General features: G+C 60.6%; 102 protein-coding genes and 4 pseudogenes (1 of these 106 running past the window's edge). 46 read left to right on the top strand and 60 right to left on the bottom strand.

What is annotated here, in order from left to right:
- Positions 1-12 precede the first annotated feature (12 nt).
- The 4 genes and pseudogenes from ACLH0J_RS05430 to ACLH0J_RS05415 all read left to right on the top strand — a co-directional run bounded on the left by ACLH0J_RS05430 (position 13) and on the right by ACLH0J_RS05415 (position 2,810).
- Positions 13-813 (top strand): hypothetical protein, encoded by an 801-nt coding sequence (locus ACLH0J_RS05430; protein ID WP_411391164.1) that lies wholly within the window; start codon positions 13-15, stop codon positions 811-813.
- A pseudogene (locus ACLH0J_RS05425) lies at positions 741-1,334 on the top strand (ABC transporter permease); the annotation flags it as partial. The gene ACLH0J_RS05430 and the pseudogene ACLH0J_RS05425, both read left to right, overlap by 73 nt.
- Positions 1,331-1,750 (top strand): annotated as a pseudogene (locus ACLH0J_RS05420) (ABC transporter permease subunit); the annotation flags it as partial. The pseudogenes ACLH0J_RS05425 and ACLH0J_RS05420, both read left to right, overlap by 4 nt.
- Before the next feature lies 1 nt (position 1,751).
- Entirely contained in the window at positions 1,752-2,810 is a 1,059-nt protein-coding gene (locus tag ACLH0J_RS05415; protein ID WP_411391163.1) for a succinylglutamate desuccinylase/aspartoacylase family protein, read from the top strand.
- Between the two features lie 12 nt (positions 2,811-2,822).
- Here the strand turns inward: ACLH0J_RS05415 and ACLH0J_RS05410 are convergent, their stop codons facing one another.
- The 4 genes from ACLH0J_RS05410 to ACLH0J_RS05395 all read right to left on the bottom strand — a co-directional run bounded on the left by ACLH0J_RS05410 (position 2,823) and on the right by ACLH0J_RS05395 (position 6,355).
- Complete coding sequence (locus tag ACLH0J_RS05410) at positions 2,823-3,377, bottom strand: tetratricopeptide repeat protein (RefSeq protein ID WP_411391162.1); 555 nt, start codon at positions 3,375-3,377, stop codon at positions 2,823-2,825.
- Positions 3,378-3,600: 223 nt separating this feature from the next.
- Positions 3,601-4,884 (bottom strand): glutamate-1-semialdehyde 2,1-aminomutase, encoded by a 1,284-nt coding sequence (gene hemL / locus ACLH0J_RS05405; protein WP_411391161.1) that lies wholly within the window; start codon positions 4,882-4,884, stop codon positions 3,601-3,603.
- 11 nt (positions 4,885-4,895) lie between these two features.
- Positions 4,896-5,525: a thiamine phosphate synthase gene (thiE, locus tag ACLH0J_RS05400; protein ID WP_411391160.1), complete on the bottom strand. Its 630-nt coding sequence runs from the start codon at positions 5,523-5,525 to the stop codon at positions 4,896-4,898.
- A 32-nt stretch (positions 5,526-5,557) separates the two neighbouring features.
- Complete coding sequence (locus ACLH0J_RS05395) at positions 5,558-6,355, bottom strand: hydroxymethylpyrimidine/phosphomethylpyrimidine kinase (RefSeq protein WP_411391159.1); 798 nt, start codon at positions 6,353-6,355, stop codon at positions 5,558-5,560.
- A 277-nt stretch (positions 6,356-6,632) separates the two neighbouring features.
- On the opposite strand from ACLH0J_RS05395, the gene ACLH0J_RS05390 reads away from it, so the two are divergent.
- The 4 genes from ACLH0J_RS05390 (at position 6,633) to ACLH0J_RS05375 (ending at position 13,047) form a co-directional block, all read left to right on the top strand.
- Entirely contained in the window at positions 6,633-9,023 is a 2,391-nt protein-coding gene (locus tag ACLH0J_RS05390) for a 7TM diverse intracellular signaling domain-containing protein (RefSeq protein WP_411391158.1), read from the top strand.
- A gap of 96 nt (positions 9,024-9,119) precedes the next feature.
- Positions 9,120-10,775, top strand: coding sequence for an acyl-CoA dehydrogenase family protein (locus ACLH0J_RS05385; protein ID WP_411391157.1), 1,656 nt, complete (start codon positions 9,120-9,122; stop codon positions 10,773-10,775).
- 65 nt (positions 10,776-10,840) lie between these two features.
- Positions 10,841-12,340 (top strand): AMP nucleosidase, encoded by a 1,500-nt coding sequence (amn, locus tag ACLH0J_RS05380; protein ID WP_411391156.1) that lies wholly within the window; start codon positions 10,841-10,843, stop codon positions 12,338-12,340.
- Between the two features lie 71 nt (positions 12,341-12,411).
- Positions 12,412-13,047, top strand: coding sequence for a pseudouridine synthase (locus tag ACLH0J_RS05375; protein ID WP_411391155.1), 636 nt, complete (start codon positions 12,412-12,414; stop codon positions 13,045-13,047).
- On the opposite strand, the gene ACLH0J_RS05370 is transcribed toward ACLH0J_RS05375, so the two are convergent.
- Together ACLH0J_RS05370 and ACLH0J_RS05365 are read right to left on the bottom strand one after the other, a co-directional pair.
- Complete coding sequence (locus ACLH0J_RS05370) at positions 13,042-13,251, bottom strand: DUF2788 domain-containing protein (protein WP_093420504.1); 210 nt, start codon at positions 13,249-13,251, stop codon at positions 13,042-13,044. The genes ACLH0J_RS05375 and ACLH0J_RS05370 overlap by 6 nt on opposite strands.
- A gap of 120 nt (positions 13,252-13,371) precedes the next feature.
- Positions 13,372-13,851, bottom strand: coding sequence for an Lrp/AsnC family transcriptional regulator (locus ACLH0J_RS05365; RefSeq protein WP_411391154.1), 480 nt, complete (start codon positions 13,849-13,851; stop codon positions 13,372-13,374).
- Between the two features lie 415 nt (positions 13,852-14,266).
- Here ACLH0J_RS05365 and ACLH0J_RS05360 point away from each other — a divergent pair, with 415 nt between their 5' ends.
- Positions 14,267-15,322 carry a DUF6515 family protein gene (locus ACLH0J_RS05360; RefSeq protein WP_411391153.1) on the top strand — a complete coding sequence of 352 codons (1,056 nt, stop codon included), beginning with the start codon at positions 14,267-14,269 and terminating at the stop codon, positions 15,320-15,322.
- Here the strand turns inward: ACLH0J_RS05360 and ACLH0J_RS05355 are convergent.
- Complete coding sequence (locus ACLH0J_RS05355) at positions 15,319-16,212, bottom strand: cation diffusion facilitator family transporter (protein WP_411391152.1); 894 nt, start codon at positions 16,210-16,212, stop codon at positions 15,319-15,321. The genes ACLH0J_RS05360 and ACLH0J_RS05355 overlap by 4 nt on opposite strands.
- Positions 16,213-16,221: 9 nt before the next feature.
- The gene (locus tag ACLH0J_RS05350; RefSeq protein WP_411391151.1) at positions 16,222-16,641 is read right to left on the bottom strand and encodes a polyribonucleotide nucleotidyltransferase; all 420 of its coding nucleotides are present in this window, start codon (positions 16,639-16,641) and stop codon (positions 16,222-16,224) included.
- A gap of 183 nt (positions 16,642-16,824) precedes the next feature.
- On the opposite strand from ACLH0J_RS05350, the gene hrpB reads away from it, so the two are divergent.
- Positions 16,825-19,332 (top strand): ATP-dependent helicase HrpB, encoded by a 2,508-nt coding sequence (gene hrpB / locus ACLH0J_RS05345; RefSeq protein WP_411391150.1) that lies wholly within the window; start codon positions 16,825-16,827, stop codon positions 19,330-19,332.
- A gap of 647 nt (positions 19,333-19,979) precedes the next feature.
- Here hrpB and ACLH0J_RS05340 read toward each other — a convergent pair.
- The 7 genes and pseudogenes from ACLH0J_RS05340 to ACLH0J_RS05310 form a co-directional block, all read right to left on the bottom strand.
- Positions 19,980-20,612, bottom strand: coding sequence for a hypothetical protein (locus ACLH0J_RS05340; RefSeq protein WP_411391149.1), 633 nt, complete (start codon positions 20,610-20,612; stop codon positions 19,980-19,982).
- Positions 20,612-21,769 carry a DUF2515 family protein gene (locus tag ACLH0J_RS05335; RefSeq protein WP_411391148.1) on the bottom strand — a complete coding sequence of 386 codons (1,158 nt, stop codon included), beginning with the start codon at positions 21,767-21,769 and terminating at the stop codon, positions 20,612-20,614. The genes ACLH0J_RS05340 and ACLH0J_RS05335 overlap by 1 nt, the downstream gene beginning before the upstream one ends.
- A 131-nt stretch (positions 21,770-21,900) precedes the next feature.
- Positions 21,901-22,554, bottom strand: a complete 654-nt coding sequence (locus ACLH0J_RS05330; protein WP_411391147.1) for a hypothetical protein — start codon at positions 22,552-22,554, stop codon at positions 21,901-21,903.
- Positions 22,551-23,610: pseudogene (locus ACLH0J_RS05325) on the bottom strand (DUF2515 family protein). Before ACLH0J_RS05325 ends, ACLH0J_RS05330 begins: the two are co-directional and overlap by 4 nt.
- 18 nt (positions 23,611-23,628) lie before the next feature.
- Complete coding sequence (locus tag ACLH0J_RS05320; RefSeq protein ID WP_411391146.1) at positions 23,629-24,126, bottom strand: PAAR domain-containing protein; 498 nt, start codon at positions 24,124-24,126, stop codon at positions 23,629-23,631.
- Between the two features lie 166 nt (positions 24,127-24,292).
- Positions 24,293-25,381, bottom strand: a complete 1,089-nt coding sequence (locus ACLH0J_RS05315; protein WP_411391145.1) for an endonuclease/exonuclease/phosphatase family protein — start codon at positions 25,379-25,381, stop codon at positions 24,293-24,295.
- Between the two features lie 40 nt (positions 25,382-25,421).
- A complete protein-coding gene (locus ACLH0J_RS05310; protein ID WP_321145136.1) occupies positions 25,422-26,081 on the bottom strand; it encodes a YciC family protein in 660 nt (219 codons plus the stop codon).
- Positions 26,082-26,262: 181 nt separating this feature from the next.
- On the opposite strand from ACLH0J_RS05310, the gene ACLH0J_RS05305 reads away from it, so the two are divergent.
- The 3 genes from ACLH0J_RS05305 to ACLH0J_RS05295 all read left to right on the top strand — a co-directional run bounded on the left by ACLH0J_RS05305 (position 26,263) and on the right by ACLH0J_RS05295 (position 28,256).
- A complete protein-coding gene (locus ACLH0J_RS05305; RefSeq protein ID WP_411391144.1) occupies positions 26,263-27,024 on the top strand; it encodes a DUF2076 domain-containing protein in 762 nt (253 codons plus the stop codon).
- A 118-nt stretch (positions 27,025-27,142) separates the two neighbouring features.
- A complete protein-coding gene (locus tag ACLH0J_RS05300; RefSeq protein ID WP_411391143.1) occupies positions 27,143-27,619 on the top strand; it encodes an NYN domain-containing protein in 477 nt (158 codons plus the stop codon).
- 25 nt (positions 27,620-27,644) lie between these two features.
- Positions 27,645-28,256, top strand: coding sequence for a PolC-type DNA polymerase III (locus tag ACLH0J_RS05295; RefSeq protein ID WP_010562516.1), 612 nt, complete (start codon positions 27,645-27,647; stop codon positions 28,254-28,256).
- A gap of 33 nt (positions 28,257-28,289) precedes the next feature.
- Here the strand turns inward: ACLH0J_RS05295 and ACLH0J_RS05290 are convergent, their stop codons facing one another.
- A complete protein-coding gene (locus ACLH0J_RS05290; RefSeq protein ID WP_411391142.1) occupies positions 28,290-28,751 on the bottom strand; it encodes an Lrp/AsnC family transcriptional regulator in 462 nt (153 codons plus the stop codon).
- 162 nt (positions 28,752-28,913) lie between these two features.
- Between ACLH0J_RS05290 and yedA the strand changes: the two genes are divergently transcribed.
- Entirely contained in the window at positions 28,914-29,810 is an 897-nt protein-coding gene (gene yedA, locus ACLH0J_RS05285) for a drug/metabolite exporter YedA (RefSeq protein ID WP_411391141.1), read from the top strand.
- 48 nt (positions 29,811-29,858) lie between these two features.
- Complete coding sequence (locus tag ACLH0J_RS05280) at positions 29,859-31,193, top strand: DEAD/DEAH box helicase (RefSeq protein WP_411391140.1); 1,335 nt, start codon at positions 29,859-29,861, stop codon at positions 31,191-31,193.
- A 110-nt stretch (positions 31,194-31,303) separates the two neighbouring features.
- Here the strand turns inward: ACLH0J_RS05280 and ACLH0J_RS05275 are convergent, their stop codons facing one another.
- The gene (locus ACLH0J_RS05275) at positions 31,304-32,542 is read right to left on the bottom strand and encodes a TIGR03862 family flavoprotein (protein WP_411391139.1); all 1,239 of its coding nucleotides are present in this window, start codon (positions 32,540-32,542) and stop codon (positions 31,304-31,306) included.
- Between the two features lie 171 nt (positions 32,543-32,713).
- Positions 32,714-33,634 (bottom strand): histone deacetylase, encoded by a 921-nt coding sequence (locus tag ACLH0J_RS05270; protein WP_411391138.1) that lies wholly within the window; start codon positions 33,632-33,634, stop codon positions 32,714-32,716.
- Positions 33,635-33,709: 75 nt separating this feature from the next.
- On the opposite strand from ACLH0J_RS05270, the gene ACLH0J_RS05265 reads away from it, so the two are divergent.
- From ACLH0J_RS05265 to ACLH0J_RS05255, 3 genes are all read left to right on the top strand, one after another.
- The gene (locus tag ACLH0J_RS05265; RefSeq protein WP_411391137.1) at positions 33,710-34,279 is read left to right on the top strand and encodes a GNAT family N-acetyltransferase; all 570 of its coding nucleotides are present in this window, start codon (positions 33,710-33,712) and stop codon (positions 34,277-34,279) included.
- Between the two features lie 160 nt (positions 34,280-34,439).
- Positions 34,440-35,309 carry an acyl-CoA thioesterase II gene (gene tesB / locus ACLH0J_RS05260; protein WP_411391136.1) on the top strand — a complete coding sequence of 290 codons (870 nt, stop codon included), beginning with the start codon at positions 34,440-34,442 and terminating at the stop codon, positions 35,307-35,309.
- Entirely contained in the window at positions 35,306-35,893 is a 588-nt protein-coding gene (locus ACLH0J_RS05255) for an HAD family hydrolase (RefSeq protein WP_411391135.1), read from the top strand. Before tesB ends, ACLH0J_RS05255 begins: the two co-directional genes overlap by 4 nt.
- A gap of 37 nt (positions 35,894-35,930) precedes the next feature.
- Here the strand turns inward: ACLH0J_RS05255 and ACLH0J_RS05250 are convergent, their stop codons facing one another.
- The 3 genes from ACLH0J_RS05250 to ACLH0J_RS05240 are packed head-to-tail and all read right to left on the bottom strand — an operon-like array spanning position 35,931 to position 38,251.
- Positions 35,931-36,905, bottom strand: coding sequence for an alpha/beta hydrolase (locus tag ACLH0J_RS05250; RefSeq protein ID WP_411391134.1), 975 nt, complete (start codon positions 36,903-36,905; stop codon positions 35,931-35,933).
- Positions 36,906-37,793 carry a neutral zinc metallopeptidase gene (locus ACLH0J_RS05245; RefSeq protein WP_411391133.1) on the bottom strand — a complete coding sequence of 296 codons (888 nt, stop codon included), beginning with the start codon at positions 37,791-37,793 and terminating at the stop codon, positions 36,906-36,908.
- Between the two features lie 44 nt (positions 37,794-37,837).
- Positions 37,838-38,251 (bottom strand): hypothetical protein, encoded by a 414-nt coding sequence (locus ACLH0J_RS05240; RefSeq protein WP_411391132.1) that lies wholly within the window; start codon positions 38,249-38,251, stop codon positions 37,838-37,840.
- A 184-nt stretch (positions 38,252-38,435) separates the two neighbouring features.
- Here ACLH0J_RS05240 and ACLH0J_RS05235 point away from each other — a divergent pair, with 184 nt between their 5' ends.
- Entirely contained in the window at positions 38,436-39,314 is an 879-nt protein-coding gene (locus ACLH0J_RS05235; protein WP_411391131.1) for a DMT family transporter, read from the top strand.
- 1 nt (position 39,315) lies between these two features.
- On the opposite strand, the gene ACLH0J_RS05230 is transcribed toward ACLH0J_RS05235, so the two are convergent.
- Entirely contained in the window at positions 39,316-40,650 is a 1,335-nt protein-coding gene (locus ACLH0J_RS05230) for an MFS transporter (protein ID WP_411391130.1), read from the bottom strand.
- Positions 40,651-40,882: 232 nt separating this feature from the next.
- On the opposite strand from ACLH0J_RS05230, the gene quiC reads away from it, so the two are divergent.
- Together quiC and ACLH0J_RS05220 are read left to right on the top strand one after the other, a co-directional pair.
- The gene (gene quiC / locus ACLH0J_RS05225; protein ID WP_411391129.1) at positions 40,883-42,784 is read left to right on the top strand and encodes a 3-dehydroshikimate dehydratase QuiC; all 1,902 of its coding nucleotides are present in this window, start codon (positions 40,883-40,885) and stop codon (positions 42,782-42,784) included.
- 80 nt (positions 42,785-42,864) lie between these two features.
- Positions 42,865-43,530, top strand: a complete 666-nt coding sequence (locus tag ACLH0J_RS05220; RefSeq protein WP_411391128.1) for a TetR/AcrR family transcriptional regulator — start codon at positions 42,865-42,867, stop codon at positions 43,528-43,530.
- Between the two features lie 66 nt (positions 43,531-43,596).
- Here the strand turns inward: ACLH0J_RS05220 and ACLH0J_RS05215 are convergent, their stop codons facing one another.
- From ACLH0J_RS05215 to ACLH0J_RS05200, 4 genes are all read right to left on the bottom strand, one after another.
- On the bottom strand, positions 43,597-44,445 hold the full coding sequence (locus tag ACLH0J_RS05215) for a shikimate dehydrogenase (protein WP_411391127.1): 849 nt from the start codon (positions 44,443-44,445) through the stop codon (positions 43,597-43,599).
- Positions 44,442-44,891: a type II 3-dehydroquinate dehydratase gene (aroQ, locus tag ACLH0J_RS05210; protein WP_411391126.1), complete on the bottom strand. Its 450-nt coding sequence runs from the start codon at positions 44,889-44,891 to the stop codon at positions 44,442-44,444. Before aroQ ends, ACLH0J_RS05215 begins: the two co-directional genes overlap by 4 nt.
- 142 nt (positions 44,892-45,033) lie before the next feature.
- Positions 45,034-46,113, bottom strand: coding sequence for a tRNA (uridine(54)-C5)-methyltransferase TrmA (gene trmA / locus ACLH0J_RS05205; protein WP_411391125.1), 1,080 nt, complete (start codon positions 46,111-46,113; stop codon positions 45,034-45,036).
- Positions 46,110-47,405: an NCS2 family permease gene (locus ACLH0J_RS05200; protein ID WP_411391124.1), complete on the bottom strand. Its 1,296-nt coding sequence runs from the start codon at positions 47,403-47,405 to the stop codon at positions 46,110-46,112. The genes trmA and ACLH0J_RS05200 overlap by 4 nt, the downstream gene beginning before the upstream one ends.
- A 209-nt stretch (positions 47,406-47,614) precedes the next feature.
- On the opposite strand from ACLH0J_RS05200, the gene ACLH0J_RS05195 reads away from it, so the two are divergent.
- Positions 47,615-48,061 carry a DUF4879 domain-containing protein gene (locus ACLH0J_RS05195; protein WP_411391123.1) on the top strand — a complete coding sequence of 149 codons (447 nt, stop codon included), beginning with the start codon at positions 47,615-47,617 and terminating at the stop codon, positions 48,059-48,061.
- 29 nt (positions 48,062-48,090) lie between these two features.
- On the opposite strand, the gene ACLH0J_RS05190 is transcribed toward ACLH0J_RS05195, so the two are convergent.
- Entirely contained in the window at positions 48,091-49,341 is a 1,251-nt protein-coding gene (locus ACLH0J_RS05190) for an MFS transporter (RefSeq protein WP_411391122.1), read from the bottom strand.
- Positions 49,342-49,659: 318 nt separating this feature from the next.
- Here ACLH0J_RS05190 and ACLH0J_RS05185 point away from each other — a divergent pair, with 318 nt between their 5' ends.
- The 3 genes from ACLH0J_RS05185 to ACLH0J_RS05175 are packed head-to-tail and all read left to right on the top strand — an operon-like array spanning position 49,660 to position 52,282.
- Complete coding sequence (locus ACLH0J_RS05185; protein WP_411391121.1) at positions 49,660-51,093, top strand: cytochrome ubiquinol oxidase subunit I; 1,434 nt, start codon at positions 49,660-49,662, stop codon at positions 51,091-51,093.
- Between the two features lies 1 nt (position 51,094).
- Complete coding sequence (gene cydB, locus ACLH0J_RS05180; RefSeq protein WP_411391120.1) at positions 51,095-52,102, top strand: cytochrome d ubiquinol oxidase subunit II; 1,008 nt, start codon at positions 51,095-51,097, stop codon at positions 52,100-52,102.
- 12 nt (positions 52,103-52,114) lie between these two features.
- Positions 52,115-52,282, top strand: coding sequence for a DUF2474 domain-containing protein (locus ACLH0J_RS05175; RefSeq protein WP_010562540.1), 168 nt, complete (start codon positions 52,115-52,117; stop codon positions 52,280-52,282).
- Between the two features lie 66 nt (positions 52,283-52,348).
- On the opposite strand, the gene ACLH0J_RS05170 is transcribed toward ACLH0J_RS05175, so the two are convergent.
- A complete protein-coding gene (locus ACLH0J_RS05170; RefSeq protein WP_411391119.1) occupies positions 52,349-53,473 on the bottom strand; it encodes a methyltransferase in 1,125 nt (374 codons plus the stop codon).
- A 162-nt stretch (positions 53,474-53,635) separates the two neighbouring features.
- Positions 53,636-54,346 carry a helix-turn-helix transcriptional regulator gene (locus tag ACLH0J_RS05165; protein ID WP_411391118.1) on the bottom strand — a complete coding sequence of 237 codons (711 nt, stop codon included), beginning with the start codon at positions 54,344-54,346 and terminating at the stop codon, positions 53,636-53,638.
- Positions 54,347-54,728: 382 nt separating this feature from the next.
- Between ACLH0J_RS05165 and ACLH0J_RS05160 the strand changes: the two genes are divergently transcribed.
- On the top strand, positions 54,729-55,505 hold the full coding sequence (locus tag ACLH0J_RS05160) for a ferredoxin--NADP reductase (protein WP_010562543.1): 777 nt from the start codon (positions 54,729-54,731) through the stop codon (positions 55,503-55,505).
- 48 nt (positions 55,506-55,553) lie between these two features.
- Here ACLH0J_RS05160 and mscL read toward each other — a convergent pair whose 3' ends face one another.
- A complete protein-coding gene (gene mscL / locus ACLH0J_RS05155) occupies positions 55,554-55,970 on the bottom strand; it encodes a large-conductance mechanosensitive channel protein MscL (RefSeq protein WP_010562544.1) in 417 nt (138 codons plus the stop codon).
- A gap of 287 nt (positions 55,971-56,257) precedes the next feature.
- Between mscL and katB the strand changes: the two genes are divergently transcribed.
- The 3 genes from katB (at position 56,258) to radA (ending at position 59,886) form a co-directional block, all read left to right on the top strand.
- Positions 56,258-57,799 (top strand): catalase KatB, encoded by a 1,542-nt coding sequence (gene katB / locus ACLH0J_RS05150; RefSeq protein ID WP_411391117.1) that lies wholly within the window; start codon positions 56,258-56,260, stop codon positions 57,797-57,799.
- Positions 57,800-57,934: 135 nt separating this feature from the next.
- Positions 57,935-58,483 (top strand): ankyrin repeat domain-containing protein, encoded by a 549-nt coding sequence (locus tag ACLH0J_RS05145; protein ID WP_411391116.1) that lies wholly within the window; start codon positions 57,935-57,937, stop codon positions 58,481-58,483.
- A 35-nt stretch (positions 58,484-58,518) separates the two neighbouring features.
- Entirely contained in the window at positions 58,519-59,886 is a 1,368-nt protein-coding gene (gene radA, locus ACLH0J_RS05140; RefSeq protein WP_411391115.1) for a DNA repair protein RadA, read from the top strand.
- Here radA and ACLH0J_RS05135 read toward each other — a convergent pair.
- Positions 59,875-60,240, bottom strand: a complete 366-nt coding sequence (locus ACLH0J_RS05135) for a PilZ domain-containing protein (protein ID WP_411391114.1) — start codon at positions 60,238-60,240, stop codon at positions 59,875-59,877. The genes radA and ACLH0J_RS05135 overlap by 12 nt on opposite strands.
- Before the next feature lie 174 nt (positions 60,241-60,414).
- Between ACLH0J_RS05135 and ACLH0J_RS05130 the strand changes: the two genes are divergently transcribed.
- The 3 genes from ACLH0J_RS05130 (at position 60,415) to yjiA (ending at position 63,790) form a co-directional block, all read left to right on the top strand.
- Positions 60,415-62,481, top strand: a complete 2,067-nt coding sequence (locus ACLH0J_RS05130) for a carbon starvation CstA family protein (protein WP_411391113.1) — start codon at positions 60,415-60,417, stop codon at positions 62,479-62,481.
- A 15-nt stretch (positions 62,482-62,496) separates the two neighbouring features.
- A complete protein-coding gene (locus ACLH0J_RS05125; RefSeq protein WP_003176208.1) occupies positions 62,497-62,694 on the top strand; it encodes a YbdD/YjiX family protein in 198 nt (65 codons plus the stop codon).
- Between the two features lie 136 nt (positions 62,695-62,830).
- Positions 62,831-63,790 carry a GTPase gene (gene yjiA, locus ACLH0J_RS05120; protein WP_411391112.1) on the top strand — a complete coding sequence of 320 codons (960 nt, stop codon included), beginning with the start codon at positions 62,831-62,833 and terminating at the stop codon, positions 63,788-63,790.
- A 59-nt stretch (positions 63,791-63,849) separates the two neighbouring features.
- Here yjiA and glyA read toward each other — a convergent pair whose 3' ends face one another.
- From glyA to ACLH0J_RS05055, 13 genes are all read right to left on the bottom strand, one after another.
- On the bottom strand, positions 63,850-65,103 hold the full coding sequence (glyA, locus tag ACLH0J_RS05115) for a serine hydroxymethyltransferase (protein WP_411391111.1): 1,254 nt from the start codon (positions 65,101-65,103) through the stop codon (positions 63,850-63,852).
- Between the two features lie 131 nt (positions 65,104-65,234).
- A complete protein-coding gene (locus tag ACLH0J_RS05110) occupies positions 65,235-69,086 on the bottom strand; it encodes an EAL domain-containing protein (RefSeq protein WP_411391110.1) in 3,852 nt (1,283 codons plus the stop codon).
- A gap of 114 nt (positions 69,087-69,200) precedes the next feature.
- On the bottom strand, positions 69,201-69,812 hold the full coding sequence (locus ACLH0J_RS05105) for a LysE family translocator (protein ID WP_411391109.1): 612 nt from the start codon (positions 69,810-69,812) through the stop codon (positions 69,201-69,203).
- Between the two features lie 38 nt (positions 69,813-69,850).
- Positions 69,851-70,489, bottom strand: coding sequence for an alanine--tRNA ligase-related protein (locus tag ACLH0J_RS05100; RefSeq protein ID WP_411391108.1), 639 nt, complete (start codon positions 70,487-70,489; stop codon positions 69,851-69,853).
- Between the two features lie 5 nt (positions 70,490-70,494).
- Entirely contained in the window at positions 70,495-71,259 is a 765-nt protein-coding gene (locus ACLH0J_RS05095; protein WP_411391107.1) for a thioesterase II family protein, read from the bottom strand.
- Between the two features lie 9 nt (positions 71,260-71,268).
- Entirely contained in the window at positions 71,269-71,691 is a 423-nt protein-coding gene (locus ACLH0J_RS05090) for a VOC family protein (protein WP_010562556.1), read from the bottom strand.
- Positions 71,692-71,700: 9 nt separating this feature from the next.
- Positions 71,701-72,630, bottom strand: a complete 930-nt coding sequence (locus ACLH0J_RS05085; protein WP_010562557.1) for a chlorinating enzyme — start codon at positions 72,628-72,630, stop codon at positions 71,701-71,703.
- A gap of 8 nt (positions 72,631-72,638) precedes the next feature.
- Positions 72,639-74,417: a non-ribosomal peptide synthetase gene (locus ACLH0J_RS05080; RefSeq protein WP_411391106.1), complete on the bottom strand. Its 1,779-nt coding sequence runs from the start codon at positions 74,415-74,417 to the stop codon at positions 72,639-72,641.
- Positions 74,414-75,262 (bottom strand): alpha/beta hydrolase, encoded by an 849-nt coding sequence (locus tag ACLH0J_RS05075; protein ID WP_010562559.1) that lies wholly within the window; start codon positions 75,260-75,262, stop codon positions 74,414-74,416. The genes ACLH0J_RS05080 and ACLH0J_RS05075 overlap by 4 nt, the downstream gene beginning before the upstream one ends.
- Positions 75,263-75,273: 11 nt before the next feature.
- The gene (locus ACLH0J_RS05070; RefSeq protein WP_411391105.1) at positions 75,274-75,504 is read right to left on the bottom strand and encodes an acyl carrier protein; all 231 of its coding nucleotides are present in this window, start codon (positions 75,502-75,504) and stop codon (positions 75,274-75,276) included.
- Between the two features lie 57 nt (positions 75,505-75,561).
- The gene (locus tag ACLH0J_RS05065) at positions 75,562-76,362 is read right to left on the bottom strand and encodes a hypothetical protein (protein WP_411391104.1); all 801 of its coding nucleotides are present in this window, start codon (positions 76,360-76,362) and stop codon (positions 75,562-75,564) included.
- A 63-nt stretch (positions 76,363-76,425) separates the two neighbouring features.
- Positions 76,426-77,418 carry a class I SAM-dependent methyltransferase gene (locus tag ACLH0J_RS05060; RefSeq protein ID WP_411391103.1) on the bottom strand — a complete coding sequence of 331 codons (993 nt, stop codon included), beginning with the start codon at positions 77,416-77,418 and terminating at the stop codon, positions 76,426-76,428.
- 30 nt (positions 77,419-77,448) lie between these two features.
- Positions 77,449-78,120, bottom strand: a complete 672-nt coding sequence (locus ACLH0J_RS05055) for a GntR family transcriptional regulator (protein WP_411391102.1) — start codon at positions 78,118-78,120, stop codon at positions 77,449-77,451.
- 100 nt (positions 78,121-78,220) lie between these two features.
- Between ACLH0J_RS05055 and ACLH0J_RS05050 the strand changes: the two genes are divergently transcribed.
- From ACLH0J_RS05050 to gdhA, 3 genes are all read left to right on the top strand, one after another.
- The gene (locus tag ACLH0J_RS05050; RefSeq protein ID WP_411391101.1) at positions 78,221-79,417 is read left to right on the top strand and encodes a benzoate/H(+) symporter BenE family transporter; all 1,197 of its coding nucleotides are present in this window, start codon (positions 78,221-78,223) and stop codon (positions 79,415-79,417) included.
- A gap of 119 nt (positions 79,418-79,536) precedes the next feature.
- Positions 79,537-81,201, top strand: a complete 1,665-nt coding sequence (ettA, locus tag ACLH0J_RS05045) for an energy-dependent translational throttle protein EttA (RefSeq protein ID WP_411391100.1) — start codon at positions 79,537-79,539, stop codon at positions 81,199-81,201.
- Positions 81,202-81,489: 288 nt separating this feature from the next.
- On the top strand, positions 81,490-82,827 hold the full coding sequence (gdhA, locus tag ACLH0J_RS05040) for an NADP-specific glutamate dehydrogenase (protein WP_411391099.1): 1,338 nt from the start codon (positions 81,490-81,492) through the stop codon (positions 82,825-82,827).
- Here the strand turns inward: gdhA and ACLH0J_RS05035 are convergent.
- The 5 genes from ACLH0J_RS05035 to ACLH0J_RS05015 form a co-directional block, all read right to left on the bottom strand.
- Complete coding sequence (locus ACLH0J_RS05035; RefSeq protein ID WP_411391098.1) at positions 82,824-83,321, bottom strand: GreA/GreB family elongation factor; 498 nt, start codon at positions 83,319-83,321, stop codon at positions 82,824-82,826. The two genes, gdhA and ACLH0J_RS05035, sit on opposite strands and share 4 nt — an antisense overlap.
- Positions 83,322-83,391: 70 nt before the next feature.
- Entirely contained in the window at positions 83,392-83,748 is a 357-nt protein-coding gene (locus tag ACLH0J_RS05030) for a hypothetical protein (RefSeq protein WP_411391097.1), read from the bottom strand.
- Between the two features lie 162 nt (positions 83,749-83,910).
- Positions 83,911-84,216: a chorismate mutase gene (locus tag ACLH0J_RS05025; RefSeq protein ID WP_411391096.1), complete on the bottom strand. Its 306-nt coding sequence runs from the start codon at positions 84,214-84,216 to the stop codon at positions 83,911-83,913.
- 26 nt (positions 84,217-84,242) lie between these two features.
- A complete protein-coding gene (locus tag ACLH0J_RS05020) occupies positions 84,243-86,096 on the bottom strand; it encodes a DUF4105 domain-containing protein (protein WP_411391095.1) in 1,854 nt (617 codons plus the stop codon).
- Between the two features lie 92 nt (positions 86,097-86,188).
- On the bottom strand, positions 86,189-86,677 hold the full coding sequence (locus ACLH0J_RS05015; protein ID WP_411391094.1) for a DUF3015 domain-containing protein: 489 nt from the start codon (positions 86,675-86,677) through the stop codon (positions 86,189-86,191).
- Between the two features lie 268 nt (positions 86,678-86,945).
- Here ACLH0J_RS05015 and ACLH0J_RS05010 point away from each other — a divergent pair, with 268 nt between their 5' ends.
- Entirely contained in the window at positions 86,946-89,384 is a 2,439-nt protein-coding gene (locus ACLH0J_RS05010; protein WP_411391093.1) for a Lon protease family protein, read from the top strand.
- Positions 89,385-89,582: 198 nt separating this feature from the next.
- A complete protein-coding gene (locus tag ACLH0J_RS05005) occupies positions 89,583-89,900 on the top strand; it encodes a hypothetical protein (RefSeq protein WP_411391092.1) in 318 nt (105 codons plus the stop codon).
- A 7-nt stretch (positions 89,901-89,907) separates the two neighbouring features.
- On the opposite strand, the gene ACLH0J_RS05000 is transcribed toward ACLH0J_RS05005, so the two are convergent.
- Positions 89,908-91,731 carry a hypothetical protein gene (locus ACLH0J_RS05000; protein WP_411391091.1) on the bottom strand — a complete coding sequence of 608 codons (1,824 nt, stop codon included), beginning with the start codon at positions 91,729-91,731 and terminating at the stop codon, positions 89,908-89,910.
- 163 nt (positions 91,732-91,894) lie between these two features.
- Between ACLH0J_RS05000 and ACLH0J_RS04995 the strand changes: the two genes are divergently transcribed.
- A complete protein-coding gene (locus ACLH0J_RS04995) occupies positions 91,895-92,383 on the top strand; it encodes a TIGR00645 family protein (RefSeq protein WP_262049760.1) in 489 nt (162 codons plus the stop codon).
- Between the two features lie 15 nt (positions 92,384-92,398).
- Here the strand turns inward: ACLH0J_RS04995 and ACLH0J_RS04990 are convergent, their stop codons facing one another.
- The 4 genes from ACLH0J_RS04990 to ACLH0J_RS04975 all read right to left on the bottom strand — a co-directional run bounded on the left by ACLH0J_RS04990 (position 92,399) and on the right by ACLH0J_RS04975 (position 98,440).
- Positions 92,399-93,832, bottom strand: coding sequence for an ArnT family glycosyltransferase (locus ACLH0J_RS04990; RefSeq protein ID WP_411391090.1), 1,434 nt, complete (start codon positions 93,830-93,832; stop codon positions 92,399-92,401).
- A 157-nt stretch (positions 93,833-93,989) separates the two neighbouring features.
- On the bottom strand, positions 93,990-96,152 hold the full coding sequence (locus ACLH0J_RS04985) for a methyl-accepting chemotaxis protein (RefSeq protein ID WP_411391089.1): 2,163 nt from the start codon (positions 96,150-96,152) through the stop codon (positions 93,990-93,992).
- Between the two features lie 132 nt (positions 96,153-96,284).
- A complete protein-coding gene (locus ACLH0J_RS04980; protein ID WP_411391088.1) occupies positions 96,285-97,430 on the bottom strand; it encodes an HD domain-containing phosphohydrolase in 1,146 nt (381 codons plus the stop codon).
- Positions 97,431-97,507: 77 nt separating this feature from the next.
- Positions 97,508-98,440 (bottom strand): chemotaxis protein CheV, encoded by a 933-nt coding sequence (locus tag ACLH0J_RS04975; protein ID WP_411391087.1) that lies wholly within the window; start codon positions 98,438-98,440, stop codon positions 97,508-97,510.
- Between the two features lie 317 nt (positions 98,441-98,757).
- Here ACLH0J_RS04975 and ACLH0J_RS04970 point away from each other — a divergent pair, with 317 nt between their 5' ends.
- Positions 98,758-100,221 carry a hypothetical protein gene (locus ACLH0J_RS04970; RefSeq protein WP_411391086.1) on the top strand — a complete coding sequence of 488 codons (1,464 nt, stop codon included), beginning with the start codon at positions 98,758-98,760 and terminating at the stop codon, positions 100,219-100,221.
- A gap of 18 nt (positions 100,222-100,239) precedes the next feature.
- On the opposite strand, the gene ACLH0J_RS04965 is transcribed toward ACLH0J_RS04970, so the two are convergent.
- Complete coding sequence (locus ACLH0J_RS04965; RefSeq protein WP_411391085.1) at positions 100,240-101,115, bottom strand: WYL domain-containing protein; 876 nt, start codon at positions 101,113-101,115, stop codon at positions 100,240-100,242.
- A gap of 119 nt (positions 101,116-101,234) precedes the next feature.
- On the opposite strand from ACLH0J_RS04965, the gene ACLH0J_RS04960 reads away from it, so the two are divergent.
- From ACLH0J_RS04960 to ACLH0J_RS04940, 5 genes are all read left to right on the top strand, one after another.
- Positions 101,235-101,492: a hypothetical protein gene (locus ACLH0J_RS04960; RefSeq protein ID WP_411391084.1), complete on the top strand. Its 258-nt coding sequence runs from the start codon at positions 101,235-101,237 to the stop codon at positions 101,490-101,492.
- A gap of 32 nt (positions 101,493-101,524) precedes the next feature.
- The gene (locus tag ACLH0J_RS04955) at positions 101,525-101,728 is read left to right on the top strand and encodes a hypothetical protein (protein ID WP_411391083.1); all 204 of its coding nucleotides are present in this window, start codon (positions 101,525-101,527) and stop codon (positions 101,726-101,728) included.
- Positions 101,729-101,831: 103 nt separating this feature from the next.
- On the top strand, positions 101,832-101,969 hold the full coding sequence (locus tag ACLH0J_RS04950) for a hypothetical protein (protein ID WP_411391082.1): 138 nt from the start codon (positions 101,832-101,834) through the stop codon (positions 101,967-101,969).
- Entirely contained in the window at positions 101,966-104,998 is a 3,033-nt protein-coding gene (locus tag ACLH0J_RS04945) for a DUF726 domain-containing protein (protein WP_411391081.1), read from the top strand. The genes ACLH0J_RS04950 and ACLH0J_RS04945 overlap by 4 nt, the downstream gene beginning before the upstream one ends.
- Positions 104,998-106,701 carry a LeoA/HP0731 family dynamin-like GTPase gene (locus tag ACLH0J_RS04940; protein WP_411391080.1) on the top strand — a complete coding sequence of 568 codons (1,704 nt, stop codon included), beginning with the start codon at positions 104,998-105,000 and terminating at the stop codon, positions 106,699-106,701. The genes ACLH0J_RS04945 and ACLH0J_RS04940 overlap by 1 nt, the downstream gene beginning before the upstream one ends.
- A gap of 598 nt (positions 106,702-107,299) precedes the next feature.
- On the opposite strand, the gene ACLH0J_RS04935 is transcribed toward ACLH0J_RS04940, so the two are convergent.
- From ACLH0J_RS04935 to ACLH0J_RS04915, 5 genes are read right to left on the bottom strand one after another with little or no spacing between them, the layout of a single operon-like run.
- Positions 107,300-107,803: a glycine-rich domain-containing protein gene (locus ACLH0J_RS04935; protein WP_411391079.1), complete on the bottom strand. Its 504-nt coding sequence runs from the start codon at positions 107,801-107,803 to the stop codon at positions 107,300-107,302.
- A complete protein-coding gene (locus ACLH0J_RS04930) occupies positions 107,800-108,111 on the bottom strand; it encodes a hypothetical protein (RefSeq protein ID WP_411391078.1) in 312 nt (103 codons plus the stop codon). Before ACLH0J_RS04930 ends, ACLH0J_RS04935 begins: the two co-directional genes overlap by 4 nt.
- Before the next feature lie 60 nt (positions 108,112-108,171).
- The gene (locus tag ACLH0J_RS04925) at positions 108,172-108,891 is read right to left on the bottom strand and encodes a hypothetical protein (RefSeq protein WP_411391077.1); all 720 of its coding nucleotides are present in this window, start codon (positions 108,889-108,891) and stop codon (positions 108,172-108,174) included.
- A 28-nt stretch (positions 108,892-108,919) separates the two neighbouring features.
- Positions 108,920-109,267: a hypothetical protein gene (locus ACLH0J_RS04920; RefSeq protein ID WP_411391076.1), complete on the bottom strand. Its 348-nt coding sequence runs from the start codon at positions 109,265-109,267 to the stop codon at positions 108,920-108,922.
- Positions 109,264-109,812, bottom strand: coding sequence for a hypothetical protein (locus tag ACLH0J_RS04915; RefSeq protein ID WP_411391075.1), 549 nt, complete (start codon positions 109,810-109,812; stop codon positions 109,264-109,266). The genes ACLH0J_RS04920 and ACLH0J_RS04915 overlap by 4 nt, the downstream gene beginning before the upstream one ends.
- Positions 109,813-110,025: 213 nt before the next feature.
- Here ACLH0J_RS04915 and ACLH0J_RS04910 point away from each other — a divergent pair.
- A pseudogene (locus ACLH0J_RS04910) lies at positions 110,026-110,519 on the top strand (EmrB/QacA family drug resistance transporter); the annotation flags it as partial.
- Positions 110,520-110,686: 167 nt separating this feature from the next.
- Positions 110,687-111,675: the 5' portion of an MFS transporter gene (locus tag ACLH0J_RS04905; protein ID WP_411391074.1), read on the top strand. The gene runs 145 nt beyond the window's last position; the window shows 989 of its 1,134 coding nt (coding positions 1-989); it begins with the start codon at positions 110,687-110,689; its stop codon lies beyond the right edge, outside the window.

The raw sequence follows: 111,675 nt of genomic DNA, 5'->3' as shown, positions 1-111,675 counted from the left end.
GGGAGTAGCCCTGTGCGCGATCCTCGCTATGACATTCTGTTTGAACCGGTGCAAATAGGCCCGGTCCGCACCCGTAACCGCTTTTATCAAGTCCCCCACTGCAATGGCATGGGCCATGTTCACCCATCGGCTATGGCGCGCATGCGCGGGATAAAAGCCGAGGGTGGTTGGGGTGTGGTCTGTACCGAGGAATGTGAAATCAGCCCGCTGAGCGAGTTCTCTCCTTATATAGAGGCGCGCTTGTGGGATGACCGGGACATCCCGGCGCTGGCGCGGATGTGCGAGGCGGTCCACCAGCATGGTTCATTGGCTGGCGTGGAGTTGGCGTTCAATGGCTATTCCGCGCCCAATCGCTACAGTCGTGAAATTCCCTGGGCTCCCTCCGACACGCCGGTGCGCGGTTATGACCCGGTGCAGGCCCGGGCCATGAGTCGTGCCGATATCCAGCAACTGCGCGCGATGCATCGGGCCGCCGCGCTGCGGGCGCGGGAGGCAGGGTTTGACATCATCTATGTCTATGCCGGGCATGACCTGAGCGTGCCGTTTCATTTCCTCACTCCCCGCAACAACCGGCGGACTGACGAGTATGGCGGGGGGCTGGAAAACCGCGTGCGGCTGTTGCGCGAATTGATCGAGGACACCCGCGATGCGGTGGGTGACCGCTGTGCCGTGGCGGTACGCCTGGCGGTAGATGAGCAGATGGCTGGCGGCCTGTGTCGCGAGGGAGAAGGCGCAGAGATCTTCTCGATGCTGGCGCCAAGCTGTCCAAGGTCCGGGCCCTGCGCCTTTGCGCACAGCTCTACACCACACTGATCCGTGGCGTGCCGGACCTGCTGTTGATGTTGTTGATGTTCTATGGGGTGCAAACCGGCTTGAGTCGTCTGACACACGAACTGGGTTGGGCCCACATCGAAATCGACCCTTTCAGCGCCGGTGTGCTCACCCTGGGGTTTATCTATGGCGCCTATTTCACCGAAACCTTTCGCGGCGCATTGCTGGCCGTGCCCCGCGGCCAGTTCCAGGCCGCCAAAGCCCTGGGCATGACCTTCAGCCAGGGCTTCGTGCATGTGATATTCGCGCAAATGATGCGATTCGCCCTACCGGGGCTGGGCAATAACTGGATGGTCTTGCTCAAGGCCACGGCGCTTGTGTCAATCATCGGCTTGGCGGACCTGGTGAAAGTGGCTCAGGTGGCGGGCAAAAGCAGTCAGCAGTTGCTGGCCTTTTTGCTGCTGGCAGCATTGATCTACCTGTTGCTCAGCAGCGCTTCGAGCGCGGCATTGGGTTGGTTGACGCGTCGCTACGGCGCCGGTGAGCAGGAGTCGTCACGATGATCGAGCTGATCCAGGAATACTGGCGACCGTTCATCTATTCCGATGGTCAACAATTGACCGGTCTGGCCATGACCTTATGGCTGACCAGTGCTTCGCTGTGTCTCGGCCTGTTGTTGGCATTGCCATTGTCTATCGCCAGAGTGTCGTCGCGGCGTTGGTTGCGTTGGCCGGTGCACAGCTTCACCTACCTGTTTCGCGGCACGCCGCTGTATATCCAGTTGTTGATCTTCTACACCGGTATCTACAGCATTGCCGCCGTGCGTGAACAGCCATGGCTTGACGGGTTTTTCCGCGAGGCGCTGAACTGCACGCTATTGGCGTTCGCCCTGAATACCGGCGCCTACACCACGGAAATCCTGGCTGGTGCCATTCGGACGATGCCTCGCGGTGAAATCGAGGCCGCGCGGTCCCTGGGGTTTGACGAGCTTTCATTACGGACCGGCCCAGGCGGTCGGCAAGGTTTACATCCAGGCTTCGCTGCACGCCGATGAGCTACCGGGCATGCTGGTGTTATGGCACTTGAAGCGGCAACTGGCGTATCTGGAGGCAGCAAGGTTGCTGCGCTGGTCGGTTGTGCTGGTGCCGGTGGCCAACCCGCTGGGGTTGGAGCAAGTGTTGATGGACGTGCCTCAGGGGCGTTTCGATAACGACAGTCGGGAAAACTTCAATCGGTTCTTCCTGGATGTCAGCCAGCAGGTCGGCGATCGCGTCCAAGGCCTATTGGTCGATGATCCGGCCGACAATCTGCACCTGATCCGCTCGGCCCTGCGGCAAACACTTGCCAGCCAAGTACCGACGACGCAATTGCAATCCATGCGCTTGATCCTGCAAACGCTGGCCTGCGACGCCGATATCGTGCTCGACCTGCATTGCGATTTCGAAGCCGTGCAGCACTTGTATCTGTCGCCGGATTTCTGGTCGGACGTGGAGCCCCTGGCGCGCTACCTGGGCGCCAGGGCCTGCTTTTTGGCCAAAGAGGCGGGTGGGCAATCGTTTGATGAGTGCTTTACCTTGTTCTGGGCACAGATGCAGGCGCGTTTCGCCGCACGCTTTGCGCCGCCAGGCTTCGCCGTGACCTTGGAGTTGCGGGGCGTTGCCGACGTGGATCACGCTCTGGCGCGCCAGGATTGTCAGGCGTTGATCAACTACCTGATTCAGCGCGGCGCCATTGATTGCCAGGCGCCGCCGGTGCCGCCCTTGCTGAACCCGCCGACACCGTTGGCCGCGGTAGAGCCGGTGATCAGTCCGGTGGGAGGCTTGATTGTGTTTTGCGCTCAGGTGGGGGATTACCTGGCGGCGGGGCAAATCCTGGCCGAAGTGATTGATCCGATCACTGATCGGGTGACACCGGTTGCGTGTTCGCGAGAAGGGCTTTTGTATGTTCGATCAGTGCGGCGGATGGCGACTGCGGGTATGACCATTGCCCATGTGGCGGGCGTGAAGGCCTATCGGCAGGGCTATCTGTTGTCGCCTTGATTCAGTCTTGAATCAGGGCAGGGGGGAAAAGGGCGATCGCCCATCCGCACTCTGCAGTTCCTGCAGGTAGTTGCGGAAAATCTGTCCCAGTACCTGGGTGGCCAGTTCGAGCTCATCGCGCTGCATGTGCTCGGCGACTTCGTCGGCGGTGTCCAATGCGTCTTCGGCACCATTGACCGCGGCCATTTTCAGCACGATGTAGGCCTGGACGTTATTGGCCGGTACGCCTTCACCTTTATAGAACATGGTGCCTAGCTGGAATTGCGCCTGGGCGTGGCCCTGCAGCGAGGCTTTCTCGAAGTAGCTCAATGCTTTGTTGAGGTCGCGGGCGGGGTTCTTGCTGTCGTGGTAGTACTCGCCCAACTCGTATTGCGCCTGTGCGTCCCCGCCGTCGGCCTGTTTCTGGCACGCGCTCAGGGCTTCGGCCTGGCTGTCTGGCTGGGTATTGAGGGTGCAACGACCCATCGCTGGGATTAACAACGAGTTGCCGCCTGCTTGTGCATGTGCCAGCAGCGGCTGAAGGAGCAACAGGCAGCCCAGAACCAGGGTGCGGCCGGTGCGTTTCATGGGAATCGACTTACCTCTGACGGGGCACGCGGACCCTCGCGGGATCCAATAAGCGCGCATTATGAAATAAGCAGGCACCTGCTTACAAAGTCTTTACTCGTTTTTCTGCTGGTTGGCCAAGTTATCTGCCGGATTGCAGGTGATTTCTCGAAAAAATCGGAAAATTCTGTAAGCAAAGTAGCAAATCAGACACCGCCAAGACGGTGTCTGATTTTTCCGCCGTTTATTTCAGGGCAGCGAACGCGCGTTCGGCGGCATCGAGGGTCAGTTTCAGCTCGGCGTCGCCATGGGCGATCGAGGTGAAGCCGGCTTCGAAGGCGCTGGGTGCCAGGTACACGCCGCCTTCTAGCATCAGGTGGAAGAAGCGCTTGAACAGGTTGGCATCGCTGCCCATCACGTCATCGAAGGTGACGATATCGTCGGCACCGCTGAAGTACAGGCCGAACATGCCGCCCGCCTGGGTGGTCACGAACGGGATACCGGCGGCGTCGGCGCGCTGTTGCAGGCCGTCGAGCAGGCGGGTGGTGTAGTCAGTCAGCTCGGCATGGAAGCCCGGGCGGCTGATCAGGCGCAGGGTGGTCAGGCCGGCGGCCATGGCCAGTGGGTTACCCGACAGGGTACCGGCCTGGTACACCGGGCCCAGTGGTGCGATGTACTGCATGATTTCACGCTTGCCGCCAAAGCAGCCGACCGGCATGCCGCCGCCGATGATCTTGCCGAAGGTGCTCAGGTCTGGCGTGACGCCGTAATGCGCCTGGGCACCGCCGAGGGCTACACGGAAACCGGTCATCACTTCGTCGAAGATCAGTACCACGCCGTGCTTGTCGCATTGCTCGCGCAGGCCTTCGAGGAAACCTGGCGCCGGGGGCACGCAGTTCATGTTGCCGGCCACCGGCTCGACGATGATGCAGGCCACGTCCTGGCCGACTTCGCTGAGCATCTGCGCGACGGCGCCGATGTTGTTGAACGGCAGGGTCAGGGTGTGTTTGGCAAAGGCGGCGGGTACGCCGGCCGAGCTCGGTACGCCCTGGGTCAGCGCGCCGGAGCCGGCTTTGACCAGCAGGCTGTCGGAGTGGCCGTGGTAGCAGCCTTCGAACTTGATGATGCTGTCGCGGCCGGTGAAACCACGGGCCAGGCGGATCGCGCTCATGGTCGCTTCGGTGCCGGAGCTGACCATGCGCACCATCTCCATCGACGGCACGATCGAGCAGACCAGGTCGGCCATCTCGGTTTCCATCGCGGTCGGCGCGCCATAGGACAGGCCGTGTTCCAGCTGTTTGCGCACGGCGTCCAGCACGTCTGGATGGCTGTGGCCGAGGATCATCGGGCCCCAGGAACCCACGTAGTCGACGTAGCGCTTGTCGTCTTCGTCGGTGACGTAGGCGCCTTCGGCATGCTTGAAGAACAACGGCGTGCCGCCGACGCTCTTGAACGCACGCACGGGGGAGTTCACACCGCCGGGGATGTGTTTCTGGGCATTGGCAAACAGGGTTTCGGAACGGGACATGATCGGGCTCTCTAAACGGAATACTTAAGAAGATCGTTGAAGGCGCGGGCGCGGCGCGTGACTTCCTGGGTGCTGTCGGCGCCGAACAGGCCGTGTACCACGGCGAGCAGGTCAGCCCCATGGGCTACCAGCGGCTCGGCGTTTTCCAGGGTAATGCCGCCGATCACGCAGATCGGCAACTGCAACCGTGCGCGCGCCTGAGTCAGCATCTCGACGGTGGCGGCGGGGGCGCCGGGCTTGGTGCTGGAATTGAAGAAGCGGCCAAAGGCGACATAGCTGGCGCCTTCCTTCGCGGCCTGCTCGGCCAGTTCGATCTGGCTGTGGCAGGTCGCGCCGATGATCGCCTTGGAACCCAGTAGCGCGCGGGCCGGGGTCAGCGGGCCGTCGGTCTGGCCCAGGTGCACGCCGACGCCCAGGCGCGCGGCCAGTTCGGCATCGTCGTTGATGATCAGCCGGGTCTTGTAGCGTGAGCACAACTCACGCAGCTTTTCGGCTTCGCGCAGGCGCCGTGCTTCATCGGTGCTTTTGTCGCGGTACTGCAGCAGGGTCACGCCACCGTCCAACGCCGCTTCGACGTAGGCGAGGAACTTGCCGGCCAACAGTTGGCTGTCGGTAATGGCGTAAAGGCCACGTAGTTTCATCGGGCAGGCCCCTTGATGTTGCGAACAGAAAGTTACGAGCAGAAATCCAGCGGCAGACGGCGCGGTACAAATTGGCCCTGGCCGAGTTGTTCGGCGTCACGCAGGGTGCGCCAAGTGTAGTTGAGCGCCGATTGCACGGCACTGACCAGGCCTTCGCCCTGGGCGATCCGCCCGGCCAGGGCGCTGGCCAGTGTGCAGCCCGAACCGTGATAGCTGCCGGGCAGGCGTTGGCAGGTAAAGGTCTGGTGCGTGCCATCGCGGCTATAGAGGCGATTGTGCACTTCACGTTCGTCGCCATGACCGCCGGTGATCAACAGGTGCTTGATAAACGGCAGCAGCTTCTCGGCGCATTCGTCCGCGCTGCCGTCTGGCAGTTCGGCGAGGATGCGCGCTTCGGGCAGGTTCGGCGTGGCGATCAGCGACAGCGGCAACAACCGCTCGCGCATCGCGTACCCCACTTCGTCCTTGCCCAGGCTGCCACCGCCGCCGGCGCGCAGCACCGGGTCGCACACCACCGGCAGGTGCGGGTGCGCCTGCAGCAGTTCGACCACGGTGTCGACCATCGCGGTGGAGCCGAGCATGCCGAGCTTGACCGCTGCCACTTCGGAATCGCTGAGCACGGCATTGGCCTGGGCCAGGACCCACTCGCGGTCGAGCACGCGGAAATCGCTGACATTGACGGTGTTCTGCACGGTCAGGGCAGTGACGGTCGGAGCCGCATGGCAGCCTTGGGCGAGCAGGGCTTCGATATCTGCCTGCAAGCCGGCGCCACCACTGGGATCATGGCCGGAGAGACAGAGGACAACAGGGCGAGAGCTGTAGATATTCATGGTGCGCGAGCTTACCACCAAACGCTTTTTGCGTGGCTGTCTGGCGATGGTTGAATTTTGCTGTGAGCGTGACGCTTTTGGGGTGCGTGGATAAGGCGCGAAATTTCGCTGAAAGCCTCGATCTAGAGCCTTCAAAAAAATTATATGGATGGTGCCAAATGGCCTTTGGCGGCTATGCTAGAGTGGATTCAAACAACTTACGGTACCGCCGGTGTACGTCTTCTCAAAGGGAATGGGGGGCTTTTTGACATAACCGGACAGGCCACGCTGGGGCTCTATGCGCTATTTGCTGATTTTATTGTTGTGCGGGCTGCCCATGCTCGCCAGCGCCATCGAGTTCAACCAGGACACGCAACGCCTGCCGCTGGGCCGGGCCATGCAAGTGCTCGAAGACCCGACCACCGCACTCACCATCGCTGATGTCAGTGCGCCTTCCGCCGCCACACGGTTCAAACCCCACGATAAAGACACCCTCAACGCCGGTTACTCTCGCTCGGTATTCTGGCTCAAGGTCAACCTGCAGTACCTGCCCAACGATCTCCAGACCCAGCGCACCTGGTTGTTGGAATTGGCATACCCGCCCCTTGACCACCTCGACTTGTACCTGCCTGACAGCTCAGGCACTTATCGTCTGGCCGGGCGCACCGGTGATGCGCTGCCCTTTGCCAGCCGCGAGATTCGCCAGAACAACTACCTGTTCAAAGTCGACTTCAACCCGGGCGAGGCGAAAACCGTGTACCTGCGCCTGCAAAGCGAAGGCTCGATCCAGGCTCCGCTGACGCTCTGGTCCAGCACCGCCTACCTGGAGCAACAGCCGCTGCGCCTCTACATACTCGGCCTGATCTACGGCGTGTTGCTGGGGATGCTGGTCTACAACCTGTTCATCTACCTCAGCGTGCGCGACACCAGCTACCTCTATTACATCTTCTATATCGCGTCGTTCGGCATGTACCAACTGTCTGTCAACGGCGCGGCGGTGGAGTATTTCTGGCCGGACAACCCCTGGTGGGCGAATGCCGCAACGCCGTTCCTGATCGGTGCGGCGGCGTTGTTCGGCAGCCTGTTCGCGCGCAGTTTCCTGCACACCGCCCAACACAGCCGCTGGATCAACCGCCTGCTGCTGGGGCTGGTGGCCGCTGGCGCGGTGGTGATGCTGCTGTCGCTGATGACCAGCTACGCCCTGGCGCTGCGGCTGGCCACCGCCCTGGCGCTGGTGTTTACCGTGACGGTCTTTGTCGCTGCCATCAAGGCGTGGTACTGCGGCCAGCGGGTGGCGCGCTATTTCATTATCGCCTGGTCGGCGTTCCTGCTCGGTGGGGTGGTCAATACGCTGATGGTGCTGGGTTATTTGCCCAATGTGTTCCTGACCATGTACGCCAGCCAGATCGGTTCGGCGATCGAAGTGGCGCTGTTGTCCCTGGCCCTGGCCGACCGCATCAACTCCATGCGCGAGCAGCAGGCACAGATCCTGTTCGACGCCAGCCAGAAGCTTGAAGTGCTCAACGTGCAACTGGCCCGCAGCAACCGGCTCAAGGATGAATTCCTGGCCACCCTGACCCACGAACTGCGCACACCGATGAACGGCGTGATCGGTTCGCTTGAACTGATGCAAACCGTGCCCCTGGACGCGGACCTGGCGCAGTACCATCAAACCGCCGCCGGTTCGGCGCGGGACATGATGCGCATGGTCAACGGTATCCTAACCCTCACCGAACTGCAGGCCGGGCGCCTCACTGCCCAGTCCGAGGTGTTCAGCCTGCGCGGCGTGCTCGACACCTTGAACCAGCAGTTCAGCGCCAGCGCCCAAAGCAAGGGCTTGGCGTTTTCCATCGAGGTGGCGCACGAACTGCCGGACCGCGTGGCGGGCGACGCCGACAAACTGCTCCAGTGCCTGGACTGCCTGCTGGACAACGCCTTTAAGTTCACTCACGAAGGTGCGGTGCGCCTGCGAGTGGAGGGTGCGCCCCAGAGTGACGCAGGCTTGCGCCTGAGCTTTATTGTCACGGACACCGGTATTGGCTTTGCTTCCCTCCACGATGCCACCCTGTACCAGCGCTTTTTCCAGCTCGACGGCTCCACCACTCGCGAATATGGCGGCCTGGGTATCGGCCTGGCGATCTGCCGACAGTTGATCGAGCTGCAAGGGGGCTGCCTCACCCATCATTCCGAGCCGCGTAAGGGCAGCCGCTTCCAGTTGGAAGTGGTGGTCATTCCGGTGCCGTCGGAGCCCCAACAGGCGCGGGATCGGCAGCGCGCGCCCCAGGACTGCGCCGTCCTGCTGGTGGATGACAACAGCGTGGGCCAACTGGTGGTGCGCGGCATGTTGCTCAGGCTTGGCTATCGGGTCAAAACCGTCGACAGCAGCCCGGCGGCGTTGGCGGCCTTGCGGGGAGAACACTTCGACGCCGTGTTGTTGGATATGCCTGAAGGGGGATTCTCATTGTGCTGCCAGATTCGTGCGTTGCCTGGCTGCGGCGAATTGCCGGTGATTGCCTTGAGCACCTCGCTGAATGTGTCGGAGCGCGAGCATAGCCATGGCATCGGCGTCTCTGATCGACTGGCCAAACCCGTGCGTTTCGAGGCGTTGCAGGCCGTATTAGCGCGCCGTTTGTTGGGGGCTGCCGAGGGTGAAAGCGCCGGACATTCGGCGCGTATGCCACTTTTTTAAGCGTCGGGACGATGCTTAACTGAAATGCCGGCCTTACTCGACATGCTCCTACAGACGTGCTGCACTCGACATGGCCTTTTTCCCAGGAGGCCCGTCATGAACCTGCATCAGTTCGCCGAAACCCACGACGTCACCAACCAGCCCCCGTCCCTGGACGGCACCAACCTGTACCGCATCGACCTGCCCCTGCAAGAGTGGTCGCGCCGCTTCGGTGCCGGCTGGGCCGAAGCGCGTATTGATGCGTATGGCGCGCTGGCCGGCGGGCCGCTGATGGAGGCCGGGTTCCTGGCCAACCAGAACAAACCGCTGTTCAGCAGCCATGACCGTTATGGGCACCGTATCGACCTGGTGGAATTCCATCCGGCCTACCACGAACTGATGCGCACCGCCGTTGAACATGGCTTGCCGTCGTTGCCATGGGCGCATCCGCAATCCGGCGCCCATGTGGCCCGCGCGGCCCTGACCTACCTGCACAGCCAGGCCGAGGCCGGCACCGGTTGCCCCTTGACCATGACCTTCGCCTGCGTCCCGGCCCTGCGCCTGCAACCGGATCTGGCCAAGGCCTGGCTGCCGAAAATCCTCAGCACTCAGTACGACCCGCGCAACGTCGGCATCGCCCACAAGCCCGGCGCCACCATCGGCATGGCCATGACCGAAAAACAGGGCGGCACCGATGTCCGTGCCAACACCACCCGCGCTTATCCGGTGGGTGCTGGTGGTCCGGGGCAAGCCTATGAACTGGTGGGCCACAAGTGGTTCTGCTCCGCGCCGATGTGCGATGCGTTCCTGACCTTGGCCCAGACCGACAAAGGCCTGACCTGTTTCCTGCTGCCCCGGCACCGCCCGGACGACACGCGCAACCCGTTCTATATCCAGCGCCTGAAAAACAAACTCGGCAATTGCTCCAATGCGTCCAGCGAAGTGGAGTTTCGCGGCGCCCTGGCCTGGATGGTCGGCGAAGAAGGCCGTGGCGTGCCGACCATCATCGAAATGGTCGCCATGACCCGCTTCGATTGCATGGTCGGCTCCAGCGCCTTGATGCGTCAGGCGCTGACCCAGGCCAGCCATCATTGCGCCCATCGTTCGGTGGGCGGGCGCGTACTCAGCGAGCAACCGCTGATGCAAAACGTGCTCGCCGACCTGGCCCTGGAAAGCGAAGCCTCGCTGGCCTTGAGCATGCGCATGGGCCGCGCCCTGGACCATTTGGGCGATGAGCGGGAAGCCAAGTTCGCCCGGCTGGTGACGGCGGTGGGCAAGTATTGGATCTGCAAGCGCGCGCCGGCGATGATCAACGAAGCCGCCGAATGCATGGGCGGTGCCGGGTATGTGGAGGACAGCATCCTGCCGCGCCTGTACCGTGAGGCACCGGTGAATTCGACGTGGGAAGGTTCCGGCAACGTGCAGTGCCTGGACGTGCTGCGTGCACTGTCCAAGGAGCCGGGTGTATTGGAAGCGCTGTTTGTCGAGCTGGGCGACGGGCATGGTGACCGGCAGTTGGCGCGGCATATCGAGCAGTTGAAGTCGGCATTCATGGACACCCAGGACATCCAGTACCGCGCGCGGCAACTCACCGAAGACATCGCCGTGGCGCTACAGGCCAAGTTGTTGCTGGAGGCCGGTCATGCGGTGGTCAGCGATGGCTTTATCGCCAGCCGTCTGGGCGAATCGTCCGGCCGCGTGTATGGCACCTTGCCTCGAGGTATAGATGTCGACGCCATCGTCGCTCGCTCAACCCCTCCTTCATCCAGGTAAACGCGGTCCAAATGTGGGAGGGCATTCCAACTTCGGTGTTTCGGTGAGGCCGGGATACAGGCAAGATGAATGCCTGCACGTCAGAACACAGGATGCTTACCGTGACCGAAGCTTTTGTTGTCGTTCAAACCGCTGAAGAAGCCGTGGACCGGCTGGCGGCCCTGCATGAGCGTGCCACCGGCGCGCTCAACCGGGCCCTCAAGCAATACCTCAAAGACCGGGTCGAACCCGACGCCGAACAACGTGCGCTGTTTCGCTACCCGGAACTGCGCCTGACCTACCACTGCCACGGCGAAGTCCCACAGACCACCCGGGCGTATGCCAAGGTCCAGTTGCCGGGAACCTACAGCGTCACCGTTACTCATCCCTCTGCCTTCCGTAAGTATTTGCTGGAGCAACTGGTGCCGCTGATGCACGACTTCACCGTGACGGTGGAAGTCGGCGTCAGCCAGCAGAATATTCCTTACCCGTACGTGGTGGAGCAGGGCGACGAGCTGGCCGGCTCCGGCGTGACTGCCGCGACCCTGGCCCGCGTGTTCCCCAGCACCGACCTGTCGGCCGCCACCGATGGCATCGCCGATGGCCTCTACGATTGGGAAAACACCGATCCGCTGCCCCTGGCGCTGTTCGACGCCGCCCGCGTGGACTTTTCCCTGCGCCGCCTGGTGCATTACACCGGCAGCGACTGGCGCCATGTGCAGCCGTGGATTCTGCTGACCAACTACCACCGTTATGTCGACCAGTTCATCCTGCATGGCCTGGAACAACTGCGCAGCGACCCGCGGTTTATCCGCATGGTGTTGCCGGGCAACGTGATCATCGACAAGAGCATGGACCACGGCGAAGCGTCGGCGATTGCGGCCGGCGTGGTCTGGCACCGCTATCAGATGCCGGCCTATCACCTGCAGGCCAATGACGGTCACGGCGTGACCCTGGTGAATATCGGCGTCGGCCCGTCCAACGCCAAGAACATCACCGACCACCTGGCCGTGCTGCGTCCGCATTGCTGGTTGATGATTGGCCACTGCGGCGGCCTGCGCCAATCCCAGACCATCGGCGACTACGTCCTGGCCCACGCCTATATGCGCCGCGATGGGATTCTCGACCGCGTGGTACCGCCGAACATCCCGATTCCGGCCCTGGCCGAAGTGCAGATGGCCTTGCAGCAAGCGGCGGCCAATGTCACCGGCGAAAAAGGCGAAGAGCTGAAAAAACGCCTGCGCACCGGCACCGTGCTGACCTACGACGACCGCAACTGGGAGCTGCGCTGGGCCCAGGAACGGCCGCTGATCAACCTGTCCCGCGCCGTGGCCGTGGACATGGAAAGCGGCACCATCGCCGCCCAGGGTTATCGCTTGCGCGTCCCGTATGGCACCTTGCTGTGTGTCTCGGACAAACCGTTGCACAGTGAGATCAAGCTGCCAGGTTCGGCCAACGCGTTTTATGAGCGCGCGGTCAGCCAGCACCTGAAGATCGGCATCGAGGCGGTCGACCTGTTGCGCACCGAGCTCAACTCGCTGCACTCGCGCAAACTGCGCAGCTTCGACGAACCGCCGTTCCGCTAAGCGGTTGGGATGGTCATTTAGCGGTCAGGCCACTAGCATTGTCGGTCCTGACCGTTAGATGTTCCTTTGCCATGTCCCGTCCCACCCGTCCCGATTCGCGCCGCCCTGGCGTGAAACCTCCGTATTCCGCTGCGCGTCGCGTCGCCAAGGCGCCACCGGCCGAGCCGAAGTTGATCCTGTTCAACAAACCGTTCGATGTGCTGACCCAGTTCAGCGACGAAGGCGGGCGCGCGACCCTCAAGGATTTTATCGACATCCCCGGCATTTACCCCGCCGGGCGCCTGGACCGTGACAGTGAAGGCCTGTTGTTGCTGACCAACGATGGCCAGTTGCAGGCGCGGATCGCCGACCCCAAGCACAAGCTGGCGAAAACCTACTGGGTGCAGGTCGAAGGCGAGCCCACCGAAGCACAACTGCAACGCCTGCGCGATGGGGTGGAACTCAACGATGGCATGACCTTGCCCGCCGAGGCCCGGCAGTTGGACGAGCCTGAGCTGTGGCCACGCAACCCACCGGTGCGCTTTCGCAAAAGCGTGCCGACCCACTGGCTGGAGCTGGTGATTCGTGAGGGGCGCAACCGCCAGGTACGACGCATGACGGCAGCGGTCGGGCTGCCGACGTTGCGTCTGGTGCGCATACGTATTGGGGAGTGGACCCTTGACGGCCTCGATCAAGGCCAGTGGAAAGCCGTGCCGGCGCGCTTATAAAACGCCGGACTCGATCAGGCCGATCACCACACTCTTGATGATGAACGCGGCCACGCCCAGGCCCAGCACGAAAAACAGGATGAACGAGCCAAAGCGCCCGGCCTTGGACTTCTTCGCCAGGTCCCACACGATAAAGCCCATGAAAATAATCAGGATGGTGACCAGGCCGGTCATCATCCATTCTTCAAGCAGGGCAGGGTCGATCGAATTCATTGCAAGTCTTCCGACAGAGGCGGGCGGGAAGTATACGGCAGCGTGGCAGGGGCAACGTTGACCTGCGTCGGTGCGTCGCACCCCATTCCCTGTGGAGCCGGCTCAGGGGAATCAGGTACGCAGGTGGGTCAATGGCAACTCGGTGCTGTTGAGCACCTGATTGAGTACAAAGCTCGAGCGCACGCTGGTCACACCTTCGATGCGGGTCAGATGACCCAGCAGCAGTTTCTGGTAGTGATCCATGTCCGGCACCACCACTTTCAACTGATAGTCCGCATCCATCCCGGTCACCAGGCTGCATTCCAATACCTGAGGCAAGGTGCGGATGGCCGACTCGAAATTCTCGAAACGCTCGGGGGTGTGGCGGTCCATGCCGATCAGCACATAGGCCGTGAGGCTCAGGCCGAGCATCTTGCGATCGAGCAGGGCGACCTGGCGCGCGATGTAGCCGTCGTCTTCCAATTGCTTGACCCGGCGTGAGCAGGGCGAAGGCGACAGGCCGATACGCTCGGCCAACTCCTGGTTGGAGATCCTCGCGTCGCGCTGCAATTCCGCCAAAATACTCAGATCGTATCGGTCAAGCTTGCTCATTGGGTTGGCCTTTGTCGTAACTATTGCGGCGAATTATCCCTTGAGGGTTAAAAATTGCGCAAGCACTGTTTATTGACGCAATCTTCGCAATCATCTGTCGGGCGATGGCAGGTATCTTTATCAACAGAATCACCGCCTGGACAACAGTCCACAGCAGCTCGCCCAATCAGGCCCGCTGCGGCCGCCACCCCAGCAGGGTTGAGTCGGCCTCCAGGCTGCACACTGTCCACAAGACGGCGTGAGGTGAGCCAACGTCAAAAGCGTTGAGCCAGGACGAAGTTCTCAAGGGGTGGCCGACGGGTCACCCCTTTTCTTTTGCCGCAGAAAATTGTTCTCGTGACTGATAACCTGTCCCAGAACCGGGCGAGGCTTTTCCAGTCTCATGTGTATGCCCTAAACCGCAGTGAGGAAAAGCATGAAGCGCATCTGGCGTATGGCAGGTGTTGGTGTGTTGGTGGTCAGTGTCGGCGCACAAGTAATGGCCGACGAACGCGATAACGTACCTCGTGAGGGCCAAGTGCCGCCAGGGGCCGGCGGTCAACATGAACGGGGCCCTGAAGGTGGACGGCGGCCGGAGAACAACGCGCCGCGTCCCGAGAACAATCAACCACGCCCGCAGAATCAGCCACGTCCACAGAATCAGCCGGTCGAGCGCGGCGGCCAGAACGGCAACGCTCAATGGCAAGCCCGCCCCCAAGGCAATGAGCAGCCGCGTCCGGCCCCCCAGCCACAACCTGCGAACAACCTGCCGATCCAGGGCCGCCCGGATACCGTGCGCCAGACCCAGGAACCGCGCCAAGGCAACTACCGTGACATCCCGCGCCGCAACGACGGCAACCCGCAGTGGGAAGCCGGTGGCCCCGGTTCGCGTCCCGGCGGCAACGCGCGCCCGGATGATCGCCGTTGGCCAGGGCGTCCCGACGGACACGGCAATGGCTGGGGCCCAGGCCCGCAGTATCGCCCCGGCTATGTTGTCGACCGCTTCCCCGACCGCAATTACCGTGTGCCGTATCGCGGCCAGGACTATTTCTTCTCCGGCGGCTACTGGTACCGTCCCCAGGGGCCGCGTTATGTCGTCGTGGCGCCACCGTATGGCATCCGTGTGCATTACTTGCCGGACTATGCGCGCGAAGTGTGGGTAGGCGGTGCGCTGTTGTTCCTGGCCGCCGGCGCCTACTACGCCTACGAAGAAAGCACCCAGCAATATGTGGTGGTGGAACCGCCGGCGGCCGTCCCCGCGCCGCAGCCTGCACCCCAGGGCAACGGCTATGACGTGGTGGCCTATCCCGCCAATGGCCAGTCACCGGCCCAGGTGCAGCAGGACGGTTACGACTGTTATCGCTGGGCGGTGCAGCAAAGCGGTTTTGATCCGCAGGCCGTCACCTACGCCCCCGACCCGGCGGTGGTACAAACCTACCGCCAGGCCCAGGGCAACTGCCTGAGCAGTCGCGGCTATCAGGTGCAGTACTAGGCTTTGGCCTCGTTGAGCACTTCCAGCGGGTCGGCGTGCACCAGCACCTCGGCGCGCGGGTAGGCAGCGTGAATGGCATCGGCGGCCTGGTCGCTGATGCCGTGGGCCACTGACAGCGTCAGTTCCCCCGGCAATTCCAGGTGCAACTGCACAAACCAATGGTTGCCGGAGATCCGCGTGCGCAAATCGTGGGCACCCAGCACCCCCGGCACGCCACGGGCCAATTCCAGCATGTGTTGGCTGACGTCCGGCGGCAGCTCTTCATCCATCAACACCGCAAAGCTTTCCCGGGCGATCTGGATGGCGCTCCACAGGATATAGGCCGCGATGCCCAGGCCAAACCAGGCGTCCACCTGATGGAAGCCGAAACCCGTCACCACCAGCGCAATCAGAATGCTGCCATTGAGCAGCAAGTCTGAACGGTAGTGCAGTGAATCGGCACGCACCGCACTCGATCCCGTTTCCCGCACCACATGGTGTTGCAGGATCAGCAGGGCCACGGTCAGCGCCAGGGACAAAATGATCACCCCAATGCTCAACCACGGCGCGCCGACCGGCTCGGGATGTTTGATGCGTTCCAAGGCCTGGAGCGCGATCAGTACCGCACTGCCGGCGATGAACAAGGCTTGCGCCATGCCGGCCAGCGATTCCGCCTTGCCATGGCCGTAACGGTGATCGTCATCGGCCGGGCGCAGGGCGTAATGCACCGCGATCAGGTTCAGCAGCGACGTCACGCCATCGAGCAGCGAGTCGGTCAACCCGGCGAGCATGCTCACCGAGCCGCTCAGCCACCAGGCAATGGCCTTGGTAATAATCAACACAGAGGCCACGCCGACTGAAGCGCGGGTGGCCAGGCGCAACAGCCTGGCGTGTTCGGGACTGCTGGTCATAGGGGGTCCTTAGGCGGCGGGTTGCAGGCCAAGAGCAGCCAACTGTTGCACGCTGCCCTTGAACTGGATCATGCGCGGGTCGTCCAGCGGCAGGGTGCGGCCGGTTTCTTTCTGGATGATGCTTTGCAGCTTGGCGTTGTCGACCTTGCCGTCGGCGCCGATGGCTTCGTGGAGTTTTTCCGGGGCGACCTGGGCGGTCTTGCCCGGCTCGAAATAAATCGCGCCAGTGGCGAAGTCGACACCGAAGGCGATCAGGCCCGGGATCACATAGAACAGCAGGCCCACGGCATCGAGCACCGCAATCGTCGGGTCGATCTTGCCGTCGATCTGGCCACGGCGGTCGGGGTAGAAAATCGAACCGCAGGCCGTCAGTTGGCTAAGCAGGGTGACGGCGAGGACACCGCCGATGACACGGGAAGCGATACGCATGGAAAATCTCCTGTCGGGCACTGTAGGAGCGAGCTGGCTCGCCAAAGACCTCAACGATAACGCCTGCCGCCTGAATGTGCGCGGCGCTCTCGGGGTTTTCGCGAGCCAGCCCGCGTCTGCAAGAGACCATCGCCGGCATCCAGCAGTTCGCCGTTATACTCGCCGTTCTGCTTTGGAGCCAGTATGAAATCGTTGCCGATCGATGATGTTTTACCCGCCTTGCGTGACGCCTTGGCGAATCGCCATGAAGCCGTACTGGAAGCGCCGCCCGGCGCCGGTAAAACCACCCGCGTGCCCTTGGCTTTGTTGAATGAGCCGTGGCTGGCCGGGCAGACCATCCTGATGCTTGAACCCCGCCGCCTGGCCGCCCGCGCCGCCGCCGAACGGCTGGCCAGCGAGCTGGGTGAAAAAGTCGGTGAAACCGTTGGCTATCGCATCCGCCTCGACAGCAAAGTCGGCCCCAACACCCGCATCGAAGTGGTCACCGAAGGCATCCTCACCCGCCGCCTGCAGGACGACCCGGCGCTGGACGGCGTGGGGTTGCTGATTTTCGACGAGTTCCACGAACGCAGCCTCGACGCCGACCTGGCGCTGGCCCTGAGCCTGAATGGCCGCGAGCTGTTTCGCGATGAGCAGCCGCTGAAAATCCTGCTGATGTCCGCCACCCTTGAAGGCGAGCGCCTGGCCAGCCTGCTGGACGATGCGCCGATCCTGCGCAGCGAAGGGCGCATGTTCCCGGTGCAGATGCGTTGGGGGCGCCCGTACCAGGCCGGTGAGTTTATCGAGCCGCGCGTGGTGCAGACCATTCTCGACGCTCTGCATGACGAAACCGGCAGCGTGCTGGTGTTTCTGCCGGGGCAGGCGGAGATTCGGCGGGTCCATCAGCAACTGATCGACGCCCTGGGCGAGCGCCATGAGGTCCTGCTGTGCCCATTGCATGGCGAGCTCGACCTGAACGCCCAACGTGCCGCCATCGACCCGGCGCCCGCCGGCAAGCGCAAAGTGGTGCTGGCCACCAACATCGCCGAGACCAGCCTGACCATCGACGGCGTGCGCGTGGTGATCGATGCCGGGCTGGCGCGGGTGCCGCGTTTTGACCCCGGCAGCGGCATGACCCGCCTCGACACCCAGCGCATCTCCCGCGCCAGCGCCACCCAGCGTGCCGGTCGGGCCGGGCGCCTGGAACCGGGGGTGTGTTATCGGTTGTGGTCCGAAGACCAGCATGACGGCCTGGCCGCCTACGGCAGTGCGGAAATCCTCGCAGCCGACCTCGCCGGGCTGGCCTTGCAGTTGGCGCGTTGGGGCGTCACGCCGGCGCAACTGGTGTGGCTCGATCTGCCGCCGACCGCCGCGTACGCCCAGGCGCAGGATTTGCTGCAACGCCTGGGCGCCTTGAATGACGACACCCTGACTGCCCATGGCCAGAAAATGGCCGAATTGCCGGCGCATCCGCGTATCGCCCACCTCTTGTTGCGCGGGCAGGACCTGGGGCTGGCGGCCACGGCCTGTGATGTCGCCGCGTTGCTGGGGGAGCGCGATATCCTGCGCGGCGGCGGCGCGGATCTGCACAGTCGCCTGGTGCTGTTGTCCGGCGAAGAGCGCGCACGCGGCACTCAAGGAGGCGTGCAGCGGGCCCGGCAACTGGCGCGGCAATATCGCGGCTATTTACGCGGCAAGACGACTCAACCGGTCGCCGATCCAGAGCATCCGCGCTGGCTCGGCGCGTTGCTCGCCCTGGCCTACCCCGACCGCGTCGCCCAACAACGCCGCCCCGGTGGCGCCGAATACCGCCTGGCCAATGGCCGCGCCGCGTTGTTCGCCGAGGCCGACAGCCTGATGAAACAACCCTGGCTGGTGATCGCCGACCTCGGCAGTCGCCAGGGCCAGCGAGAAGAACGCATCTACCTGGCGACGGATTTCGATCCGGCGCTGTTCGATAGCGTCCTCGCCGAGCAAGTGCGCAACGTCGACCAACTGGATTGGGACGAACGCGAAGGCGTACTGCGCGCCGAACGCCAGCGCAAAGTCGGCGAACTCGTCCTCAGCCGCGAACCGCTGATCGGCCTGGACGAGTCCGCGCGCACCCAGGCGCTGGTCAACCTGGTGCGCCGCAAAGGCCTGGAACTGCTGCCCTGGACCCCGGAACTGCGCCAATGGCAGGCCCGCGTGATGCTGCTGCGCCAACTGGACGCCGGCAAAACCAGCGAATGGCCCGACGTCAGCGACAGCGCCTTGCTCGCCGGCCTGGAACACTGGCTGATGCCCTACCTGGGTAAAGTCTCGCGCCTGAGCCATTTCGCCAACCTGGATCTCTCCAGCTACCTGCACAACCTGCTGCCCTGGCCGCTGCCCCAGCGCCTGGACGAACTGGCCCCCCACCATGTCAAAGTCCCCTCGGGCTCGTCGGTACGCCTGGACTACAGCGAGCAACCGCCGATCCTGGCCGTGCGCCTGCAAGAATTGTTCGGCCTGGCAGACACTCCACGCATTGCCGGCGGGCGCCAAGTGGTGAAGCTGCACCTGTTGTCGCCGGCGCGGCGGCCGGTGCAAGTGACCCAGGACCTGGCGAACTTCTGGCGCAGTACCTACGCCGAGGTGAAGAAAGACCTGAAGGGGCGCTATCCGAAGCATTATTGGCCGGACGACCCACTGGTGGCCGAGGCGACGGCGCGGATCAAACCGCGTAAGTAGGGGGGAGTTGAGAGGGTTATTGTTTATCTGTGGCTATAGTCCCTTCCCACACTGACATCGATTAGGTACCTCGCGGTATTCGGATCACGCTTATCGCAACGGGCGTAGCATCTGCTGAATATGGTCTAGTAAGGGAATTAACTGGTCGAAAGGCAAGGTTTTAAGCATCGGGGAAGTGGTGAATGTTGTTACTTTTCCTTCGCTGTAGCCTACAGCTAATAATTTTGTTGGCGGTAGGATGAAACTATGTTGAGGGTCATCAAACTTTACAATGACTGGGCTGGTAATCCAGGTTGAATCTTCTACTGGAGGCGTCGTTTGGCGGATTACAGTCTTGGATTTTACTGGGAATGTTGAGTCTCGAAGGACCTCTTTGTAGGGTTTTCCTACGTGTAAGGCGATGGCGCCGATTTTTCCGAAGTCACGGTTTAGATGAAATGTTAGGATGGCCAATATTGCGAGTAATATGCCTACGCACAATTTACGCATTGCTCTATTTTCTCTCTCGTTAGTGATTTTGTAATGAGGTCGCTTGATTGGTCGCAAGTGATTGATTTTTTAAGTAGGCTATTTAAGTGGGGTTTCTGTTATTTGAAAAAGCCTATGGGCTGATATTTGTTTGTCAGAGCATTATCAGGGGCTGTCATTTATATGTTTCTCAAATCCATTCCCACACTGACATCAATTAGATATTTTGCCGTATTCGGATCATGTTCATTGCAGCGTGCATAGCATTTGACGATGAGTGACATGCTGTATTTACGAGGTACCAAAAGCGTCGCGGTTACGGCTTTATTGAACAATAAGCTTTGTAGTGCGATTCTGTCTGCTTCGCTACCTGTCTTGATCCAAGTGTAATTTTCGTGGTCATCTCTTGGTATCCATCCGGATTTTTTTAGCATCTGCTGAATATGGTCTAGTAATGGAATTAACTGGTCGAAAGGCAAGGTTTCAAGCATCGGGGAAGTGGTGAATGTTGTTACTTTTCCTTCGCTGTAGCCTACAGCTAATAACTTTGTTGGCGGTAGGATGAAACTATGTTGAGGGTCATCAAACTTTACAATGACTGGGCTGGTAATCCAGGTTGAATCCTCTACGGGAGGCTCCGTTTGGCGAATTACAGTTTTAGATTTTACTGGGAATGTAGAGTCTCGAAGGATATCTGCATAGGATTTTCCTACGTGTAATGAAATGGTGCTGATTTTTTGGATGCTGTAGTTTAGATAAAATATTAGGGTGACCAATGTTATGAGTGAAATGCCTAAAATTAATTTGCGCATTACTCTACTCCCTCGCCGTTGGCAATTTTTGTAATGGAAGCTTTTAATTGCTCGTGAGCAATTGGATTTTTAAGCAGGATGTCAAATTGTATTGCTGCTCGCGTCACAAAATTCATGCGCTGACTTTTGTCCGACAAGTCGGAAATTGTGTTTCGGCTGAAACTGATTTTTTTATCGTCAGTTACCTTGCATTGACTTGCTAAAGTCAGTTGTATTTCTTCGGATAACCCTGAAAGTAGGCCGGTTACTACCGAAATTATATCGCCCGTCTGAGTTCCTCTCATTAGTAACGCAAAGCGTTCTACATCATACATTGCAGGTTGGAGAATATTTAGTTGCTCATGCCATGCCATGTCGTAGACACTTTCATGGATTTTACCTTGCTCGATTTTTAAAAAAGCTTGAATGATTTCCTGCTGGACGATGCCAAATTGAACTTTGTCTGCAATTGGCCAAATTACTTCGTTTTTTAGTACGTCACGGTTGCGTATACACTCTTCCATCTCTTTAAATCCCCGCACCATATAGAACCGATGCAACGGATAAACATCCAGAAACAGCGCCGTATTCCCCAGTGCCAGCATTTCATGAACGTACTTCAACTCTTCCTGCAACGTCGTAACCGCGCCACCCAGCAGTGGGTTGCTCGTCAGAGGAACCGGGTTCTGTTGTCTGGCCTGGTCCCACGCGTGCCATTCTTCGGATTTTGGGCGGATGTTGCTGAGCCTCCGGCGGTCAAGCAGGTCTTGGGGCGCTTTTTCTTTGAGTTGTTGATAAGCCTTTTTTTCCGCTTCGATGCGTTCATCCAGCGTGACGGCATGCAACAACCCGCACCCCACCTGCTTCGACGCAAACGCCGCCAAGCCCGCCCATTGAAACCGGTTATCCGCCAGCCACAATTGCGCATACGCCGCGTTGATCCTGCGGTTGCGGGCGAGTGGGTCGGCGATGAGTACGCCGCCGGGGGCGATCCACTCTTCGGCTTCTTTTTGAAACCTTTTCCAGAGGCAGCGACAGGTCAGTATCGGCACTACGATGGTGGTCTTCGGGTTTCTGCCATCGTGGCTGGTGACGCGCTTGCAGGCGGACAGTTCGCAGGTGCTGTCCCAGAGTTTTTTGAGGTCCAGTTCGTGTGGGGTGATGCATTGGTCGGTCATGGGAGGCTTCCTTGAGGCTCAGCTCGTCCAGCGCACGATGGCGAGGTCCGGCTGGGGGTTATCAAAATGAACGCTTTAATAGGTTGCTCGTTAAAATGCACCCTCACTGTTGAAGTGCTTATCCCGCTGTTTTAAGTGCGTTCTCGCCCAATGCTGATGTCGATCAGGTACTTTGCGATCTTCGTATCGCGCTCACTACAGTGCTCGAAGCATTTAATGCTCAGGAATAAGCTGTATTTTCCGGGGATGTATAAACTGATACTGCTGGCTTGGTCGAAAAGTGTTTTCTGAAGTTGTTCTTGTTGTGTGGCGGATTCAAGTTTGAACCATCCGTTTTTGTCTTTTTTCTGGAGTTTCCAGTCACGGTTTTTAAGTGTTTTCTGTACTTCCGTCAGGCGCAGGATAGCCTCTGTAAAATGTGAGCTTTCTGACATTGGCGATGTTGTAATTGTTGAAACCCTAAGGTCCTTATAAGTTACTGCCCCAAATATCGTTTCAGGCAGGGTGAATCCGTAGTCAGGGTCGTCAAACTCAATAATTGTAGGGGTGCGGACCCATGTTGAGGCCGGGTAGGGTGGGTCTTTTTCATCGCTTGGGTCACCAGGATAGATCGCGGTGTTGCGGCTTACCGAAAATGTCGAATCATTAATAACTTCGGTGTAAGGTTTTCCAATATGCACCGATAGAGTCTTGCTACTCCAAGGTGAATTCAAAAAACTAAGACTAACTGTGATAAAAACTGCCAGTGTCAGAAAAAACAGCCGCTGTCTATTTGATCGGCTCACGGGCGGACTCCGGTTCCATCGGCAATATTTGCAATGGATTTTTCCAGCTGGCTTCTGCTCGCGGGATATTTAAGAAGGTTGTTGAATTGTGCGGCAGCTCGCAGTACGAACTCCATTCGTTGATTTTTATTAGCAAGATTGGACAGTGGATTAGTACTGAAGGAAACACTTCGTTCGTCCGAAACTCTGCATTGACTGGCTAAGGTGAGTTGTATGCCTTCAGGAACGCCAGACAACAAACCGGTAACGACTGATAATTTGTCCGATGCATGTGTGCCCCATATAAGTGACGCGAAATGTGCGTCATCGTACATTGCTGGTTGCAGGATATTGATTTGTTCGTGAGTCGCCATGTGGTTAACGCTTTCTGCGATATTTCCTGATTCAATGGCTTCAAATGTATCAAGGACTTCTTGGTGGGGAGTTCCGAAGTTTACCCGGTCTTTTATCGGCCATATCACATGGTTGGCTATTTTTTCCCGGATTCCTATGCACTGTTCCATTTCCTTATATCCTCGCACCATAAAAAACCGGTGCAACGGATAAACATCCAGAAACAGCGCGGTGTTACCCAATGCCAACATCTCATATACATAGTCCAATTGCGCCTGCACCAGAGAGCGCTGGTTATCCCCTAAAGTGATATCCGTAGTGGGTAGCGGATTTTCGGACCTGGCTTTTTCAACGTCCTCCCAAACCTTGGGGTCGATTCGACTGAATTTAAATCCAAACCCCTCATAGAGTGTTTCAGATGGTGTTTCTCGTAATTTTCGATGCGCCTCTTTTTCCATTGCGATGCCTTCTTGCAATTTCGTGGCATGCAACAACCCACACCCCACCTGCTTCGACACAAACGCCGCCGGGGGCGATCCACTCTTCGGCTTCTTTTTGAAACCTGTGCCATAGGCAACTGCAGGTCAGTATCGGCACTTCGATGGTGATTTTCGGGTTTCTGCCATCGTGACTGGTGGTGCGTTTGCAGGCGGACAGTTCGCAGGTGCTGTCCCAGAGTTTTTTGAGGTCCAGTTCGTGTGGGGCAATGCATTGGTCGGTCATCGGAGGCTTCCTTGAGACTCAGTTCGTCCAGCGCACGACCGCGAGGTCAGGCTGGAAGGTGGTGAGGCTTTGGGTCATGCCTTGGGCGTCGGTCTGGCCTTTTACGGTGTGGCCTTCAGCGGTTTCGAGTTCGTAGGCGTGTTGGGCGATCGGCTCACCCGTTCGGGTATTCCTCGCTTTGAACTCGACGAGCGCCTCGCCAACAATCGGCAAGGGCGGAATAAACGGCGCGGGGGTGTGGGTGTTGCCGATGATGACGCTGCCTGAACCGCCGATCACGACGCCGCCGTGGTCGGTGGTGCCGTCCAGGGTCATGGCGTTGCGGCCGTTGATAAACACCGTGGAGACGAATTCGCCGCTGAGGGCTTGGCCGCAGGTGCAGGTATCGCCGACTCGGGCGGCGGGGAGGCCGTCGAAAAAGACGTCGGGCGAGCCGCTGGCGATGGGGTTGGTGCCGTGTCCGGGGACGGGGCAGGTGGTGGGGTCTGAAACGCGCGCGGCGGGTTTTCCTGGCATGGGCATTGCCTCGTCATTGTTAGCGTTGACGAGGAACCTAAGTCAGCAAAATGGGCGGGAGCAACCGTTAAAAGCCGATCACGCGGAAAATACGAAGTTACTGTCAGTTGCCGTCGGAATGGCGATGGGAAGCGGCTGATAAGTATGTCGGAACAGGCTGAAAACCCTACTGCGCAGCCGGCAGCAGGAAGCGCGCAATCACCGGCAGATGGTTGGAGATGCGCAGTGTGTCGTCCTGGCGCACTTTGGCTTCGATGCGTTTGATCCGGGAACTGTAGAACAGGTAATCCAGGGTGCGATCCGGGCCGTCGATGCTCGGGGCGTTGGGGAAGTGGGTCAGCCATTTCTCGCGATCAATGCCGCTGGATTCGCTGTTGCTCGGGATCATCGGGTACTTGTCCCACAACAGGTGCAGTTCGCTGTCCGGCGAATAGCGCCCGCGTTTGCTGGCGTCCAGGCGCAGGAATTGGCCCAGGGGCAGGAGGTTGAAGTCGCCGCCGATCAACCAGGGCGTGCCTCGGCTTTCGAATTTATCCAGCAGCTTGACCGTGGTGGCGACCTGCTCCTGCACGGCGCTGCGGCCGGGGGCGTCGCCGTCGAAACGGGTGTTGAGCACCGCCAGTTGGCCGCCGTCGCTCAGGGGAAGGTAGGTGAGCAACAGGGCGGGCTTGGGTTGGAACTGGCGACTGATGAAGTTGGCGTCCGGTGCCGGCAATTGCAGGCGCTCGGCGTGCTCGATCTGGTAGCGGCTCAGGGTCGCCAGCTTGCGGCCGACGCTGCCGAAGATATGGTGGTCGGGGACGAAGTCGGCTTTCCAGTCGAAGGTCTGGGCGCTGCAGGGGTAGAGGTCGACCAGGCGCTCTTGCAACAGCGCGAGCTGGTCCTGGTAGTGGGACGGCTTGGCGTTTTCGTCGAGTTCCTGCAGCAACAGGATGTCGGGTTGTTCGTCGCGAATCACCCGCGCCACTTCGTCGAGGCTGGCGGCCATGTCTTCCACGGTGGGGCGCTCGTCCGGGCCGCTGCCGTCGGCGGTGTCGTACCAGAACACGTAGTTCTTGCCGGCCAGGTATTGCACGTTCCAGGTCATGACCTTGAGCGCCTGCCCAGGCAGCAGGGTCGGCGCACGGGGCGCGACGCAGCTCACTGGCAGGGTTTCCTTGGCGGCGGGGCGCCAGGTGAGGCTGTAGATCAGGGCCGTCAGCAGGCCTGCGACGATCAGCAGGCCCAGCAGGGTGATGCGCAATAAACGGGTCATCGGCTCGGCTTATAGCGTGTCAGGAGTGGGGGGGAGCATATCACCGCACGTCGGCATCGCCACCGATCAGCATGAATAAACGGAACAGCACCACGCTGGTGAACAGTTGCAGGAAGCTGTGGGCGCTGTCGATCAGCACGCCGATCAGCGGCGCCGGCTCGGGATACGCCGCCACGCTGGCGCCCTTGAGCAGCCACAACGGGGTCATCACACACAGCAGGCACACCAGGATTCGCCAGAAATGCCCACGGGTCAGGCGGAAACTTTCCTTCATCGCCTCCAGCGCCGACATGCCGCGCAGCACCAGCAGGTACTCGGCAAACGCCAGCACCACCATCAGCCACAGGCCCGGCAGGAAATACAGCGACAGGCCGAGCAATATCAGCAGCGTGCTCATGGCCGTCAGTAGCGCAAAACGCGGCCACAGGGCCAGGGCCATGGCCCACACGTCCTTGGTGCGCGGCGACTCGCCACGGGTGCGCGCGTCGAGAAACAGGATCAGCGCGCCGGTATACAGCGGGTACACCAGCAACCCCACCACCACGCTGTAGCCGGGGAACGCGTCCGGGCCGAGCGTGTGGTCGAGTACCTGTTGCAGCAGGGCTTCAAGGATCACCAGCGGCAGGCACAGCTGGACGATGGCGCCCAGGTTGCGCTGGGTAAAACGGAAAGAGTCGCGCAGTACGTCTAACGGATTCATCAGGTTCATCGCAGGCCAGGAAGCAAGGGCGACACTTTAACCGATCAGGGTCGCAGGGACGCAAACGTAAACCTTGAGTAAAGACCATTGAAACAACTGGTAACACCCCCATAACTAGGCGCGTACCCGACCTGAGCCCAGGCGGGACCACGATTTCTACCGGCAATCTAACGAGGTCGCCATGAACAGCGAAGAGCAAACCCTGATCGACGGACTGTTTTCACGGTTGCAACAAGCCGAAACGGACTCAGCCCCCCGCGATGCGCAAGCAGAAGCACGGATCAAGGAGCATATGTCTCGCCAACCAGCGGCTGGGTATTACATGACCCAATCGATCCTGGTGCAGGAACACGCGCTCAAGAGCCTGGACGCGCAGAACAAACAACAGGCCCAACAAATCCAGCAATTGCAGGATGAGCTGCAGCGGGCCAAGTCCCAGGCGGCACAACCGGCGCCTGCCAGTGGTGGTTTTCTGTCGAGTATCTTTGGCGGCGGCTCCCGAGACGCCCAACCCACCCAGAGCGCGCCGGCCTCTTCCGGCGGCGGCTGGCGTGAACCGGGCAGGCCTTCGTTCGGCCAGCCGGCACCGCAGCAGAACTATGGCGCCCCGCAGCAGAACTATCAGCAACCACAACAGCCCGCCGCGCCGATTGGCAGTGGCTTCCTCGGTGGCGCGCTGAAAACCGCCGCGGGCGTAGCCGGTGGTGTGATGCTGGCCGAAGGCATCAGCAGCCTGTTCAACCACAACTCGCAACAGCCGCAAGTGGTGGAAGAAATCATCCGCGAAGTGCCGGCGCCGGCCAGTGACAACAGTAACTGGGGCAACGACGATCAGAAGTTCGCCGGCAATGACAGTTGGGGCAGCAACAATGCCGACAACTTCGCGGACAGCGATTATTCCGACAATTCCTCGTCTTTCGACGACGACGATTCCTTCGTCTGACCACAGCCAGATCGGGGCGGCTGGCCGCTCCGATCTGATTTTTCCCGGAAACTTTCTCGCGGCTGGCATACTGGCACCCTTTCCGGGCCTTGGCGCCTGGCTGTCATGAGGAAGTGCGGTGAAGAAAATTGCAGTGTTCGCCGATGTTCAAAACCTCTACTACACCGTTCGCCAGGCCTATGGCTGCCACTTCAATTACGCGGCCCTGTGGGCTGACATCAGCTCGCGCGGGCAGATCGTCGAAGCCTACGCCTATGCCATCGACCGCGGCGACAGCAAGCAGCAGCAGTTCCAGCAGATCCTGCGCAACCTGGGGTTCACGGTAAAACTCAAACCCTATATCCAGCGCAGCGACGGCTCGGCCAAAGGCGACTGGGACGTGGGCATCACCCTCGACATCATGGATGCCGCCGATCACGTCGACGAAATCGTGCTGGCCTCCGGCGACGGTGACTTTGACATGCTGCTCGACCGCATCATCAGCAAGCACGGCGTCGAAGCCGTGGCCTACGGTGTACCGGGGCTGACGGCCAACTCATTGATACGCGCCGCCAGCCGCTACGTGCCGATCGAAGGCGCTTTGCTGCTCAAATAGATGTTTAGACGGAGTTGGAACAGGTTTGGAACGTATAGCGGTCATCGACTTTGAAACCACCGGCATCACCCCGAGCAGCCACTGCCGGGCCACGGAAATCGCGGTGGTCATCCTCGAACGTGGCCAGATTGTGGACCGCTACCAGAGCCTGATGAACGCCGGTGTGCGCGTGCCGGGCTTTATCGAGCAACTCACCGGCATCAGCAACGCCATGCTGCGCAGCGCCCCGCCGGCCGAACGGGTGATGAATGAGGTCAACGAATTCGTCGGCACCACACCACTGCTGGCGCACAACGCCGCGTTCGACCAGAAGTTCTGGGATTTCGAACTGGGCCTGATCCGCCGCACCCGCCTGCAGAAATTCGCCTGCTCCCTGCTGCTGGCCCGCCGCCTGATGCCTTCGGCACCCAACCACAAGCTCGGCACGTTGAATGCCTTCGCTCAACTGCCTCATACCGGCAAGGCTCACCGGGCGATGGCGGATGCGGAAATGGCGGCCAACCTGACGGCGTACCTGGCTGAGCAACTGCGTCGCACCCATGGCTTGCGCGAGCTGTCCCATGACCTGCTGTGCACCTTGCAGAAAGTGCCGGCGGCGAAGATCAATGAGCATTTGAAGAAGCATCGCGGGTTCTGAGGTGGGAGGGGGCTTGCTCCCGATGGTGGTAGATCAGCCGCCACTCTTCCCATTTCCTTCCAATTGCCCCAACGGCACCCGCCGCTCTATCGCGCTCGACAAAATGATCGAGGTCTTGCTGAACCCGAACTTCGCAATCCGGTTGATCAGATTTTCCAGCTCCGGCATCGAGCCCACCGCCGCCTGCATGATCACGCACGGATCGCCCGTGACCCGGTGGCATTCGGTCAGTTCGGGGATTTCGGCCAGCGCGTCGTACACCTTCTGGCTGCCATGGTTGGTCAGCCTCAGTTCAATCAGGCATTGGATCGGCAGGCCGACTTTGGACAGGTCGACCTTGGCCTGGTAGCCGGTGATCACGCCGCTGGCTTCCAACTTGGCCACGCGCTCGGCAACCGCCGGGGCCGAGAGGTTGACCGTGCGCGCCAGTTGCGCGTAGGACGCGCGGCCGTCTTCGAGCAGGGCGCTGAGGAGCATGCGGTCGTATTTGTCCATGAAAAGGCTCCAGCGTCAGGTGGCTTTCGAAAGCACGGTTTATAGCCCTTACAACCATGCTTTGAAAAGTGTATGGGCGGTTTAAACAGGTTTTGTAGCTTATGTTTATGCACATGTCTTTTTAGAATAAGCCTCTCTTTTTTTCTGCCGCAGAGCTGCCCAATGCCTGGCCCACGTCGCTTTTCCTTACCGTTGATCGCCGCCTTTTTTGCGTTGTATGTGATCTGGGGTTCTACCTACCTAGTGATTCGTATCGGTGTGGCGTACTGGCCGCCGTTGATGCTGGGCGGGATCCGCTTTCTGCTCGCCGGGGCTGCGATGTATGGCTTTTTGCGCTGGCGTGGCGCCCCTGCGCCGACGTGGCAGCAGTGGAAGGCCGCGACCAAGATCGGCATTTTGCTGCTGACGTTCGGCAATGGCGCCGTGAGTGTGGCTGAGCACACCGGCGTGTCATCCGGCGTGGCGGCGCTGGCGGTGGCGACCGTGCCGTTGTTCACCTTGCTCTGTGGTTATTTCTGGGGCGCGCGTAATACCCGTCTGGAATGGGCCGGGGTGATCCTGGGGATGGTCGGTATCGCCATGCTCAACATGGGCAGCACCTTGCAATCGAGCCCGATGGGCGCGGCGTTGCTGTTGTTTGCGGCGGCTTCGTGGGCATTCGGATCGGTGTGGAGTCGACGCCTGCCGTTGCCGCCGGGCGCCATGGCCAGCTCCGCGGAAATGCTGGTGGCTGGCGTGACCCTGTTGATCGCCAGCGCGCTCACCGGTGAACACCTGCAGGCCATGCCGCCGCTGGAGGGCTGGCTGGCGCTGGCGTACCTGGCGGTATTTGGCTCGATCATCGCCTTCAACGCCTATATGTACTTGCTCAAGCACGTGCGTCCGGCGGCGGCGACCAGCTATGCCTATGTCAACCCGGCGGTGGCGGTATTGCTGGGGATTGTGTTCATCGGCGAGACCATCGGCCTGGAAGAGTCCCTGGCGATGCTGGTGATCATCAGCGCCGTGCTGTTGATCAGCCTGCCCCAGTGGCGAAAGCCCAAGCTGGAAATAAGGTAAACTGCCGCGCATTACGCCCTTGCGCTGAATTTTTCCTACGGTAAACACATGACTTTCGCCACCCTTGGCCTGATCGAACCCTTGCAGCGCGCCCTTGAGACGCTCGGCTACCAGACTCCGACGCCGGTGCAGGCGCAAGCCATTCCGGCGGTGCTGGCCGGCCGCGACCTGATGGCCGCCGCCCAGACCGGCACCGGCAAGACCGCCGCTTTCGCCGTGCCGCTCCTGCAACTGCTGACCATGGAAGGGCCGAAAGTCGCCGCCAACTCGGCGCGCGCGCTGATCCTGTGCCCGACCCGCGAATTGGCCGAGCAGGTGCACGCCAGCGTCGCCGAGTACGCCCAACACCTGCCGCTGACCACGTACGCGGTGTACGGCGGCGTGAGCATCAACCCGCAGATGATGAAGCTGCGCAAAGGCGTTGACATACTGGTCGCCACGCCTGGCCGCCTGATCGACCTGTTCCGCCAGAACGCGCTGAAACTCAATCAGCTGCAAACCCTGGTGCTGGATGAAGCCGACCGCATGCTCGACCTGGGCTTCTCCGAAGAACTGGCGAACATCTACCGCATGCTGCCGAAAAAGCGCCAGACTTTACTGTTCTCCGCGACCTTCTCCGATGACATCCGCACGCTCGCCGGGCAGATGCTCAACGACCCGCTGAGCATCGAAGTCAGCCCGCGCAATGTCGCCGCCAACACCGTCAAGCAATGGGTGGTACCGGTGGACAAGAAGCGCAAGCCGGAGCTGTTTGTGCACCTGATGCGCAAGGGCCGCTGGAAACAGGTGCTGGTGTTCGCCAAGACCCGTAACGGCGTGGACGCGTTGGTGGATAAGTTGCAGGGCCTGGGCATCAATGCCGACGGCATCCACGGCGACAAACCCCAGGCGACCCGCCAGCGGGCGCTGGACCGCTTCAAGTCGAGCGACGTGCAGATCCTGGTGGCCACCGACGTGGCGGCCCGTGGCCTGGATATCGAAGACCTGCCGCTGGTGGTCAACTTCGACCTGCCGATTGTGGCCGAGGACTACATCCACCGTATCGGTCGTACCGGCCGCGCGGGCAACACCGGCGAGGCGATTTCCCTGGTGTGCGCCGACGAAGTCAACATGCTCTCGGCCATCGAGATGCTCACGCGTCAGACCTTGACCCGCAAGATGGAGCCGGATTTCGAACCGGAGCACCGCGTGCCGGACACCGATGCCAGCGGGCAAGTGGTGAAGAAACCGAAAAAGCCGAAGAAGCCTAAAACGTCCGGCGGAGGCGGTAAGCGCAACCTGGGCAAGTGGGTGGACAGTGGTGAAGTGGCACCGGCGGAGCCGTCGATCAAGCCGGTGCGCAAGGTGCCGGTGTTCAACACTGGGCCGCGTAAGAAGAAGTGATGTTGCGGCTTGGCTGATGCCCTATCGGGAGCAAGCCCCCTCCCACATTTTGAATGTATTCACAAATCAAAACTGTGGGAGGGGGCTTGCTCCCGATAGCGGACTTGAGCTCACCGCAAATCTCTAGTGTTCAACCATTCCAGCATGCCGCGCCCGGCGGCTCTGCCACTGGCAAAACACCCGGTCAGCAAATACCCGCCGGTCGGCGCTTCCCAGTCCAGCATCTCCCCCGCGCAGAACACCCCTGGCAATTGCTTGAGCATCAGGCGCTCATCCAGCGCTTCAAACGGCACACCGCCGGCGGTGCTGATCGCCTCGTCCATTGGCCGCGTCTTCACCAGCGTCAACGGCAAGGCCTTGATCGCCAGCGCTAACTGCGCCGGATCATTGAAGTGACCCGCCGGTGCCAGCTCGCGCAATAGCGCCGCCTTCACCCCATCCAACCCCAACTGACTGTGCAGATGCTTGCTTATCGAGCGCGAGCCACGCGGCTTGGCCAAGGCAGCCTGGACCTTGTCCAGTGGCTTGCTCGGCAGCAGGTCGATGTGTACGGTAGCCGCGCCGTCGCGGTTGATCGCTTCTCGAATCGGCGCCGACAGCGCGTAGATCAGGCTGCCCTCGATGCCGGTCGCGGTGATCACGCATTCGCCCAGGCGAGGTTTGTCGTCTGCCAAGCCGATGGCGACGTTTTTCAGCGGTGCACCGGCGAATTTGCTGACCATCAGTTCGCTCCAGGCCGACACCTCGAAGCCACAATTACTCGGCTGTAACGGCGCGCAGGCCACGCCTCTGTCTTCCAGCCGTTGGCGCCAGGCGCCATCGGAGCCGAGGCGCGACCAACTGCCGCCGCCGAGGGCCAGCAACACGGCATCGCTGTGGATGGTTTTTTCGCCGTCCGGGCTGTGGATAAGTAAATCACCTTCGGCATTCCAGCCGGTCCAACGATGCCGGGTGTGGATAACCACGCCCTGGTCGCGCAGGCGCTTGAGCCAGGCACGCAACAGCGGCGCGGCTTTCATGTCGGTAGGAAATACCCGGCCTGAGGTGCCGACAAAGGTCTGGATGCCCAAACCATGGATCCATTCGCACAAGGCTTCGGCACCAAACCCACGTAACAACGGCGCCATCTGCGGTGCGCGTTCGGCATAGCGGGACAGGAACGCCGGGTAGGCTTCGGAGTGGGTGATGTTCATGCCGCCCACGCCCGCCAGCAGGAACTTGCGTCCCACCGAGGGCATGCCGTCGTAGAGGTCCACCCGTGCTCCCGCCAGGCTCAAGACTTCGGCGGCCATCAGCCCGGCGGGGCCACCGCCGATGATGGTGACGTGTTGAGGAGCGGTCTGAGGCATGGGCAGGGCTACGGTGAGGTGAATAGGCCGAGCATTCTACCCGACGACGGCGCAGCTGCCTGATCAAAAAATGTACACCTTCCTACAAGCCATGCAGCGACTCGCTTTCAGACGCTTACGCTCAACTTATCCACAGGCCGTTCCACAGGCATTGTGGGTAACGCTCACACTTCAATGACAACCTGATGACGTCCACACCCGCTGGGCGCTGTGGTGCAGGATGCCGTGGCGGCGGGCCAGGGCAGGGCGGTCCTTGCTGTAGCCGCCGCCGATCACGCCCATCACCGCAATGTCGCGGCCCAGACAGTGGCGCATCACGCTTTCGTCGCGGGCGGCGACGCCTGCGTCTGTCAGCTTGAGGTAGCCGAGGGCGTCATCCTTATGCACATCGACGCCGGCGTCGTACAGCACCAGGTCGGGCTGGTACAGCGGCAGCAGGTAATTGAGCGCGTCGTCCACCACCTTGAGGTAGTCGGCATCGCCCATGCCCATGGGCAGGGGGATGTCCCAGTCGCTCTGGGCCTTGCGCGCGGGGAAGTTCTTTTCGCAGTGCAGCGACACGGTGATCGCGTCCGGCGTGTCGTGCAGGATGCGCGCGGTGCCGTCGCCCTGGTGCACGTCGCAATCGAAGATCAGCACGCGGCTGACCCGGCCGCTGGCCAGCAGGTAATGGCTGATCACCGCCAGGTCATTGAAGATGCAAAAGCCCGCCGGGTAATCGTAATGGGCGTGATGGGTGCCGCCGGCCAGGTGGCAGGCCAGGCCGTGTTCCAGCGCCTGTTCGGCCGCCAGCAGCGAGCCGCCGACCGCGCGCACCGTGCGCCGGGCCAGGGCTTCGCTCCAGGGCAGGCCGAGGCGGCGCTGGTCTTCGCGGGACAATTCGCCGCTCATGTAGCGCTCGATATACCCAGGTTCATGGGCCAGGGCCAGAATCTCCGCGGGGCACAACGCCGGGCGCAGCAACTGGCTGTCCTGGGTCAGTCCGCTGGACACCAGGTGGTCACGCAACAGGCGGAACTTGTCCATGGGGAACCGGTGGTCTGCCGGGAATTCAGGGCTGTAGTCATCGTGGTAGATCAATGGCAAAGGCATGGGATTTTCTGACAGGAGTCTGCGAAGGATCTTAACAGCGCTGTACACTCACGCACACGGCAAGAGAGGGCCCCCATGGAGCCGATACTGGAATTGGAAAGTGCACGCCTGGTGCTGCGCCAATGGCGCGACAGCGACCTGTCGGCGTTTGCGCAGATGTGCGCCGACCCGCAGGTGATGCGCTATTTCCCGGCGCTGCTGGACCGCCTGGAAAGTGCGGCGTTGATCGGTCGGATACGCGGCCATTTTGCCGAATACGGCTTTGGCCTGTGGGCCTTGCAACGCAAGGACACCGGTGAACTCATCGGCCTGACCGGGCTGCAGAATGTCAGCTTTGAAGCGGGCTTCACCCCGGCGGTGGAAATCTGCTGGCGCCTGGGCCGTGAGCATTGGGGCCTGGGTTACGCCAGCGAGGCGGCATGGACAGCGCTGCGTTGCGGTTTCGACCGTCTGCAACTGGACGAAATCGTCGCCTTTGCCACTGAAGCCAATCTGCCATCACAAAAAGTCATGCAGGCCATCGGTATGCATTACGATCCGCAGGCAGATTTTGAACACCCCAAGGTCGCAGTCGATGACCCGCTGCGAGCCCATGTTTTGTACCGCATCACCCGCGCCCAATGGTTGGACACGTTGCACGGATAAGCAGGCGGTCATGCTCAATAGACCCCTTGTAGGAGCGAGTTTGCTCGCGAAAAACGCCAAAGCGCCGCGATACCCCAGAAGCGCTGCGTCAGCGTGAACGACCTTCGCGAGCGAGCTCGTTCCTACAGATAGATACCGTTTTGCTCTGAGGAGAGTTTGAATGAGCCAAGTATTGGAAGATCTGGTGGACCTGCTGACCCTGGAGCCGATCGAGGAAAACCTCTTTCGCGGCCGCAGCCAGGACCTGGGTTTTCGTCAACTGTTCGGCGGCCAAGTGCTGGGCCAGTCGTTGTCGGCCGCCAGCCAGACCGTAGAAGACTTGCGTCACGTGCATTCCCTGCACGGTTATTTCCTGCGCCCCGGCGATGCCGCCTTGCCGGTGGTGTACTCGGTGGACCGCGTGCGCGATGGCGGCAGTTTCAGCACGCGCCGGGTCACGGCAATTCAGAAAGGCCACCCGATCTTCACCTGCAGCGCCTCGTTCCAGTACGACGAAGCCGGCTTCGAGCACCAGACCAGCATGCCGGTGGTGGTTGGCCCGGAAAACCTGCCGTCCGAGCTTGAGCTGACCAAACAGCGCGCGCACCTGATCCCTGAACACATGCGTGAAAAGCTGCTGTGCCCCAAGCCGATCGAAGTGCGCCCGGTCACCGAAAAAGACCCGTTCAACCCGCAGCCGTCCGACCCGGTCAAGTACGTGTGGTTCCGCGCCGACGGCGCTTTGGCCGATACCCCGGCGCTGCATAAATACCTGCTGGCCTACGCCTCGGACTTCGGCCTGCTGACCACCTCGCTGCTGCCCCACGGCAAGACCGTGTGGCAGACCGACATGCAGGTCGCCAGCCTCGACCATGCGCTGTGGTTCCACGCCGACCTGCGCGCCGATGACTGGCTGCTCTACGCCATGGACAGCCCGTGGGCCGGCAACTCCCGTGGGTTCTCCCGCGGCAGCGTGTACAACCGCGCCGGGCAACTGGTGGCGTCGGTGACCCAGGAAGGCTTGATTCGTCATCGCAAGGATTGGGCATGAACCTGGCGGACATTAAACATTGGGTCTTCGACATGGACGGCACCCTCACGGTGGCCGTGCATGACTTTGCCGCCATTCGCGTAGCCCTGGGGATTCCCCCCGAGGACGACATCCTCACTCACCTTGCCGCGTTGCCCCACGACGTAGCTGCCGCCAAGCACGCCTGGCTGCTGGAGCATGAGCGCGAACTGGCCCTGGGCTCGGTCGCCGCCGACGGTGCAGTGGAGCTGGTCCGCGAGCTGGCCGCGCGGGGTTATCGACTGGGCATCCTGACCCGCAATGCGCGGGAACTGGCGCATGTCACGTTGGAGGCGATCGGCCTGGCGGACTGCTTTGCCGTCGACGATGTACTGGGCCGTGATGATGCGCCGCCCAAGCCCGATCCCGGTGGCCTGCTGAAACTGGCCGCCGCCTGGGACGTACCGCCGAGCCAGATGGTGATGGTGGGCGATTACCGCTTCGACCTGGATTGCGGTCGGGCAGCGGGGGCGAAGACGGTGTTGGTGAACGTGCCACAGAACCCATGGCCGGAGTTGGCGGATTGGCACGCCGAGGATTGCATGGCGCTGCGCCGGCTGATCTAGCCCAGGCACCTTCCGCCTTTTCATTGGGTTTCGTCCGTTATTTCGCGAACAACACCTTCTGCCCCTCAGGCGACGTAAACATCCCGTCGCCGTTATGCCCCACCCCCGGCACTTCCACCAGCGTCTGGTGCAACTGCGGATGGCGCTGCTGGAGGTCGTCGAAATAGTCGTGCCCGCGAATCAGTCGATACGCGCCCTGCGCTTCGGCTTCGCAGCTTTTATCCAGCGCCGGGTGGTTGGGGTCGGTGTCCTGCTGGCCCAGCAGGTAGGTGATATCCCGTGACACGTAGGCCTGTTCCAACCGCTCCGCGCTCTGGCCTTTGGCGTAGGCCGGCAGGTGCTGCAGGCCGTACTTCCAGTCGTTGAAACCCGGGCAACTCGCGGCGTCGAACGTCACCGGGCGCACGGGGCTGAAGTAGGCGTAGGACGATGGGTTGGCCACCACGTAACGCAGTTGGATGCCTTCGGTTTGCAGGGTCGGGTGGTCATGGCCGAGGAGTGCGAAACGCTGCACGACCTGGCCACCGCCGGAATGCCCGGCCACCACGATTTCCTTCAGCGCCGGGAAGCGCTTGCGGTTGCCCAGGTACTCGATGATCTCGTCGAGGGCGGCGTAGGAACTGACTTGGCCAGGGCCGATGGACGGCTCGCCGGCCATCCAGTCGTTGCCTTTCCAGTGCAGTAGCTGGTCATCCAAGTGGTTTCGCTTGACGTCGGACGCATTCAGAAATTGCGGCGCAATGACCAGCGTCGTGCTGCCAAGCCCGGCCCGCGCGGCGGCCTCGACACCACTTTGCAGGTAAGTCTGCGCATTCCGCAGGCGACCGTGCACGATGATCAGCGCGCGAGTGACGTCGGGCAACGGCTGGCGCCAGTCCTGGCTCAGGCCCAGGCTCAGATCGCCGGACGCCAAGTGAAAGCGATCGGGGCTGACCACCTTGACGCCGTGTTCGGCAGCCAAAGTTGAGCACGACACTAACAAGCCCAGCAGCCATCCCCATCGTCTATTCATCTAAAGACTCTTGGCCCCGAAGGTGTCGCATTGAGTGATCTGGCCCTGGCCGAAGCCGGTCTTGAACCAGCGCACCCGCTGCGCCGAGGTGCCGTGGGTAAACGAGTCGGGCACCACGCGGCCTTGACCCTGTTGCTGCAGGCGGTCATCGCCAATGGCGTTGGCCGCATTCAGGGCTTCTTCGATATCGCCGGGCTCCAGCCAGTTGAGGCGCTTTTGCGCGCGGTTGGCCCACACGCCGGCGAAACAGTCGGCTTGCAGTTCCTGGCGCACCAGCAGGCCGCCGTCGCCCTGCATCTGCCGGCCTTGCTGGCGTGCGGCCTGGATCTTGGCCGAGATCCCGAGCAGCGTCTGCACGTGGTGCCCGACTTCGTGGGCGATCACATACGCCTGGGCAAAATCACCGGCGGCCTGGAAGCGTTGGGACATTTCGCGGAAGAAATCCAGGTCCAGGTACACCTGCTGGTCGGCCGGGCAATAGAACGGGCCGCTGGCCGAGGTGGCACCGCCGCAGGCGGAATTGACCCGGCCACGGAACAGGATCAGTTTCGGGTTCTGGTAGGCCAGGCCGTTTTCCTTGAACACCTGGCCCCAGGTGTCTTCGGTATCGCCCAGCACCGCGCGGACAAAATCGGCTTGCTCGTCGTTGGCCGGCGGCGCCTGGCGCGGCTGGGTGCTGACCTGGGGCGCCTGGTCCATCTGGCCGGTGAGTTGGCCGAGGATCTGCAGCGGGTCCTGGCCGGTCAGCCAGCCAATGCCGACGATCAGGACCACAGCCGTCAGGCTCAGGCCCTTGCCGCCGCCAAAACGCATGCCGCCGCCACCGCCGCCGCTGTCATCGCGGGCATCCACCACGTTGTCGCTGCGTCGGCCTTTTTTCCATAGCATGGGGCAATCCTCTGTGTGCTAACCGTGGTTGAGTATGGTCGCTGTTAACGGCAATAGCCTTCGCCGGTGGCGACGATCAGGCAGTCTTTTTTATCCGCCAGCCACTTCAGGCCGGTGGCGGCACCATCGCCGGCGCGCAACGATTGCGGGCCGTCGGGGCGGGTGAAGGCGATGCCGTCTTCGGCGGCTTCACCTTTGAAGGTGCCCGCGTCGTCGGCGTCGAGGCCGTATTGCATGGTGAGCAGGTAGTGGCCACGGCCGATGCTGTCGTCCTTGGCGATGGTCAGGTGGAGGCCTTCGACGCCGATCCATTGGCCGATCCACTTATCGGTGGGGGGTGTTTCCGGCACCAGGGTCGCCTGCACGGAAGGCGGCGCGGGTTTGGCGGGGGATTTCGCGTCCTGATCACAAGCGGTGAGCAGGGCAAGGGTGGACAGAACAAACAGGGCTTTTTTCATAACGGCAGGGCCTTGGTTAAAAAGTGTGCAACGCTGGGCAAACGTGCAGCGTTGGACTCGAATCCCGTGATTTAGTGCGCTGTTCGCACGGTGTTTGGTTATGCTCTCGGGGCAGACGCATGCCCGGCTGCTAGATTACCGGGTTGAGTGCCACCGCGTTCAGCTCGCCACGCAAGAGAATTCAATGACTGTCAGCACCCCCCTGTCCGGCGTCAACCACCCCTTCAAAGGCATTGTGCTGATTGTGGTGGCAACCTTCCTGTTCTCCAGCCACGACGCCTTGTCCAAATACCTGGCCGGCTTCTACCCGATCGTGATGGTGGTGTGGGCGCGCTACGTGGTGCACACCTTGCTGATGGCCGGGATCTTCCTGCCGCAATCGGGCTTGCGTGTGCTGCGCAGCAAGCGGCCGGGGATGCAGGTGCTGCGGGCCATGTGCCTGTTGGGCACCAGTCTGTTTTTTACTACTGCGCTGCATTACATCCCGTTGGCGGAAGCCACGGCGGTGAACTTCCTCGCGCCGATCCTGGTGACGGCGCTGTCGGTGCCCCTGCTCGGCGAGCATGTGACACGCGGCCAATGGCTGGCGGTGATCTGCGGCTTTGTCGGCGTGCTGGTGATCATCCACCCGGGCGGCGAATTGTTTACTCCGGCGGTGCTGCTGCCGCTGTGTTCGGCGCTGTTCTTCTGCTTCTACCAACTGCTCACGCGCATCCTCAGCCAGTACGACACACCGACCACCAGCAACTTCTTCGCTGGCCTGTGCAACACCTTGGTGATGAGCGCGCTGGTGCCGTTCTTTTGGCAAGTCCCCACACTGTGGCACGGCGTGCTGATGCTGGCGCTGGGCACCTGTGGGATGACCGCACACTTGATGTTGACCCAGGCATTCCGCTTTGCGGCGCCGGCCTTGCTGGCGCCGTTCGGCTACTGCCAGATCGTGTTTGCGGGGTTGTTGGGGTGGCTGGTGTTTGCCCATACCCCCGACTTGACCACGGTGGTCGGCATCGGGGTGATCTGCATGAGCGGGTTGGCCGCTGCCTGGCAGCAGCGGCGTCGGTAGATCAGACGTCTACGGTTGGAATCTTGCGCGGGGCCATGAAGTACAGCCAGGTCAGTGCAATGAAGTACATCGCCGGAATCAGGGTGAACAACACGGTGTAGTTGTTGTTCGTCACCGTCAGGATGTGGCCGACGATCTGGGTCATGAACATGCCGCCGATGGCTGCGCACATGCCGCCGAAGCCGAACACCGTACTCATCATGTGTTTGGGCGTGTAGTCCATCACCAGGCTCCAGATGTTGGCGGTCCAGGCCTGGTGCGCACCGATGGCCAGGGAGATGGCAAACACCGCGACCCACAGCTGGCTGGAACCGGCCGCCATGATCACGCCGATGATGCAGCAGGCAAACAGCAGCATCGACAGCAACCGCGCCTTGATCGGATTCATCCCACGGCCGATCAGGAACGACGACAGAATCCCCCCGCCCACACTGCCGAAGTCGGCTGTCAGGTAGATGATGATCAGCGGGATGCCCATCTGGGTCACGTTGATGCCCAGGTTGTATTGCTGGTTCAGAAACGGTGGCAGCCAGTACAGGTAGAACCAGAACACCGGCGCGGTCATCGAGTAGGCAAGGGCGAAGGCCCAAGTGCCGCGCATGCGCAGGATACGGCTGAAGGGCACGCGGGGTTGTTCCGGTTCGACTTCCTTTTGCACGTAGTCCAGTTCGGATTGCTTAACGGTCGGATGGTCTTCGGGGTTGTAGTACTTCAGGCCCCAGAACAGCAGCCAGATACCGCCGAGCGCCGACATGCACAGGAACGCCGCTTGCCAGCCCCATACGTGCAGGATCAGTGGCAGCAGCATCGGCGTCATCATCGCGCCGACGTTGGTACCGGCGTTGAAGATGCCGGTGGCCACCGCACGCTCACCGGCGGGGAACCACAGGCGGGTGGTCTTGACGCAGGCCGGGTAGTTGGCGGCTTCGGTCAGCCCGAGGATAAAGCGGCAGACCATGAAGCCGACTGCCGAGGTGGCCAGGCCATGGGCGCCGGTGGCCAGGCTCCACAGCAGCACCGCGCAGAAGAACACGCGTTTGACGCCGACGCGGTCGATCAGGCGGCCTTGCAGCACAAAGCCGATCGCGTAACCGACCTGGAACCAGAAGTTGATGTTGGCGTAGTCCATCGCCGTCCAGCTCATTTCTTTGGCGAGGATCGGTTGCATCACGCCCAGGGCGGCGCGGTCGATGTAGTTGAGGGTGGTGGCGAAGAACACCAGGGCCAACATGCCCCAGCGTGTCTTGCCCACGGCGAGTGCGCCGCGGATTTTGTCGCCGATACCGGCGTGCGGGGCGGCCGCACGAGCGGCCAGAACGGAGTTTTGCGTAGGCATGAGGGAGTACCCGGTTTTTGAAATTTTTATGGTGTGTGCTGGGTCTTTTCTGGGGTGTAGCTACGTGAACGATGGTGCGCAGTGGCTAAAAAATCGTCAATTCGCAACATGGCATTGTGTTCGATAATCGCCCTGAAAACTAACCGGTTCGTACATTTCAATTGCTGTGGACAGTTTAGCGGCCAATAATTTGCCGTAAATAAGATCAGCCTCAAATGCCGGGAGTCGCCCCATGCAACGCTCTATTGCCACCGTTTCCTTGAGCGGAACCCTGCCGGAAAAACTTGAAGCCATCGCGGCTGCTGGGTTCGATGGTGTCGAAATCTTTGAAAACGATCTGCTGTATTACGATGGCAGCCCCCGGGAAATCAGGCAAATGTGTGCCGACCTGGGCATCGCCATCACCTTGTTCCAGCCGTTTCGTGACTTTGAAGGCTGCCGCCGCGACCGCCTGGCGCGCAACCTGGAGCGGGCCGAGCGCAAATTCGACCTGATGCACGAGTTGGGCACCGACCTGGTGCTGGTGTGCAGCAATGCCTCGGCCGATTGCGTGGGCGATGAACGTATTTTGCTCGATGACTTGAGCCTGCTGGCCGAACACGCCGGGCGCCGGGGCTTGCGCATCGGCTATGAAGCGTTGGCCTGGGGCAAGCACGTCAACACCTGGCAGCAGGTGTGGAACCTGGTGCGCCAGGTCGATCACCCCAGCCTGGGGGTGTTGCTCGACAGTTTCCACACGCTGTCGCTCAAGGGCGATCCGAGTGGCATCGCGCAGATCCCCGGCGACAAGATCTTCTTCGTGCAAATGGCGGATGCGCCGATCCTGGCCATGGATGTGCTGGAGTGGAGCCGGCATTTCCGCTGCTTCCCAGGGCAGGGCGAGTTCGACCTGGCGGGGTTTCTCGCGCCGATCATCCAGAGCGGCTACACCGGGCCGCTGTCCCTGGAGATTTTCAACGACGGCTTCCGCGCCGCGCCGACCCGGGCGAATGCGGCGGATGGCCTGCGCTCGCTGCTGTACCTGGAGGAGAAAACCCGCCAGCGCCTGGCTGAAGCGGCGCCCGCCGTGCCGGTGGATATCCTCTTTGAAACCCCGCCCGCCAGCGAATACGACGGTATCGAGTTCCTCGAATTCGCGGTGGATGAAAACCTCGGCGCCAAGCTGAGCCATTGGCTGGAACGCCTGGGGTTCGTCAAGGCCGGCCAGCACCGTTCCAAGAGCGTGAGCCTGTTGCGCCAGGGTGATATCAACCTGATCCTCAACTGCGAACCCTATTCCTTCGCGCATAACTTTTTTGAAGCCCATGGGCCATCGCTGTGCGCCACGGCGATTCGGGTCAAGGACAGCGCCAAGGCCCTGGAACGGGCGGTGGCCTACAAAGGTCAGCCTTATCGCGGCCTGGTCGGGCCGAACGAGCTGGAACTGGCGGCGGTGCGCGCGCCGGACGGCAGCCTGATTTATCTGGTGGACCAGAACGAAGGCGGAATCTACGCCACCGATTTCAACCTGCAGCCGACCTCCGCCGCGAGCGGTGGCCTGCTGCGCATCGACCACATGGCCATGGCCCTGCCGGCCGACAGCCTCGACAGCTGGGTGCTGTTCTACAAGAGCCTGCTGGATTTCGAGGCCGATGACGAAGTGGTGCTGCCCGACCCCTACGGCCTGGTGAAAAGCCGCGCACTGCGCAGCCGTTGCAGCTCGATTCGCCTGCCGCTGAATATCTCCGAGAACCGCAACACCGCGATCTCCCACGCGCTATCGAGCTATCGCGGCTCGGGCGTGCACCACATTGCCTTCGACTGCGCGGACATTTTCGCCGAGGTGCGCCGGGCCAAGGACGCGGGCGTGCCGCTGCTGGATATCCCGCTCAATTACTACGACGACCTGGCCGCACGCTTTGACTTCGACGACGAGTTCCTCAGCGAGTTGGCGTACTACAACGTGTTGTACGACCGCGACGCCCAGGGCGGTGAGTTGTTTCACGTGTACACCGAGCCGTTCGAAGGGCGGTTTTTCTTCGAGATCATCCAGCGCAAGAACGGTTACGCCGGCTACGGCGCGGCCAACGTGGCGGTGCGCCTGGCGGCGATGGCCAAATCGCGCAGCGGTGCAGCGCGCCAGGCACGCTTGTGACGGCGGGGCAGGTGCTTCCTTCGGGGAGCGCTGCGGCCCATAATCACCGCCTGCATAACAATGGCCGTGAGCGCAGCACAATGACCTTGAGTCCCGAACTCCCCGCGGTGTCAGACGCACCGCGCAAGAGTCGTAAGAACAATCCAGAAAAGACCCGCGAAAACATTCTTCAGGAAGCCATCGTCGAGTTTGTTCAGCAGGGCCTGTCCGGCGCTCGCGTGGATGCGATCGCTGAGCGCATCCACACCTCCAAGCGCATGATCTATTACTACTTCGGCAGCAAAGAGCAGTTGTACGTCGAAGTGCTGGAGAAACTCTACGGCGACATTCGCAACACCGAATCGCGCATGAACCTCACTGCTCTGGAACCGCGCGAAGCGATCCGCCGCCTGGTGGAATTCACCTTCGATCACCACGACCAGAACGTGGATTTCGTGCGCATCGTCAGCATCGAAAATATCCACAATGCCGAGTACGTGAAGCGTTCGGATTCGATCAAGGCGATGAACAACAACATCCTCGAAGCGTTGGGCGCCACCTTGCGCCGTGGCGCCGAGATGGGGCTGTTTCGCGAGGGGCTGGTGCCGTTGGATGTGCATCTGCTGATCAACTCATTCTGCTTTTACCGGGTGTCCAACCGTCATACGTTCGGTGAGATCTTTCAGATCGAACTGTCGGATGAGGCGGTTAAACAGCGGCATCGCGAGATGATCTGCGAGTCGGTGCTGCGTTACTTGCAGGCTTGAATCCACCTCAGAGCCAACGGTGGAAGGGCGCAAGCCTTCTCCCTCCGTTGGATTCCATTTCGCCCGTCAGGTATTCAGGCTCTGGAAGTGCGCCAGCATGCGTTGCGCATCCGGCACTTCACCGCAGAACAACTCAAACGCCTTCACTGCCTGAAACACCGCCATGTTGCCGCCATCCAGCGTGCGGCAACCCAAGGCGCGGGCGGTGCGCAGCAGTTCGGTTTCCAATGGGAAATACACGACCTCCGCGACCCACAGCTGCGCGCGCAACAGGGCGGCCGGTACCGGCATGCCGGGCAGCTTGGCCATGCCCATCGGTGTGGTGTTGACCAGGCCATCGGCCTCGGCCATGGCGTTCTCAAGATCATGACCCACCTGGGCACGACCGCTGCCGAAACGCTGGGCCAGGTTATCCGCAAGGTCGCTGGCGCGGGCGGCGTCCACGTCAAAAATACTTAGCTGTTCCACCCCTTCGGCCAGCAGCGCATGCGCCACCGCCGCGCCCGCGCCGCCGGCGCCCATCTGCACCACGCGCTGGCGCGGCACGTCATTGAGGTTACGTCGAAAGCCCTCGGCGAACCCCAGGCAATCAGTGTTGTGGCCGATGCGCTTGCCGTCCTTGAACACCACGGTATTCACCGCGCCAATGCCCCGGGCTTCGTCAGACAGTTCATCCAGCAGCGGCAGGATCGCCTGTTTGCACGGGTAGGTAATGTTCAGCCCGGTGAAGTTCATGTACTCGGCTGCGCGCAGCAGTTCGGGCAGGGCGTTGATGTCCAGGTTCAGGGGCTCAAGGTCGATCAGGCGATACAGGTAGCGCAACCCGTTGGCATCGCCTTCCTGTTCATGCAGGGCCGGGGTGCGAGAGGCCTGGATACCGGCGCCGATCAGCCCGGCGAGAATGCGTGGTTTCATCGGGCGGCCCCTTTCAACAACTGGCTGAAATGCTCCAGGGCCAAGTGGTAGCCATGGCTGCCGAATCCCGCCAGCACCGCCTTGGCGATGGGCGATACGAACGAGTGATGCCGAAACGCTTCGCGGGCATGCACGTTGGATAAATGCACCTCGATCACCGGCACTTCACTGGCCACCAGCGCATCGCGAATCGCCACGGACGTGTGCGTCCAGGCCGCCGGGTTGATCACGATACCGGCACAACGGCCGCGCGCGCCGTGGACCCAGTCCAGCAGTTCGCCTTCGTGGTTGGTCTGGCGAAATTCGATCTTCAGCCCCAGTTGTTCAGCGCTGCGACCGCACAGGGCGGCGACGTCGGCCAGGGTTTCGTGGCCGTAGGTGGCGGGCTCGCGGGTGCCGAGCAGGTTGAGATTGGGGCCGTTGAGCACCATCACGATGGGCGGCATAAGGGACATCTCCACAGTTATTGTTCGTTGTGGAGATAAAATGTACCGGATGGTTAATTTGGTCAATTGATGACGGTGGATGTGTTCGATTATCGAACCGTAAATCGGGGGAGGGGGCTACGCTCCTCCCCACATTGATGACTCAACGCCGGGTCAGCAACACCCCGGATTCCATGTGATGCGTCCACGGGAACTGGTCAAACAGCGCGCATTGGGTGATCTGGTGCGTGTCATGCAGTTGCGCAATGTTCGCCGCCAGCGTCTCCGGGTTGCAGGAGATGTACAGGATGTTGTCGAAACGTCGGGTCAGTTCGCAGGTGTCCGGGTCCATGCCGGCGCGCGGCGGGTCGACGAACACGCTGCCGAACTCGTAGCTTTTCAGGTCGATGCCGTGCAGGCGGCGGAACGGGCGTACGTCGTTGAGGGCTTCGGTGAGTTCTTCGGCGGACAGGCGCACCAGGGTGACGTTATCCACCGCGTTTTCATCGAGGTTGCTCAGGGCTGCGTTGACCGAGGTCTTGCTGATTTCGGTGGCCAGCACTTTACGCACGCGGGTCGCCAGCGGCAGGGTGAAGTTGCCGTTGCCGCAGTACAGCTCCAGCAAGTCGTCCGGGCGATCGCCCAGCGCTTCGTACGCCCAGTTGAGCATCTTCTGGTTCACCGTGCCGTTGGGCTGGGTGAAGGCGCCTTCGGGTTGGCGGTAGCTGAAGGTGCGTGCGCCGACGTCGAGTTTTTCCACCACGTAGTCGTGGCCGATCACATCGCGCTTGCCCTTGGAGCGGCCGATGATGCTCACGTTCAAGTCGGCCGCCAGTTGGTTCGCGGCGCTGTGCCAGTGTTCGTCCAGCGGGCGGTGATAGCACAGGGTGATCATCGCGTCGCCGGCCAGGGTGGTGAGGAACTCCACCTGGAACAGCTTGTGGCTCAGGGCGGCGCTGGCTTGCCAGGCAGCCTTGAGCTGGGGCATCAACTGGTTGATGCGCTGGCTGGCGATCGGGAAGTCTTCGATCAGGATCGGCGTGCGCTTGTCGTCCTGGGAGAACATCGCGTAGTGGCGTTCACCGCCTTCGCGCCACAGGCGGAACTCCGCCCGCAGGCGGAAGTGCTGCAGCGGCGATTCGAACACCTGCGGCTCGGGGGCGGCGAACGGTGCCAGCAGGTCACGCAAGCGCGTGACCTTGTCTTGCAGTTGAACGGTGTAGCGTGCGGCGTCAAAAGTCATGCGTTGAACCAGCCCAGCTTGATCACGAACAGAATCGACAGAATCACCAGCGCCGGGTTCAGCTCACGGTAGCGGCCCGAAAGCAGCTTGATGGCGGTCCAGGCGATGAAACCGAAGGCGATGCCGTTGGCGATGGAGTAAGTGAAGGGCATCGCCAGGGCGGTGATCACCACCGGCGCTGCAACAGTAATGTCGTCCCAGTCGATTTCGGCCAGGCCGGATGTCATCAGCACGGCGACGAACAGCAGCGCCGGCGCGGTGGCAAAGGCCGGCACGCTGGAGGCCAGCGGCGAAAAGAACAGCGCCAGCAGGAACAGGATCGCCACCACCACGGCGGTCAAACCGGTACGGCCACCGGCACTCACGCCGGCGGCGGACTCGATGTAGCTGGTGGTGGTCGAGGTCCCCAGCAGGGAACCGGCCATGGCCGCGGTGCTGTCGGCGATCAGCGCGCGGCCCATTTTCGGCATGTGGCCGTTCTTGTCCATCAGGCCGGCGCGCTTGGCCACGCCGATCAGGGTGCCGGAGTTGTCGAACAGGTCGACGAACAGGAAGGCGAAAATCACGCTGACCAGACCGATGTCCAGCGCGCCTTTGATATCCAGTTGCAGGAAGGTCGGGGCCAGGGACGGAGGCATGGAGGTTACGCCGCCGAACGGGGTGAAGCCCATCGCGATGGAGACGATGGTCACCGCGAGAATGCCGATCAGCACCGCGCCGCGCACGGCCAGGGCTTCCAGCGCGACGATCAGCGCGAAACCGAGGGTGGCGAGGATCGGCGCCGGTTGTTTCAAGTCGCCCAGGCCCACCATGGTGGCCGGGTTGCTCACCACGATGCCGGCGTTGTGCAGGGCGATCAGCGCCAGGAACAGGCCGATACCGGCCGCGATCGCCGAGCGCAGGGGCAGGGGGATGCTGTTGATGATCCACTCACGGATACGGAAGATCGACAGCATGAAGAACAACACCGCCGAAATGAACACTGCGCCCAGCGCGACTTGCCAGGTGTGGCCCATGTGCAGGACCACGGTGTAGGTAAAGAAGGCGTTGAGGCCCATGCCCGGCGCCAGGGCGATCGGGTAGTTGGCGATCAGGCCCATCACGGTCGAACCGATGGCGGCGGCCAGGCAGGTGGCGACGAACACCGCGCCCTTGTCCATGCCGGTCTCGCCGAGGATGCTCGGGTTCACGAACAGGATGTAGGCCATGGCCAGGAATGTCGTGATGCCCGCGAGGATCTCGGTGCGCACGTTGGTGTTGTGTGCTTTGAGTTGAAACAGCTTTTCCAGCATGCCTGCTCCCTGTGACGCTATGTTGCGTCGTGATTTGTTGACCTCTAAGTCAAAGCACAAATTGCGCCAAGCGCCTTTGGTTTCAGAGAGGATCGGAAAAAGCGGCGCATCATACCAGCAGCCGAGGCCATGTGGCGCACGGGCTGCGTATTCTCGGTCATGGCCTTGAGGCATACTGCGCCGATGTTTATTTCAGGGTCACCGACAGCATGAAAAAAGCCACCGCGTGGAGTCTAGCTCTGATCCCTTGTGTCGGCCTGTGGCTCGGCTCGGCACCGGTGTGGGGCGCGACTGCACCGCCCTTGAGCGAGGTGCGCGTGTTCAAGGTCGAATCGGCACGCTGCAGCGAGACCATCCCGGAAGGCGCACAAAGCACGCAGATGTGCACGCACCGTGGGCCCACCAGGGTGTCGGTGATGGAAGTCGGCCTGGGCAACAGCCCCATGGGCCGCTTCAACGGCGCCGAACTCAATGGCCAGCGCACGCCGGTGTGCCAGGTCGGCCACGTCAGCGAGGCCTGCCAGGGCGCGGGCACGCTGATGGGCTACATCTATGTGTTCGACCTGGATGTCGAAGCCCAGGGCTGGTTCGAATACAGCAACTCGTCGATCAACGCGCCGCGAAACACCCTGAAGACCCTGCTCAATATCCGCTGATCCCAATGGCAAGCCCCCTCCCACCGGGGTCATGCGCGGGTTTTTAACGCGGGTTCTTCCACCGGCACATACATGCGGTCACGGTGCGCCAGGGTCGGGAACAGTTTGATCCACACGCCCGTCACCACCAGCGTCCCGATCCCGCCCATGACCACGGCGGGCACGGTGCCGAACCAGTGGGCGGTGATGCCGGACTCGAACTCGCCCAATTGATTGGACGCACCGATAAACAATCCATTGACCGCACTGACCCGGCCGCGCATTTCGTCCGGGGTTTCCAGTTGCACGAAGGATGCGCGGATCACCATGCTGATCATGTCCGCCGCGCCCAGCACCACCAGCACCGCCAGGGAGAACCAGAACGAGGTGGACAGGCCGAACGCGATGGTCGCCACACCGAACACACCCACGGCGGTAAACATCACGCGGCCCACCTGGCGGTCCACCGCAAACCGCGCCAGCCACAGCGACATCAACAACGCGCCCACCGCCGGGGCCGAACGCAACAGGCCCAGGCCCCAGGCGCCGGTCAGCAGGATGTCCTTGGCGAACACCGGCAGCAATGCCGTAGCGCCGCCGAGCAGCACGGCGAACAGATCCAGGGAAATCGCCCCGAGGATATCCGGGCGGCTGCGGATAAAGCGGATGCCGGCCAGCAGCGAATCCAGGGTGGCCTTGCCTTTGTTCAGCGGGGTCTGGCGGGCGGGCAGGTTGAGGGTCAGCACGCAGGCGATGAGGTATAGCGCCACGGTGGGGCCGTACACCCACACGCTGCCAAACGCATACAGCAAGCCGCCTATCGCCGGGGCGACGATGGTCGCCAGTTGCTGCGCCGACTGCGCCGAGGCCACCGCCCGCGGGAACAGCGCGCTGGGCACGATGCTCGGCAGAAGGGCTTGGGTGGTGGGCATTTCAAAGGCGCGGGCGGCGCCGAACAGGAAGGAGAGGATGAAGATCATCTCGCGGGTCACGCTGCCGGTCAGGCCGCCGATGGCCAGGGACAAGGCAATCAGGGCCTGCACGGTCTGGCAGATGGCCACGACTTTGCGCCGTTCATAGCGATCGGCCACATGCCCGGTGTGCAGCATGAACACGACGCGCGGCACGAACTGCACCAGGCCGACGAGGCCCAGGTCCAGCACATTGCCGGTCAGTTGATAGAGGTTCCAGCCAATGGCCACGGAGAGCATCTGGTAGCCGCTGGCGGTAAAGATGCGCGCCAGCCAGAACGCGATGAAAGGACGGTGATGACGCAACAACAACGTGGGTTCACTGGGCATCGGGAATTCGGATCAAGGCCGGACGGAACGGCGAGATTAGCATCAGGCTGTAACAAATAGTTGCGAGAACGGCAGTGAGGCAAGCTGTCACGCGGCAAAAGACCACACAGGTCGATCCTGAAAATGGGACTACTCTTTGACCAATGCTTGATCCAGGTCAAAACCCTTGCGGGGATTGTTCTGGTGGCCCTCGGGCCTGATTCCCTGCGTGGCTGGTTAAAAAAAGAAACGAATTGAAATTCGCCAGACTCCATATCCGTGGGGGCAGTGGGTGCAGGCTTCCGCCCGCAACCGGTATTACCTGACAGAGGAAGACTTATGTTCGGTTTGGAGGCGCTAGATCTCGCCCGAATTCAATTCGCGTTCACCATCTCTTTCCACATCCTGTTCCCGGCGATCACCATCGGCCTGGCCAGTTACCTGGCGGTACTGGAAGGCTTGTGGCTCAAGACCCATAACGACACCTACCGTGACCTCTACCATTTCTGGTCGAAGATCTTTGCCGTCAACTTCGGCATGGGCGTGGTGTCCGGCCTGGTCATGGCCTATCAGTTCGGCACCAATTGGAGCCGCTTCTCGGACTTCGCCGGCGCCGTCACCGGGCCGTTGCTGACGTACGAAGTGCTCACGGCCTTTTTCCTTGAGGCCGGTTTCCTTGGGGTGATGCTGTTTGGCTGGAACAAGGTCGGGCGCAAGCTGCACTTCTTCTCCACGGTGATGGTGGCCGTCGGGACGCTGATTTCCACGTTCTGGATTCTGGCCTCCAACAGCTGGATGCAGACGCCCCAGGGCTTTGAAATCATCGACGGCCGCGTGATTCCCACCGATTGGCTGGCCGTGATCTTCAACCCGTCCTTCCCCTACCGTCTGGCGCACATGGCCACGGCCGCCTTTGTGGCCACGGCCTTCTTCGTCGGTTCCTCGGCGGCCTGGCACTTGTTGCGTGGCAAGGACAACCCGGCGATCCGCAAGATGCTCTCGATGGCGATGTGGATGGCGTTGATCGTCGCGCCTATCCAGGCAGTGATCGGCGACTTCCATGGTCTCAACACCCTGGAGCACCAGCCGGCGAAAATCGCCGCGATCGAAGGCCACTGGGAAAACATCGGCAACGAACCGACGCCGCTGATCCTGTTCGGCTGGCCGGACATGAAAGCCGAAAAAACCAAGTACGCCGTGGAAATTCCCTACCTGGGCAGCCTGATCCTGACCCACTCCCTGGACAAGCAGGTGCCGGCGCTCAAGGAGTTCCCGCCTGAGGACCGTCCCAACTCGACCATTGTGTTCTGGTCGTTCCGGGTCATGGTCGGCCTGGGCTTTTTGATGATCTTCACCGGCTTGTTCAGTCTGTGGCTGCGCCGTGGCGACAAGATGTACACGTCGCGGCCGTTCCTGTACCTGGCGTTGTGGATGGGCCCGTCCGGCCTGATCGCGATTCTCGCCGGCTGGTTCACCACCGAAATCGGGCGTCAGCCATGGGTGGTCTACGGGTTGATGCGCACGGCGGATGCGTCCTCCGGGCATAGCCTGGCGCAGATGACCATCACCCTGGTGCTGTTCGTGGTGGTGTACTTCGCGCTGTTCGGCGCGGGCCTGGGCTACATGATGCGCCTGGTGCGCAAAGGCCCGGTGACGCACGAAAGCACCGAACCGACCCACGGTGGTCCTGGCCAGAAACGCACACCGGCCCGTCCGTTGTCCGCCGCCGATGACGGCAGCGATGACGACCACATTCAGCACAAGGGGCATTGAGATGGGTATTGATCTTCCGCTGATCTGGGCCGTGATCATCATCTTCGGCATCATGATGTACGTGGTCATGGACGGCTTCGACCTGGGTATCGGCATCCTCTTTCCGTTCATCCCCGGCAAAGTCGACCGTGATGTGATGATGAACACCGTGGCCCCGGTCTGGGACGGTAACGAAACCTGGTTGGTCCTCGGCGGCGCGGCGTTGTTCGGCGCGTTCCCGCTGGCCTATTCGGTGGTGTTGTCGGCGTTGTACCTGCCGTTGATGCTGATGCTGATCGGGCTGATCTTTCGCGGCGTGGCCTTCGAGTTCCGCTTCAAGGCCAAGGATCACAAGCGTCATCTGTGGGACAAGGCGTTCATCGGCGGCTCGCTGGCGGCGACGTTCTTCCAGGGCGTGGCGCTGGGCGCGTTCATCGACGGGATTCCAGTGGTGAATCGCCAGTTCGCCGGTGGTTCGCTGGACTGGTTGACGCCGTTCACGCTGTTCTGCGGTGTGGCGTTGATCGTGGCCTACGCCTTGCTCGGCTGCACCTGGCTGATCATGAAGACCGAAGGCGCGTTGCAGGAGCAAATGCACAACCTGGCGCGGCCGCTGGCCTTTGTGGTGCTGGCGGTGATCGGCATCGTGAGCCTGTGGACGCCGCTGGCGCACCCGGAAATCGCCTCGCGCTGGTTCACCCTGCCGAACCTGTTCTGGTTCCTGCCGGTGCCGATCCTGGTGCTGGTGACCATGTACGGGCTGATCCGCGCCGTGGCCCGCAATGCCCACTACACGCCGTTCCTGCTCACCCTGGTGCTGATCTTCCTCGGCTACAGCGGCCTGGGGATCAGCCTGTGGCCCAATATCATCCCGCCCTCGGTGTCGATCTGGGATGCGGCCGCGCCGCCGCAAAGCCAGGGCTTCATGCTGGTGGGCACGCTGTTCATCATCCCGTTCATCCTGGGCTACACCTTCTGGAGCTACTACGTGTTCCGCGGCAAGGTCACCCACGAAGACGGTTATCACTAGGAGGAGCGTTGCATGTCCGGCAAACCGACGTTGCACGAAATCGAACAGGCCGAGAAACAGCCGTTGTGGCGGCGCCTCGGGTGGCTGGCGATGATCTGGACCGGCAGCGTGCTGGCCCTGTTCGTGGTCGCCAGCCTGATGCGCATGTTCATGAATGCGGCCGGCCTGACCACCCACTGACCATCCCATCCGGGCTTCGCGGCCCGGTTTTCAACCCTGCCTTTCGCAAGATCGGCAGGTTTTTTTTTACTTGCGCGCTTTGAGGATGACGAACTTCGGCGTGGCCGCCACTTGTTCGACGCCACGGAACAGCCGCGCCAATTTGCTGTGATAACCCAGGTGACGGTTGCCGACTATATAGAGAGCGCCGCCGACCACCAGGGCTTCCCGTGCCTGCTGGAACATGCGCCAGGCGAGGAAGTCGCCGACCACCTGTTGCTGGTGGAACGGCGGGTTGCACAGCACCACATCCAGGGATTGCGGCGCCTGGCCGGCCAAGCCATCGTCGGCGCGGACGTTGACGTCCCGTGCCCCGAGGGCGGCTTGCCAGTTTTCCAGTGCCGATTGCACGGCCATGTAGGACTCGTCCACCAAGGTGTATTGGGCGTCGGGGTTGTGCAGCGCGCTGGCAATTGCCAGGACGCCGTTGCCGCACCCCAGGTCGGCCACACGGGCATTGCCCAGGTTGGTCGGCAGGTGGGGCAGGAACGCGCGCGTGCCGATGTCCAGGCTTTCGCGGCAGAACACGTTGGCGTGGTTCAGCAGTTCGATGGCAGGTTCGTCCACGCTGTAACGGGTGGGGTAAGGCGAGACGGCGGCAGGGCGCTCGCCGACGGTGGCGATCAACAGCCGGGCCTTTTTCAGCGCCAGCGATGCATGCATCGGCCCGATGTAACGCTCCAGCAACTCGCCCGCCGCTCGCGGCAGGTGCTTGACCATCGCCGCCGCGATCACTTCGGCGCCCGGCGCCAGTTGGCCCTGCAAGCGGATCAACTGTTCCTCGAGCAACGCCAGGGTCTTGGGTACGCGGATCAGCACCCGGTCGAACGGCCCGCCGGGCAACTGGTTGGCGGGAGTGAACGGCACCGCATCAAAGGCTTTGCCGTTGCGCACCAGGTTTTTCTCCAGGCCCTGGGCGGCCAGGAACGAGTCGCCACTGGACGTCACCAGCACCCGGCCCGCCAGGCTCGCCGCCAGCGCGCCGAAACTGTCATTGAGCACCAGCACGCGGGTCGCGGCGTCCGGTTGCTGCTCGGCCAGATAGCTGAGCAGGTACTCGTCGGCGGCGTCGAAGGCTTGCAGCGGATCGTTATGTTGCTCTGGCTGGCGGATCAGATCGAGCTGGGCAAAGGGGCTGTCGAGCAGGGGCATGGCGGGGGAGGCTCTGGGTCATCGGTGGGCGGTCGGCAGTGACCTGCGCAACCTTCTGAGTGAACGACGAGGCGGCGCCCGAGGGAGCTGCTTCAACACTCAGAATTGGCCGTAAATGTTACTTTTTTTCCGGAGGGATTACATGCGCTGTTTAAACGATGGCTAAAACAAACCCGCCTTGGAGGCACACAACACGGCGGCGATCTTGTTGTTGACCCCCAGCTTTTTGAAGCAACTGCAGATATGAAAGCCCACCGTACGTTCGGACAGGCACAGGATGGTGGCAATGTCCGCTGCGGTCTTGCCCATGGCCGACCACTTGAGGATTTCCGTTTCTCGCGGGCTCAATGTGTTGGCAGGGCTGATGCTGGGGGGCTTGACATACGTCTGCGCCACGACCGCATGCAGCGCATGACACATCCACAGGACCTGGCCGGCCTTTTCGTACAACTCCTCCGGGCTGACCGCGCCCTTGCCACGGCCCAGGGTCAGCATGCTGAACACACCCTGGAAATCGTGGACCGCCTGGGTCCAGCCCAAGTGCACGCCGTATGAGCGGGCCAGTTCCCACAAGTTGGGGGCGGCGCGAAAGGCTTTTTCCTCCCAGAGGATCGGCAGTACGCAACGTTTGCAGTGGGCGACAACGGGGTCTATGTCGAAGAAGTGGGCACGTTGATATAAGTTGTTCCATTCATTGGGGTAATTGTTGACGTTGATAGGTTTCGTTCGATGGCTGGTTAGGTGTGAACTCATCGTAAATGAACAGAATTGGAAGCCGAGTTCCTGAGTGTGGTTGACGACCATCTCGAAAACGCTGGTGACCTCGTTCTCGCCTTCCAGTTTGGGGAGTCGTGTATTGCGCCAATTGACCATAGGTCACTCTCCATGGGTTTCTCCGTGCCATGGGATACGTCCTCAACTCCCAAAGCTGCACGCAACTGAGTGTAGGACACGAGATACATGGGAAGAGGAAATTTTCGCTCTTGCTCGGCGAGGTTTAAGAATTTTTGTGTGCACTCTGTGAGAGGGCTACGCCAGGGCTTAGTTGGTTTTCTGCGATTTTTTAGGGGGTTGAACCACCTGTAACACGCAACTTACAGTTCGAACGCAGGGCGGTTAAAGGGACTAATAGCGAATTGATCAATGCTGCTATTAAAGTGCCGCTATTGACGGTGGATGGATGCCACTACAAACCAACGGTGTTTCCGCGCGCGACTTTGGAGGACACTAGAGCCCCTGTAGAACGGAGCCCCCCATGACGGCCAGTGCTGAGAAATTTACCCGCCAGACCTTGCTCGATGTGCAATCGCTGACCCCCAGCCTGTTCACGCTGCGAACCACCCGTGACCCGGGTTTCCGTTTTACCGCGGGGCAGTTCGTGCGTCTGGGCGTGACCAAGGCGGATGGCAGCACGGTGTGGCGCGCTTATTCGGTGGTGTCTTCACCGTTTGACGAGCACTTGGATTTCTTCTCGATCGTCGTCCCGGGCGGGGAGTTCACCAGTGAACTGAGTCGCCTGCGGGTCGGCGATACCTTGATGGTGGAGCGCCAGGCCACGGGGTTCCTGACATTGAACCGTTTCGTCGATGGCCGTGACTTGTGGATGTTGGGCACCGGCACCGGCGTGGCGCCGTTCCTGTCGATCCTGCAGGACTTCGAAGTCTGGGAGAAATTCGAGCGCATCATCCTGGTGTACAGCGCGCGCGAAGCGAAGGAGCTGGCCTATCAGTCACTGATCCACGAACTGGGCGAGCGTGAGTACCTTGCTGAGTACGCACACAAATTCACCTACATCCCGATCGTCACCCGCGAGCAACACCCCGGCGCATTGAACGGGCGCATTACCACGCTGATCGAAAATGGCGAATTGGAACGGGCGGCCGGCGTCGCGTTGAGTCCCGAGCACTCCCGCGTGCTGATTTGCGGCAACCCGCAAATGGTCGATGACACCCGCCAGTTGCTCAAGCAGCGCGACATGCAATTGAGCTTGAGTCGCCGGCCGGGCCAGGTGGCCGTGGAAAATTACTGGTAATAAAAAAGGCGCCCCGGAACAGGCGCCTTTTTACCAAGCCCTGGCTGATTACAGTGGCTTGTCGTTCTGTGCCTTGAGCAGATCACGGATCTCGCCCAGCAAGACTTCTTCCTTGGTCGGCGTCGGCGGCAAACTCGGGGCCACGGCTTCTTCGCGCTTGAGGCGGTTGATCGCCTTCACGCCCATGAAGATCGCAAACGCGACGATCAGAAAGTCGATCACGCTCTGGATGAACTTGCCGTAGGCCAGCACCACGGCGGGTACGTCGCCCTGTGCCGCTTTGAGCGTTATCGCCAGATCACCGAAGTCTACGCCACCGATCAACAGACCCAGCGGTGGCATCACCACGTCGCCGACAAACGAAGAAACAATTTTGCCGAAGGCGGCGCCGATGATAATACCGACGGCCATATCGACCACATTACCTTTGACCGCGAAGGCCTTGAACTCACTGATCACGCCCATAGGTTATTCCTTGTTACAGTTGAGAAGGGTGGAACTCAGTGTAAGTCAGTCGTATCGGGCTTGCCTGAAACAACCGTTAACACTCTTGGTTTTTATCGACATATTAAATCGCAAATAGTTTGCAAAGTGCCACCAGTCGCGCGCGAATTACCTGTTATTTCAATGGGTTGCCACATTATTTTATTTATCGGGTTGGTACGGCTTTTCTATTTATCTTCTGCCTCTCGGATCACTAGCCTCTGGCAAGCACACCTGAATGTGCACTAAGAAAACCAGAGGATACCTCGATGAAAAAAACAAACAGCCGCAGGCCCGTTTCGGCGCGCTACGCACTGGTGCTGGTGACTGCCAGCCTGCTGTCCCTCTCTGTGCAAGCTGCCAACCTGACGCGGGACAACGGTGCCGCCGTCGGTGACAACCAGAATTCGCAAACCGCCGGTGCCAACGGCCCGGTGCTGCTGCAGGACGTTCAGCTGATTCAGAAGCTGCAGCGTTTTGACCGTGAACGCATCCCGGAGCGCGTGGTACATGCCCGTGGCACTGGCGCCCACGGCACCTTCACGGTGACTGACAGCCTCAGCGACCTGACCAAAGCCAAGGTCTTCGCCGCCGGCGAGGCCACCCCGGTGTTCGTGCGTTTCTCTTCCGTGGTCCACGGCAACCACTCCCCGGAAACCCTGCGTGACCCGCGCGGCTTCGCCACCAAGTTCTATACCGCTGAGGGCAACTGGGACCTGGTTGGCAACAATTTCCCGACGTTCTTTATTCGTGATGCCATCAAGTTCCCGGACATGGTCCACGCCTTCAAGCCGGACCCACGCACTAATCTGGACGACGACTCCCGTCGCTTTGACTTCTTCTCCCATATCCCCGAGTCCACGCGCACGCTCACCGAGTTGTATTCCAATGCGGGCACCCCGGCCAGTTATCGGGAAATGGACGGTAACGGCGTACATGCCTACAAGTTGATCAACGCCAAGGGCGAAGTGCACTACGTCAAGTTCCACTGGAAGAGCCTGCAAGGCCTCAAGAACCTTGATCCCAAACAGGTCGCCGAAGTGCAGGGCCGTGACTACAGCCACATGAGCCAAGACCTGGTCACCCATATCAACAAGGGCGACTTCCCCAAGTGGGACCTGTATGTGCAGGTACTCAAGCCTGAAGACCTGGCCAAGTTCGATTTCGACCCGTTGGACGCCACCAAGATCTGGCCGAACGTAGCCGAGCGCAAAGTCGGGCAGATGGTGCTGAACCGTAACCCGGCCAATGTCTTCCAGGAAACCGAGCAAGTGGCCATGGCCCCGGCCAACCTGGTGCCGGGCATCGAGCCGTCCGAGGACCGCCTGCTGCAAGGCCGCGTATTCTCCTACGCCGACACGCAGATGTACCGCCTGGGCGCCAATGCCCTGCAACTGCCGATCAACGCCCCACGGGTCACCGTCAACAACGGTAACCAGGACGGCGCGATGAACGGCGGCAAGACCAGCAGCGGCGTGAACTATCAGCCAAGCCGCCTGGAGCCTCGCGAAGAGCCGCAAACGGCGCGCTACAGCCAGTCGGCGTTGGTCGGCAGCACCCAGCAGGCGAAGATCCAGCGTGAGCAGAACTTCAAGCAGGCCGGTGACTTGTACCGCTCCTTCAGCCCGAAAGAGCGTCAGGACTTGATCGACAACTTTGGCGGCTCCCTGGCCACCACCGATGACACGAGCAAGCACATCATCCTGTCGTTCCTCTACAAAGCCGACCCGGAGTACGGCACCGGCGTGGCCAGGGTCGCCAAGGGTGACCTGGCACGCGTGAAGGCGCTGGCGCAAAAACTCACCGACTAACCCCACACCCCCCCGTGTAGGAGCTCGCTCGCGAAGATCTGCCAGGCAGCGCGTACATCCAGGATGCACGCGTCATCGTTGACGTTTTTCGCGAGCAAGCTCTCTCCTACAAGGGCTTTGTAGAGGAGTTGAATCATGCGTACCTTCATTGGGGCGCTGCTGGCCTGCTGGTCGCTGAGCGGGGTTGCCGGGCAGCCTGTGCCCGATGACGCGGCGGCGCTCAAGACGCAATTGCAAGGCTACTATTTCGATGCCGCGCGCCGCGGTGACCTGCCCATGCTCGATACGTTCATCGACGCCGGCTTCCCCCTCAATACCCAGGACGACAAGGGCTACACCGCACTGATCCTCGCCGCCTACCACGGCGAAAGCGCCTACGTTGAGCGCCTGCTCGCCGCCGGCGCCGATGCCTGCGTGCAGGACAAGCGCGGCAACACCGCGTTGATGGGCGCGATCTTCAAGGGCGAGCTGAAGATTGCCCAGCGCCTGTTGTCCACCGACTGCAACCCCGACCAGCGCAACGGCGCCGGGCAGACCGCCGCCATGTATGCCGGGCTGTTCAAGCGCATCGAGTTACTCGACGAATTGAAGGCCAAGGGCGCCGACTTGAACGCCGAAGACCCGCTCGGCAACAGTGCTGCACGATTGGCCAGCGGTGAAATCCGGACCCCGGCGCCGCGCTGAGCTATCATCGCGGTTTTTCGGTTGGAGGTTCTCGAATGGCAAAGGCCAAGCGCATGTACGGCTGCACGGAGTGCGGCGCGACCTTTCCCAAGTGGGCCGGCCAGTGCACTGAATGTGGTGCGTGGAACACCCTCACGGAGACCATGATCGAAAGCGGCGGCGCCGCGGCGCCCAGCGGCCGGTCCGGCTGGACCGGGCAACAGGCGCAGATCAAGACCCTGGCCGAAGTCAGCGTCGAAGAGATCCCACGCTTCTCCACAGCGTCCGGTGAACTCGACCGCGTACTCGGCGGCGGCCTGGTGGACGGCTCGGTGGTGCTGATCGGCGGCGATCCCGGCATCGGCAAGTCGACCATCCTGCTGCAAACCCTATGCAGCATCGCCAGCCGCATGAAGGCGTTGTACGTCACCGGCGAAGAATCCCAACAACAGGTGGCCATGCGGGCCCGTCGCCTCGGTTTGCCCCAGGACCAGTTGCGGGTCATGACCGAAACCTGCATCGAAAGCATCATCGCCACGGCCCGGATCGAAAAGCCCAAGGTCATGGTGATCGACTCGATCCAGACGATTTTCACCGAGCAACTGCAATCGGCGCCGGGCGGCGTGTCCCAGGTGCGCGAGAGTGCGGCGCTGCTGGTGCGCTATGCCAAGCAAAGCGGCACGGCGATCTTCCTGGTCGGCCACGTGACCAAGGAGGGCGCATTGGCCGGGCCACGGGTGTTGGAGCACATGGTCGACACCGTGCTGTATTTCGAGGGCGAATCCGACGGTCGCTTGCGTTTGCTGCGGGCGGTGAAGAACCGTTTCGGCGCGGTGAACGAGCTGGGTGTGTTCGCCATGACGGATCGGGGGTTGAAAGAAGTCTCCAATCCCTCGGCGATTTTTCTCACACGTGCCCAGGAAGAAGTCCCAGGCAGTGTGGTGATGGCGACGTGGGAAGGCACCCGGCCGATGCTGGTGGAAGTCCAGGCGCTGGTGGATGACAGCCATCTGGCCAACCCGCGCCGCGTCACCCTGGGCCTGGATCAGAACCGCCTGGCGATGCTGTTGGCGGTGCTGCACCGTCACGGCGGCATACCGACCCACGACCAGGACGTGTTCCTCAACGTGGTAGGCGGGGTCAAGGTGCTTGAGACCGCGTCCGACCTGGCGTTGATGGCGGCCGTGATGTCCAGCCTGCGCAACCGGCCGCTGCCCCACGACCTGCTGGTGTTCGGCGAAGTCGGCCTGTCGGGCGAAGTGCGACCGGTGCCGAGTGGCCAGGAGCGCCTGAAGGAAGCGGCCAAGCATGGCTTCAAGCGCGCCATCGTGCCCAAGGGCAATGCGCCGAAGGAGGCGCCGCCTGGGTTGCAGGTGATTGGAGTGACGCGTCTGGAGCAGGCGCTGGATGCGTTATTCGAGTAGGGCGGCCAACTCCCGATCCAAATCGTGCTGATCGCCGAGGTTCAACTCGATCACCCGCCGCAAGTGGCTGATCGAGTCCAAGTCAATGTGCTGGCACACGAAGCCCAGCAGGCCGTGTTGGTCGTGGGTCAGGCGCACTTGCATCTTTATCGGGGTCTTGGGATCCAGACGTATATCGACATCGAACGGCAGCGCCTTATTTCCCTTCCAGTCCTCGGGCCGTTGCGCCAGCAAGCCTTTTAGCGATAAGTCCACCAACTGTACCGGCCATTCCTTGCCGTTTTGCCGAAGTTCTGTCTTGGCATCAAAGGCTATCCGGCGAAAACGACGGCGATCAGGCGCTTGCTCGGTCATGGTGAAACCCTCTGTGGATAAAGGGATTGTAGCCCTGCGCTATTATTGAGCCATTATTTCTGCTTTTTTTGCCGTTGCAGGGCTCTAGACCAACGTAGGGGGCTGGCCTTTAAAGCCAGTAGCGCTAAACTCGAGGTGGTTGTCCTTTCTGTCCACCCTGGCTGGAATATAAAAATGAAGAATAATAATAGCCTGCTACGCCACTTACCCTGGCTGGTGCTGGCAATCGTAGGTGCGTGCGCCCTTGGCGTAGTGGCATTACGCCGCGGCGAGGCGATCAATGCCTTGTGGATTGTGGTCGCAGCCGTGGCCATTTATCTGGTTGCGTATCGTTACTACAGTCTGTTCATCGCTAACAATGTGATGCAACTCGATCCACGACGGGCCACCCCCGCAGTGGTCAATAACGACGGTCTGGACTTCGTGCCGACCAACAAACACATCCTTTTCGGTCACCACTTTGCGGCGATTGCCGGTGCAGGTCCCTTGGTCGGCCCGGTGCTGGCGGCGCAAATGGGTTATCTGCCCGGAACCCTGTGGCTGATCGCCGGCGTAGTGCTGGCCGGTGCGGTGCAGGACTTCATGGTGCTGTTCCTGTCCACGCGTCGCAACGGCCGTTCCCTGGGGGATATGGTCCGCGAAGAGATGGGCCGCATTCCCGGGACCATCGCGCTGTTCGGCTGCTTCCTGATCATGATCATCATCCTCGCGGTGCTGGCGCTGATCGTGGTCAAGGCCCTGGCCGAAAGCCCGTGGGGCATCTTCACGGTGATGGCGACCATCCCGATCGCGATGTTCATGGGCATCTACATGCGCTACATCCGTCCGGGTCGCATCGGTGAGATTTCGATCGTCGGCGTGCTGTTGCTGCTCGGTTCGATCTGGCTGGGCGGGCAGATTGCCGCCGATCCGGTCTGGGCCAAGGTCTTCAGTTTCACCGGCATCCAGATCACCTGGATGCTGATCGGCTACGGTTTCGTCGCGGCGGTACTGCCGGTGTGGCTGATCCTGGCACCGCGTGACTACCTGTCCACCTTCCTCAAAATCGGCACCATCGTCGCCTTGGCCATCGGCATTCTGGTGACCATGCCCGACCTGAAAATGCCGGCGCTGACCCAGTTCATCGATGGCACCGGCCCGGTGTGGAAGGGCGGCCTGTTCCCGTTCCTGTTCATCACCATCGCCTGTGGTGCGGTCTCGGGCTTCCACGCGCTGATCTCCTCGGGCACCACGCCCAAGTTGCTGGCCAGCGAAGGCCACGCCCGGTACATCGGGTATGGCGGCATGTTGATGGAGTCGTTCGTGGCCATCATGGCGATGGTTGCCGCGTCGGTAATCGAGCCTGGCGTGTACTTCGCCATGAACAGCCCGGCGGCGATTGTCGGCAGCGACGTCGTTACCGTTGCGCAAACCGTCAGTAGCTGGGGCTTTGCGATTACGCCTGAGGCGCTCTCGGCCGTGGCCCATGACATCGGCGAAACCACCATCCTGGCGCGTGCCGGCGGTGCGCCGACGCTCGCCGTGGGGATCGCGCAGATCCTGCACAGTGTGCTGCCGGGTGAAAACACCATGGCGTTCTGGTACCACTTTGCAATCCTGTTTGAAGCGCTGTTCATCCTGACGGCGGTCGACGCCGGTACGCGTGCCGGTCGCTTCATGCTGCAGGACCTGCTGGGTTCCTTCGTCCCGGCGCTCAAGCGCACCGAGTCGTGGACCGCCAACCTGATCGCGACGGCGGGTTGCGTGGCGATGTGGGGTTATCTGTTGTATCAGGGCGTGATCGACCCATTGGGTGGCATCAACACCTTGTGGCCGCTGTTCGGTATCTCCAACCAGATGCTGGCGGGTATCGCGCTGATGCTGGCGACCGTTGTGCTGATCAAAATGAAACGCCAGCGCTACATCTGGGTGACCATGCTGCCGGCGGTATGGCTGCTGATCTGCACCACCACAGCGGGCTTCATCAAGCTGTTCGACGCCAACCCGGCGATCGGCTTCCTGTCGCTGGCCAAGAAGTACAGCGATGCGCTGGCAGGCGGCCAGATCCTGGCTCCGGCCAAGAGCATCGACCAGATGCAGCATGTGATCTGGAACGCGTACACCAATGCCACACTGACGGCGCTGTTCCTGTTCGTGGTGTTCAGCATCCTGTTCTATGCGCTCAAGGTCGGCGTCGCCGCCTGGGGCAACAAAGAACGTACGGATAAAGAAGCCCCATTCCAGGCCGTACCGGACGCTTGATCGAGGATTGCAACCATGTTCAATGACATCAGTCGCCTCGGTAAATACCTCGGTCAGGCCGCGCGCCTGATGGTCGGCATGCCCGACTACGACACCTACGTCGAGCATATGCAGACCAAGCACCCGGACAAGCCGATGATGGACTACAAGGCGTTCTTCCGGGAACGCCAGGAAGCCCGTTACGGCGGCAAGGGTGGGCCCAAGTGTTGCTGATTTAACGCAACTCTCCTGTGGGAGGGGGCTTGCTCCCGATAGCGGTGTGTCAGGCAATTATCTGTCACTGACATACCGCTATCGGGAGCAAGCCCCCTCCCACATTTGTTTCTGTGTTCCTTCAAGGAGAATTTCTTTGTCCTCTCCCATTCCCGTTACCGTCTTCAGCGGTTTCCTCGGCGCCGGCAAGACCACCTTGCTGCGCCACCTGCTCAAAGCCGAGCACGGCTTGAAAATCGCCGTGATCGAAAACGAATTCAGCGACGCCGGTATCGACACCCAACTGCTGGGTGCCGAGCCGGTGCAAGTCATGACCCTGTCCAACGGCTGCGTGTGCTGCACCATCCACACCGACCTGACCAAAGCCCTGTACCTGCTGCTCGAACGCCTGGACAGCGGCGAGATCGCCTTCGACCGCCTGGTGATCGAATGCACCGGCCTGGCCGACCCGGCCCCCGTGGCCCAGACCTTTTTCATCGATGAAGAACTGCGCGAGCGTTACATCCTCGACGGCATCATCACCCTGGTGGACGCCGCCCACGCCGAACACCACTTGACCCAGACCATCGCCCAGGCGCAGATCGGGTTTGCCGACCGCCTGCTGGTGAGTAAGCGCGACCTGGTGGACGACGCCAGTTTCGAGGCCCTCAGCCAGCGCCTGACCCGCATCAACCGCCGCGCGCCAATTCGCGTGGTCGACCACGGCAACATCGACCTGGCCGAACTGCTCGATGTGCGCGGCTTCAACCTCAATGCCGGCATGAGCCTGCGTCCGGTCAGCGCCGCGCCGTCCGTCGACCGCATTTCCAGCCTGGTGCTGCGCACCGAACAACCGCTGGATATCGACCGCCTCAGCGAGTTCATGAACGAGTTGTTGGAAGACCACGGTAAGCAGTTGCTGCGCTACAAAGGCGTGCTGAACATTGCCGGGGAAGATCGGCGCATGGTGTTCCAGGGCGTGCTGAAACTCTACGGCTTCGACTGGGATACCGAATGGGCCGAGGACGAGGCGCGGGAAAGTGTGATCGTGTTTATTGCCGATGAATTGCCGGAAGACAAGATTCGCGCAGGCTTTGCGAAGGTCTACCAAGCCTGACCTGATTTGCATAAAAAAGCCCGGCTCAAGAGCCGGGCTTCTTGTTCAAGCAACTGCTATCAAGCGCCGTAGACCGGCAGCTTTTTGCAGATGGCCTTGACCTTCTCACGGACCGCGTCGATCACGGCGTCGTTGTTCAGGTCAGCCAGGATGTCGCAGATCCAGCCGGCCAGTTCCTTGCACTCTGCTTCCTTGAAGCCACGGGTGGTCACAGCCGGGGTGCCGAAGCGCAGGCCGGAGGTGACGAACGGCGAACGTGGATCGTTCGGTACGGAGTTCTTGTTCACGGTGATGAAGGCTTTGCCCAGGGCAGCGTCAGCATCTTTACCGGAGATGTCCTGCTTGATCAGCGACAGCAGGAACAGGTGGTTTTCAGTCCCGCCGGACACCACGTCAAAACCGCGTGCGATAAACACCTCGGCCATGGCCTTGGCGTTTTTCACCACTTGTTGCTGGTAAGTCTTGAACTCAGGTTGCAGCGCTTCCTTGAAGCAGATCGCTTTGGCCGCGATCACGTGCTCCAGCGGGCCGCCTTGGGCGCCTGGGAATACCGCGGAATTGAGCTTCTTCTCGATCTCGGCGTTGGCGCGCGCCAGGATCAGGCCGCCACGCGGACCGCGCAGGGTCTTGTGGGTGGTGGTGGTCACGACGTCAGCGAACGGCACCGGGTTCGGATAGACGCCAGCGGCGACCAGACCGGCCACGTGGGCCATGTCGACGAACAGGTAGGCGCCCACTTTGTCGGCGATGGCGCGGAAGCGTGGGAAGTCGAGGATCTGCGAGTAGGCAGAGAAACCGGCCACGATCATTTTCGGCTTGTGCTCGACCGCCAGGCGCTCGACTTCGTCGTAGTCGATCAGGCCGTTGGCATCGATACCGTATTGAACGGCGTTGTACAGCTTGCCGGAGGAGGAAACGCTGGCGCCGTGGGTCAGGTGACCGCCGTGGGCCAGGCTCATGCCCAGGATGGTGTCGCCGCCTTGCAGCAGGGCCAGGTACACGGCGCTGTTGGCTTGGGAGCCGGCGTGTGGCTGGACGTTGGCGTAATCGGCGCCGAACAGTTGCTTGGCGCGGTCGATGGCCAGTTGCTCAACCACGTCGACGTATTCGCAGCCGCCGTAGTAGCGCTTGCCTGGGTAGCCTTCGGCGTACTTGTTGGTCAGAACCGAACCTTGAGCCTCCATTACCGCAGGGCTGGTGTAGTTTTCCGAAGCGATCAGCTCAATGTGCTCTTCCTGGCGCACGGCTTCTTGCTCCATGGCGGCGAAGAGATCGGCGTCGTACTTGGCAATGGTCAAATCACGGCTGAACATGGCGGTCCTCAAGGATCGGGGGCAGAAAAGGAGGGCATTCTAACCCAACGGGTTTTAGATGGCATATGAAAGGACATCATGTCGCGGACAAGCGGGGCTCATCTGGGGATCAGCGGCTTCATCGCAGACAGTCAGTCGAACATGAACAGCGCGTCATTGCTGAACTGCGCCGCGAACCGGTGCGGTGGCATCGGCCGCCCGAACAGATACCCCTGCACTTCGTCGCAGCCATGCTCACGCAGGAAGTCCAGCTGTTCATGGGTTTCCACACCCTCGGCGATCACCGCCAGGTTGAGGCTGTGGGCCATGGCGATAATGGCGCGGGCGATCTGCGCATCCTGCTCGCCCGACGGCAGGCCGTCGACGAAGGTGCGGTCGATCTTCAAGACGTCGATGGGGAATTGCTTGAGGTAGTTGAGCGACGAATAGCCGGTGCCGAAGTCATCCACCGCGATGCTCAGGCCCAGGTTTTTCAGGCTGTCGAGGATCTGCATGGCTTCGTTGACTTCGCGCATCAGAATACTTTCGGTCAGTTCCAGCTCCAGGCACGCCGGCGGCAGGCCGGTGTCCTTAAGGATGGTGGCGATGCGCTCACCCAGTTGACCATCGGAGAATTGCCGCGCCGAGATGTTCACCGAGACTTTCGGTACGCGCACCTTGTTCTGGTGCCAGCTCTTGAGTTGGCGGCACGCTTCGCTGATCACCCAGTCGCCGACGTCGACCACCAGGCCCAATTCTTCCAGCACCGGAATGAAGTCGCCCGGCGGCACCAGCCCGCGACGCGGATGGCGCCAGCGCAGCAGGGCTTCGGCACCGGTCAGGCGTTTGCCGTCGCCGCTGAATTGCGGTTGGTAATAAAGCACGAATTCGTTCTGGTCCAGGGCGTGGCGCAGGTCGCTTTCCAGCTCCAGGCGTTCCAGGGCGCTGGCGTTCATGTCGGCCTGGTAGAACTGGAAGTTGTTCTTGCCGCGCTCCTTGGCGTGATACATCGCGGTGTCGGCGTTTTTCATCAACTGGCTCAGTTCGTTGCCGTCCTGGGGGCTGAGGGCGATGCCGATACTGGCGGTGACGAAGAACTCGCGGCCTTCCAGCACGAACGGCTTGACCAGGCTGGCGAGTATTTGCTCGGCCACATGAATTGCACGGTTCAGCGCCATTTCGCGGCTGATCCGCGGTTGCAGGAGCAAGGTGAACTCGTCACCGCCCATGCGCGCCACGGTGTCGTCCTCGGCCACGCAGCCCAGCAGGCGCGTGGCCATTTCCTTGAGCATGCGGTCGCCGGCGGCGTGGCCCAGGGAGTCGTTGATCGGTTTGAAGCGGTCAAGGTCGAGGAACATCAGCACTACCCATGACTTCTGCCGTTCGGCCGACTGCAATGCGGTGTGCAGGCGATCCTGGAACAGCGTGCGGTTGGGCAGGTGGGTCAGGGCGTCGTAATAGGCCAGGCGGTGGATGCGCTGTTCGCTGGCCTTGCGCTCGCTGATATCACTGAAGAAACACACGTAGCTGGCCAGGTCGCCTTCGTCGTCGAACACCGCAGTAATGCCGACCCAGGCCGGGTAGTGTTCGCCGCTGCGGCGCTTGAGCCACACTTCGCCTTCCCAGGTGCTGTGCTGGTGCAGTTGCTTGAGCACGTAGTGCAGATGGGCTTCCTGTTGCTCATCGACGGTCAGCATGTTGGGCAACTGGTCGAGCACATCGCTGACCGCATAGCCGCTGACCCGGCTGAATGCCTCGTTGGCTTGCACGATATAGCCCGCCGGGTCGGTGATCAGGATCGCCGAGGTGGAGTGTTCGAATACCGTGGCGGCCATGCGCAGGTCTTTTTCGGCGCGGCGCTGCTGGCTGACATCGCGGCCCACGCCGAGGATGCCCTCGAAGGCGCCGTGTTCGTCCCACACCAGCACCAGGCGCGCCTCGATCGGCACTTTGCGCCCGTCGGCGCGCAGGCAGTCGAACAGGAACAGCTGGGTTTGCACTTCGTCGCGCAGTTTATTCAGCGCTTCGGGGTCGCCCAGCGCGCGGCTGACCTGTTCCACCAGCTTCCGGATGCCGGCCAGTTGCTGCGGGTTGGCGATGATCGACTGCCAGCCGTTCTTGAATACCCAGTCCACGTCATAGCCCAGCACGGCACTGACCGACGGGCTGATGTAGTTGAGCGCCAATTGACTGTCGGTGGAACAGATCACGTCGCTGATGCTTTCGGCCAACATGCGGTAGCGCTGTTCGCTGTCGCGCAGGGATTCGCTGGCCTCGATCTGGTCGGTGATGTCCTTGGCCACGCCGATGATGCGCGTGACCTGTGTGGTCTTGTCCCGTGCCAGGGCCTGTTCGCGTATGTCGAAGCGCCGCCACTGGTTATTGCGGTGGCGGAAGCGCAGTTGGCATTGCAACTGGGCGCTGTAGCCGGCCAGGCGTTGCTGCTGGCGCAAGTCGTGATAATGCTCGGCGTCTTCGGGGTGCAGCAGGATTTCCCAGAAATACTCGCCCATTTGCTGAAGTTCGGCCTTGTTATAGCCAAGGGTGTGGCCCAAGTGGTGGTTACTGAAAATCATGCGCTGGCTGATCACGTCCTGCACATACAGGTGGTCGGGCACGGTGCGCACCACGTCCGACCAGAAACTTTCACGTTCCACCAGCGAGAGTTCGATCAGCTTGCGGCTGGTGATATCGCTGATGCTCAGGATCACGGCCTTGAAATCGTCCTGCTGTTCCGGAAGGCGCATCACCAGCCACAGGTATTGCTCGTTGCCGGCCGCATCCTTGAGCTGGATTTCCAGCTCTAGCTGGCGCTGCTGCGTCAGGATCGCTTCGAGCACCTGGTAGCCGATGGCGGTCGTGTTACGCGGGCAGTCGTTGATCAGCCGTTCCCACGCCTCTTCACAGGAACTGACGTCCAGCAGGCATACCGCCACCTGGTTGACCTCGGTGATGCGCAGTTCCTTGAGTAACTGTTTGCCCTCGATGGGGTTGTCCTGCAGCCAGGCCTGCAGTTGCTCGGGGGTCTGCAGATTCGCCTTATCGAAGTATCCATGCAGGCCCGACAGGTCCAGCACGCACAAGGCCACGCCGGTGCCTTCGAAAATATCCTGATAGCGCCGTCGGCCCTCGTGCACCTGACGCTGGCGGCGGCGCATGTTCAGCAGCACGATGACCGGGATCAGCGAAAATGCCAGGCCCAGCAGGCATTTGCCGATAAACGCCGGCAGCAGTTCCTCGAGCACGGCCGTGCGGTCGAACAGCCCGCGCAATTGCCAGTCGCTTTTGCTCAGGGGCGTGATCAGTACGCTTTTATTCAGTTCGTCCGGGGTGAGGGCGCTGGGCCACTGGGCCGGCGTGCCGCTGTCCCGGCTGATGACGCGGTGGTTGACGCGGTTCTCGATGGCCCACGTGGGGCGCTGGCCCTGGCCGTCCTGACGGGTGAGGTTGGTCAGGTAGTCGGGCGCCAGGCGCAGGGCCCAGTACAGCCTGGAGCCACCGCTGGGCTGGTGCAGCAATAAATAGATGAGGGTGCCGTCGTCGCTGTTGCTCAGGTAATAGGACTGGCCTTGGCTGCGTTGCACCAACGCTTCGAGCCAGGCGCTGTCCTGGCTGTCGGTCGCGCTGTCACTGATCATCGCGCCACTGGGGGCGAGCAGGGCAATACTGCGCAGTTCCGGCAGGGAACGCTGCAGGGTGCGCATCAGGGTTTGTTGCTGTTCGCTGTCGTGCGGCGGCTCGACCATCGGTAGCAGGTTGAGGGCGATTTTTGCGCTCAGGGCCATGTTCAGGCTGATCTGCTCAGCCAGGTCGGCGCTGTAGTCGATGGTGTATTGCTGCTGGTTTTTCCGGGTCTGCTGCAACTGGTCCAGCAACTGCCAGAACAATAACGCGAGCAACAGCAGGACAAGCGTCGCCAATGCGCCTTTGAGGGTGCCGTGCAGTGGCGCTCCCGGCGCTATATGAGCAGCGCGCAGGGGAGTGGGCGGCGTGACTTTGGACAAGCTGTGATCCTGCGGTTTGGCTGGACTGGCGCGCGACGTGCACTATAGCCGGACGCCCGGAGGGCAGCTAGCATGCCTTGACTTGTGGCAAAGTGCCAGTCCCACCTGGCGGGACTAAGGCATGACGCTGATGTGCGTCAGGGAGTCCGCCAGCCGGGAGAGGATCGCCACCGCAAAGCAGCAGATAACCACAGATGCCGTGCGGTTGATAGTGTGGGCCGTCAGCCAGGCATAGCCGCCACGCTTGATGCGTGCGCCGAACAGCACCCAGGCGCAGCCGACCGGGATCACCACCGCCGTGAATTGCCCGACAAATTGCAGGTACAAGGTCGGGTCGGTAAACGTCTGGGCCGGGACGATGAACGAGACCACCAGCAGGCCCTTGGGGTTGATCAGCGTCAGCAAAAAGAAATGCCCTCTGGACACGCGTGCTTCCGGCGCGGCTTTCAAGGTGTCGTCAGGACGGCGCCAGAGCATGTACGAGGTCTTGATCAAATAGCACACCGAGGCGAACTGCACGAGCCTCAGGCACCAGGGCGCGCTGTCGCCGAGATGGCTGAGCAGGTAGCCCCAGAAGGATATTTGCACCAGGTACGCCAGGCACTCCAGCAGGCTCAGGGGCCAGGCGCGCTTGAAGCCGGTGAGCACCCCCGAGCGTAATAGCAGGGTGTTGGTTGGCCCCGGCATTAATAGCAGCAACCCAAGTGCAGACATGACATTCAGCATGAAGGCAGCCTCCTGAAGCCTCTGAGGGCATTGAACGGTTAATCCATCAGATAGATTTCGACGCGCTCTTTGTGCGCGCCGATGTTATTGCGCTTGAGGCGAATCCGCCCGATTTCGCCGGTTTTGCGCAGGTGCGTACCGCCGCAGGGCACCTGGGAAAACCCTTCGATACGCCAGCAGCGCCGCAACTGCTCGGCGTCGGTGAAGCGACTTTCAATCGGCAGGTCGGCCGCCACCAGCGTCTCGACGTCTTGCAGGATGCTGGCGAAGTGTTGGCTGACATTACCGTCCAGGGCAAAGTCGATCCGCGCTTTGCCCTGGGCGATGTGGGCGCCGATTTTCTCAAGGCCGGGGAATTTCTTGTAGAACAGTTCCAGCACGACTTCAGCGGCGAAGTGCAAGCGCATCAGCGCGTAGCGCCGGGGCCAGTCGATCTGCACATTGACCTGATCGCCCACGGCAAAGTCCGGGTCGGCAGCCAGGCGGTAGATAATCCGGTCCCCGTCGACGATGGCCTGGCTGACCTCAATGTGGTTGATGGTGCCGCTGTCCGACTCTTGGCCGCCGGATTCGGCGAAGAAAATCGTCGGGCTGATCATGACATCACGGCCCTCGACGCTCAGCACATTGGCGTCCAGGTTCGACAGGTAAGGGGTGTTCCAGAATGCACGTTCCATACGGCTTAGCGGCCTTGTTCACTGAGGTGGGTTAAAAGGGTCAAGTAAAAGCGCGGAAAGTCGCTTTTGAAGAAAAAGTGCCCGCCAGGCAGGCATTGGCTATGGAACGCCACGCTGCTGTAGGGGCGCCACTCGTCGAGACGGTGGGTGTCGATCAACGGATCGTCCAGGCCGTTGAGGGTCAGCAGCGGCATCGGCAAGGGCTGGAGAAAGCGGTAGGTAAGCTGTGCGTTAAGCGCCAAATCGGCCTTGAGCTTGTTCAAGGTGGCGCGGGCGAAACTGCAATCGGCGTCTGGCGGCAAGGGTAATAGGCTTTGCGCACACACGTGCTGCCACAACTGCTCGTCGTCCATTGCCCCCAACAGGGGGGAATAACCGGTGTGGGGCGGCATGCGACCCGACAGCACCAATTGGGTGGGCAGCGGGTGGCCGCGTGTGGCCAGGGTGTGGGCGACATCAAGTGCCAGGCCCGCGCCGAAGCTGTGGCCATAGAAGGCAAAGGGCAGCGTCAGCGCTTGCAGCGCGTCGACGATGGCCTCGATCAACTCGTGGACGTTGGCCACGGGGGGCTCCTTTATCCGCTCTTCGCGGCCCGGCAGTTTGACCGCCCACGGTGCGATGCCGATGCTGTGCAGCGCGCTCAACCCCTGGAACGACGACACTGCGCCACCGCCATAGGGGAAACACAGCAGAATGCTCCGGGCCTCCTTGGATGAGGGTTCGGGCAAGGGCGCAAGCCAGCGCGATGGCGCTGCCAGGATGTCAGCCATGGCCTCTCCTTAGCCGGTGATCTCGAACAAGCCCACGGCCGGGTGGTACATGTGCGAAGTGGTCAGCGAGCAATGTTCGGCCGTCGCTGGATAGGGAATCGTCATCGCCGTGGTCACCGTCACCCCGCCAATCTGCGCCAGGGAGGCTTGGGTAGCCGAGAGGTCGCTGACCCTGAAAGCGGCGTGATACAGGCACGCGTCCACGTCCTGCAATAACCGGCTGACCACGCTGTCAGGGCGAAAGGGCTCGACCACTTCGACGATTTCGCCGGCCGGCGAGCGTAACTTGGTGATGAATACGCCGAACTTATCGATCGGTTGCCGATGGAACAGCACTTCAAACCCCAAGGCCGTGAAAAAGGCCGACGTTTTCTCCGTGGAGCGGGTGGCGTAGGCGATATGGTCGATCCCCAGGTAAGAAGGCTGTTCCATGGGCGTTCCTCAATAGCTGGCCAAGGGTTTCAGGTCCAGGCCACTGAGGCTCCTGGACGCCACTCGGTTCTGCGGGTCGGTACGTGTACCGGCCACCTGCACCACGCCGAACTTGTCCAGGCGGTACTCGCCACCAAATTCCTTCACGTAGTCGGTGTCGGGATAGACCTTCACACGGCCTGGGACATAACGGGCCACATAACCGAGGCGGGTTTTGTCCGACGTCGAGTTGGGCAACGAGGAGTGCATCAGCATCGAGCGGAAAATCACGAATTGCCCGGCTTTCATCACAATCGGTACCGCGGCCGCTTCATCTGGCTGCCAGCCCTTGTCCTTTTGCAAGGTGCTGTAGTCGTAGCCATTGAAGCCACGCGCGTATTGGCCCTTGACCACGTCCTTGTTGGCGACCGGGTCGAATGTCATGCCGATGGACTCGTCGTAGTTCATTTTCCGGTGGGTGCCGGGGATGAACAGCATGCAGCCGTTCTCCGGGGTGGCGTCGGTGAATCCGGTCCACACGTTAATGGCACCCCCGAACGGCTCATCCTCAGGCCAGACCAACTGCGGCTCCCCGGACGCATGCCCGAAGGTATCGGCCTGGTGCCAGTCGGTGCCTTCATTGCCAGGGTATTTGGGGATGAATTCACTTCTCCAGCAGATGACGTCCGGGCCGAGGATGCTCCTGAGGCGGTGCACGATCTCTGTGCGAAACACGTGGCGGGTCAGCAGTTCGACGTCCAGGTGCCGGTCGTAATTGGTGATCGCCACATCGTGGGGTGCGTCATAGGGCGCGTGGGTGCGGTTGAACAGCTGCGCGCGAACCGTCTTGTGCAACTGCATCATTTCTTCAGGCTCATAGAGCGTGAAGGGGCCGATAAAACCGTCCCGGTCGAATTGCTGGAGTTCCTGTTCCGTCAACGAAAAGTCAGTGATGTCCATGTCCGCTCCTAAGCGTGGTGACTGAGGTTTTCATGCGTTACGTAGTACTGCACCCACTCCTGCAAGGTGTTCAACCGGGCGACTTCATCGAATGGGGTTTTCCTGCCAAGGGTCTGATTGATTTGGGTATGGGCCATCACGACGCTCAGGGACGAGGCGCCGTAGGCGTAAATGGAGTTTTCCAGTTGCAAGTCCTGCGTGCCCAGGATGCCGGACCACGCTTCCAGGACCGCCGATCCGGCTGCTGGCGCGCGCACTCCCGTGGTGGGTGTTTTGCCGGCCAGTGATTGCAACGCGCGTTTATCGACCTTGCCGTTGGCGGTGAGCGGCAACTCGAATAACCGAATGATGCGGGCGGGCAACATATAGTGAGGAAGCCGGCCGGCCAACAGGCTCAGCAGCTTGCCTTCGTCCGTGTCCGGCCAGCCGTGCTGGAACACGATAAAGGCGTGCAAGCAGCTTTCCAGGGCGTTCATGGTCCGTGACAGCACCACGGCTTGAGCAATACCGGGCAATTGGGTCAGCGCCCGTTCGACCTCGGCGAGCTCCACGCGGTAGCCCTGGATCTTGACCTGTTCGTCGACACGGCCCTGATAGAAGAAAACGCCGTGTTCGTCCTCGATCACGTAGTCGCCGGTGCGGTAATAGATGCCCTCTGGCCCGTGCAGGAAACGCAGGCGGGTCAGTTCATCGTCCAGGTAGCCCAGGGCCAGGTTGCGGCCGCCCAGCAGCAGTTCGCCCGGTGTGCCGCGCGGCACCGGCCGAAGGTCAGCATCGACGACTTGGGCATGAACGTGCTTGAGCAGCCGGCCGATGGGAATCGCATCGTCGTCGATATCCTTGAGCGTGCTGAGGCAATGCCAGGTTGAAAACACGGTGTTCTCGGTCGGGCCATAGCCGTTCACCAGGGTAATGCCCGGGTTGGCGGTCAGCAGTGCCCTGGCATGGATCGGCTTGAGCACTTCGCCGCCGACATAGAGCACGCGCACCCCATCGAGCATCCGCAGACGGTGTTGCGCCACCAGATGAAACAGCGAGGTGGTCAGCAACAGCACCTCGCATCGGGCTGTTTGCACGCAGGCGGCCAGGGTCTCGATATTGAAAGCGCCGGCATGCAGGGTGACGCAGGCACCGGTGAGCAGCGGCACCCAGACTTCGAACACCGCAGCGTCAAAGCTGATCGAGGAATGATGCACATAGCGCCGGGCCCGGCCCTGGACTTGCTCCTGGACGTTCTCCACCAGGTTCAACAGGCCGTCCTCATGGATGCGGACACCTTTGGGCACCCCAGTGGTGCCGGAAGTGAACATTATTGTGATGACCCCGGTATCGACCGAGCGCGTCCTGGCCGGCCGACGAAAGGCCGGGCCTTGGGCCAGGAGGGCGCCTTGATCGTCCAGGCGAAAGTGGGTCAGGCGTGGATCGATATTTGTGTCGTCGGGCTGGCCGATCAACAACAGGTGGCTGCAACCGAGCTGATCGAGTTGCGCGACGATGCGTTTGGCCGGCGCGCTCGGGTCGAGGCTCACGTACGCCACGCCCAGCTTGCAGCAGGCCAGCAGCGCGACCACGTAGGGCAGGCAACGACTGGCCATGAGCGGCAGGTAAGGCGCGTCGGCCAGGCCATGGCGGCTCAGTTGTTCACACAGCCCGAGTACCTGCTGATGCAGCTGCCGATAGGTAAGACCGTTGCCCTGGTCGACGACCGCCACGGCGTTGGGGGTTTGCAGGCAGATCGATTGAAATCGGCGAAACACCTTGGTCGTTGGCCAGTTGTGCGCATTCATCGGGCAGCCCTCGGTGCATGACGGTTCAGGAACGCGGTCATTGCCTGATACAACGGTTCATGACCGTCGACAAAGTCATGGTGCTGCCCCACCGGGTCTTCGACCAACTCGGCGTGGGCCAGCCATGTCGCGACGTATTTGGAGGACGCCGTGTCGGTGTAGCCATCGTTGCCGCCACACCAGACCAGGGTCGGCGTCTCGACGGCCTGGGCCGCGTGGGTGATTTCGAGGGTCTTGAGGTGGTTGAGGAAGATCAGGTATTGGCGGAATGCCTCCACTTCACGCAGGGGCCGGACCTGTTGGTAGCGATAGTCGCTGGGCGCGTAGCGACTGTTGGCATGCAACAGGCTGACGGCCTCGTACACTTGGGCCCAGTTGCCCAACGGGATCGACTGCATCATGCGTTCGACATCGCGCTCGTACTGGCTCTTGGCAATCGCGTCGCCCGGCAAGAAATACGCGCCGTTGAGCAACAGCAGCGCGCGGCAAGCGCCCTGGGCTCCCGCCAGCAACGCTACAGGCGCTGAAGAGCAATAGCCCACCAGCGCGTCCACCTGCATGCCTTCGGGCAACGCCGCGCATAGCTGCCGGTAGAAATCGGCGATGCCTTCACTGGGCGTCGGCGCGGTGGCCGTTGCATAGGACAACACGGCGTCGCTTTCCAGGATGATCAGGTTGAAGCGGCTGATGAGAAACAGCGCGGCGTTTTTCATGTAAAAACACTGGGTACCCACTGGCGACAGCAGCAGCAAGGTCGGTCGCGTCGGGTCAACAGGCAGGCTCTGTACACACGCCACACTGCCGGCGCGCGACAGGTTCAGGGTCAAGTTGAAGAGGCTGTGCATGGTGCTCCCCGTCAGGCGTGTTGAGCGGCTGTTGCCGATGGCAACTGATCCAGGATCGTTTGTTTGCACGGGTTCAGGAAAAACTGCTCCATGTTGATATTGGTGCCAAACGTCGTGTTCACCTGACTGATCAACTGAACGGCGGTCAGGGAGTTGGCGCCCAAGTCGAAGATGTCTTCGTGATTGGCGACCGGGCGCTGGAATACGTCTTCGAAGAGTTTGTCGAGTTTTTCATCACGCATGATTGATCTGCCTTTTCTGTCAAAAAAGGGGCCGGTCGCCCGGCCCGTCAGTCGGCGTCAGGCGGCGACGCGATCACCTTCGGCCTGGAGCAGCGTGGCGTCGAGCAGGTCCCATAACGCCGCCAGGTTGTCGAGGAAGTCATCGGCGCCTTGAACGATCGCGGCGCTGTTCTGCGGGTTGAGGACTGAGCCGACGGCCTCGATGGCATTCTGTTCGTGCTGGCATTCGGCCCCGGTCTCGCCATAGTGCTCCACCAGATAGTGCATGGCCGGTTCATCGAAGCTGGCGCGATATAAGCCGCTGTCGACCAGGCAGGTTTTTTCCCCAGGGATCAGTTGTCGATTGGAGATGATCTCCAGCGCCAGCGCGGTGCCAAGGCTTTTGTACACATCCTGGGCGGCCGTCGACTTGCGTGTCTCAAACGTACGGATCGCCTTTTTGGTCTGAGGCATCAGGCCGGTGGCGAAGTCATAGCCGGGCAGTTGGCCGAGCAGTTCGTCGGAGCAGCGCTTGAGCATGGACTCAATGTGGATCTGGTCGGTCAGGTCATCGAAGATCGCCTTGCCGGGTACGGAGCGGTTGATGATATGGCCGGCCATCATGGCCAGTTCCGGGCCGTGGTTTTCCTCGCTGTCGACAATCTCCTGGAGCAAGTGGCTTTCGGTCGAAAGGCCGATCTCCTTGAGCCCTTGGGGCAGGTTCCAGCCGGGGCGAGTGGCATCGCAGAAGCTGCGAATATGGTGGAACAGGGCACCGATGGCCTCGGTTCCTGGGTTGACGCGGGCCCAGTTGTGAAAAATCGGATGGCTATAGCAACGGTGGGCTTTGACACGCTCTACAAGGGTTTCTACGCGCATGGTTGATCTCCCGATGAGTGGCGACTACATAGGATTCCTTACTGTTCAAGGTTGGGTGTTGCTCTAATGACCGACAATCAGGCGGCTGCCGGAAAGGCCGGGTTTACTTAAGGTCACGTCCATGAACCCGGCCTGTTCGAGCAGGGCTTTCCAGCCCTCCTCTGAGGGGAATTTGCGGTCCATGAAGTGGGTATGCAAAAACGTGAAGGCCAGCGAATAGGCGTTGTTTTCCCAGGGCGCATCGTCGGGGATGGCATCCGCTATCACCAGTTTGACGCGGGGCGAGGCGGCCTTGATGGCGGCCAGCAGGCGCGGCAGCACCTGGCTTTGCGTGGGGTTGAGGTCGTGGAAGACGAAACCGGCATGGATGACGTCGACATCCTTGAGCAAGGTGGGGTCGTCGATCAGGCTTTCAACGGGCGCGTGGATCACTTGGAGCCGATGGCTCAAGCCTTTGTCTTGAATGATTTCGCGGGCCTTCTGGCAGGCGCTGGCGCTCAGGTCGATGCCGATCGCAGTGGCTTGTGGCAACTGCTCCAGCAATCGGATCAGCAGGCCGCAGGTGCCTGAACCGAAGTCGATGATTTTCTTGGGCTGGGCTTGCAGGATTTCCCGTTCGGCATGGGGATAGAAGTCGGTCGCGCCCATCCACTTGGACGTGCGGGCCACGTGTTCGCCGTTGCGCACGTAGGTGTCGATGGCTGCATGCATGTTGTTGGCGAACTGCACCGGGTGTTCGATCAGCGGTGCGCAAGACTGCAAGGCCCAGAGCAGGTAGCCGCAGTTGTTGACGGCCACCGGCAGGGCGGCGGTGCCGGTGTAGCTGTCGGCGTGGGGGCCGGGGGCGGCCAATCCCAATTTGCACAGGGCCGCCAGGTAAGCATCGACAAAATGCCGCTGGGCACCGCTGAGGTTCACCACTCGTTCAGCGTCGAAGGGGTCGCCCTGCATCAACAGGTCGATCACCCCCAGGCGCGCGCCCATCTCCAGGAAAATCGATTTGCCCGCCAGGTTTTGCGCAGAGTCCATCGCTGATGCCGACATGACTTCGGTCATGATCTACCTCCTTGTAGAGTGAGCGTGCGCTCAGTTTTTTCGGTCGAAAAAGTTTTCCAGTGCAATGGCCGCCTTCGTCAAATGTTTGCGTACCAGTTCCTCGGCGCGGTCCAGGTCGTGGTGGGAGGCAGCTTCAACCATGGCCAGGTGTTCATCCTGCGACATGTGCTCGCGCCCCATGGCCGAGAGGTGAAAGCGCAGGTACCGGTCTTCGACGGACAGTTGCTTCTCCACCATTTGCAACAACTTGGCATGCGGCGTTTTTCCGTACAGGCACATGTGAAAACGCTTGTTCAATTCACCCAGCTGATCCATCTCCACTTCATCACTCATTTGCTGGATCAGATCCCGGGCCTGCTGGAGATCCTCACTCGTCAAATGCGGAATCGAATACCGGATGGCAGCCGGTTCCAGTGCCAGGCGGATGGCGTAGTTATCCAGGCCATCGGCCTTGGATATCTGCGTCACGATCGCGCCCTTGTAGGGAACGAAATCCACCAGTGCCTGTGCCTCGAGTTTCTTCAGGGCTTCGCGAACCGGCATGCGACTGACATTGAAGGTTTGCGCCAGTTCTTCCTGGCGCAGAACCTCTCCGGGGGGAAGACGTCCCTCCAGAATCGCCTGCTTTAACACCTGTTCTATCTGCTCGCTTGCAGTCCTGTGTTGAATATCTCCGAGGTCACTTAGCCGTTTGCTTTTCAAATCTACTTCTCTTTACTATCGGACAACATATCCAATATCCAATGGATATTGGTTTTAGCACCGGTTTTCAGAGTATGCAAGTCAGAGCGGGAGTAACGGTATGGGGGCCTTGGACAAGGCGAGAGCAGGGGCACAACGTTGGCCCGAAGAGGGCTGGAGCCTGATCAGCACCGGTGCCAGTGCCGCGCTGATCGGGTTTATCAGTACGTTCTTTATCGTGTTGCAGGGTTTGTATAACGTCGGCGCTTCCCCCCATCAGGCGGTGACGGCCCTGGCGGTGCTGTGCCTGTTCCAGGGCATCATGGGCCTCGTGTTTTCCCTGGCCACTCGAAAGCCCTATACCTTTGCCTGGTCGACGCCGGGGGCGGCGATTTTGCTCAGCTATAACCAACCGCTGAGCGGGTTTGAGGAAGCGGTCGGGGCGTTCTGCATGGCGGGTGGGCTGATGCTGGGGATGGCGCTGGTGCCGCGCCTGTCCCGCTACCTCGAAAAAATTCCCGTCAGCCTGTCATCCGCGATGCTGGCCGGGGTGTTGTTGTCCCTGGCCAAGTCCTTTGTGCCGGCCTTTGAACAGTACCCACTGATCGTCGGGATGGTCGCGCTTGTCTGGCTGCTGCTGTTTATCGTCAAGCCACTGTTTTCGCTGCCGGTATCGTTGTGCGTGCTGCTTGCCTATTTTTTGATCAAACAGCCACTGGGGCATGCTGTCGAAGTTTCCGACTATCGGTTCGAGTGGGTGGTCCCGGTGTTTACCCTCTCATCGTTCATCAACCTGTCGATACCGCTGTTTGTGGTCACGCTGTTCTCACAGAACATCCCCGGCTATCTGATCATGCGTAACAACGGCTATGCCACGCGCTTCCCGGGCACGCTGTTCGTCACGGGGCTGGCGACCTCGTGCGCCTCGCTCTTGGGCTGTCACGGGCTCAACCTCGCGGCGCTGACGGCGGCTATGTGTGCAGGACCGCTGGCGTCGTCTGATAAGTCGCTGCGATATATCGCCAGCTGTGCCGCTGGCGTCAGCTATTTGCTGATGGCGCTGTTCGCTGCCGGCCTGGTGAGCCTGCTGGCGGTGATTCCGTCGCCCGTCATCCTGGCCCTGGCGGCGTTGGCGATGTTCAGCACGCTGGCCGATGCGCTCAGGGACGCGCTCAAGCAGGACCTGTATTACCCGGCGGTCGCGACGCTGATGGTCACGGTGTATTTCCCCAACTTCTTCCACGTATCGTCATCTTTCTGGGGGCTGGTGCTGGGTACCTTGTTCTATCTGGCCTACAGCAAGAAAAAGCTGGGTTGAAAGCACCTGTCAACCTGCCCGCCGTCGCCCACTTAGGTTAACCTTGAGGATTCGCAATACTATGTACAGCGCCATGACGCTACGTAGGCCTGTTCTCACTTTTTCATGAGGTCCAGATTTTGGCTCAATATGTCTTCACCATGCATCGGCTGGGAAAAGTTGTCCCTCCGAAGCGGGAAATCCTGAAAAATATTTCGCTGTCTTTCTTTCCAGGCGCCAAGATCGGCGTACTCGGCCTCAACGGTTCGGGTAAATCCACCCTGTTGAAAATCATGGCCGGCGTCGACACCGAGTTCGAAGGTGAAGCGCGCCCGATGCCTGAGCTGAACATCGGCTACCTGCCGCAAGAACCGATCCTGGACCCGGCCAAGACCGTGCGTGAAGTAGTCGAAGAGGCCGTCAGCGTGATCAAGGACGCCCAGGCCCGCCTGGACGAGGTCTACGCTGCCTACGCCGAGCCGGATGCCGACTTCGACAAGCTCGCCGCCGAACAGGCCAAGCTCGAAGCCATCCTGCAGGCCGGTGACGGTCACAACCTGGAGCGCCAGTTGGAAGTCGCCGCCGATGCGCTGCGCCTGCCGGCATGGGACGCCAAGGTCGAACACCTGTCCGGCGGTGAGAAGCGCCGTGTGGCCCTGTGCCGCCTGCTGCTGTCGGCTCCCGACATGCTGCTGCTCGACGAACCGACCAACCACCTGGACGCCGATTCCGTCGCCTGGCTGGAGCATTTCCTGCACGACTTCCCGGGCACCGTGGTTGCGATTACGCACGACCGCTACTTCCTCGACAACGTTGCCGGCTGGATTCTCGAACTCGACCGTGGCGCCGGTATCCCTTACGAGGGCAACTACTCCGGTTGGCTCGAAGCCAAGTCCGACCGTCTGGCGGCCGAATCCAAGCAGCAATCGGCCCACGAAAAAGCCATGAAGGAAGAGCTGGAGTGGGTGCGCAAAGGCGCCAAGGCTCGCCAGTCCAAATCCAAGGCGCGTCTGCAACGCTTCGAAGAAATGCAATCGCAGGAATTCCAGAAGCGCAGCGAAACCAACGAGATCTACATCCCGGCCGGCCCGCGTCTGGGTGACAAGGTCATCGAATTCAAGAACGTTTGCAAAGGCTATGGCGACCGCGTGCTGATCGACAATCTGTCGTTCTCCATGCCAAAAGGCGCGATCGTCGGCGTTATCGGCGGTAACGGCGCGGGTAAATCCACGCTGTTCCGTATGCTGATGGGCAAGGAGACCCCGGACTCCGGCACCATCGAGATCGGCGAAACCGTGCAACTGGCCTGCGTGGACCAGAGCCGCGAAGACCTCGACGGCAGCAAGACGGTGTTCCAGCAGATTTCCGACGGTTCCGACCAGATTCGCATCGGCAACTATGAAATTCCATCGCGCACCTACGTGGGGCGTTTCAACTTCAAGGGCGGCGACCAGCAGAAGTTCGTCAAGGACCTGTCCGGTGGTGAGCGCGGTCGCTTGCACCTGGCCCTGACCCTGAAAGAGGGCGGCAACGTCCTGCTGCTCGACGAACCGTCCAACGACCTCGACGTTGAAACCCTGCGTTCCCTGGAAGAAGCCCTGCTGGACTTCCCGGGCGCCGCCATTGTGATCTCTCACGATCGGTGGTTCCTTGACCGCGTCGCGACTCACATCCTGGCGTACGAAGACGACTCGCAAGCGGTATTCTTCGAAGGCAACTACACCGAATACGAAGCGGATCGCAAGAAACGCCTGGGCGAAGCGGCTGCCCAACCGCACCGTGTACGGCACAAAAAACTCGCCTGATTCGGGCGGGTTTGAAAAAGCGGAGTCCTTCGGGGCTCCGTTTTTTTTGCCCAACAATCGATCAGTTGTGGGAGGGGGCTTGCTCCCGATAGCGGTTTCAAAATTGGTGCGTGACCCTGTGTTGAAATCCCTTTTCGGGTGCGATAAATGCCTGTTTTTTGGGTTTATTTATATCTAATGCACCATTTAAATTCACAAAAGCGACATTTTGCCCTGTCGCGGTGCGAAATGAATTGATAAAGTCCGGCTCAATTTCTCTTAAAAACAATCCATTTTCCGAGACTTTCCATGATCGAATCCGTCGAATCCTTCCTTGCCCGTCTCAAAAAACGCGACCCGGACCAGCCGGAATTCCATCAGGCCGTGGAAGAAGTCCTACGTAGCTTGTGGCCGTTTCTTGAAGCCAATCCCCATTACCTGACGTCGGGCATCCTCGAGCGCATCTGCGAGCCGGAACGCGCGATTGTCTTTCGGGTGTCGTGGGTGGACGATCATGGCAAGGTCCAGGTCAATCGCGGTTTCCGCATCCAGATGAACAGCGCCATCGGGCCCTACAAAGGCGGTCTGCGCTTCCACCCGTCGGTGAACCTGGGCGTGTTGAAGTTCCTCGCCTTCGAGCAGACCTTCAAGAACTCCCTGACGTCGCTGCCCATGGGCGGCGGCAAAGGCGGCTCGGACTTTGATCCCAAGGGCAAGAGCGATGCCGAAGTCATGCGCTTCTGCCAGGCGTTCATGAGCGAGCTGTATCGCCATATCGGCGCGGACGTGGACGTGCCGGCCGGCGACATCGGCGTGGGCGCCCGCGAGATCGGCTTCCTGTTCGGCCAGTACAAGCGCCTGAGCAACCAGTTCACCTCCGTACTCACTGGCAAGGGCATGACCTACGGCGGCAGCCTGATCCGCCCGGAAGCCACCGGTTTCGGCTGCGTGTATTTCGCCGAAGAAATGCTCAAGCGTGACGGCCAGCGGGTCGAAGGCAAGCGCGTGGCGGTTTCCGGTTCCGGCAACGTGGCGCAATACGCGGCGCGCAAGGTAATGGACCTGGGTGGCAAGGTGATTTCCCTGTCCGACTCCGAAGGCACCCTGTACGCCGAAAGCGGATTGACCGAAGAACAATGGTCGGCGCTGCTGGAGCTGAAAAACGTGCAACGCGGGCGCATCAGCGAACTGGCGGAGCGATTCGGCCTGGAGTTCCGCAAAGGCAAAACGCCTTGGGAGCTGGCCTGCGATATTGCGCTGCCCTGTGCAACGCAGAACGAACTCGACGCCGACGCCGCCCGCACCTTGCTGCATAACGGCTGCATCTGCGTGGCCGAAGGCGCGAACATGCCGACCACGTTGGAGGCTGTGGATATCTTTATCGAGGCCGGCATTCTGTTCGCGCCGGGCAAGGCCTCCAATGCCGGCGGCGTGGCGGTGAGCGGTCTGGAAATGTCGCAGAATGCCATGCGCCTGCTGTGGACCGCCGGTGAAGTGGACAGCAAGCTGCACAACATCATGCAGTCGATCCACCATGCCTGCGTGCATTACGGCGAGGAAAACGGCCGGGTCAACTACGTGAAGGGCGCGAACATCGCCGGTTTCGTGAAAGTTGCCGACGCGATGCTGGCCCAGGGCATCGTCTAAACCTCGGGTTCGATGCGCAGCACTTCGATCAACTGATCGCCGGCGGGGCGCTTCCACAGCACCTCGTCACCCACCTGGGCGCCCAGCAAGGCACGGCCCAAGGGCGAACCCCAGTTGATCAGGCCTGCGCCGGCATCGGCCTGGTCTTCGCCGACCAGTTGAATACGCTGCTGCTCATCGTGCTCATTGGCGAACGTCACCCAACTGCCGATCTGCACCTTGTCGGTGGACGTGGCCGCTGCGACCACTTGGGCGCTCTGTACGCGCTGGTTGAAATAGCGCAAATCCCGCTCAAGGTCGGCCTGGCGCTGTTTATCGGCTTGATCGCCCTTGGCGGATTCGAGGCTGTATTCATGCTGCAACTGCGCGACCTTGGCCTGCAACTGCGCCAGGCCGTGGGCGGTCAGGCGATTGGGCTGCTCGCTGACCTGACGCTCTACGGGCTGGTCGGCCTGGGCGGCGGCGTTGTCTTCATTTACAAAAGCTCGGCTCATGACGTTCTCCCTCTCTGGCGTTTGGGCCATGTTCGCCGCGCTTTAGTTTCGTTGGATGCCTGAAAGCGACCTATTGCGAGCGATAGACTCTGCCCGCGTCGCGGTCTTTCTCCTGCTGCCAGGCGCGTTCGCGGTCGTCCCAGTGTTTGTCCTTGTAGTCGCGCAGCTCTTCGTTTTCGCGCATGGCCTCGCATTGGCGAAAGCCGTCTTCCCAGCCTTCGGCGTACTGTCGATCCTGCAGGTAGCGCGGCACGTTCTTGCGAAACTCCCCGGTAATCACCCCGGCGGCCTGGCGACCGCTGCTGCAACCGTCGTCAAAACCATCGGCAAAGGCCGGCGGATACCCCTTGGCCAGGAACTCCTGATGGGTTGACTGGCAACCCGACAGCCCCGCCACCGCCCACAGCATTACCGCATACCGCCACATTGCTTGCTCCCTGGCCGTTGAACGGCTGATAGGGTGAAGTCTAGAAGGGGATTCGTCGGGGGGATGTGAAAGCGGTGTAAGAAGGGTGTTGGCCAAACCCTTGTCGAGCGCGGCTCTTGTGGCAAGCCCGCTCTCCACAGGGGGTTGGTTTTCCAGAAGGCGCTATGCCGTTCGGTTGGCCGCCAGCCCGGCATGTTCATCCAACTCCTGCCGGATAAACGCTGCAATCATTGCGCGATAGACCTGTTCAGTAACGTCTGGATTGGCATCGGCCAGCGTTGCCAAATGACGCACCTTAGCGATCACTTGCTCAACCCGTTGGGGCGCTTTGACGTCATCCGTGTCTTTCTTGAAGCGCGCTGCCTGGGAGACATAGTGGCCGCGCTCCGCCAGCAGTGTGACGATTTGCTGGTCAATACGGTCGATGTGGTTGCGAACTTCCTCAAGCGATGTGCAGTTAACCGCCATGTTGTTTGAGCTCCTGGGTGTCGAGGTCAATAGTGATACCACTTCACCTCAAGCATCACTTCATTGACCGGCGTCGACAAGTGGCTGTACTCGCGCTGGGCGCTCAGGCGCAGGCCGAGGTTGCGTGACAGTTCCCACTGCTGGTTCAGGCTGAGGCTGCGGCGCACTTCGCCATTGGTGAAGAAATCACCCTTGGCTTCCAGGCTCAGGTTGCCCAGCGGGTTTTTCCACAGCACGCCAGTGTTGAAGCCGGCGGCGGGGGAGATGGCTTCGTTGAAGTCGTTGTTGTGTTCCACGCGCACGGTGCCGAGGGCGAAGCCGAGCATGTCGTCGCGCAGTTGCCAGGTGCCGCCGGCACCGCCGTTGACGTGGGTGACCAGGGTTTCGTCGTCGTGTTTGCCCGGCACGCGTTCCAGGCCGCCGGTGACTTGCCAGGACCAGGGCTGCAGCAGGGCATTGCGCGGGGTCAGGGAGCGGATGGTGGCCAGGTCCAGTTGCTGCAGTTGCCAGTGGTTGCCTTCGTACTGGCGCAGTTTCATCTGCAGAATTTCGATCTGCGCGCCGAGGGGGAAGCCTTCGGCGTTGTCGTTGAGGTCGTGGTAGGCCATGCGCAGGCCGTATTCGCCGAAGGCTTTGTCACCACGGGTGCCGATGCCGGCTTGCCAGGTGCGCGATTCATGGCCGTTTTCCGGCAGGCCGGGGGGCGTGATCTTCAGGTCGGGCGCAGGGTTCTGGTTGATCGCGCGCAGCAGTTCATAGCTGCGCTGGGAGCGTGCGGTGTCGCGTTCCAGGCCATTGGCGCGGTAGCGGCCCAGGCGGTAGGCGGCGTCGATGATCAAGGTCTGGCGCTCGCGCGGCAGGGCTTTGAAGGCGGGCTCCTGCAATTGCTTCTGGTCGTCGCTGACCTTCAATACCCATTGCTGTTCGTCGCTGTCCAATGGCTTGGCGCGCTCCAGCAATTCGCGTTCACGGGAGGGGCGATAATCGATTTTCTCCACCAGACCGGCCTCTTTCACGGCCTTGACCGTATCGGTGGGGATGGCGGTCAGCGGGAATTGTTCGGTCAGTCGCAGGCCTGGGCGGGCCACTTGCAGCAGTTCCAGCAGGCGGTAGGAGCAGTTTTCGTCGAAGAAAAAGTAGTCGAACTGGATCTGCTTGAGCTCCCACACGTGCTCGACCATACGCTCGGTCTCGACCTGGGTGAGGTTGAGGCGGTATTCCCACAGGTCGCGGTTTTCGAGGCTGCGATACTCCGAGAGTTTTTCCTGATAGGGCACCAGGGCGAACAGGCCGGGGTAGCCGCCCATCAGGCCTTTCCAGGCATAGAGAATGCTGTTGTCCGAGCCTTCGATATAGGCGCCGAAGTTGATCGCATAGCTGAGCAGCGCAGTGTTGTTGCTTTGCACGTCGGCCTGATCGATACGCAGCAGGGTGTGGCCGAACATCGACGATGGGCTGTTGAGGTAGGCCGCCGGGAAGATCATCACCGCACTGTGGGGGGCGACGTCCTTGAACCATTGCTTGAATTCGGTGCAGTCCACGGCGGGCAAGTCAGTGAGGTGCAACTGATCCTTGAGCCAGCGGGTACGTGCGGGGTAAACGCATTGGGCGTGTTTTTCACCCAGGCTGGCCGGCGCGTACAACGCGTCTACGGTGGCCTTGAGTTCGGCGTCCGGGTGGTGGGCGCCATCGGCGGCGAGGAAGAATTTCTGGTCGCTGACATAACTGCGCCAGCCACTGATCTTGCCGGCTTCGTAATGGCCCAGGGATAACCAGAACGGGTCGTTGGCCAATTGCTGCAAACGTTGATCATCAAGAGGCGGGGCCGCGAACAGCGGGGCGCAAGCGAAGAGTGCCAGCCAGGCAAAGCGTTTGAGCATAGGGGCAACTTAATTCGGAAAAAGTGAGACCCAAAGGAAAGGGGGTCCAAAAAATCAAAACCCGCGCCTCGAAAGGCGCGGGCGGGTCGAGCTTAAGCCTGGGTAGCGTATTTCGCCAGGCGGGCATCACTTTTCAGTACTGCCAGGGTGTTGTTGTGCACATCGTCAGCCGTCACGTCGGCCTTGCTGAAGATTTGCTGGAAGTGTTCGTGAGTCACGGCCGCGAAGTGCTCGCGGTCTTCCGGTGCAACGCCCAGTACCACCGCGTAAGTGGTCAATGCTTCGCCGTTGCCCTTGGCCATGTCTTCGGACAGCTCGTTCATCATGCCATTCATGGCAATCCAGGACTTGCCGCCATAAGTCAGGGCGCTGTTGGTGCTGCAGCCGTTGGTGCCCGAGGTCATGCCGAAGGTGGCGTTACCCGAAGTACCGTTGGTGGTGGAGGCCAGGAAGTGAGCCGGAGTACCGCGCTGACCTTCGAACAGCAGGTTGCCCCAGCCGCAGTTCGGGCCACCGGGTGCTTCAGCCATTGCATTGAGGGAGACGACGGTGAAGAGAGTACCGAGAAGGATCCGTTTCATAGCTTTTTTCTCTTTGTGTGCAAACCAATGGACAAGGGTTCAGGCACTTCATAGCGCCCTTGGGATCGGTTATTAGTCCAACCCGCGCAGTTTGGAGTTTAGGCACGTTCCAGGGGTTCCGTGATTTTTTATAAAACAATCAGAGTTTTCGCGATTTTTATGTAGGACGCATTCCGTGCCCGTGCTTTCCCAAAAAGCGCGCCTTGCCATAGCGCGCAACGGGGAGCCAGAATGCCGTCATCTGCCCCGCCTGATGTAAGGAAGCCCGATGCCTGATCCTGTTGCTGCCAGCTTGCGTCTAGCGCCCGAAGCGCTGACCCGCCCTTTCTCCGCTGAACAGTTCAGCTTCTCGACCACCAATGATTTGGAGCCCTTTCGCGGTGTGCTTGGCCAGGAACGTGCGGTTGAAGCCTTGCAGTTCGGTGTGGCCATGCCACGCCCCGGTTACAACGTGTTTGTCATGGGCGAGCCGGGCACCGGCCGGTTTTCATTCGTCAAACGCTACCTGAAGGCCGAAGGCAAGCGCCTGCAGACCCCGGCGGACTGGGTCTACGTGAATAATTTCGATGAGCCCCGCGAACCCCGCGCCCTGGAATTGCCCGGCGGTGCGGCGGCGGCATTCATCGCCGATATCAACGCCTTGGTCGACAACCTGGTCGCGACCTTTCCGGCGGTGTTCGAACACCCGACCTATCAACAGCGCAAAAGCGCCATCGACCGTGCCTTCAACCAGCGCTACGACAAGGCCCTGGACGTGATCGAACGCCTGGCCCTGGAAAAGGACGTGGCGCTGTACCGTGACAGCTCCAACATCGCCTTCACCCCGATGCTCGACGGCAAGGCGCTGGATGAGGCCGAGTTTTCGCAACTGCCGGAAGTCGACCGCGAACGCTTCCACACGGATATCTCCGAGCTGGAAGAACGCCTCAACGAAGAACTCGCCAGCCTGCCGCAGTGGAAGCGTGAGTCGAACAATCAACTGCGTCAGTTCAACGAAGAAACCATCACCCTGGCCCTGCAGCCTTTGCTGGCGCCGCTGTCAGAAAAATACGCAGAAAACGCCGGCGTCTGCGGCTACCTGCAAGCCATGCAGGTGTATCTGCTCAAGACCGTCGTCGAGCAACTGGTCGACGACGCCAAGACCGACGCCCAGGCCCGCAAGCTGCTTGAAGAGCAGTACTGCCCCAGCCTGGTGGTCGGTCATCCGGTCAACGGTGGCGCGCCGGTGGTGTTCGAGCCGCATCCGACCTACGACAACCTGTTCGGCCGTATCGAGTACAGCACCGACCAGGGCGCGCTCTACACCACCTATCGCCAGTTGCGTCCGGGCGCCTTGCACCGTGCCAACGGCGGGTTCCTGATTCTTGAAGCGGAAAAAATGCTCAGCGAGCCGTTCGTGTGGGACGCCCTCAAGCGTTCCCTACAGTCGCGCAAGCTGAAGATGGAATCGCCCCTGGGCGAACTGGGCCGCCTGGCCACCGTGACCCTCAACCCGCAGATGATCCCGCTGCAGGTCAAGGTCATCATCATCGGCTCGCGCCAGTTGTACTACGCGTTGCAGGACGCCGATCCGGATTTCCAGGAGATGTTCCGGGTGCTGGTGGATTTCGACGAAGACATCCCGATGGTGGACGAAAGCCTGGAGCAGTTCGCCCAGTTGCTCAAAACCCGCACCTCGGAAGAAGGCATGGCGCCGTTGACGTCGGACGCGGTGGCGCGCCTGGCCACCTACAGCGCACGGCTGGCGGAACACCAGGGACGCCTGTCGGCACGCATCGGCGATTTGTTCCAACTGGTCAGCGAGGCGGATTTCATCCGTCACCTGGCCGGTGATGAGATGACCGATTCAGGTCACATCGAGCGGGCGCTCAAGGCCAAGGCCACGCGCACCGGGCGCGTGTCGGCGCGGATTCTCGACGACATGCTCGCCGGGGTGATCCTGATCGACACCGCCGGCGCGGCGGTGGGCAAGTGCAACGGGCTGACGGTGCTGGAAGTCGGCGACTCGGCGTTCGGCGTGCCGGCGCGGATTTCCGCCACGGTGTATCCGGGCGGCAGCGGCATTGTCGACATCGAGCGTGAAGTCAACCTGGGGCAGCCGATTCACTCCAAGGGCGTGATGATCCTCACCGGTTACCTGGGCAGCCGCTACGCCCAGGAATTCCCGCTGGCGATTTCGGCGAGTATCGCGCTGGAACAATCCTACGGTTATGTGGACGGCGACAGCGCCTCCCTGGGCGAAGCGTGCACCCTGATCTCGGCCTTGTCGAAGACGCCGCTCAAGCAATGCTTTGCCATCACCGGCTCGATCAACCAGTTCGGTGAAGTGCAGGCGGTAGGCGGGGTCAACGAGAAGATCGAAGGTTTCTTCCGCCTCTGCGAAGCCCGGGGGTTGACCGGCGAGCAAGGCGCGATCATTCCCCACGCAAACGTCGCCACGCTGATGCTCGATGAAAAAGTGTTGCGGGCCGTGCGGGCCGGGCAGTTCCACATCTATGCAGTGCGCCAGGCGGACGAAGCGCTGAGCCTGTTGGTGGGCGAGCCTGCCGGTGAGCCGGATGAACAGGGGCAATTTCCTGAAGGCTCGGTGAATGCGCGGGTGGTCGAACGCCTGCGTGTGATTGCAGAAATGATCAGCGAGGACGACTTGAAGGAGGCTGAAAAAGAATTGGCGCAGCAGGCGTTGGCTGAAACCAGGCCGACGTGATCCTTCAAGGGATCTGGGTGGCCACTTCGTCACAAAATTGACTCCAGGCAGGGGGCCAACGCCCGTTGGTCCCTACGGCCTTGGTTTATCGCGTTTTTCTTCTATTCTGAGCCCTAGGGATATCCACCCGAATCGCTGGACAGAGACAGCCTCGTCGAAAAATCGAGGCTGAATACCGATCTACCGAGGGTCGCCGCCATGTCGCGCAACCTCTGCCTCACCCGCCAGTGCTTCGGCCTGGTCACTCGAATCGAATGCTCCGTACGCCCTCTCGCCCGCGAGAATGGCATGTGGACCTTGCTGTTTGCCGCTGGAATGACCGGTGAGCAGCCTTCCACCATCAAGTCCCAGGGTCCGTTTCATGGGGCTTTCGTGGCGGAAACCATGTTGCAGTCCATTGTGGAAAGCCTGACCCAGCAGGGCTACCAGTTGGCGGATGATCCGCAGATCTGGTGCCTGCACATGCAGGCCCATCTGCGACAGCTCAATGGCGCGCAGGAGCGCCTGGCGCTTTAGCCGTCGGTCATTTGCTTTCGGGCTTGTCCAGCTTGACCTCGAAACCGTATTGCACGGTGCTCAGGTCGGTGCGCTGGTAGCTTTCCAGGGCCGTCGGTTGACCATAGAAGTAATGCACGTCAAACAGCGCCGTGCCGTACTCTTCGGCGTGGTGGCTGACGCTGAGAATTTCCTTGAGGTAGTTGCCGCTGGCGTCCTTGGCGTAAAAGCGCCAGCTATCGGCGGGAAATGCCTTCTGATCGACGATCAGCGCGTTGCCCTTGAGGGACAGCCCTTTGGGGAGCTTGGCCGCGTCGATCTGGCCTTTTTCGAGGGTGGCCAGGAACAGCGGAATCGAGCCCACCACATAGGCCGGGGTTTCCGGGAACAGGTTGAGGTCGTAGGTGAGCGTGCCGCGCGCCGGGTTCAGTTCATAGGCTTCGGCTGGCAACTCGATGGGCTCCCCGCGCTCACCCTTGTCGTCGGCGGTAAAGAAGGTCACCGGCGATTCGCTGCTGTTGCGCTCGTTGCCCGCCAGGTCGTCGTTAAAGGTGAACGGGTGATCGAACACGATATGCGCGGCGCTGGCGTCTTCGACCGACTGGCTGATGGTGACGCTGCGCTTGAGCTGGTCTTCGGTCATGTTGGCATCTTTGAGCCAGTCGGCGGCACCGTCGTCATACACGGTGACGGGCATCGGCAACGGTTGGACGGTTTTTTCCAGGCTGTTCTTGTCGAAGCGCAGGACTGGCAGGTCGAGGTCCTTGCGCGTGACGGTGGCCGTGGAGAAATCCAGCACGTTGATCTGCAGGGTGTCGATCAGGCCGTTGAAATACACCTTGGCGTAATGGCTGCTCTGCTGGTGTTCAAAGGCTTTCTGCGCATCGGTCAGCTGTTTTTCGAATGCCGGCGACCAGGCCTTTTGCTTTTGCATTTCAGCCAGTTGTTTCTCGTAGAACGCCACCTGTGTGGCGTTTTCGTTAATCGAGCCTGAGCGTGTGAGGAATTGCCCGGTGCTGCCCCGTGCCTGCACGAGCAGGGGGTTGGGCGATACGTCGCCGACTTCCGGGGCCAGCGGCTTGCTGTTGGTCAGCTCGATCTCGGCGTAGTTTTTCTCAAGCAGCAGCAGGTTGACGGTGATGTTGCCGTCGGTGCGTTTGTGGCCCACGTCCTGTTTCGACAAATCGAAGCTCAGCACTTTGCCCGGTGCGACCACCTCCACCTTGCCCTTGAGGTTGACGGGCTGCGGCTGGCGCTTGTTTTCCGTCTCGATGCCGTCAATGAACGGGTAGGTCACCGTCAGGTCATCCGGGTTGGTCAGGTTGGAGCTGCTGGGGCTCAACTGAATACCGGGATCGGTTTCCGACCATTCGGGTTGGAACGGCACCACCTTGTTGTTGTTCAAGGTCACGGATTGCCATTCCAGGCCGTGGGGGAAAGGAAACTGGTCCGGCATGTTGAAGTTGAACGGGAAGACCGGCTGCAGGTCGGTCAAGTAGTCGGAATGCGAGGTCTTGCGCAGCACGAACAGGCCATTGATGTAGGTGTCGACCAGCGCCTGAGGCGTGGGGTAATGCTTGAGCAGGGCCAGGGAGTCTTCGCCGTATTCGGTCTCGATCGGCTTGCCGGCGAGCTTGGCCTGTGCGCGTTCGAGTAACAGCAGCGAGCCGCCGAGGTCGGCGATGGCGTCGCGCAATTTGGGGTCTTGGATACTGTCGAGCGAGCGTTCGAATTTTGCGGTTTTTTCTTCGAGGGTGGTTTGCTTCTGTTCATCGCTTGGGGAACAGCCACTGGCCAGCAGCAATGCCGCGCACAGGCCGAGACTGGCCAAAGGGGATCGCACATCCATCATCTGAGTTTTTCCTGTCCGACGTCATCGTGCCGAGTTAATGGGCTCGACACTAGCAGAAAAATCCTCTTACAGATGCCGCCCAGGTCAGTTTTCTCGCGGTTACAGGGGGTGGGTAGCGGCTGATATACTCGCCGCCATTTCTAGCCAAGCTGTGTGAGATCCAATGGAACGCTTTATCGAAAATGCTATGTACGCCTCGCGCTGGCTGCTGGCGCCGATCTATTTCGGCTTGTCCCTCGGTTTGTTGGCGCTGGCGCTGAAATTCTTCCAGGAAGTCATTCACCTGCTGCCCAGCGTGTTCTCCATGGCCGAGTCCGAGCTGATCCTGGTGCTGCTGTCGTTGATCGACATGGCCCTGGTCGGCGGCTTGCTGGTGATGGTGATGATTTCCGGCTACGAGAACTTCGTCTCGCAGCTGGATATCGATGAGAACAAGGAAAAGCTCAACTGGCTGGGCACCATGGACTCTTCATCGCTGAAAATGAAAGTGGCCGCGTCCATCGTGGCGATTTCCTCGATCCACTTGCTGCGCATCTTCATGGACGCCAAGAATGTCGATCCGCAGCATTTGATGTGGTACGTGATCATCCACATGACCTTCGTGGTCTCGGCGTTCGCCATGGGTTACCTGGACAAGCTCACCAAGCACTGAGCCCCCGCGCCGGCTTTACCGCGCAATGAAGTAGTAAGGCTGGCGATTGATCGACATCTGCTTGACGACCGTGATCGGCGCGGTCAAGTCGTTGGTATGGTCCAGCAGCGCAATGTTGCCGGGCTTGGCGGCCAGGTAACTGCGCAGTTCCGGTTCGGTTTGCAGGATCGGCAAGTAAGCCTGCAGATAGAACATGCTGGCCCCGTCGATCCGCTCGTTGGGCTGAAACAACACCACGTCCTTACCTTCGGCTTGCAGTGCCTGGATCTGGCGGATCACCGGTACGAACGACTGGCGCACGTCGGCTTTGGGGGCGAACCAGAAGGCCGCGCTCAGGTAGCAGGCGATGGCCAGGGTGAATACACCGCCGATCACGATCTTGTGCGGCTTATACAGCGCCGGTTTGTGCTCTTTGAGCCAGTACAGCAGCACCCGCGCATATTCGGCGGCCAATACCGCGGCGGCCGGGGTCAGTGCCATCAGGTACACCGTGCGCTTGCTGGAGGCCAGGGTCAGCAGGGTGAATTGCGCCACCAGCCAGATGCAGAAGAACAGACGGTAGCGGTTGCGCACCAGGCTTTTGCGAAAGTGCCAAAGCCCCAGGTACACCAGGATATTCCACGGCAAAAAGGCTTCGGGCAGTTTGGCGATGTAGTAGTAGAAGGGTTCGTAATGCCCGGCTTCGACAAACGAGCCGCTGAACCGCCCGACACTGTTGGTCCACAGCACTTCGCCCACCGCCTGCAGCCCGCCGCGCTGGAACAGGAACCCCAGCCAGATCAGCAACGGCACCAGGGCCAGCAGGGTGAACAGCGCCGGCCGGAGCCAGTCGCTGATGCGCAGGCGTTTGTCCATCAAACTGGTGCTGGCAAGGTACACAAAAATCACAATGCCCGGCATCGCCAGGCCCAGCACGCCTTTGCTCAGGGTGGCGATCACCATCCCCACGGTAAACAGCGCCCATGCACCGGCGGCGGAGCCTTGGCGTTCGGGGCGCATCGCCTGGTAGAACGCCAGCAGCGCAGTGGTCACGCCCAGGCTGAGCAACGCATCTTCACCCACGCCCCGCGCGTTGCTCCAGTAACTGGCCATGGTTGCCAGGATCAGCGCCGCGCTGAACGCCAGTGTCTTGGGGCGCCCGAACGTGCGCAGCATCCCATAGAGCAGCATCACGCTGAACAACCCGGCAAACGCCGAGGCCAGGCGCACGGCCCACGTGGTTGCACCAAACAGGCGGATCGCACCGGCGTCCAGCCATAGGCTCAGGGGCGGTTTTTCGAGGAAGGGTTGACGAAACAGGCGGGGCACCACCCAGTCGTTGTCCAGGTGCATGGCCATGGCGATCCCGGCGACGCGGGCTTCGGTGGAGCCTTGCAGCTCATGGTTACCCAGGGCGAAGAAGAACAATAAACCAGCAAGCAGGAGCAGCAGGGGAACGGGACGCGTCATGGGGCGGGCTACCGGAGCAGGGGACCGTTCGAGGGAACGGCTCGCAATCGGCGAGTATAGGGAGACGATTCTTAATATTTCATGAATAGGCACGGGATTTATGCAGCGGGACCGGGGCGGTGGTTTATTCCCTCCCCGGTTTCACTGCCGATGGGTGTTATGTCGCCTTGACTTTAAACCGGCTCAACCCTTGCTGCATGGAGCTGGCCCGTTCCGACAGGTTGTGGGCAGCCACCGCACATTGTTGGGAGTTGGCCTGGTTCTGCTGGGTGACTTCATCAATTTGCTCCAAGCCGATACTGGCCTGTTGCAAGCCGGAAGCCTGTTCGCTGGAGGCCTGATAGATCAACGAGACCAGGCTGGACACGGTGCTGGTGCCGGTGACGATGTTTCGCAACGAGTCGGCCGTGCGGCCCGCGATGATCATGCCGCGCTGGGTCTTGGTCGATGAGTCGGCGATCAGCGCAGCGGTTTGCTGGGCCGCTTCGGCGCTGCGGGCGGCGAGGCTGCGGACCTCATCGGCGACGACGGCAAAGCCGCGGCCCAATTCCCCGGCGCGTGCCGCTTCGATCGCGGCGTTCAAGGCCAGCAGGTTGGTCTGGGCGGCGATGTTGTCGATAGTGGTGATGATCGCGGTGATGTCTTTGCCCGAATTGTCGATTTCGGCCATGGCGGCGATCAGTTCGCTCATCAACTTGTCACTTTCCCCGGCGTCGGCGCGTGAGGCCTGGGATTGTTCGTCGGCCTTTTTCGCGTTGGCGGCGTTGTCGCTGGTCTGCGCGGCCATTTGCGTCATGACGGCACTGATTTCAGTGATGGACGACGCCGAGTTGGACGCGCCGTCGGACAACGACTGGCTCAACTCGGAGACCTGTGCGGAGCTGCCGGTGATTTGCGTGGCGTTGGCCTGGACCTGGGAGATCAAGGTGTTCAGGTTGCCGACCATTTTTTCCAGGGCCTTGCCCAAGGTGTCGTTGGGCGAGGACAAGCGTACCTCCAGGTCCAGATCGCCTTCGGAGATACGTTCGGCGACGCGCACCTGACGTTGCAGGCTTTCGGACATTTCGTTCAAGGCCAGGGATAGCTGGCCCACTTCATCGTCGGATTTTTGCACCAGGCGACGGGAGAAATCCCCCAGGCTGATCGTGGCGGCCAAGGCGGCGGCTTCACGAATCGGCCCGACGATTTTGGCGGTGGCGAACCACAGCGCCAGCAATGCCAGCAAAGAGATACCCAGGCCGACCGAGACCTGCCAGATACTGCTGCTGACCCCACGCGATTGCAGTTCCTGCTCCAGGGCAATGGCCTGGCTCATGACCACCGCCTTGGGCAGGTGGATCAAGATGGCCCAGGGTTTTTCGGTGCGGCCCAGGACGATCGGCATCTGCACTTCGATTTCCTGGGAGTCCTGGTTGAGACGGCTGTCGCCCTGGCCTTTCTGCACATAGGCCAGCACCTTATCCCAGGTATCGGGGAGCAACGCCTTCAGCGGCTGGCCGATCAGGTCGGGTCGTGTACTGTCGGCCACCACCAGGCCCTGATTGCTTACGATCGACACAGAGCCTTTGCCGCCATAAAGGTCGGCGGACATTTGCTCGCTGAGTTTCTGGATAAACGAGATGTCGAAGTCCGCTCCGACCACGCCGTAAAACTTGCCATCGGCGGTGATCGGCACCGAAAGCGTGGTCAGCCACACATTTTTGCCTTGCACCACGTAGGGAATGGGGTCGAGCACGCTTTCTTTGCGGGTGTCCCGGGGGCCGCTGTACCAGCCGCCTTTGGGCACGCCATTGGGGTGGCGGGCATCGGAGTCGTATTCGACCAGTGGCTGCACGGCAACATGGCCGTCCGAGCTGCGTGTCCAATAGGGCGTGAAGCGACCGGTCAGCGGGTTGTTGCCGCCTTCGTTGTTACGGAACGCTTGATCCTGGCCATCCACGGCATCCGGCTCCCAGCATGAATACGTGCCGTTGAAGTCGGGGTTGTCCTTGAGCACGCTGAGCAGCATCGTGTTGATTTGATCGCGGCCGAGCGCCAGCGGGCTTTGCGCACTTTTGCTCGCGCCCAGCGCATTGGCCAGCGTGCGTGCCGAGTCCAGGGCATTTTGCAGTTTTGCCTTGATCGCGTTGGCACGGGACTCCGCCAGGTTTTGCACTTCGCGAATGGTGCCGCTTTCAATCAATGCGGAAACTTCTTTGCCCACATAGGCTTGGTTGGCGTTGGATGAATACAGCCCATATGACACCAGACTTGCGCAAGAAATTAACAGGCAGAGTCCGGCGGTGAAGCAGATCTGAGTCTGTAGTGAGTTGAATTTCATGGTGTTTCCCGCCCACGCTAGTAGTTGCCGACATCAGTGGATGTTGGCATTCCTGTTTGTTTTTGTTTGCAAGGCTTGTTGCTCGATCATGGGCTGCTTACGCATATAAATGCGGTACAGCTGGGTAGTGCCTTAATGCTGTTCGGGAACTTCATCGTTGAGCCACAAGCGCTCGGTATTCTTAAAGCCATAGCGTTGCGGCGGCACGCGCGCAATGATGCGATCGGTTTGTCCGGGGGTACTCAGGTCGACTATTCTGGGCGTTATATAAATATTTAATACCGGTAAGAAGAACAACTTAATCTTTGGCGTCAATAAGGAGTCGGGATGTTGTTCGATCACCACGCCGATACTGCCACTTTTCAATTGAACAATAGACCCGACCGGGTAAATGCCCACGGACTTCAAGAACGCGCGGAACACCTCATCATCGAAATGCCCGTCCCAGGTGGACATTTGCTGGATGGCAACCGCAGGGTCCCAACCCTGGTTGTAGGCGCGGTCGGAGGTGACGGCATCGTAGACATCGCAGACAGCGGCCATCCGTGCAAAAAGGCTGATCTGGTCGCCCGCCAACTGATGGGGGTAGCCGTTGCCGTCGACCCGTTCATGGTGATGCAGGCACACATCCACGACCATGTCGCACATCTGCGCGGTCGCCAGCAGGGTTTTCTCGCCTTCCTGCGGGTGGGTGCGCATCAGTTGCAATTCGTCATCGCTCAAGCGCCCAGGCTTGTTGAGGATGGCGCCCGGTATGGCCATTTTGCCGATGTCATGCAGCAGGCCGGCCATTCCCACTCGACGAGTCAGTTCGGGGGGGAAGTTCAGCTGGTTGCCCAGGGCAATCATCAGCGCACACACGGACACTGAATGCATATAGGTGTAATCGTCGAGGCTTTTCAGGCGCACCAGGCTGATGAATGCATTGGGGTGGCGTGCGATCGACGAGGCAATGTCGTCGACCAGTGCGCCGATATTTTCCAGCTCCAGGGCGCGGCCCATGCGCACATGGCTGAACATCTCGAGCACGGCGACCTTGGCGCGGGCACAGATTTCCTGGGCGGCGACCAGTTCGTCTTGCATGCGGACGGGGTGGATCGCAGTTGCCGCAGGCGCTTGCGCGGTGGCCGGCTCTGATGAGCGGGCCGTCTCGGCAAGCGGCGTGTCACAGCCCATGGCGCACGGGGCACCCGAGGGTACGTCACCGGTAAGGTCGCTCCAGAACGGCCGTATCTCGCTGTCTGGTGCCAGATGATAGAACTCGTTGCACTTCACCATGATCTGCCCTCAGTGGTTTTTATTCTTTTGTGTTTTCTTGCAGCCTCCTTGGCTTGGGTGTTGTGGGTAGTCGCGCGTCAGTTCGGGTTGACCGCCTTGATACGTGAGACGACACGACCGGCCAGGTCATCGGGACGGAACTTGGCGAGGAAGTCGTCGGCGCCGACTTTCTTGACCATGGCCTGGTTGAACCCGCCGGACAGCGAGGTGTGCAGCACAATGTGCAGCTTGGCCATGCGCGGGTCGTTGCGGATCTCGGCGGTCAAGGTGTAGCCGTCCATCTCCGGCATTTCGATGTCGGAGATCATCATCAGAAATTCTTCTTCGGGCTTGCGCCCTTCATCGAGCATGGCCCGCAGGTAATCAAGCGCCTGGCGGCCATCGTTCAAGGCCACCACCTCCACGCCCACGGTCTCCAGGCAGCGGGTTACCTGCTTGCGCGCCACCATCGAGTCATCCACGGTCAGCACCCGCAGGTGACGGGCCAATTGGGTGACGTCGTGTTCCACCACGCCGCTGGATATTTCCTCGGACGATGGCGATATTTCTGTCAGCACCTTTTCAACATCAATGATCTCGACCAGGCGGTCGTCCGTGCGGGTGACGGCCGTCAGGTAATTGTTCTCACCACTGCCCTTGGGCGGCGGATGAATGTCTTCCCAGTTCAGATTGACGATGTGTTCGACGGCATAGACGAGGAAGCCCTGAACGCGATTGTTGTACTCCGTCAGGATGATAAAAGCGCTTTCCTGATCCTCGACCCCGGGCAGCCCCGTTGCCATGGCCAGGTCAAGAATAGGGATGCAGACACCACGGATGTTGGCCACGCCACAAATATTGCTATTAGACTTTGGTATCGAAGACAGCTTCGGGCAGCGGATAACTTCGCGAACTTTAAATACGTTGATCCCGTACAGTTGCTGATTGTTGAAACGGAATAGCAACAGTTCGAGCCTGTTCTGCCCGACCAGTTGTGTGCGGCTGTTAACGGACGCCAATACTCCGGTCATACACACTCCTAGGTCCTGGCTGGACGGCGCTGATGTCGTAATGACATTAGCATATGTAGGGGAATGTAAAATATATGTGAAATTAAAAATAATGCTCGGGTTATCGTTAAAACGATATGAAGACAGATGCGCCTCTATTCGCACGAGTGTTTTAAATTAGTTAGTTGGCTAACTTGCTATTTCTTACTGTTGAGAATTATTTAGATCGAGCGTTTTTAAGCGATTTATTGGTTTATCTGTACGGGCAAACAACGTAGACGGAGGCTGTGGTTTTGCTTAGGGTGTGGCCATTCGATATTACTGACACGGTGGTCTGCATGAAGCGCGAACGGTTCCTGGCGCAACCTGAAATAGAGTCCTTCATCGCATGGCTCGCGACGAATTTGCCGAAGCTGACGTTCAAGCTGCGCTTCAAGTCGAGCCCATTGGTCCCTGGCGGTTTAACGGCTGACGTCCAGGGCATCGAGCAGGTGCTGGGGCACTATCGCTGGAAGGCAAGCTGGCAGGATACCCACCAACGCCCGGTGGATTCACAGACCTGGGCGGAAACTCAGCGCTCTCTGGGGCAACTTCGCCAATGGCTGACGAGTGCAGTCACGCGCGGGGATGAGCCGCAAGCGCTGCAGGCCTGTCTGCAGATTCTGCGTTGGGGCGGTGTCCGGGGCGCCATTGCGTTTTTGCGCCGGCTGGCCGCGAAGGGCGAGTTGTCGCGCTACCTGCAAAAGATGGCCGGATTGATGTCGCTCGACGGCGACCATGATCTGGACGATCTCGACGCGCGCAGTGTCGAGCGTTTCGATGCGGGCCTGACCAAGATTCACGCGTTGTTTGATGCGTCGGGCTCACCCATCTATGACAGCCGCGTCGGGGCTGCGATAGGCATGCTGTATTCATTGTTTCGCCAGCAATGGACGGGAGGCGGCAAGCCCTTGCTGGCGTTCCCGTCCGGCGCCGCGCGTGGCAGCCAGATCCGCAACCCCGGAGCGTTTATGAACGGGTTGGCGGCGCCGCAGTTTTCTTCGATCAGCTACGAGGCATGGGCCCGCTCGCAAGTACGATTGGGCTGGATTATCCGCGCCCTGCTCACGCGTACCGGCTGGTTCGCCGAGCAAGGCGCGCTGCCTGCACGGTGCCATGCGTTCGAGGCCAGCCTGTTTGTGCTTGGCTATGACCTGCGCTGCTTTGGCTGCACGCCGAAGGTTGCAGTGCCCGACCGGCCGGAACACGAACGTGACAGCACGGGCTGGGTGCCGACGGGGAACCCCTTCAGCCAGGTCATCCACGACTACCTGCTGTTCCGGCGCCAGGGCGGAAAAAACGATAAAGCCTCGTTCGTTGACTGGCTGTCGACGCATCCGCACAACGAGCGTCCGATCTCGCGTACGACCGCTCAGGACTACTGTTTTGCGTTTTCCATGCAGGAGTTCGACCTCTTCGACCGCTCACTCGACGAGCTTGAGCGGATTGTCGCAGGGGGCGAGGACGGCTTGCGTGCCGCCTTGGCGAGCGAGGTGCTGGAGCCTTTCGCCTTGGGCGATGAACGCGTCAGCGTGTGTCTGGTAGACGTCTTGATCACGGGCCGGGCGTATCAGCACGAGACGACGGGTGACGCACGCGTCGAGTCGATCCTGAGCGCCGGATACGCAGGCACGAAAAACAGCGCAAACACGCTGATGGCCCTCGGGCGCAACGTGGGCAAGCACTTCGGCCTGCTTGACGCCAAGCATTTGCCTACGCCGCTCTTCGAGCGGTTCTTCGGCGAATGCTCGCTCGAGGCGTGACGGTCACGCCCTTGAGCCTCAATCATTCATCAGCCACGGCCTCAACTCTTTGAGGTTGGTGACCACGATCTGCTGGGCCTCAGGGTTGGTCGCCTGGTTTCTCGGGTCGACCTGATAGCGGCGCAAGACGTACTTCACCAGGGCCTTGCGACTGGCGACCACCAGTTGCCCGTCCGTCATGCCGAAGTCGGTTTCGATGATGGCCTGCTGCGCCGCGTTCAAGCGGCCATCGGGGGCAAAGATGATCGGCACTTCGGTGTTCCAGTCTTCGTCCAGTTCCCGTGTGTTCTGCGACGCGTCGAGCAGGTCCGGCTCACCGCGCAGGCGGCTCAGCACGAAGTCACGGTACTGGCGGTTTTTTTCGCAGTAGGCGCGTACGTGCCAGCGCATCCCGGTGTAGACCAGGGTGTGCGGGGCAATCAGACGGATTTCCACGTCCGGAGTGTTGAGCGAAACGTACTCGGTTTCCAGGCGTAAGCCGTCGCGACAGGCTGCGAGCAAAGGACGCAGGACCTCCGGCCGAATCGGTCGGTCCGGCACTTCGAGCACCTTGGTATGGGCGTAGGCCAGGGCCAGCCCGTCGATGTGCGGCGCCCGTTCATTGTTCTGGTAAAGCAGGTGCAGGTAGGCGCTGGCGCTGTCATCGATGAACAGCGGCTTGAAGTGTTTGCTCGGTACATAGCCCTTGCGTTGCTTGTCATATGTCAAGTTTCGGGGCGCATGTTCGTTGATGTAGGTGTTGATGTCCTTGGACGCCTGCTGGCGGCTGATACCGAAGCTCTGGATCAAGTGGCCCGTGGTCAGGCGGCCTTCCCACCAGGCGACGGTCTCAATCAAACGATAGCGAAGTGCCAGGTCCCAGCGGACCTGTTCGATGGATTGCTTGCGTTTCATACCCGCTCCATGTGCGTGAATACTTTACCTGTATAAGTCTACATTCTAGACCTGTCGTTAAACGCTACATATCGTGTCGCTGTCAACGAAATACATCGAAGGCAGGAAAGGACGCAACTATGAGTATGTCGGAAGTCGTTTCGACGGGGGCACTGGCAATGATGGCAATCATTCTGCTGGTGCTGATTCAGCACTGCTTGAAGCTGAGCGAGCTGTGGAAAATGGTCGCCCATTACCAGAAGGATTTGCGTTGGGCGCAGATCTGGGAAGTGGAAAACCGCGAGCTGCGCTCGGCGTTGCGCGCTGAGCGGGAGCATGTCTCGCAACTGCTGCGCAAAGTGGAATTGCTGCAAGCCATGCTTGCGGCCACAGAATAATCCGCAACAGGGCTATCCAGGAGAACGCATTCATGCCGATAAAACCCAGACCCTTCACGTTTATATGTGAGGACTGCAACTGGAAGAAAACCATTGCGCCGCGCAGTGATGCGCTGATGCCCGGCGACTGGTTCGCCGCGTGCCCGAAGTGTGGCAGCACGGCGCTGACACTGCGTGCGGCAGGGTGGTTGGAGGCGGTTGCGGCGCAGCTGTTGGCGCGCGGTGGCCAACGTTGAACACAGAGTCTGGGTTGGGTAGTGTCAATGTGGCATTATTTGTGACTGTTTTGAAATGCCACAGCCGCACCCAGCGCTGTCGTTGAATCATGGAGGATGGGTTATGGGCGTCATTGTCGGCGTTGTCGTGATTTTTGTGGTGCTGGCGACCCTCGCCAGCTTGATTGAGCGTGGCGCCGCTTCGCGGATGTTGCATCATCGCCAAGCGATGGCTGTAGCAGGGATAGCGAGCACTCGATGAGCAGATTATTTACGTTCAGCAGCCTGCAAAACGAAAGCCACGGATCGACTGAAGCGAATATCTTCATTCACGGTTACAGCGCCGGCCACAATGTCGAGGACCGGCAAACCTTGCTGGCGAGCATTCCTGAATCGATTCGCAACCACACGAACATTTTCGCCTTCTGGCCGTCGAGCCATTTTGCCCGTTTCAATCGGACCTCAAAAACACTGCTGCACGCGTCAACTCAGGTGTCATTGCCGATTGGCGCGGCGGTGGCCGCGGTCGATCGGGGTTCGCATTTTTGGAAAATCCGCGCACGGGCCGAAGAGATGGGCGAGTCGCTGCTCGACCAACTGAGCGAATACCTGCGCAACCATCACTTCGGTATCGACACGGTCAACCTGATCGGTCATTCGCTCGGTGGACGCCTGGTTATCAGCAGTTTGAAAAAACTGGCTAACGCCCGCTCGCACTCACTCGCCGTCAATGACGTTTTGCTCATGGCTGCCGCGGTCACCGTGGAGCCTTCCGAGGCGCATCAGCTACGCAGCGTACTCAAAGGCCGCCTGATCAATGCCTACTCCAAATCGGATTGGACGTTGCTGATGAACGCCGGCGAAGTGTGCCTGGGCCGCAATGAGGTCGAGCATTTCGAGAATATCCAGATCGCCGGCTTCGGGCACGGCGACTACTGGAAACAACTCCCCGAGGTGCTGACCCAAGTACGTTTCAAAACCGCTCCACACGATCAAGGACCCGAGACGCCGCAAGCGCTGCTGGCTACCACCGCGCCGCTCCCGGAACCGCCTCATTTACAGGACGTCACCATGCCGATCGAGCTCAAAACGCCCAGCGATATCTACCAGCACGTCAATGATGAACTGGCGCGTATCACCCAGTCGCTGAACACCCTGTCGACCGATCCCGCGTTGAACCTCGCGCAACAGGATGCGCGGGCACTGTTGGGCGAGCAGCAGGCCACATTGACGGCGCAGCTGAAGGCGCTGCAGGAAAATGCCGAGTGGAAAACCTTCACGATTGCGGTGTACGGCGAGACCGGCGCGGGTAAATCGACCCTGATCGAAACCTTGCGCATTTTGTTGCAAGAGCCGACGAAGGTCGCCCATCAACAGGCGTTCCGCGCGTTACAACAGAAATTCCAACTCAGCGAAGCAAGCCTGCAGCGCTTGCAACAAGCGATTGAACAGACTGACGTTCAACTCGCCGCGCTGGCACAACAGCTTGACGCCACCACCGTGCACCACAACCGCCTGCACAGCGAAGCGCTGGATGCCATCCACGGCCTCAGAGCGTTGATTACCGAGCGCAAGGAAACCGCCTCGCTCTGGCAGAAGTTGATGCGTCTGTTCAAGCCCATGCCGGAGGAGGCGCAGCTGTCACTCGTCGAGCAGCAGTTGCCAGGGGTGGTGGCCGCCCGCGACAGCGCCCTCGAACCGTTGCGCCTGCGGCACGCCGAAGTGGAGCAAAGCCTGCACGCGCTGGCACAACAACACGCGCAACACGTGCAGGAAAGCGAAAGCACCCTGGCAAGCCTGCAACCCCTGGGCGACGGCGAAATCATTGGCGACGGCCGTGCTGATTTCACCCGCCAGACCCAGCGCTACGACCTGACGCTGAACGGCCAACCCTTCGCCTTGCTGGATGTGCCCGGTATCGAAGGTAACGAGGGGCTGGTGGTCAGCCAGATCGAAAAAGCCGTGCAAACTGCCCACGCCGTGCTGTATGTCACCAACCAGGCGGCGCCACCGCAGACCGGTGACGCAGAGCGCAAAGGTACCCTGGAAAAAATCAAGGAACACCTCGGTGCGCAGACCGAGGTGTGGACGATTTTCAACAAGAAAATCACCAACCCCAAGCACTCGCTTACCGACCGCCCGCTGATTTCCGATGACGAAAGCGCGAGCCTGGCAGGGCTCGACGAGAAGATGCGCGGGCAGCTTGGCGACCACTACCGCCAAGTGTTTGCCCTCTCGGCATTGCCTGCGTTCCTGGCGTCGACCGATCACTTCGCACCGCATTCGCAGAACGCCACTCGGCGCGCCAAGATGCTTGCGGACTTCAACGCCGAAGAGCTGCTGGAAAAAACCCGCTTGCGCGCGTTTTTGTACCTGCTCAACGGCAAGCTGCTGGAGGGCAGCGACGCCAAGATCACCCGGGCCAACTTCCATAAGGCCAAGGATGCCGTGGACCAAACGGTCACCGCGTTGCAGACGCTCAATGTCACGTTCAGCCAGTTATTGGAGAACCTGCGCGTGGACGGCCACAGTGCCCAGGTGCAATTGAAGGGCAGCTTCAAATCCCTGAAAAAACGCCTGGAGTCAGCCGGCGAAACCGAGATCGATCAGTTTGTCAGCCGGGTGCGCAATGCGATGTACCAACGCATCGACGCCGACATCGGCAACGATGCGTTCAAGCAGGCGTTTCGCGCCACCATCGACGCCGAGCAACTGCAACTGAGCGAGCGGTTGCCGGGGGCTATCGCGAAGGAGGTCGAGCGCTTCCAAAAGGAAGCCGAAGACATTCTTGCGCGCTTCGAGGCACAGGCGCGCGAGCTGACCGGCGTCTACGCCAAGCTCGGCAATACCCAACTCAATAGCCCGTTCGATCTCAAGATTAAGATCGACAACGGCATCAAGGTCGGCAGCTTGTTGCTGGGCGTGGCGGGCACCATTGCTGCAGCGTTCTTCACGGGCGGTACCAGCCTGCTGGTGCTGGCGCCCGCGCTTGCGGGCCTTGCACTCTCCGCCTACAAGGCGGTGCGCAGCGCATTCAGCCCCGACTACAGAAAGTCCCAGCAGCGTGAGGCGATTGACAGCAACCTGCGCGACGCTACGGGCGAATTACGCACCTTGCTCCGCAACGGGTTGCAAACCTCCCTGGCGGACATGGAGAAAAAAATCGACGTGCTGGAGCAGGCACTCGAAGCCCCGATCACCCAGACCGCCGGCCTGGTGCAGCTACTGGGCCGATCGACCGATCAACTGATCACCCTTTCCCGCCAAATCGATAACGCAGGCACCCGGTAATGGAAAACACCCTCGATACATTCAAGGCTCAGCAAGCGCGTTCGGTAGAACTGCTTGGCAAGTTGCTCGCGTTTCTCGATCAAGGCGAAGCGGCTGGCGTACCGGTTGACCCGGCGCTGAAAGACAAACTGCACACCGCCATCGACAGCGTGGCCGGCGAAAAACTCAAAGTGGCCCTGATTGGCGGCTTCTCCGAAGGCAAAACCTCTATTGCCGCGGCCTGGATGGAAAAGCTGGATAAATCCAGCATGAAAATCAGTCACCAGGAGTCGTCCAATGAGGTGAAGGTCTACGAAGTGGGCGACGACTTTGTATTGATCGACACCCCGGGGCTGTTCGGTTTCAAGGAGCAGGTCAACGCTGAAACCAACGCCATCGAAAAGTACAAAGACACCACCAAGAAATACGTAAGCGAAGCCCATCTGGTGCTCTACGTCATGAACGCCACCAACCCGATCAAGGCGAGCCACCAGGACGATTTGGTCTGGCTGTTCCGTACCCTGGACCTGCTGCCGCGCACGGTGTTTGTCCTCAGCCGATTCGATGAAGTCGCCGACGTCGAAGACGAGCAGGACTACCAGGCCAACCTGGCCGTCAAGCGCGCTAACGTCACCGGTCGCCTGCGCGAACTGGTGGGGCTCAATGACGCTGAAATCGCGCAGTTGAGCGTGGTGGCCGTGGCCGCCAACCCTTTCGATCTGGGCTTCGAGCATTGGCTGGCCAATATCGGTCAGTTCAAGACCCTGTCCCATATCGCCAGCCTGCAATCGGCGACCACCGATAAAATCCGCAACAACGGTGGCAGCGCCGCGCTGGCCGGCGAAATGCACAACAGCGTGATCCGTGATGTGCTGAACAAGCAACTGCCGATCGCCATCGAGAACGATCAGAAGATCGCACTGGAAGTGGGCAGGCTGCGTGAGCTGAAAAGCCGCTCTGAAGACCAACTGGAAACCACCGGGCTTGAGATCGAGGCGGTTCGCAGAAATCTGAGCGCCTTTGTCGAACGCTACTTCACTGACCTGATCATGCAAGCCAAGGGCAGCAGCCTGGAGACGTTCGGTGATTTCTTCGAGCGCGAAATCGGTGCCGAGGGCATCGTGCTGGCGACGCGTCTACAGAACGAATTCAGCCGCCAGACCGAGTCCATCACCCTTGATGTAGCGAAGATGCAACTGGGCTTTGACACCGAAATCAACCACTTCAACACCAACGTCCGCGCCTTCGGCAAACAGGGCGTCAATCACCTGCTCAAAGGCAACATGATCAACAACACCACGGTGTTGGCCGCGCGCGACACGCTGGTCAGCGCCGGCAAGATGGTGGGCATGGAACTGGGCTCGCTGCTCAAATTCAAACCCTGGGGCGCGGTCAACTTCGCCAAGGGCGCCAACGGTGCGCTGGCCTTTCTCGGTGTTGCCATCGAAGCCTGGGACAGCTGGGAGCAATACAAGCGCGAAGAGGCGTTCCGTAAGTCCATCGCGAAGATGGTCGAAGACTTCGAGAAGCAGCGCAAAGAGCTGATCGGCCTGATCAACGCCGAGCAATTCAGGGAGCAATTCTTCGGCAAGTACCTGCAACTCAAGGACAGCGTCGCCCAGCTTCAGGACAGCTTGAGCGCCAGCAACGAACGCCAGCAGCGCTTCCAGGCGTGGCGCGTCGAGGCACAAACCATTGAGGCGCAGTTCAAGGCGTTGAATTGAAGGCCGTGAGGCATTGAAAGGGGGGGCTCGAGGCTCGGTAGTTTCGTCGCTGCCGAGCGGGCGGCCCTTTCATGGTTTTGGATAATCCGCGTCGGTTCGGCTACGAATGCTCGCACCTAAGTGACGGTTGACCGACACCCCCTGGACCGAGAAGCAGTAAAAAAGCAGTTCCGAGTAACTTCCTCGAAGATCAGAGCTGTGCTGCTGCGATAAAGTTGTGATCGCGACTGGTGGTTGAATGGCAAAAGCCTTGTTTTTCAAAAAAAGCCAACGGCTACAAGCGTTGTCACAGATGTTCTGCAAGGCTTTGAGATAAGGCTGAAAATCACTTCGACTGCGCAGATCTTAAGTGAGTCGAGGTTAAGGCTGAGTACGTTGTTTTTGAAGGAAAGTACGGCAGGCTTCAGAACAGAGCCTGCCGTACGCACACGTTACTTGGATTCAGCCGGCTGGCGATTTCCGCGGCGAACGCCTGACTTGTTGCCTGTTTTACTTGGCAGATTAGGCACTACTGGGCGAGGTGCTGGCTGATGGGCTGGGCGGTTTGGGTTTTGGGGTTGGTTGCTCATGGCAATGCTTCCTGAATAAGTGGGTTGGACTAGTTGCAAGCGCCTTCGACGCGGCAGGCACAGCTAGTCGGGACATGGCACGCATGATCTTTGCAACGCATGGCCTGTGCCTCGTTGCCGCCGCCCGGATACGCACCAAAGTGCTTCTCATACAGCGCGACTGTTTGAGCAAAGGCGTTCTTTAGCTCCTGGTAGTCGTCCTGCCCATAGATGCCGAAGTAGGGGTAGTGGTCGATAAAACGGCCGAACACCTTCTGGCAGTCTTCGCGGTAGGAGCGGGTATCCAGAATGTGCGCATGCCAGATAGCATCCACTGTCTTGCTGGGCACCATTGCCACTGACGGATAGAAGCGCTTGAGGGTCAGAAAGCGGCGGTATTCCAGTTCGGCCAGATCCCACTGCGCCGCTGACATTTCAGCTTCCGACGACTCTGTGTACTTGTGCTTCAGGCGCTTGAAATCTAGGCGGCTGACATTCATGTCCAGGCCGTTGGCCGCCAGTAGCGGCTGATTTAACGATACAAGTGCATTCATGGATGTTTCTCCTGTGATTTAAAGTTGCAGGCCTTGATAGGCCGCCTTCGCTTCAGCTCCCGTTCGAAACACTGACGGCTGACCAGGGCGCAAGGCGTGTAGCCGGTCGCGGTAATCTGGTAGAGCAAGCGCCAGCCGCTGCCAAGCTTGAAGCGCAATAGCCCTTCACGGCAGCGCACGAGTTTGCCGCCCAATACGGTAAAGGGAGTACTCGATAGCAGGGCTTGATCAATGCCTAGGGCTCTAGCCTGGTAGCAGGTGCTGATTTGATGAGGGCAACTGGCGAGGATGGACTGGATGATGTGCATGACTGGTTCCGTGTGTAATGACGGAGCCAGTCTCGGTGTGTGGATTCCACAACCAAGAGGTCAGCGAAGAAAATCTAACAACTCATCAAATTCTTTCGCGTCTTGGTATTCAGTGATGATCAGGTCGCGGTATTTCAGCAGCAGGCCATTATCTGTAACCACTCCGCGGGCTTTGTCATAAGCCTGCTTCAACTCACCATTGAAGTAGTGCGCCATCATGCTATCCCCCACCGACAGCGCTGCGGTCTGGCTCGCCAGAGTTTTCAGCAGATTACCTTTGTGTGGGCCTAGTCCCATTTGTGGCCAAGCATCCGCAAATGGATTGGGAAGCTTTTCTTGGCAAAGGTCTGTATCGACCAGCCGATCAAGCAGAATGATCAACTCTTGGCGTAATAACCCAAGCCCTGCAACGGACTGGCGATCCAGGAATAGCTGTCTAGCCCAGTCCACATAAGCCTGGCGCTCTGAGCGTTCCCTTACCAGTAGAACTGCAATCTTGGGTACGCCAAACAGCCCCTGTAGAACAATGGCATTCCAGATCAATGCCTCATCAGCAGGGTTGATATACCAGTTCTCGCGGGTATTTTTAGCGCCTGGCCCATCGGTTCTGCGCCGCACCATCTTTATGAGTGGCGGTAATGTGGTTTTGAGCGCACCGCGTCCCTTCACGGTCTCGCTGTCCAGAGCTTCAATAAGGGTGTTCAGCGCAATTCTGAGACCGCCATACTGCTTCTGAGACAGCGGCGCTGATAGTGGCGGGCAAAGCAGCCGTTCCAGCACCTCCGTGTGCTCGGGCCACTGATATGAATTAGAACGCACAGGATTGCTTCAGCAGTGTTTCTACGGATGGCAGCTCTTCTGCATAAGCTGGGTACCCGGCGATGCGAGCAGCTTGCGTGTGCCAATTGCTCTGGGCGCAGTGGCTGCTGCGTCGGTACTCATCGAGTACGCCACGGCAATAACCTGCACGCAGGGCTTCGGAGGGGGAGGTCACCAGGCCAGCGAACAGGTGCTGCTGGTCACGCTTGACATAGATACTTACCAACTCCTTACAGCTCTGAATCAGATGTTCTGGGTCGTCGTTGGCTTGTACCGAAGCGAACGCCAGGCTGGACAGCAGGCCCAGAAAAGCGATGGGTAATGTTCTAGTGTTCACACGCTGGCCTCTTTGGCTGGAGTGAATACTTCAGGTTCAACTCGTGCGTGCAGGGTTGTAGGTCGCAGGAGAGAGGTGGGCGCAGACTTTGGAATGGCGAGATAGAGAGCCAGCAAAACAATGCCAAAGGCAAGAAGCTTGTCGAGAGGATCTTCCTGTATCAGCATTCGAAGCAGTTCGTCCGGGTGCTCGGTCTTTGCAAGCAACCCTACGCATGCGCCAAATAGCACCATGCCCACGGCAGTCATGATTCCCTGAGCTACCAGTAAGCGACTCAGGCCCCGCCAGAAACCGATGGCGAAATGTTGGCAATAGCGAATATGCCGCCACAACAACAAGGCCAGCACTGGCATAAAGCTCCACTCCAGCGGGGAAATATCTGCCAGGCCGTCGCCATACTCAAAAATTATCCACGGCAGGCTTGCCAGCGTCAGCAGGCCAAGTAGCCATAGTCCGCCAACTTTCAGGCTGGCCAGCATCGAGCACAGGCCTTTGGTCAGGCCGCTATCTAGCTTACCAACCAGGGAGAGTTCAGGTTTTTGCATAGGTGCTCCTTGCACGTATTGTGTAAGCGTTCCGGCAACACATCCTCCCACAGCAAATTCCAACATCCCATTTAAGAATGCCGGAATATTGCATGGCACTAGAGCTTACGGCAGCCATGCGCATTGTAACCGTCCGGCTAACTTACCTTCCTGGCCCGGATGCCAAACGTGATGGTGTTCACCTAAACGGCGTGACGTCCAGGATCTGGCCCGTACGCTAAGTCGTCTATGACTGGAAATAAGCTCGCCCGGAACCTGCGCCTGCTCAAACGCTATAACTTCGGGGTGGCCAGTGCGGCAATGTTCATTTTCGGCGGGGCCACGTTCGGCCTGGTGTTCCGGGTGCCCAATTACCTCTCCCAGTTGCAGGGCTACAACGCCCGGGAAATCGGCATCAGCCTGATCGCCTACGGCATGGTGCAATTGGTGCTGGCGCCGTTCATGCCGCGCCTGATGAAGTGGCTCAACCCGAAACTGATGGTCGCCAGCGGCTTTTTTATCATGGCCCTGGGGTGCTACCTCGGCGTGCACCTGGATGTCGATAGCGCCGCCAACGTGATCATTCCTTCCACGGTGGTACGCGGCATCGGACCGTGCGTCGTGAGGCGTACTTGATGGCCTACAGCGATGCGTTTTATGTGTCCTGTATCGCGTTGATCTTGTGTGGTGTGGCGGCTTTGATATTGCGGCAACAAGGGAAGAGTTGAATACATCGCATCGGTTGATGCTCGAGTGCAACGCGCTGCGTGCAGGGTGGTGGGATATGAACAGTCGGTTCGCCGAGTATGATGTGTCTGTGGATATCTAACAGGGATGGACAGTACGGATGATCAGCTCAGCCTTGCGGATATGGTGTGCAGTCAGTGTGCTGTGTATGGCCTCGTTCACGATGGTGACGTCCGAGTTCGCCCCCATTGGTTTGTTGTCGCAGATCTCATCCGACCTGGGTCAAACCCCGTCTACCGTCGGGCTGACGGTGACGTTGTACGCCTGGATCGGCGCTGCCAGCGGCTTGCTATCCAACTGGCTGAACCGCTGGATTCCGCGCAAGACGCTGCTGATCGCGTTGATGCTGATACTGGCCGTATCCAATGGCCTGGCGGGGTTATCCCCCGCATTCTCGACGCTGCTCGGCGCCCGCGCCGTCGGCGCCTTGGCCCACGGCGTGTTCTGGGCAATCGTGGCCGCCACGGCGGCGCATATTGTGCCAGTGCACCGTATGGGGCTAGCCACCTCGATCGTGCTGGGCGGTATCACGATCGCCACGGTCATGGGCGTTCCGTTGATCAATCTGGTGGGCCAATACGGTGGTTGGCGTACGGCCTTTGTGTGCCTGGCATTGATGTGCGTCGCCAGCGCCGGTGCGATAGCGCTGGTGCTTCCGTCCATGCAGATGCAGTCGATTGCCAAGGGTGTGGGGCTTGCGGCAGTGCTGCGGCGCAAGGACCTATTGATCACTTACCTCATCACCGGGCTGACAGCGGCAGCGCATTTTGGCGCCTACACCTTCGTCGAACCGTTTATTGGCCAGATACCTGGGATGACGGCGTACTTGATTGCTGTCTTGCTGTTCGCCTTCGGGGCCGCCGGTTTTCTGGGCAATCTGCTGAGTGCATTCTTTATTGATCGCTACTTGAACGCTTTCATTCTGATCGCATTGATCGCGATGGCATTGGCTTTAGTGACCCTGGGCATTTACGGCCCGCTTCTGGGAATGGCGCCGGTGGTTATCTTGCTGGTGATCTGGGGTGTGGCCATTTCCGCATTGTTTACCGGCCTGCAGACCTGGGTCTTGAGGATTGCCGGCGCTCACACGGTACCGGCCACGGCAATCCATACCGCCGTGCTCAATGGCGCGATCGG

It is taken from the genome of Pseudomonas sp. MPB23 (assembly GCF_046605395.1).
Classification (GTDB): Bacteria; Pseudomonadota; Gammaproteobacteria; order Pseudomonadales; family Pseudomonadaceae; genus Aquipseudomonas.
The sequence above is the reverse complement of the archived record's forward strand: the minus strand, read 5'-3'. Positions and strand labels throughout refer to the sequence as shown.

What these genes read in the sequence shown, in the direction of transcription:
- ACLH0J_RS05355 (WP_411391152.1), bottom strand. Translation starts at nt 16,212, where the DNA reads ATGACCAGCAGTCCCGAACACGCCAGGCTGTTGCGCCTGGCCACCCGC.
- glyA (WP_411391111.1), bottom strand. Translation starts at nt 65,103, where the DNA reads ATGTTCAGCCGTGATTTGACCATTGCCAAGTACGACGCCGATCTCTTC.
- ACLH0J_RS05340 (WP_411391149.1), bottom strand. Translation starts at nt 20,612, where the DNA reads ATGCGCAAATTAATTTTAGGCATTTCACTCATAACATTGGTCACCCTA.
- ACLH0J_RS05290 (WP_411391142.1), bottom strand. Translation starts at nt 28,751, where the DNA reads ATGGACAAATACGACCGCATGCTCCTCAGCGCCCTGCTCGAAGACGGC.
- ACLH0J_RS05360 (WP_411391153.1), top strand. Translation starts at nt 14,267, where the DNA reads ATGAAGCGCATCTGGCGTATGGCAGGTGTTGGTGTGTTGGTGGTCAGT.
- ACLH0J_RS05365 (WP_411391154.1), bottom strand. Translation starts at nt 13,851, where the DNA reads ATGAGCAAGCTTGACCGATACGATCTGAGTATTTTGGCGGAATTGCAG.
- ACLH0J_RS04995 (WP_262049760.1), top strand. Translation starts at nt 91,895, where the DNA reads ATGGAACGCTTTATCGAAAATGCTATGTACGCCTCGCGCTGGCTGCTG.
- ACLH0J_RS05130 (WP_411391113.1), top strand. Translation starts at nt 60,415, where the DNA reads ATGAAGAATAATAATAGCCTGCTACGCCACTTACCCTGGCTGGTGCTG.
- ACLH0J_RS05410 (WP_411391162.1), bottom strand. Translation starts at nt 3,377, where the DNA reads ATGAAACGCACCGGCCGCACCCTGGTTCTGGGCTGCCTGTTGCTCCTT.
- ACLH0J_RS05245 (WP_411391133.1), bottom strand. Translation starts at nt 37,793, where the DNA reads ATGCTATGGAAAAAAGGCCGACGCAGCGACAACGTGGTGGATGCCCGC.
- ACLH0J_RS04915 (WP_411391075.1), bottom strand. Translation starts at nt 109,812, where the DNA reads ATGCAAAAACCTGAACTCTCCCTGGTTGGTAAGCTAGATAGCGGCCTG.
- ACLH0J_RS05315 (WP_411391145.1), bottom strand. Translation starts at nt 25,381, where the DNA reads ATGACCCGTTTATTGCGCATCACCCTGCTGGGCCTGCTGATCGTCGCA.
- ACLH0J_RS04985 (WP_411391089.1), bottom strand. Translation starts at nt 96,152, where the DNA reads ATGAAATTCAACTCACTACAGACTCAGATCTGCTTCACCGCCGGACTC.
- ACLH0J_RS04980 (WP_411391088.1), bottom strand. Translation starts at nt 97,430, where the DNA reads ATGGTGAAGTGCAACGAGTTCTATCATCTGGCACCAGACAGCGAGATA.
- thiE (WP_411391160.1), bottom strand. Translation starts at nt 5,525, where the DNA reads ATGAAACTACGTGGCCTTTACGCCATTACCGACAGCCAACTGTTGGCC.
- amn (WP_411391156.1), top strand. Translation starts at nt 10,841, where the DNA reads ATGAATGCCTGCACGTCAGAACACAGGATGCTTACCGTGACCGAAGCT.
- ACLH0J_RS05190 (WP_411391122.1), bottom strand. Translation starts at nt 49,341, where the DNA reads ATGCCCAGTGAACCCACGTTGTTGTTGCGTCATCACCGTCCTTTCATC.
- ACLH0J_RS05135 (WP_411391114.1), bottom strand. Translation starts at nt 60,240, where the DNA reads ATGACCGAGCAAGCGCCTGATCGCCGTCGTTTTCGCCGGATAGCCTTT.
- ACLH0J_RS05165 (WP_411391118.1), bottom strand. Translation starts at nt 54,346, where the DNA reads ATGGTCAATTGGCGCAATACACGACTCCCCAAACTGGAAGGCGAGAAC.
- ACLH0J_RS04975 (WP_411391087.1), bottom strand. Translation starts at nt 98,440, where the DNA reads ATGACCGGAGTATTGGCGTCCGTTAACAGCCGCACACAACTGGTCGGG.
- ACLH0J_RS05335 (WP_411391148.1), bottom strand. Translation starts at nt 21,769, where the DNA reads ATGACCGACCAATGCATCACCCCACACGAACTGGACCTCAAAAAACTC.
- trmA (WP_411391125.1), bottom strand. Translation starts at nt 46,113, where the DNA reads ATGACTTTTGACGCCGCACGCTACACCGTTCAACTGCAAGACAAGGTC.
- ACLH0J_RS05195 (WP_411391123.1), top strand. Translation starts at nt 47,615, where the DNA reads ATGAAAAAAGCCACCGCGTGGAGTCTAGCTCTGATCCCTTGTGTCGGC.
- ACLH0J_RS05070 (WP_411391105.1), bottom strand. Translation starts at nt 75,504, where the DNA reads ATGCGTGATGAAAAACTCGACAAACTCTTCGAAGACGTATTCCAGCGC.
- ACLH0J_RS05305 (WP_411391144.1), top strand. Translation starts at nt 26,263, where the DNA reads ATGAACAGCGAAGAGCAAACCCTGATCGACGGACTGTTTTCACGGTTG.
- ACLH0J_RS05310 (WP_321145136.1), bottom strand. Translation starts at nt 26,081, where the DNA reads ATGAATCCGTTAGACGTACTGCGCGACTCTTTCCGTTTTACCCAGCGC.
- ACLH0J_RS04965 (WP_411391085.1), bottom strand. Translation starts at nt 101,115, where the DNA reads ATGAAACGCAAGCAATCCATCGAACAGGTCCGCTGGGACCTGGCACTT.
- ACLH0J_RS05060 (WP_411391103.1), bottom strand. Translation starts at nt 77,418, where the DNA reads ATGACCGAAGTCATGTCGGCATCAGCGATGGACTCTGCGCAAAACCTG.
- ACLH0J_RS05350 (WP_411391151.1), bottom strand. Translation starts at nt 16,641, where the DNA reads ATGCGTATCGCTTCCCGTGTCATCGGCGGTGTCCTCGCCGTCACCCTG.
- ACLH0J_RS05250 (WP_411391134.1), bottom strand. Translation starts at nt 36,905, where the DNA reads ATGAATAGACGATGGGGATGGCTGCTGGGCTTGTTAGTGTCGTGCTCA.
- radA (WP_411391115.1), top strand. Translation starts at nt 58,519, where the DNA reads ATGGCAAAGGCCAAGCGCATGTACGGCTGCACGGAGTGCGGCGCGACC.
- ACLH0J_RS05255 (WP_411391135.1), top strand. Translation starts at nt 35,306, where the DNA reads ATGAACCTGGCGGACATTAAACATTGGGTCTTCGACATGGACGGCACC.
- ACLH0J_RS05280 (WP_411391140.1), top strand. Translation starts at nt 29,859, where the DNA reads ATGACTTTCGCCACCCTTGGCCTGATCGAACCCTTGCAGCGCGCCCTT.
- cydB (WP_411391120.1), top strand. Translation starts at nt 51,095, where the DNA reads ATGGGTATTGATCTTCCGCTGATCTGGGCCGTGATCATCATCTTCGGC.
- hrpB (WP_411391150.1), top strand. Translation starts at nt 16,825, where the DNA reads ATGAAATCGTTGCCGATCGATGATGTTTTACCCGCCTTGCGTGACGCC.
- ACLH0J_RS05385 (WP_411391157.1), top strand. Translation starts at nt 9,120, where the DNA reads ATGAACCTGCATCAGTTCGCCGAAACCCACGACGTCACCAACCAGCCC.
- ACLH0J_RS05270 (WP_411391138.1), bottom strand. Translation starts at nt 33,634, where the DNA reads ATGCCTTTGCCATTGATCTACCACGATGACTACAGCCCTGAATTCCCG.
- ACLH0J_RS05005 (WP_411391092.1), top strand. Translation starts at nt 89,583, where the DNA reads ATGTCGCGCAACCTCTGCCTCACCCGCCAGTGCTTCGGCCTGGTCACT.
- ACLH0J_RS05235 (WP_411391131.1), top strand. Translation starts at nt 38,436, where the DNA reads ATGACTGTCAGCACCCCCCTGTCCGGCGTCAACCACCCCTTCAAAGGC.
- quiC (WP_411391129.1), top strand. Translation starts at nt 40,883, where the DNA reads ATGCAACGCTCTATTGCCACCGTTTCCTTGAGCGGAACCCTGCCGGAA.
- gdhA (WP_411391099.1), top strand. Translation starts at nt 81,490, where the DNA reads ATGATCGAATCCGTCGAATCCTTCCTTGCCCGTCTCAAAAAACGCGAC.
- ACLH0J_RS04930 (WP_411391078.1), bottom strand. Translation starts at nt 108,111, where the DNA reads ATGCACATCATCCAGTCCATCCTCGCCAGTTGCCCTCATCAAATCAGC.
- ACLH0J_RS05035 (WP_411391098.1), bottom strand. Translation starts at nt 83,321, where the DNA reads ATGAGCCGAGCTTTTGTAAATGAAGACAACGCCGCCGCCCAGGCCGAC.
- ACLH0J_RS05010 (WP_411391093.1), top strand. Translation starts at nt 86,946, where the DNA reads ATGCCTGATCCTGTTGCTGCCAGCTTGCGTCTAGCGCCCGAAGCGCTG.
- ACLH0J_RS05050 (WP_411391101.1), top strand. Translation starts at nt 78,221, where the DNA reads ATGGGGGCCTTGGACAAGGCGAGAGCAGGGGCACAACGTTGGCCCGAA.
- tesB (WP_411391136.1), top strand. Translation starts at nt 34,440, where the DNA reads ATGAGCCAAGTATTGGAAGATCTGGTGGACCTGCTGACCCTGGAGCCG.
- ACLH0J_RS05145 (WP_411391116.1), top strand. Translation starts at nt 57,935, where the DNA reads ATGCGTACCTTCATTGGGGCGCTGCTGGCCTGCTGGTCGCTGAGCGGG.
- yedA (WP_411391141.1), top strand. Translation starts at nt 28,914, where the DNA reads ATGCCTGGCCCACGTCGCTTTTCCTTACCGTTGATCGCCGCCTTTTTT.
- ACLH0J_RS04945 (WP_411391081.1), top strand. Translation starts at nt 101,966, where the DNA reads ATGAGCAGATTATTTACGTTCAGCAGCCTGCAAAACGAAAGCCACGGA.
- ACLH0J_RS05320 (WP_411391146.1), bottom strand. Translation starts at nt 24,126, where the DNA reads ATGCCAGGAAAACCCGCCGCGCGCGTTTCAGACCCCACCACCTGCCCC.
- ACLH0J_RS05395 (WP_411391159.1), bottom strand. Translation starts at nt 6,355, where the DNA reads ATGAATATCTACAGCTCTCGCCCTGTTGTCCTCTGTCTCTCCGGCCAT.
- ACLH0J_RS05215 (WP_411391127.1), bottom strand. Translation starts at nt 44,445, where the DNA reads ATGAAACCACGCATTCTCGCCGGGCTGATCGGCGCCGGTATCCAGGCC.
- ACLH0J_RS05015 (WP_411391094.1), bottom strand. Translation starts at nt 86,677, where the DNA reads ATGAAACGGATCCTTCTCGGTACTCTCTTCACCGTCGTCTCCCTCAAT.
- ACLH0J_RS05265 (WP_411391137.1), top strand. Translation starts at nt 33,710, where the DNA reads ATGGAGCCGATACTGGAATTGGAAAGTGCACGCCTGGTGCTGCGCCAA.
- katB (WP_411391117.1), top strand. Translation starts at nt 56,258, where the DNA reads ATGAAAAAAACAAACAGCCGCAGGCCCGTTTCGGCGCGCTACGCACTG.
- ACLH0J_RS05220 (WP_411391128.1), top strand. Translation starts at nt 42,865, where the DNA reads ATGACCTTGAGTCCCGAACTCCCCGCGGTGTCAGACGCACCGCGCAAG.
- ACLH0J_RS05075 (WP_010562559.1), bottom strand. Translation starts at nt 75,262, where the DNA reads ATGCACAGCCTCTTCAACTTGACCCTGAACCTGTCGCGCGCCGGCAGT.
- ACLH0J_RS05160 (WP_010562543.1), top strand. Translation starts at nt 54,729, where the DNA reads ATGACGGCCAGTGCTGAGAAATTTACCCGCCAGACCTTGCTCGATGTG.
- ACLH0J_RS05020 (WP_411391095.1), bottom strand. Translation starts at nt 86,096, where the DNA reads ATGCTCAAACGCTTTGCCTGGCTGGCACTCTTCGCTTGCGCCCCGCTG.
- ACLH0J_RS05275 (WP_411391139.1), bottom strand. Translation starts at nt 32,542, where the DNA reads ATGCCTCAGACCGCTCCTCAACACGTCACCATCATCGGCGGTGGCCCC.
- ACLH0J_RS05100 (WP_411391108.1), bottom strand. Translation starts at nt 70,489, where the DNA reads ATGGAACGTGCATTCTGGAACACCCCTTACCTGTCGAACCTGGACGCC.
- ACLH0J_RS05025 (WP_411391096.1), bottom strand. Translation starts at nt 84,216, where the DNA reads ATGGCGGTTAACTGCACATCGCTTGAGGAAGTTCGCAACCACATCGAC.
- ACLH0J_RS05230 (WP_411391130.1), bottom strand. Translation starts at nt 40,650, where the DNA reads ATGCCTACGCAAAACTCCGTTCTGGCCGCTCGTGCGGCCGCCCCGCAC.
- ACLH0J_RS05030 (WP_411391097.1), bottom strand. Translation starts at nt 83,748, where the DNA reads ATGTGGCGGTATGCGGTAATGCTGTGGGCGGTGGCGGGGCTGTCGGGT.
- ACLH0J_RS05080 (WP_411391106.1), bottom strand. Translation starts at nt 74,417, where the DNA reads ATGAATGCGCACAACTGGCCAACGACCAAGGTGTTTCGCCGATTTCAA.
- ACLH0J_RS04935 (WP_411391079.1), bottom strand. Translation starts at nt 107,803, where the DNA reads ATGAATGCACTTGTATCGTTAAATCAGCCGCTACTGGCGGCCAACGGC.
- ACLH0J_RS05375 (WP_411391155.1), top strand. Translation starts at nt 12,412, where the DNA reads ATGTCCCGTCCCACCCGTCCCGATTCGCGCCGCCCTGGCGTGAAACCT.
- ACLH0J_RS05065 (WP_411391104.1), bottom strand. Translation starts at nt 76,362, where the DNA reads ATGCGCGTAGAAACCCTTGTAGAGCGTGTCAAAGCCCACCGTTGCTAT.
- ACLH0J_RS05125 (WP_003176208.1), top strand. Translation starts at nt 62,497, where the DNA reads ATGTTCAATGACATCAGTCGCCTCGGTAAATACCTCGGTCAGGCCGCG.
- ACLH0J_RS05200 (WP_411391124.1), bottom strand. Translation starts at nt 47,405, where the DNA reads ATGCTGGAAAAGCTGTTTCAACTCAAAGCACACAACACCAACGTGCGC.
- ACLH0J_RS04940 (WP_411391080.1), top strand. Translation starts at nt 104,998, where the DNA reads ATGGAAAACACCCTCGATACATTCAAGGCTCAGCAAGCGCGTTCGGTA.
- aroQ (WP_411391126.1), bottom strand. Translation starts at nt 44,891, where the DNA reads ATGCCGCCCATCGTGATGGTGCTCAACGGCCCCAATCTCAACCTGCTC.
- ACLH0J_RS04990 (WP_411391090.1), bottom strand. Translation starts at nt 93,832, where the DNA reads ATGACGCGTCCCGTTCCCCTGCTGCTCCTGCTTGCTGGTTTATTGTTC.
- ACLH0J_RS05105 (WP_411391109.1), bottom strand. Translation starts at nt 69,812, where the DNA reads ATGCTGAATGTCATGTCTGCACTTGGGTTGCTGCTATTAATGCCGGGG.
- ACLH0J_RS04955 (WP_411391083.1), top strand. Translation starts at nt 101,525, where the DNA reads ATGCCGATAAAACCCAGACCCTTCACGTTTATATGTGAGGACTGCAAC.
- ACLH0J_RS04950 (WP_411391082.1), top strand. Translation starts at nt 101,832, where the DNA reads ATGGGCGTCATTGTCGGCGTTGTCGTGATTTTTGTGGTGCTGGCGACC.
- ACLH0J_RS05095 (WP_411391107.1), bottom strand. Translation starts at nt 71,259, where the DNA reads ATGGCTGACATCCTGGCAGCGCCATCGCGCTGGCTTGCGCCCTTGCCC.
- ACLH0J_RS05000 (WP_411391091.1), bottom strand. Translation starts at nt 91,731, where the DNA reads ATGATGGATGTGCGATCCCCTTTGGCCAGTCTCGGCCTGTGCGCGGCA.
- ACLH0J_RS05090 (WP_010562556.1), bottom strand. Translation starts at nt 71,691, where the DNA reads ATGGAACAGCCTTCTTACCTGGGGATCGACCATATCGCCTACGCCACC.
- ACLH0J_RS05085 (WP_010562557.1), bottom strand. Translation starts at nt 72,630, where the DNA reads ATGGACATCACTGACTTTTCGTTGACGGAACAGGAACTCCAGCAATTC.
- ACLH0J_RS05390 (WP_411391158.1), top strand. Translation starts at nt 6,633, where the DNA reads ATGCGCTATTTGCTGATTTTATTGTTGTGCGGGCTGCCCATGCTCGCC.
- ACLH0J_RS05240 (WP_411391132.1), bottom strand. Translation starts at nt 38,251, where the DNA reads ATGAAAAAAGCCCTGTTTGTTCTGTCCACCCTTGCCCTGCTCACCGCT.
- ACLH0J_RS04960 (WP_411391084.1), top strand. Translation starts at nt 101,235, where the DNA reads ATGAGTATGTCGGAAGTCGTTTCGACGGGGGCACTGGCAATGATGGCA.
- hemL (WP_411391161.1), bottom strand. Translation starts at nt 4,884, where the DNA reads ATGTCCCGTTCCGAAACCCTGTTTGCCAATGCCCAGAAACACATCCCC.
- ACLH0J_RS05185 (WP_411391121.1), top strand. Translation starts at nt 49,660, where the DNA reads ATGTTCGGTTTGGAGGCGCTAGATCTCGCCCGAATTCAATTCGCGTTC.
- ACLH0J_RS05170 (WP_411391119.1), bottom strand. Translation starts at nt 53,473, where the DNA reads ATGCCCCTGCTCGACAGCCCCTTTGCCCAGCTCGATCTGATCCGCCAG.
- mscL (WP_010562544.1), bottom strand. Translation starts at nt 55,970, where the DNA reads ATGGGCGTGATCAGTGAGTTCAAGGCCTTCGCGGTCAAAGGTAATGTG.
- ACLH0J_RS05175 (WP_010562540.1), top strand. Translation starts at nt 52,115, where the DNA reads ATGTCCGGCAAACCGACGTTGCACGAAATCGAACAGGCCGAGAAACAG.
- ACLH0J_RS04970 (WP_411391086.1), top strand. Translation starts at nt 98,758, where the DNA reads ATGAAGCGCGAACGGTTCCTGGCGCAACCTGAAATAGAGTCCTTCATC.